76 protein-coding genes, 4 tRNA genes and 2 pseudogenes (1 of these 82 only partly in view) are annotated in these 92,993 nt (G+C 70.3%); 37 read left to right on the forward strand and 45 right to left on the reverse strand.

Annotation, left to right across the window (positions count from 1 at the left end; genetic code table 11):
* Positions 1–355 carry the 3' portion of a deoxyribose-phosphate aldolase gene (gene deoC / locus BCR15_RS08065; protein ID WP_068751682.1) on the forward strand. 341 nt of this gene lie to the left of the window's left edge, so only the last 355 of its 696 coding nucleotides appear in the window; the start codon falls outside the window, past its left edge; it ends in the stop codon at positions 353–355.
* A 4-nt stretch (positions 356–359) separates the two neighbouring features.
* Here the strand turns inward: deoC and BCR15_RS08070 are convergent, their stop codons facing one another.
* A complete protein-coding gene (locus tag BCR15_RS08070; protein ID WP_068751683.1) occupies positions 360–2,234 on the reverse strand; it encodes an ABC transporter ATP-binding protein in 1,875 nt (624 codons plus the stop codon).
* A 123-nt stretch (positions 2,235–2,357) separates the two neighbouring features.
* Between BCR15_RS08070 and dcd the strand changes: the two genes are divergently transcribed.
* The gene (gene dcd / locus BCR15_RS08075; protein ID WP_068751684.1) at positions 2,358–2,933 is read left to right on the forward strand and encodes a dCTP deaminase; all 576 of its coding nucleotides are present in this window, start codon (positions 2,358–2,360) and stop codon (positions 2,931–2,933) included.
* A 735-nt stretch (positions 2,934–3,668) separates the two neighbouring features.
* Here the strand turns inward: dcd and BCR15_RS08080 are convergent.
* Positions 3,669–5,021 (reverse strand): HNH endonuclease signature motif containing protein, encoded by a 1,353-nt coding sequence (locus tag BCR15_RS08080; RefSeq protein ID WP_068751685.1) that lies wholly within the window; start codon positions 5,019–5,021, stop codon positions 3,669–3,671.
* A gap of 921 nt (positions 5,022–5,942) precedes the next feature.
* A complete protein-coding gene (locus tag BCR15_RS08085) occupies positions 5,943–7,583 on the reverse strand; it encodes an aminotransferase class I/II-fold pyridoxal phosphate-dependent enzyme (protein WP_068751686.1) in 1,641 nt (546 codons plus the stop codon).
* Between the two features lie 234 nt (positions 7,584–7,817).
* Here BCR15_RS08085 and ileS point away from each other — a divergent pair, with 234 nt between their 5' ends.
* Positions 7,818–10,967 (forward strand): isoleucine--tRNA ligase, encoded by a 3,150-nt coding sequence (gene ileS, locus BCR15_RS08090; protein WP_068751763.1) that lies wholly within the window; start codon positions 7,818–7,820, stop codon positions 10,965–10,967.
* Positions 10,968–10,986: 19 nt separating this feature from the next.
* On the opposite strand, the gene BCR15_RS08095 is transcribed toward ileS, so the two are convergent.
* Both BCR15_RS08095 and BCR15_RS08100 read right to left on the reverse strand, forming a co-directional pair.
* Positions 10,987–11,982, reverse strand: coding sequence for a Gfo/Idh/MocA family protein (locus tag BCR15_RS08095; RefSeq protein ID WP_068751687.1), 996 nt, complete (start codon positions 11,980–11,982; stop codon positions 10,987–10,989).
* Positions 11,983–12,032: 50 nt separating this feature from the next.
* On the reverse strand, positions 12,033–13,187 hold the full coding sequence (locus tag BCR15_RS08100) for a DUF480 domain-containing protein (RefSeq protein ID WP_068751688.1): 1,155 nt from the start codon (positions 13,185–13,187) through the stop codon (positions 12,033–12,035).
* Between the two features lie 89 nt (positions 13,188–13,276).
* Between BCR15_RS08100 and BCR15_RS08105 the strand changes: the two genes are divergently transcribed.
* Together BCR15_RS08105 and ngcE are read left to right on the forward strand one after the other, a co-directional pair.
* A complete protein-coding gene (locus tag BCR15_RS08105; RefSeq protein WP_068751689.1) occupies positions 13,277–14,551 on the forward strand; it encodes an aspartate kinase in 1,275 nt (424 codons plus the stop codon).
* A gap of 42 nt (positions 14,552–14,593) precedes the next feature.
* On the forward strand, positions 14,594–15,973 hold the full coding sequence (gene ngcE, locus BCR15_RS08110; RefSeq protein WP_068751690.1) for an N-acetylglucosamine/diacetylchitobiose ABC transporter substrate-binding protein: 1,380 nt from the start codon (positions 14,594–14,596) through the stop codon (positions 15,971–15,973).
* A 3-nt stretch (positions 15,974–15,976) separates the two neighbouring features.
* Here the strand turns inward: ngcE and BCR15_RS08115 are convergent, their stop codons facing one another.
* Positions 15,977–17,590, reverse strand: a complete 1,614-nt coding sequence (locus BCR15_RS08115; protein WP_068751691.1) for a helicase HerA-like domain-containing protein — start codon at positions 17,588–17,590, stop codon at positions 15,977–15,979.
* Between the two features lie 39 nt (positions 17,591–17,629).
* Here BCR15_RS08115 and BCR15_RS08120 point away from each other — a divergent pair, with 39 nt between their 5' ends.
* Positions 17,630–17,923, forward strand: coding sequence for a type II toxin-antitoxin system VapB family antitoxin (locus tag BCR15_RS08120; protein WP_068751692.1), 294 nt, complete (start codon positions 17,630–17,632; stop codon positions 17,921–17,923).
* A gap of 28 nt (positions 17,924–17,951) precedes the next feature.
* The gene (locus tag BCR15_RS08125; protein WP_068751693.1) at positions 17,952–18,482 is read left to right on the forward strand and encodes a LytR C-terminal domain-containing protein; all 531 of its coding nucleotides are present in this window, start codon (positions 17,952–17,954) and stop codon (positions 18,480–18,482) included.
* A gap of 66 nt (positions 18,483–18,548) precedes the next feature.
* Here the strand turns inward: BCR15_RS08125 and BCR15_RS08130 are convergent.
* Positions 18,549–18,636 (reverse strand) — tRNA-Ser (locus BCR15_RS08130).
* A gap of 184 nt (positions 18,637–18,820) precedes the next feature.
* Here BCR15_RS08130 and BCR15_RS08135 point away from each other — a divergent pair.
* Entirely contained in the window at positions 18,821–20,002 is a 1,182-nt protein-coding gene (locus BCR15_RS08135; RefSeq protein ID WP_141680075.1) for an MFS transporter, read from the forward strand.
* Here the strand turns inward: BCR15_RS08135 and tadA are convergent.
* Entirely contained in the window at positions 19,999–20,430 is a 432-nt protein-coding gene (tadA, locus tag BCR15_RS08140; RefSeq protein ID WP_068751765.1) for a tRNA adenosine(34) deaminase TadA, read from the reverse strand. The genes BCR15_RS08135 and tadA overlap by 4 nt on opposite strands.
* A gap of 23 nt (positions 20,431–20,453) precedes the next feature.
* On the reverse strand, positions 20,454–21,047 hold the full coding sequence (locus BCR15_RS08145; RefSeq protein ID WP_068751694.1) for a tRNA adenosine deaminase-associated protein: 594 nt from the start codon (positions 21,045–21,047) through the stop codon (positions 20,454–20,456).
* A 121-nt stretch (positions 21,048–21,168) separates the two neighbouring features.
* Between BCR15_RS08145 and upp the strand changes: the two genes are divergently transcribed.
* The gene (upp, locus tag BCR15_RS08150) at positions 21,169–21,810 is read left to right on the forward strand and encodes a uracil phosphoribosyltransferase (RefSeq protein WP_068751695.1); all 642 of its coding nucleotides are present in this window, start codon (positions 21,169–21,171) and stop codon (positions 21,808–21,810) included.
* Between the two features lie 66 nt (positions 21,811–21,876).
* Positions 21,877–22,638 (forward strand): YwiC-like family protein, encoded by a 762-nt coding sequence (locus tag BCR15_RS08155; protein WP_068751696.1) that lies wholly within the window; start codon positions 21,877–21,879, stop codon positions 22,636–22,638.
* A 12-nt stretch (positions 22,639–22,650) separates the two neighbouring features.
* Here BCR15_RS08155 and BCR15_RS08160 read toward each other — a convergent pair whose 3' ends face one another.
* The 4 genes from BCR15_RS08160 to BCR15_RS08175 form a co-directional block, all read right to left on the reverse strand.
* Positions 22,651–23,553 carry a 1,4-dihydroxy-2-naphthoyl-CoA synthase gene (locus tag BCR15_RS08160; protein WP_068751697.1) on the reverse strand — a complete coding sequence of 301 codons (903 nt, stop codon included), beginning with the start codon at positions 23,551–23,553 and terminating at the stop codon, positions 22,651–22,653.
* A 10-nt stretch (positions 23,554–23,563) separates the two neighbouring features.
* Entirely contained in the window at positions 23,564–24,295 is a 732-nt protein-coding gene (locus BCR15_RS08165; RefSeq protein WP_078919790.1) for a glycerophosphodiester phosphodiesterase, read from the reverse strand.
* Between the two features lie 65 nt (positions 24,296–24,360).
* Positions 24,361–25,923 (reverse strand): glucosaminidase domain-containing protein, encoded by a 1,563-nt coding sequence (locus tag BCR15_RS08170; protein ID WP_068751699.1) that lies wholly within the window; start codon positions 25,921–25,923, stop codon positions 24,361–24,363.
* A gap of 131 nt (positions 25,924–26,054) precedes the next feature.
* Positions 26,055–26,127 (reverse strand) — tRNA-Arg (locus BCR15_RS08175).
* A 217-nt stretch (positions 26,128–26,344) separates the two neighbouring features.
* Between BCR15_RS08175 and BCR15_RS08180 the strand changes: the two genes are divergently transcribed.
* Both BCR15_RS08180 and BCR15_RS08185 read left to right on the forward strand, forming a co-directional pair.
* Positions 26,345–27,829, forward strand: coding sequence for a DNA-3-methyladenine glycosylase 2 (locus BCR15_RS08180; protein WP_068751766.1), 1,485 nt, complete (start codon positions 26,345–26,347; stop codon positions 27,827–27,829).
* The gene (locus BCR15_RS08185) at positions 27,826–28,308 is read left to right on the forward strand and encodes a methylated-DNA--[protein]-cysteine S-methyltransferase (protein ID WP_197971706.1); all 483 of its coding nucleotides are present in this window, start codon (positions 27,826–27,828) and stop codon (positions 28,306–28,308) included. The genes BCR15_RS08180 and BCR15_RS08185 overlap by 4 nt, the downstream gene beginning before the upstream one ends.
* 54 nt (positions 28,309–28,362) lie before the next feature.
* Here the strand turns inward: BCR15_RS08185 and BCR15_RS08190 are convergent.
* Positions 28,363–28,453 (reverse strand) — tRNA-Ser (locus BCR15_RS08190).
* Positions 28,454–28,562: 109 nt separating this feature from the next.
* Between BCR15_RS08190 and BCR15_RS08195 the strand changes: the two genes are divergently transcribed.
* Entirely contained in the window at positions 28,563–30,182 is a 1,620-nt protein-coding gene (locus BCR15_RS08195) for an LCP family protein (protein WP_078919791.1), read from the forward strand.
* Position 30,183: 1 nt separating this feature from the next.
* Here the strand turns inward: BCR15_RS08195 and BCR15_RS08200 are convergent, their stop codons facing one another.
* The 4 genes and pseudogenes from BCR15_RS08200 to BCR15_RS08210 form a co-directional block, all read right to left on the reverse strand.
* The gene (locus BCR15_RS08200; RefSeq protein ID WP_068751701.1) at positions 30,184–30,621 is read right to left on the reverse strand and encodes a hypothetical protein; all 438 of its coding nucleotides are present in this window, start codon (positions 30,619–30,621) and stop codon (positions 30,184–30,186) included.
* A gap of 75 nt (positions 30,622–30,696) precedes the next feature.
* Positions 30,697–30,882, reverse strand: a complete 186-nt coding sequence (locus BCR15_RS14350; protein ID WP_078919792.1) for an excalibur calcium-binding domain-containing protein — start codon at positions 30,880–30,882, stop codon at positions 30,697–30,699.
* A gap of 105 nt (positions 30,883–30,987) precedes the next feature.
* Positions 30,988–32,371: pseudogene (locus BCR15_RS08205) on the reverse strand (IS1380 family transposase).
* Between the two features lie 109 nt (positions 32,372–32,480).
* Positions 32,481–33,545: a substrate-binding domain-containing protein gene (locus BCR15_RS08210; protein WP_068751702.1), complete on the reverse strand. Its 1,065-nt coding sequence runs from the start codon at positions 33,543–33,545 to the stop codon at positions 32,481–32,483.
* Between the two features lie 194 nt (positions 33,546–33,739).
* Here BCR15_RS08210 and BCR15_RS08215 point away from each other — a divergent pair, with 194 nt between their 5' ends.
* From BCR15_RS08215 to BCR15_RS08240, 6 genes and pseudogenes are all read left to right on the forward strand, one after another.
* Entirely contained in the window at positions 33,740–34,729 is a 990-nt protein-coding gene (locus BCR15_RS08215; RefSeq protein ID WP_218058948.1) for an autoinducer 2 ABC transporter substrate-binding protein, read from the forward strand.
* Positions 34,730–34,832: 103 nt separating this feature from the next.
* The gene (locus BCR15_RS08220; protein WP_197971707.1) at positions 34,833–36,350 is read left to right on the forward strand and encodes a sugar ABC transporter ATP-binding protein; all 1,518 of its coding nucleotides are present in this window, start codon (positions 34,833–34,835) and stop codon (positions 36,348–36,350) included.
* Complete coding sequence (locus tag BCR15_RS08225) at positions 36,347–37,366, forward strand: ABC transporter permease (RefSeq protein ID WP_068751705.1); 1,020 nt, start codon at positions 36,347–36,349, stop codon at positions 37,364–37,366. The genes BCR15_RS08220 and BCR15_RS08225 overlap by 4 nt, the downstream gene beginning before the upstream one ends.
* Complete coding sequence (locus BCR15_RS08230; RefSeq protein WP_078919793.1) at positions 37,363–38,454, forward strand: ABC transporter permease; 1,092 nt, start codon at positions 37,363–37,365, stop codon at positions 38,452–38,454. The genes BCR15_RS08225 and BCR15_RS08230 overlap by 4 nt, the downstream gene beginning before the upstream one ends.
* Before the next feature lie 26 nt (positions 38,455–38,480).
* Positions 38,481–39,356, forward strand: a complete 876-nt coding sequence (locus tag BCR15_RS08235) for a D-psicose 3-epimerase (protein ID WP_068751706.1) — start codon at positions 38,481–38,483, stop codon at positions 39,354–39,356.
* 534 nt (positions 39,357–39,890) lie between these two features.
* Positions 39,891–41,117: pseudogene (locus tag BCR15_RS08240) on the forward strand (IS256 family transposase).
* A gap of 1,125 nt (positions 41,118–42,242) precedes the next feature.
* Here the strand turns inward: BCR15_RS08240 and BCR15_RS08245 are convergent.
* Positions 42,243–42,327 (reverse strand) — tRNA-Ser (locus tag BCR15_RS08245).
* Positions 42,328–42,509: 182 nt separating this feature from the next.
* Here BCR15_RS08245 and BCR15_RS08250 point away from each other — a divergent pair.
* The 4 genes from BCR15_RS08250 to BCR15_RS08265 are packed head-to-tail and all read left to right on the forward strand — an operon-like array spanning position 42,510 to position 47,057.
* Positions 42,510–43,331: a pseudouridine synthase gene (locus tag BCR15_RS08250; protein ID WP_197971790.1), complete on the forward strand. Its 822-nt coding sequence runs from the start codon at positions 42,510–42,512 to the stop codon at positions 43,329–43,331.
* 20 nt (positions 43,332–43,351) lie between these two features.
* The gene (locus BCR15_RS08255) at positions 43,352–45,340 is read left to right on the forward strand and encodes a M15 family metallopeptidase (RefSeq protein ID WP_141680076.1); all 1,989 of its coding nucleotides are present in this window, start codon (positions 43,352–43,354) and stop codon (positions 45,338–45,340) included.
* Complete coding sequence (locus BCR15_RS08260) at positions 45,340–46,068, forward strand: hypothetical protein (RefSeq protein WP_068751709.1); 729 nt, start codon at positions 45,340–45,342, stop codon at positions 46,066–46,068. Before BCR15_RS08255 ends, BCR15_RS08260 begins: the two co-directional genes overlap by 1 nt.
* 23 nt (positions 46,069–46,091) lie before the next feature.
* Positions 46,092–47,057, forward strand: coding sequence for an NAD(P)H-quinone oxidoreductase (locus tag BCR15_RS08265; protein WP_068751710.1), 966 nt, complete (start codon positions 46,092–46,094; stop codon positions 47,055–47,057).
* A gap of 20 nt (positions 47,058–47,077) precedes the next feature.
* Here BCR15_RS08265 and wecB read toward each other — a convergent pair whose 3' ends face one another.
* The 10 genes from wecB to BCR15_RS08315 form a co-directional block, all read right to left on the reverse strand.
* On the reverse strand, positions 47,078–48,139 hold the full coding sequence (gene wecB, locus BCR15_RS08270) for a non-hydrolyzing UDP-N-acetylglucosamine 2-epimerase (RefSeq protein ID WP_068751711.1): 1,062 nt from the start codon (positions 48,137–48,139) through the stop codon (positions 47,078–47,080).
* Between the two features lie 47 nt (positions 48,140–48,186).
* A complete protein-coding gene (locus BCR15_RS08275; RefSeq protein WP_068751712.1) occupies positions 48,187–49,656 on the reverse strand; it encodes a glycosyltransferase in 1,470 nt (489 codons plus the stop codon).
* Positions 49,657–49,659: 3 nt separating this feature from the next.
* Complete coding sequence (locus BCR15_RS08280; protein ID WP_068751713.1) at positions 49,660–50,952, reverse strand: nucleotide sugar dehydrogenase; 1,293 nt, start codon at positions 50,950–50,952, stop codon at positions 49,660–49,662.
* Between the two features lie 64 nt (positions 50,953–51,016).
* Positions 51,017–52,012, reverse strand: coding sequence for a Gfo/Idh/MocA family protein (locus BCR15_RS08285; RefSeq protein ID WP_068751714.1), 996 nt, complete (start codon positions 52,010–52,012; stop codon positions 51,017–51,019).
* Position 52,013: 1 nt separating this feature from the next.
* The gene (locus BCR15_RS08290; protein ID WP_068751715.1) at positions 52,014–53,102 is read right to left on the reverse strand and encodes a DegT/DnrJ/EryC1/StrS family aminotransferase; all 1,089 of its coding nucleotides are present in this window, start codon (positions 53,100–53,102) and stop codon (positions 52,014–52,016) included.
* The gene (locus BCR15_RS08295) at positions 53,099–53,695 is read right to left on the reverse strand and encodes an acyltransferase (RefSeq protein ID WP_068751716.1); all 597 of its coding nucleotides are present in this window, start codon (positions 53,693–53,695) and stop codon (positions 53,099–53,101) included. The genes BCR15_RS08290 and BCR15_RS08295 overlap by 4 nt, the downstream gene beginning before the upstream one ends.
* Positions 53,696–53,736: 41 nt before the next feature.
* A complete protein-coding gene (locus BCR15_RS08300) occupies positions 53,737–54,906 on the reverse strand; it encodes a glycosyltransferase (RefSeq protein WP_141680077.1) in 1,170 nt (389 codons plus the stop codon).
* Entirely contained in the window at positions 54,843–55,712 is an 870-nt protein-coding gene (locus tag BCR15_RS08305; RefSeq protein ID WP_228383450.1) for an ABC transporter ATP-binding protein, read from the reverse strand. The genes BCR15_RS08300 and BCR15_RS08305 overlap by 64 nt, the downstream gene beginning before the upstream one ends.
* Positions 55,690–56,556, reverse strand: a complete 867-nt coding sequence (locus BCR15_RS08310; protein ID WP_176715205.1) for an ABC transporter permease — start codon at positions 56,554–56,556, stop codon at positions 55,690–55,692. Before BCR15_RS08310 ends, BCR15_RS08305 begins: the two co-directional genes overlap by 23 nt.
* Positions 56,557–56,593: 37 nt before the next feature.
* Positions 56,594–57,760, reverse strand: coding sequence for a glycosyltransferase (locus tag BCR15_RS08315; RefSeq protein ID WP_068751718.1), 1,167 nt, complete (start codon positions 57,758–57,760; stop codon positions 56,594–56,596).
* Between the two features lie 205 nt (positions 57,761–57,965).
* Here BCR15_RS08315 and BCR15_RS08320 point away from each other — a divergent pair, with 205 nt between their 5' ends.
* Entirely contained in the window at positions 57,966–60,011 is a 2,046-nt protein-coding gene (locus tag BCR15_RS08320) for a D-glucuronyl C5-epimerase family protein (RefSeq protein WP_176715206.1), read from the forward strand.
* A gap of 9 nt (positions 60,012–60,020) precedes the next feature.
* On the opposite strand, the gene BCR15_RS08325 is transcribed toward BCR15_RS08320, so the two are convergent.
* From BCR15_RS08325 to BCR15_RS08335, 3 genes are read right to left on the reverse strand one after another with little or no spacing between them, the layout of a single operon-like run.
* Complete coding sequence (locus tag BCR15_RS08325) at positions 60,021–61,337, reverse strand: leucine-rich repeat domain-containing protein (protein ID WP_068751720.1); 1,317 nt, start codon at positions 61,335–61,337, stop codon at positions 60,021–60,023.
* Between the two features lie 10 nt (positions 61,338–61,347).
* Entirely contained in the window at positions 61,348–62,946 is a 1,599-nt protein-coding gene (locus tag BCR15_RS08330; protein WP_078919795.1) for a glycosyltransferase, read from the reverse strand.
* On the reverse strand, positions 62,943–65,444 hold the full coding sequence (locus BCR15_RS08335; protein ID WP_068751722.1) for a glycosyltransferase family 4 protein: 2,502 nt from the start codon (positions 65,442–65,444) through the stop codon (positions 62,943–62,945). The genes BCR15_RS08330 and BCR15_RS08335 overlap by 4 nt, the downstream gene beginning before the upstream one ends.
* A 148-nt stretch (positions 65,445–65,592) precedes the next feature.
* On the opposite strand from BCR15_RS08335, the gene argG reads away from it, so the two are divergent.
* The 4 genes from argG to BCR15_RS08355 all read left to right on the forward strand — a co-directional run bounded on the left by argG (position 65,593) and on the right by BCR15_RS08355 (position 70,564).
* Entirely contained in the window at positions 65,593–67,023 is a 1,431-nt protein-coding gene (gene argG, locus BCR15_RS08340) for an argininosuccinate synthase (protein ID WP_176715207.1), read from the forward strand.
* 313 nt (positions 67,024–67,336) lie between these two features.
* A complete protein-coding gene (locus BCR15_RS08345) occupies positions 67,337–67,876 on the forward strand; it encodes a WhiB family transcriptional regulator (protein WP_068751724.1) in 540 nt (179 codons plus the stop codon).
* Between the two features lie 61 nt (positions 67,877–67,937).
* On the forward strand, positions 67,938–68,909 hold the full coding sequence (locus BCR15_RS08350) for a TIGR03885 family FMN-dependent LLM class oxidoreductase (protein WP_068751725.1): 972 nt from the start codon (positions 67,938–67,940) through the stop codon (positions 68,907–68,909).
* The gene (locus BCR15_RS08355) at positions 68,906–70,564 is read left to right on the forward strand and encodes an alpha-amylase family protein (protein WP_068751726.1); all 1,659 of its coding nucleotides are present in this window, start codon (positions 68,906–68,908) and stop codon (positions 70,562–70,564) included. The genes BCR15_RS08350 and BCR15_RS08355 overlap by 4 nt, the downstream gene beginning before the upstream one ends.
* A 6-nt stretch (positions 70,565–70,570) precedes the next feature.
* On the opposite strand, the gene BCR15_RS08360 is transcribed toward BCR15_RS08355, so the two are convergent.
* Entirely contained in the window at positions 70,571–71,374 is an 804-nt protein-coding gene (locus BCR15_RS08360) for an HAD family hydrolase (RefSeq protein WP_068751727.1), read from the reverse strand.
* A complete protein-coding gene (gene serS, locus BCR15_RS08365; protein WP_068751728.1) occupies positions 71,371–72,642 on the reverse strand; it encodes a serine--tRNA ligase in 1,272 nt (423 codons plus the stop codon). The genes BCR15_RS08360 and serS overlap by 4 nt, the downstream gene beginning before the upstream one ends.
* Before the next feature lie 89 nt (positions 72,643–72,731).
* Between serS and BCR15_RS08370 the strand changes: the two genes are divergently transcribed.
* The gene (locus BCR15_RS08370) at positions 72,732–73,946 is read left to right on the forward strand and encodes an MFS transporter (protein ID WP_197971708.1); all 1,215 of its coding nucleotides are present in this window, start codon (positions 72,732–72,734) and stop codon (positions 73,944–73,946) included.
* Positions 73,947–73,984: 38 nt separating this feature from the next.
* Positions 73,985–75,511 carry a diacylglycerol/lipid kinase family protein gene (locus BCR15_RS08375; RefSeq protein ID WP_068751730.1) on the forward strand — a complete coding sequence of 509 codons (1,527 nt, stop codon included), beginning with the start codon at positions 73,985–73,987 and terminating at the stop codon, positions 75,509–75,511.
* A gap of 4 nt (positions 75,512–75,515) precedes the next feature.
* Here the strand turns inward: BCR15_RS08375 and pheA are convergent, their stop codons facing one another.
* From pheA to aat, 4 genes are read right to left on the reverse strand one after another with little or no spacing between them, the layout of a single operon-like run.
* Positions 75,516–76,415 (reverse strand): prephenate dehydratase, encoded by a 900-nt coding sequence (pheA, locus tag BCR15_RS08380; RefSeq protein WP_078919797.1) that lies wholly within the window; start codon positions 76,413–76,415, stop codon positions 75,516–75,518.
* A 20-nt stretch (positions 76,416–76,435) separates the two neighbouring features.
* On the reverse strand, positions 76,436–77,248 hold the full coding sequence (locus BCR15_RS08385; RefSeq protein ID WP_068751732.1) for a DUF1206 domain-containing protein: 813 nt from the start codon (positions 77,246–77,248) through the stop codon (positions 76,436–76,438).
* A gap of 27 nt (positions 77,249–77,275) precedes the next feature.
* Positions 77,276–78,139 (reverse strand): Fpg/Nei family DNA glycosylase, encoded by an 864-nt coding sequence (locus BCR15_RS08390; RefSeq protein WP_068751733.1) that lies wholly within the window; start codon positions 78,137–78,139, stop codon positions 77,276–77,278.
* On the reverse strand, positions 78,132–78,875 hold the full coding sequence (aat, locus tag BCR15_RS08395; protein ID WP_141680078.1) for a leucyl/phenylalanyl-tRNA--protein transferase: 744 nt from the start codon (positions 78,873–78,875) through the stop codon (positions 78,132–78,134). The genes BCR15_RS08390 and aat overlap by 8 nt, the downstream gene beginning before the upstream one ends.
* A gap of 90 nt (positions 78,876–78,965) precedes the next feature.
* Here aat and BCR15_RS08400 point away from each other — a divergent pair, with 90 nt between their 5' ends.
* Entirely contained in the window at positions 78,966–79,667 is a 702-nt protein-coding gene (locus BCR15_RS08400) for an EcsC family protein (protein ID WP_068751734.1), read from the forward strand.
* 4 nt (positions 79,668–79,671) lie between these two features.
* On the opposite strand, the gene alr is transcribed toward BCR15_RS08400, so the two are convergent.
* Genes alr through pdhA form a run of 4 tightly spaced genes read right to left on the reverse strand, consistent with a single transcriptional unit; the run spans position 79,672 to position 84,431 of the window.
* Positions 79,672–80,787 (reverse strand): alanine racemase, encoded by a 1,116-nt coding sequence (gene alr / locus BCR15_RS08405; RefSeq protein WP_068751735.1) that lies wholly within the window; start codon positions 80,785–80,787, stop codon positions 79,672–79,674.
* 17 nt (positions 80,788–80,804) lie between these two features.
* A complete protein-coding gene (locus BCR15_RS08410; RefSeq protein WP_068751771.1) occupies positions 80,805–82,331 on the reverse strand; it encodes a dihydrolipoamide acetyltransferase family protein in 1,527 nt (508 codons plus the stop codon).
* A 28-nt stretch (positions 82,332–82,359) separates the two neighbouring features.
* Entirely contained in the window at positions 82,360–83,337 is a 978-nt protein-coding gene (locus BCR15_RS08415; protein ID WP_068751736.1) for an alpha-ketoacid dehydrogenase subunit beta, read from the reverse strand.
* A complete protein-coding gene (gene pdhA, locus BCR15_RS08420) occupies positions 83,334–84,431 on the reverse strand; it encodes a pyruvate dehydrogenase (acetyl-transferring) E1 component subunit alpha (protein WP_228383451.1) in 1,098 nt (365 codons plus the stop codon). The genes BCR15_RS08415 and pdhA overlap by 4 nt, the downstream gene beginning before the upstream one ends.
* Before the next feature lie 226 nt (positions 84,432–84,657).
* On the opposite strand from pdhA, the gene BCR15_RS15280 reads away from it, so the two are divergent.
* Positions 84,658–86,703 (forward strand): bifunctional metallophosphatase/5'-nucleotidase, encoded by a 2,046-nt coding sequence (locus tag BCR15_RS15280; RefSeq protein WP_176715208.1) that lies wholly within the window; start codon positions 84,658–84,660, stop codon positions 86,701–86,703.
* A gap of 62 nt (positions 86,704–86,765) precedes the next feature.
* Here BCR15_RS15280 and argF read toward each other — a convergent pair whose 3' ends face one another.
* Both argF and BCR15_RS08435 read right to left on the reverse strand, forming a co-directional pair.
* Positions 86,766–87,761: an ornithine carbamoyltransferase gene (gene argF / locus BCR15_RS08430; RefSeq protein ID WP_068751738.1), complete on the reverse strand. Its 996-nt coding sequence runs from the start codon at positions 87,759–87,761 to the stop codon at positions 86,766–86,768.
* Between the two features lie 42 nt (positions 87,762–87,803).
* Entirely contained in the window at positions 87,804–88,280 is a 477-nt protein-coding gene (locus tag BCR15_RS08435; RefSeq protein ID WP_078920430.1) for a low molecular weight protein-tyrosine-phosphatase, read from the reverse strand.
* A 96-nt stretch (positions 88,281–88,376) separates the two neighbouring features.
* Between BCR15_RS08435 and BCR15_RS08440 the strand changes: the two genes are divergently transcribed.
* The 5 genes from BCR15_RS08440 (at position 88,377) to BCR15_RS08460 (ending at position 92,134) form a co-directional block, all read left to right on the forward strand.
* The gene (locus BCR15_RS08440) at positions 88,377–89,063 is read left to right on the forward strand and encodes a response regulator transcription factor (RefSeq protein ID WP_068751740.1); all 687 of its coding nucleotides are present in this window, start codon (positions 88,377–88,379) and stop codon (positions 89,061–89,063) included.
* Between the two features lie 32 nt (positions 89,064–89,095).
* A complete protein-coding gene (locus tag BCR15_RS08445; protein ID WP_408647392.1) occupies positions 89,096–90,481 on the forward strand; it encodes a HAMP domain-containing sensor histidine kinase in 1,386 nt (461 codons plus the stop codon).
* 10 nt (positions 90,482–90,491) lie between these two features.
* Positions 90,492–91,184, forward strand: a complete 693-nt coding sequence (locus BCR15_RS08450) for an AzlC family ABC transporter permease (RefSeq protein ID WP_068751742.1) — start codon at positions 90,492–90,494, stop codon at positions 91,182–91,184.
* Complete coding sequence (locus BCR15_RS08455) at positions 91,181–91,492, forward strand: AzlD domain-containing protein (protein WP_068751743.1); 312 nt, start codon at positions 91,181–91,183, stop codon at positions 91,490–91,492. The genes BCR15_RS08450 and BCR15_RS08455 overlap by 4 nt, the downstream gene beginning before the upstream one ends.
* A 93-nt stretch (positions 91,493–91,585) precedes the next feature.
* Positions 91,586–92,134, forward strand: coding sequence for a GNAT family N-acetyltransferase (locus tag BCR15_RS08460; protein WP_068751773.1), 549 nt, complete (start codon positions 91,586–91,588; stop codon positions 92,132–92,134).
* A gap of 26 nt (positions 92,135–92,160) precedes the next feature.
* On the opposite strand, the gene BCR15_RS08465 is transcribed toward BCR15_RS08460, so the two are convergent.
* Positions 92,161–92,736 (reverse strand): zinc-binding dehydrogenase, encoded by a 576-nt coding sequence (locus tag BCR15_RS08465; RefSeq protein ID WP_078919800.1) that lies wholly within the window; start codon positions 92,734–92,736, stop codon positions 92,161–92,163.
* Between the last annotated feature and the right edge of the window lie 257 nt (positions 92,737–92,993).

Below are 92,993 nucleotides of genomic sequence, written 5' to 3' on the forward strand. Positions count from 1 at the left end.
GCGCGAAGCGACGACCGGCCTGCTCAAGGTCATCATCGAGTCCGCGGCGCTGACCGATGAGGAGATCGTCGCTGCCTGCAGGGCCGCCGAGGCCGCGGGGGCGGACTACGTGAAGACCTCCACCGGGTTCCACCCGGCCGGCGGGGCGTCGGTGCACGCCGTGGAGTTGATGGCGGCGACGGTGGGCGACCGCCTCGGCGTCAAGGCCAGCGGCGGGATCCGCGACTACGCCACCGCCAATGCGATGGTCGAGGCGGGTGCGACGCGGCTGGGCCTCTCCGGTACTCGCGCGGTCCTCGACGGCGCTGACGGCGACGAGCCGGGCGGCCAGGTCGGGATGGGCTCGGCCTACTAGAGATTCAGTCGCTGAACTGGGTGGCGTAGAGCGTCGCGTAGGCGCCGCCGGCGTCCAGTAGCTGCGCGTGCGTCCCCCGCTCGACGACACGCCCCGCCTCGACGACGAGGATCTGGTCGGCGTGCCGCACCGTCGAGAGGCGGTGCGCGATAACGATGGCGGTGCGCCCGGCCCGGGCGGTGTCGAGGGCCCGCTGGACCAGCGTCTCGGACTCGGAGTCCAGGTGCGCGGTCGCCTCGTCGAGGACGAGGATCGGCGGGGCCTTGAGCAGCAGGCGCGCGATCGCGAACCGCTGCCGCTCCCCGCCGCTGAGCCGGTAGCCGCGTTCGCCGACGACGGTGCCGAGCCCGTCGGGCAACCGCCGCACGAGCCCGGCGATCTGGGCGGCGTCCAGCGCGCCCCACAGCTCCTCGACGGTCGCGGTGGGCTTCGCGTAGCGCAGATTGGCCTCGATGGTGTCGTGGAAGAGGTGGGCGTCCTGGGTGACGTAGCCGATCTCGTCCTGCAGCGACGCCAGCGTCAGCCGGCGCACGTCCTCGCCGGCGATCTCGACGACGCCGGAGTCGACGTCGTACAGCCGGGCGAGCAGGTGCGTGATGGTGGTCTTCCCCGCTCCGGACGGTCCCACCAGGGCAACCGTCTGACCCGGCTCGGCCTGGAAGGAGATCCCCCGCAGCACCGGCGTGTTGGCAGACTCCCCCGCGGCCGCCGTCGGCTCGAGCGACTCCAGCGACACCGTCGCGGCGTCGGGATAGGTGAACCAGACGTCGCGGAAGGCCACCGACGGCGGACCCGAGACCGGCCGGGCGTCCGGGGCGTCGACGATGAGCGGCTCCAGGTCCAGGACCTCGAAGACGCGTTCGAAGCTCACCAGGGCGCTCATGATGTCCACCCGCAAGTTCGACAGCTGCATCAGCGGGCCGTAGAGCCGCGCCAGCAGGGCGACGAGGGCCGTGAGGGTCCCCACGGTGAGGTCGCCGGCCACCGCCGCCACGCCGCCGAAGCCGTAGAACAGTGCGGTCGCGAGCGCCCCCACGAGCGCCATGGCGGTCATGAAGACACGCGAGATCATCGCGATCTTCACGCCCGAGTCGGCGACGTCCTTCGACTGGCGGGCGAACGTGGCGTGCTCGGTGTCGAGATCGCCGAAGAGCTTCACCAGCAGGGCTCCGGAGACGGTGAACCGCTCGGTCATGGTCGCCGACATCTCCGCGTTCTGGGTCATCCGGAGCCGCGACAGGTCCGCGAGCCGCGTCCCCACCATCCGCGCCGGGACCATGAAGATCGGCAGCAGGACCAGCGCCGCCAGGGTCAGCGGCCAGGACAGCGCCAGCATCGAGCCCAACACCAGCACCAGCGTGATGGAGTTGCTCACGACCGTGGACAGCGTCGAGGTGAACGCCTGCTGGGCGCCGTTGACGTCGGACTGCAGCCGCGACACCAACTTCCCGGTGTGCGAGCGGCTGAAGAACGCGATCGGCATCCGCAGCATGTGGTCGAAGATCTGCGTGCGCATCGAGTAGATGAGCCCCTCGCCGATGCGCGCCGAGCACCAGCGCTCCACGATCTGCAGCAGGGCGGACCCCAGTGCCATGGCGGCGACGGCGACCGAGAGCCAGACGATGACGTCGACGTCGCCGGCGAGCACGCCGTCGTCGATGATCCTTTGGAACAGAAGCAGCGGGGCGACGGACAGCGCGCTGCTGACGATCACCGTGACGAGGAAGACGACGATGAGTCCCTTGAAGGGGGCCCCATAGGCGACGACCCGGCGAGCGGTGCCGCGGTCGAGCTTGTGCTGCCGGATCTCCGGGTCTGCCGCGAGGCGCCCGAGCATGCGGCCGCCGCCCATGCCGCCCCCGCCGTGCCCGACGCTCATTCGCACTCCTCGCCGCCCGCCGACGGGCTGGTCGCCGCGGCCTCCGCCGACGGCTCCCCCAGCGTAGCCGCGCCCCCATGGGCCGAGGGAGACGCAGCCACCGCGGGGCATTAGGCTCACCCCATGCTGCTGAGCGACCGCGACATCTTGGGCGAAGTGCACACCGGGGGGATCCTCCTCGATCCATGGGACCCGGCCATGGTGCAGCCGTCGAGCGTGGACGTGCGGCTGGACAAGTTTTTCCGGGTGTTCGAGAACCACCGGTATCCCTCGATCGACCCGTCGATCGAGCAGCCGGACCTCACGCGCCTCATCGAGACGCCCGCGGACGAGCCGTTCGTGCTGCATCCCGGGGAGTTCGTGCTGGGGTCGACGTTCGAGCGCGTGACGCTGGGGTCGTCGGTCGCGGCGCGCCTCGAGGGCAAGTCGTCACTGGGCAGGCTCGGGCTGCTCACGCACTCGACGGCGGGCTTCATCGACCCTGGTTTCTCCGGCCACGTCACCCTCGAGTTGTCGAACATGGCCACGCTGCCGGTGAAGCTCTGGCCGGGGATGAAGATCGGCCAGCTGTGCTTCTTCCGGCTGAGTTCCCCGGCGGAGCATCCGTACGGGTCGGCGCAGTACGGGTCGCGGTACCAAGGGCAGCGGGGCCCGACGCCGTCGCGGTCGCATCTGAACTTCCACCGCACCCAGGTCTGACGAGGGTCGGGGTCGCCGCTGCGGTCGCGCCTGCCCGCCCCCCGAGGTCACGCGGCCCCGCTCGCTGAGGTCGCGCCCGGTGCGCGGCACCGCGGCGAGTCTCGAAGCCGACGCCGCAGGCGTCGATCCCCCAACCCCGCTCGCTGCGGTCGTGCCTGTCCGTTCGCTGAGGTCGCGCCCGACGGCGGAGCCGTCCGGGCGAGTCTCGAAGCCGACGCCGTAGGCGTCGATCCCTTGACCCCATCCTCTGAAGGTGCGGGGAGCCGCGACCCGTCGCTCGGGCGGCCCTTGTGGCCGGGTGTTCTGTTCAGGTGAACGGATGGCTGGGGTTGAGTAGTCGAGGCCGCCCGAGCGTCGGTTCCCGTCTCCCCACACTGGTTCCGACGGTTGCGTGGCCGGGTCCGGGTGCGGCCCGGCGGGGCGGCCCTGGGTCGGGTCTGTCTAGGCGGGACGCCAGTTTGGTGATCGTCGGGTTGGGCGTCCCTGCGCGCAGCCGCCCCACCGTCCCACCCCTTCGCAGGAACACCCAGCGACGCTGAGGTCGCGCCACCCGTTCGCTGAGGTCGCGCCCGACGGCGGAGCCGTCGGGGCGAGTCTCGAAGCCGACGCCGCAGGCGTCGATCCCCCTTGGATGCAGGTCAGGTGCCGTCGCCCCAGATGGCGGCGGAGCGGCGGATGAGATCATCCAGGTCGGGCCCGCCAGCGTCGGACAACTCCGTGTCCGGCGGGTCGACGTCAGGTGGGTCCCCCGTTGGCCGGCCCGGGGTCTGGGTCAGGTGGTGCCCCGGCGCGGATCTGTCGGAGTCGGAAGCGGCGGTGTTGCCGCGGGCGTCTGACCGGGTCGATGTGTCGCGGTGGGGTGAACCACGGCAGGCCGGTCACCGGGTCGAGGTGCACCTGCCATTGGGAGGTTTCGGATTGGAGTGGGTCGGGTTCCACGAGGCGGTGGTGGTGCGGGCAGAGCAAGACGCCGTTTCCTAGCCGGGTGTCGCCGCCTTGCCACCACGGGACGATGTGATGCGCCTCGCAGCACGCGGGGGTTGCCGAGCAGCCGGGGAACGCGCAGCCACCGTCGCGCTGCATCAGCGCTGCCCGCAGGCCGGGGGTGAACGTGCGGTAGGTCCGGCCCACATCCAACAACCGCGACGCTCCGCCGAGCACGACGGGAATGATGCCGGCGTCGCACGCCAACCGGCGCACCTCCCCGGCTGGCAGGCCGTCGACGTCGTCGAGCCCGATCAAGCCAACCCGACCGAGGCCGGTGGTGAGGGTGTCGAGGTCGAGGGTGACGTGCATCTGCGGCCGATCCCCACCATGCGCCGGCAGCGCACCACTGGAGGCGGCCTTCTGGGTCAGCAGGACCAGCGCATCCGCCCGGCGCGCGTCCCGGGACGCGACCTCACCGGCGGCGGTGTAGGTGGAGGCGTCCGGCATCAACGCATCCAACTGCGCGCTCAACAACGCCGCGTCCGCGACCGGCAACTGTCCGCTGATGCGCATCGAGCCGTGATAGTCCGGCGCCAGCCGCAGGAACCGACCCCGATGAGCCGCCGCCTCCTCCCGCGCCAACCGCTTCGCATCATCCGCATCCGAGGCGTCCGGATCGATCACCTCCACCAGCCGCGCCGCGAGCACCCGCAGTTCCGAGGGGCCCAGGGTGTCGACGTGGGCAAGGATCTCCTCCTCGCAGCGCGTCAGCTCCGCCCGGGTCAACCGGGCGGGCAGTTTCCGCAAGCCGGCGACGATGGCGTCGGCCTGCGCCAATGAGATCGAGCCGTCGTTGAGCGCGGCTCCGATCAGCGGAAACCTGTCGTGCAGATCAGCGGCTAGGCGAAGGCTCGCCGTGGCTTGGGCGGGGGTGGTGCGCACCGACTGCCGCACCCCGTCGATCACGGCCTCCGCCGCGGCGAGCTTTGCCTCATGCAGGAGGTGAAGGCGTAGACCGGCGAGCTGCGCCTCGGCCTCGGTGACCGCCGCGACGAGGCCGGCAAGGCGGTCCACGGGGGTGTCGTCGGTGGTGAGTGACAGCGCGGCGTCCCACAGTGCAGCGATGGATCGCTGCATCTGCTCGCGCACGGAATCACTCATGTGAACTATTCTTGCGGAGGCCACTGACAATTTCGGATTTCCAAGGCCGGAAGATCGACGCCTGCGGCGTCGGCTTCGAGACTCGCCCGGACGGCTCCGCCGTCGGGCGCGACCTCAGCGAACGGTGCAGGCGCGACCTCAGCGAACGGACCGCCCCCACCAGCACGACACGCCGTCGAACTCCGCCCTCGAGGCTCTATGCCGGCGCCGGGCCCGAGTGGGGCTGCTATTCGTGCTGGGGTCGGGTGGATCGACGCTATGGCGTCGGCTTCGAGACTCGCGCGGACGGCTCCGCCGTCGGGCGCGACCTCAGCGAACGAGTGGGCGCGACCTCAGCCATCGAGAGAGGGGGCGGGACGGTGGGGCGGCTGCGCGCAGTGATGCCCAACCCGAGGGTCACACAGCTGGCGTCCCGCCTAGACAGACCCGGCCCAGGGCCGCCCCACCTGCACGCACCCGAACCCGCCCACGCCACCGCCGAGACGAGTGCGGGGAGACGGGAACCGACGCTCGGTCGGCCTCGCCTACCCAACCCCAGCCGGCCGGTCACCTGGACAGAACACCCGGCCACAAGGGCCGCCCGAGCGTCGGATCACGGCTCCCCACACCAACAGCGGATGGGGTCAAGGGATCGACGCCTACGGCGTCGGCTTAGGGGCTCGCCCGGACGGCTCCGCCGTCGGGCGCGACCTCAGCAAACGGGGAGGGCATCGGCTTCGAGACTCGCCCGGACGGCTCCGCCGTCGGGCGCGATCTCAGCAGACGGGGAGGGCGTCGGCTTCGAGACTCGCCCGGACGGCTCCGGCGTCGGGCGCGACCTCAGCAAACGGGCACGTGCGACCTCAGCGAACGGGCACGTGCGACCTCAGCGAACGGGCAAGCTCACCTCGGCCAGCCGCGGTCGAGGCACCCGCCGGCCGGTCAGGGGGTCTCACGCGGGGGCTCGATCCGCAACGACACGCCCTCGCCGATGTCCAGGATCGTGCCCACCTCCACCTGCGCCGACGCCCCATCGCGGAGGGTGAACGGCGAGCCGTTCGGGGGTACCACCACGGTGCCGTTGACGGAATGCAGGTCCCGCACAATCACGTCGCCCTTGTGGACCTCGACCGCCACGTGGTTGCGGGAGATGTCGAGGTGGGGGCTCGACACCCGCAGGACATGGGCACGTTCGTACCCCGCCGTCGCACGCGGCTCCCGCCCGACCACGACCGCGGTGACGACGTTGACGAACTCCCCGCTGTTGGTGTGCAGGCCCGCCAAAGCGGGCGGCGCCATCCGTGCTGTCGCAGGACCCGGATCCTCGACCGCCCGCATCGGAGCGGTCACGGGTTCGGCGGGGACGACAGGCATGGGCGCCGTCGGCGGTCCCGGCTCGACGACGCGCGTCGGCTCCGCATCGGAGTCCTCCTCCGCGGGAACCTGCAGGGCGGCCGGCCGCCCCGCCGCCCGCACCTCCTGCAGCGACGCGGCCATCCGCTCGACGGCCTCGGCGATGATCTCCCGCGACGTCGCCAGGTTCACTCGCACGAAACCGGTCGTGGCCGGGGAGAACTCGCGGCCCAGGTTGAACCGAACCCGGCCGACCTGATGGAAGTGCCGGCCCGGCTCGTCGAGCCCGAGGGGGCCGCAGTCCAGCCACGCCAGGTAGGTGCCCTGGGACGGCTCGTAGTGCAGCTCGGGAATGAGACGGGCCAGCTCGGCGGCGAAGAACTCCTTGTTGGCGGCGACCTCGGCGGAGGCTTCCCCCACCCAGTCGCGGGCATCGTTCAAGGCCGTGGCGTGGGCCAGGACCCCGAAGTAGCTGGCGCCGTCGGGCATCATCGGGTTGAGGCGCTCGAGCAGGGCCGCGTCGCCGATCACGAGGCCCGCCTTGAGCGCCGCGAGGTTCCAGGACTTCGACGCCGACGTGACGACGAGTGCGTTGCCCGCCCCCGGCACCGTCAGGTACGGAACGTGCGCCGCCCCTGCCAGGGGGGCGTGGATCTCATCCGAAACCACCACGACCCCGTGCCGCTCCGCGAGGCGCGCGACGGCGGCGAGCTCCTCGGCGGTGTGGATCGTGCCGTTCGGGTTGTGCGGCGAACACAGCAGGTACACCGCCGGCCGCTCTGTGGCGAAGGCCTCCTCGAGGCCGGGGAGGTCGAGCCGGTCATCCACCAGGGGCACGTCGACGATGCGGCGCCCCGTGGTGGTGACCACGTGCCGGAAGGGGGGATAGACCGGGGAGTTGATGACGACGCCGTCGCCCGGCTCCGACAGCCCCAAGACGGCCTCCCGCATGCCCGTGACGACGTCGGTGGCCAGCTTCTGGTCCGCGACACCGACCCGCCAGCCCCACTGCCACTCGGCGTACGCGGCGAAGGCCTCCTGGTAGGCGGGGAGCTCCGGGTATCCGGTGTCGCCGTCGGCCAGCGCCCGCTCCAGGGCCTCGCGGATGGGGGGCGCCAGGTGCGCGTCCATCTCCGCGACGAACAGCGGCAGCACGTCCGGCTCCCAGCGGCGCCACTTGATGGTGCCGCGCCGCCGCAGATCGCCGAGGGGGACGTCGAAGATGGCCATGGCCCCAACCTAGCGAAACGACCCCGACTTGACGTCGACGGCATAATGGACCGCGTCGCACGGCGTCGATGAGGCCATCACCTCGGAGCTGCCGGAAGAACGGCGGGGTGTCCCGCTCACTAGACCCGGCCGCGGCGGACGAACAAGTGGGGCGCCCCGGCGCCCAAGAAGGGTGGTACCGCGGGCTTCGGCTCGTCCCTTCACCTCAGCGACGATTCGATGAAGGACCACCCGATGACCGACCAGGCTGCCAGCCAGTCCCCCGGCTACCGCGCCGTGCCCGCGCAGGTTGACTTCCCGACCCTCGAGCACGAGATCCTGAGCCTGTGGGAGGAGCGCGATACCTTCGCCCGCTCCCTGGAACGCACGGCCGACGGCGAGCCGTGGACCTTCTACGAGGGCCCGCCCACCGCGAACGGCATGCCGGGCACGCACCACATCGAGGCGCGTGTTTTCAAGGACCTGTTCCCCCGCTACAAGACGATGCGGGGCCACCGCGTTGAGCGGAAGGCCGGCTGGGACTGCCACGGCCTCCCGGTCGAGTTGGCCGTCGAGAAGGAGCTCGGTTTCTCCGGCAAGGCGGACATCGAGGCCTTCGGCGTCGAGGCGTTCAACGCGAAGTGCCGGGAATCTGTGCTGCGGCACGTCGACGCGTTCACCGAGCTCACGGAGCGTATGGGCTACTGGGTCAACATCGACGACGCCTACGTGACGATGACACCGCAGTACGTCGAGTCGCTGTGGTGGGCGCTCAAGCAGATCCACGGCAAGGGCCTCCTCGAGGAGGACTACCGCGTGGCGCCGTACTGCCCGCGGTGTGGCACCGCGCTGTCGGACCACGAGCTCGCGCAGGGCTACGAGGACATCACCGACCCGTCGATCTACGTCCGCTTCCCGCTCACCTCCGGCCCGCTCGCCGGCGAGGTGGACCTGTTGGTCTGGACGACGACGCCCTGGACGCTGGTCTCCAACACCGCGGTCGCGGTGCACCCGGACGTGACCTACCGCGTCGCCACGCACCCGCAGCAGAAGGCGCTGGTCGTCGCCGAGCCCCTGGCCGACAAGGTGCTGGGCGACGAGTGGACCCTCACCGACACCTTCCTCGGCCGCGACCTCGAGCGCTGGACCTACCAGCGGCCCCTCGAACTCGTGGAGTTCCCGGCCCCGGCCCACTTCGTGGTGCTCGCCGAGTACGTCACCACCGAGGACGGCTCCGGCCTGGTCCACCAGGCGCCCGCCTTCGGCGAGGACGACATGCACGTGTGCCGCTCCTACGGCCTGCCCTTCGTCAACCCCGTCCGCCGCGACGGCACGTTCGACGAGGACCTCGACCTGGTGGGCGGTCTGTTCTTCAAGGACGCCGACACCGCCATCGTCGCCGACCTCAAGGCCCGTGGACTCATGTTCCGCGTCCTCGACTACACGCACAGCTACCCGCACTGCTGGCGCTGCCACACCCCCCTGCTCTACTACGCCATGCCGTCGTGGTACATCCGCACCACGCACATCAAGGATGAGCTGCTCGCGGAGAATGAGGCCACCACCTGGTACCCGGACACCATCAAGCACGGCAGGTACGGCGACTGGCTGAACAACAACATCGACTGGGCGCTGTCGCGGACCCGCTACTGGGGGACGCCGCTGCCGATCTGGCGCTGTGAGGACGACCACCAGGTCTGCGTCGGCTCCCGCGCCGAACTCAGCGAACTCACCGGCGCGGACCAGAGCGACCTGGATCCGCACCGTCCGTTCGTCGACGACATCGTCTTCCCATGCCCGACCTGCGGCAAGGAGTCGCGCCGCGTGCCGGAGGTCATCGACGCCTGGTTCGATTCCGGCGCCATGCCCTTCGCGCAGTGGGGCTACCCGCATGTGCCCGGCTCCGAGGAGGTGTTCGCCGAGCGGTATCCGGCTGACTTCATCTGCGAGGCCATCGACCAGACCCGCGGCTGGTTCTACTCGCTCATGGCCGTCGGCACCCTGGTGTTCGACCAGAGCTCGTACCGCAACGTCGTCTGCCTGGGCCACATCCTCGCCGACGACGGGCGCAAGATGAGCAAGCACCTCGGCAACGTGCTGGAGCCGATCCCGCTCATGGACCAGCACGGCGCGGACGCGGTGCGCTGGTTCATGGCCTGCTCCGGGTCGCCGTGGATGGCGCGACGCGTCGGCCATCAGGCGATCGGCGAGACGGTCCGCAAGGTTCTGCTGACCTACTGGAACACCGTCGCGTTCCACACGCTGTACGCGCGGGCGTCGGACTGGACGCCCGCCGGTGAGGCGCCGCCCGTCGCGGAGCGTCACGTGCTCGACCGCTGGCTGACGTCGGCCACGCAGCAGCTGATCGTGGACACCACCCGGGCCCTCGACACGTTCGACACGCAGCACTACGGCGCGGTGCTGAGCCAGTTCATCGACGACCTGTCGAACTGGCACGTGCGCCGCTCCCGCCGCCGGTTCTGGGCCGGCGACCCGGGCGCCCTGTGGACGCTGCACGAGACCCTCAACGTCCTCACCCGCCTGCTGGCGCCGATCATGCCGTTCGTCACCGAGCGCGTGTGGCAGGACCTGTTCTACGCCGCCGACCCCGACGGCGTGGACTCGGTGCACCTCACGCAGTGGCCGGTGGCCGACGAGTCGCTCATCGACGTCGACCTCACCGAGGCCATGCGCCTGACGAGGCGCACCGTTGAGCTGGGCCGGGCGGCCCGGGCGGAGTCCAAGGTGAAGATCCGCCAGCCGCTGCGCCGGATGCTCGTGGCGTCCACCGTCGTCGAGCGCCTCACCCCTGAGCTGCGTGAGGAGATCATGGCGGAGCTGAACCTCGCCGCCGTCGAGTCGTTCGCCTCGCACGGTGATCTGGTCGACTACTCCGCGAAGGGCAACTTCCGCAACCTCGGGAAGCGGTTCGCGAAGCGCACGCCGGTGATCGCCCAGGCGGTCGCAGACGCCGACGCCGCCGACCTGGCCGCGTCGCTGCGCGGCACGGGGGCGGCCCGGGTGGTCGTCGACGGCGAGGAGATCGAGCTCACCGCCGACGACGTGCTGATCACGGAGCGGCCCCGCGAGGGCTGGTCGGTGGTCAACGAGCAGGGCGAGACGGTGGCGCTCGACCTCGAGCTGACGCCGGAGCTGATCCGCTCCGGGCTCGCGCGCGAGGCGATCCGGTTCATCCAGGAGTCGCGGAAGCGCGCCGGGTTGGACGTCTCGGACCGCATCACGGTCGTGATCGAGGCCGACGACGAGCTCGCTGCCGCCGTCGAGGCCCACCGGGCGCAGATCGCCGACGAAGTGCTGGCCGTCGAGCTGGCCGTCGGCCCCGTCGAGGCACCCACGGACGAGGACGCCGACCTCGGCATCAAGCTGGCGCTGCGTAAGGCCTAGGCATACCAGGAGGCTGCTGTCACCCCAGGTCGACGGCGGCCTCCTGGTGCGTCACGCCGGACTGGCGCAGGCACTTCTCCAGGACCCGCATCACCTCGAGCGTGTCGCTGAGCGGCATGGTGGGCGATTCGGTGGCGCCCTCGCGGATCCGCTGGGTCACCTCCGCGAACTCGTGGCTGTAGCCGCGCCCCGTCGGCATCGCCTCGATGATCCGCGGTAGCACCCCGTTGCGATGGACGGTGATCATGGACGGGTGGTGGAAGCGCGGCTCGATCTCGATCCAGCCCTTCGTCCCGACGACGATCAGCCGGCCGGGCCCGTAGCCGTCGAAGCCGAACGTCAGCGACGACAACCCCTCGCCGGCGTGCACCAGGTTGACGGTCGCGGCGCGCTCCACCCCCGAAGGGTAGAGCCGGGCGCGGCAGTCGATCTCCTTCACCTCGCCGAGGAAGGCCTGCGCCACGTTGATGGGGTACACGCCGAGGTCCAGGATGGCCCCACCCCCCAGCTCCCGGGAGAACAGCCGATGATCGGGCTGGTACTCGCGGAAGGCGTACAAGTCGCCCTGCACCCCGACCACGTCACCGATGCGCCCCCAGGCGACCACTTCGCGTGCGGCGGCGATGACCGGCAGGAACCTGGTCCACATCGCCTCCATCGCGAAGACGCCCTTGGCGCGGGCCGCGTCGACCACCTGGCGCGCTCCCGCGAGGGTGGCGGTGAACGCCTTCTCGACGAGCACCGCCTTGCCACGCTCGATGGCCGCGAGCGCCACGTCGCGGTGCTGCGGGTGCGGGGTGGCGATGTAGACGACGTCGATGTCGGGGGAATCCAGGAGCTCTCGGTACGAGCCGAACGCCTTGGGCACCTGGTGCTCGGCCGCGAAGTCGCGCGCCTTCGCCCACGTCCGCGACGCCACCGCCGTCAGTTCGGCCCCCGGCACGAACTGGAAGTCCCCGGCGACGCCGTGCGCGATGGCGCCTGTCCCCACGATGCCCCAGCGAACGGTAGTCATGGCCCCAGGCTAGTGGTGTGACCGCCCTCCGGCGCCGGAACCGGCGGTCATCAGCGGCGCGCGATGAGATACAGCCGTTCGTCATCGCCGCCGTCGGAGACGAGATAGCTCTCCACAGCGGTCAGCCCCGCCGCGGCCACGGCGCGCCGCACCTCCACCGCCTCGTGCCGGACGACGGCGAGTCCGTCGGGGCCCACCCGGCCGTCGCGCCCGCCGACCGGCAGCGCGATGGCCAGCACCCCGTCGGGGACCAGCACCGACCCGAGCCCACCGACCACGGCCGGCAGCTCACTGGGCGCGAAGTGCAGCAGGGAGAACCAGGCGACGACGGCGCCCCAGCCGGGAGCCGCGGCCGGGCGCAGGAGACGCCTGAGGTCGCCGACGGAGAAGTCGACCCCCGGATAACGCGCCTGGGCCGCCGCGACCATCCCCGGGGAGACGTCGATGCCGGAGACATCGGCCCCGGCCGCGGCGAGGGCACCCGCGGCGGTACCGGCGCCGCACCCGACGTCGACTACCGGTCGCCCGTGCGCCAGCGCGGCCACGCGGTCGAGGAACCAGCCCTCGAAGGGGCTCACCGAGGCGGTCAGAGCCTCCGCATCCGCCACGGCGTCGTAGCCCGCGACGACCGCGGCGTCACGCTCGGCCGGCCCGCCCGCCCGGATCGCCTCCCGGTCCTCCGCCGCCGGCGCCGCGTCGGGCGGCGGGTCACCCAGCAGGTGGATCCACCGGTGGTCCTGCTGGCCGGGGCGCCGCTCCAGCCGGAGCACGAGCGGCTCGTCGCGCGCGGCCATCCGCTCCAGACAGGCCTCGACTGCCTCGCGATCCGCGAAGGTGTACAGCCGGTCGGTGCGCGCCCTCAGCTCGCCTGGCGACTGCGGGCCGCGCAGCAGGAGGACTGTGATGAGCGCCCGCTCGTCGTCGGCCAGGCCGAGGAGGTGCGTCGCGGTCTGCAGGTACTTGAGCGTCCGCCGCCCGTAGTCGGCCCAGGCCACGCGCGCCAGACCCCCGTCCTTGAGGGCGCGCACCGCGTCCTGCACCGTCCGCTCGTCGAAGTCGACGATGGGGTCCCGGCTGCTCTTCTGGTTGCAGGCGGAGCGTAGGGCGTTGAGCGTCAGCGGGTAGGTGTCCGGCACGGTGACCTCCTTCTCGAGGAGGCACCCGAGCACGCGCTGTTCGTCGGCGGTGAGTCTCGGCAGCGTCACACCGTCGACCCTACTCCGCGGGGTCCACGGACGAGGTTCCCCGTCGCGGCCCGCGACAACTATCCTGTGACGGTCCAGAGGAGGTTCGCATGGGTCGCATTGTCCAGAAGTTCGGCGGGTCGTCGGTGGCCGACGCCGAGTCGATCAAGCGCGTGGCGCGCCGCATCGCCCGCACGCGGGCCGAAGGGCACGACGTCATCATCGTCATCTCGGCCATGGGGGACACGACCGACGAGCTCATGGACTTGGCGCTCCAGGTGTCACCGCGCCCCAAGTCCCGCGAGCTGGACATGCTCCTCACCACCGGCGAGCGCCAGTCGGCGGCACTCCTGGCCATGGCGCTGTCGGACCTCGGCGTCGACGCCGTCTCCTACACCGGCTCCCAGGCCGGCGTCATCACCACGCCGACGCACGGCAACGCACGCATCATCGACATCACCCCTGGGCGGGTCATCAGGGCGCTCGAGGAGGGCAACGTCGCGATCGTCGCGGGGTTCCAGGGCGTCGCGCAGACCACCAAGGACATCACCACCCTCGGCCGGGGCGCCTCCGACACCACCGCCGTCGCGCTCGCCGCGGCCCTCGACGCCGACTACTGCGAGATCTACTCCGACGTCGACGGCGTCTACACCGCCGATCCGCGCATCGTGCCCTCGGCTCGGCACATCGACCAGATCGGCTACGAGGACATGATGGAGATGGCCGCCTCCGGGGCCAAGATCCTGCACCTGCGCTGCGTCGAGTACGCGCGCCGCGAGGGCGTGCCGGTACACGTGCGCTCCTCCTTCACCGACCGGCCGGGGACCTGGGTCAAGAGCCAGGACGAGATCGACAAGGACGAATCCATGGAAGAAGCCATCATCACCGGAGTCGCGCACGACCGCGGCGAGGCCAAGATCACCATCGCGGGTGTCCCGGACAAGATCGGCGAGGCCGCCCGCATCTTCAAGGCGATCGCGGAGCACGAGATCAACATCGACATGATCGTGCAGAACGTGTCGCGGCTCTCCGATGTCAAGACCGACATCTCGTTCACCCTCCCGATGACCGACGGCTCCCGCGCCATCGAGGCGTTGGAGGCCATCAAGGACGAGGTCGGCTACGACGAGGTCCTCTACGACGACCAGATCGGCAAGGTGTCCGTCGTCGGCGTCGGGATGCGGTCCCACCCGGGCGTCTCCGCGACGTTCTTCGAGGCACTCGCCGGTGCCGAGGTGAACCTGCAGATGATCTCGACCTCGGAGATCCGCATCTCGGTCATCGTCGGCGCCGACGACGTCGACCGCGCCGTGCGCGCGGCCCACACCGCATTCGGCCTCGACGCGGAGGAGACGGCGAAGGTCTACGCCGGGACCGGCCGCTGACCCGTCATGGCATAAAGTTGGGCTGTTCTTCGGAAGGTGCCCATGCCACGTCCTAGCCGCCGTCAGCTGCTCACGGCGTTCGCCGTCGCCGCTGTGGGGCCGCTGGCCGCCTGCACGGGCACCCCGTCCCCGGGGCCGTCGTCGCCGACCAGCCCGTCGCCGTCGCCGAGCGGCCTGCCCTTCGGGCTCGTCACCCCCTCGCGGGTGGAGGCCGTCGTCTTCGACGGCGCGTTCGGCGTCGGCTACGTGGAGGCCGCGGCGGCCACCATGAGCGCGAACCATCCGGGCGTCACCGTCCGGGTCCGCCCGGTCCAGGACATCATCGCCGTCGTGGAACCCCGCCTGGCCGAGGGCGGCACCCCGCCCGATCTGGTCGACAACTCCGGCGCCCGCCTGCTCCCGGTGGCGAAGCTGGCTGACCAGTTCGCCGAGCTCGACGACCTCATGGACTCGGCCTCCCTGGACGGCGGGGTGCTGCGGGACACCCTGCAGCACGACGTGCTCGCCACCGGCACGTTCAACGACCGGCTCATCGCCCTCAACTACGCCCTCAGCGTGTTCGGGCTCTGGCACTCGGCCGCGGACTTCGCCGCCGCGGGGTGGGAGGTGCCGCGCACCTGGGACCGCATGTTCGAGCTCGGCGCGGCCGCGAAGGAGCAGGGCCGGTTCTTGTTCGCGTGGGGCGACGAGGCCGCCGACTACTACCAGGAGCTGGCCATCGCGTCAGCGGTCAAGGAGGGCGGTCACGAGGTACGGATCGCCCTCGATTCCCTGGCCGAGGGGGCCTGGTCCCATCCGGCCGTCACCGGGGTCCTCGAGCAGCTCGAGGCGATCGTCGCGGCGGGCTTCGTGGTCCACCGCGGGGACTACCTGGCGGCCCAGGCGTCCTGGCTGAAGGACCGCGCCGCCCTGCTGTATCCGGCCGGATCCTGGCTCCCGACGGAGATGTCCGAGCAGATCCCCGCCGACTACGAGTTGAGCGTGGCGCCGGTCCCGACCCTGACCGCGGCGCCCGTCCTGCCGCACGCCGCCGTCCACGCGACCCCGACGGAGCAGTTCCTCGTGCCGCGGCGCGCATCCAACGTCGCGGGCGCGTTCGAGCTCCTGCGCACCATGCTGACGCGGGAGGCGGCCACCGAGTTCTCCCGCGAGCATCTGGTGCCGACGATCGTGCGAGAGAGCGTCCCGGCGGACGTGACGGACACGGCGCTCACGTCGCAGGCCAGGCTGCTGGCGGACGCCGGCGCCAACGTCTTCTCGTGGCGGTTCGTCGCCCACTACGGGCTGAGCGGCGAATCGAATGTCGCCTGGGCGGACTTCCTGTCCGGCCAGATCACGGCCTCCGTGCTCGCGGCACGGTTGCAGACCCTCGCGAACCGGGTTCGCAACGACCCAGCGGTGGAGCGCTACGCCGTCGAGTGAGGGTCAGCGCCGCCGGCCGGTGCCGAAGATCCCCCGGACGATCTCGCGTCCGGCCGTGCGGACGAGGTCGCGGAAGACTGCGGACTTGGTGACCTGCTGGATCAACCCCGGATTCTCCCGCTCGTAGCGGCGGCGTGCGGCCTCCTCCGCGCGGGCCTCACGTTCGCGCCGCGCCAACTCCTTCTCGGCCGCAGCCATCTCCTTCTCCGCCTCTTCCCGGCGGCGCCGCTCCTCCTCGGCCCGGGCCTCGGCCTCAGCGGCCGCGGCTCCCTCGGCCAGCTGGCGGGTCAGCACTTCGTAGGCCGACTGCCGGTCCAGCGGCGTGCCGTACCGCGCCATCAGCGCGGACTGCTCGACGCCGGCCCTCAGGTGGTCGGGGTCGGTCGGCCCCATCCGCGACTCGGGCGCGAAGATGCGCGTCCAGGCCACCGGCGTCGGCGCACCCCGCTCGCTCATGACGGTGACGACGGCCTCCCCGATCCCGAGCTGCTGCAGGACCTCCTCGAGGTCGTAGTCGGACGTCGGGTAGGTCGACACGGTGGCCCGCAGCGCCTTGGCGTCGTTGGGGGTGTGGGCGCGCAGCTGATGCTGCACCCGCGATCCGAGCTGCGCCAACACGTCGTCGGGGACGTCCTTCGGGGTCTGGGTGACGAAGAAGATGCCGACCCCCTTGGACCGGATGAGACGCACCGTCTGCGTGATGGCGTCGAGGAACGCGTCGGAGGCGTCGTTGAAGAGCAGGTGGGCTTCGTCGAAGAAGAACACGAGCTTCGGCCGGTCGAGGTCGCCCACCTCCGGCAGGGACGAGAAGAGGTCGGCGAGGAGCCACATCAGGAACGTCGAGAACAGCGCCGGCTTGCTCGCCAACTGGGGCAGCTCGAGCAGGGACACGACGCCGCGGCCGTCCGGCGCGACGCGGAGCAGGTCCGCCGGATCGAACTCCGGCTCGCCGAAGAAGGCGTCCCCGCCCTGGTCGGCGAGCGTGACCAGGGAGCGCAGGATGACGCCCGCGGTCGCCGTCGAGACGCCGCCGATCCCCTTGAGCTCCGGCTTGCCCTCGTCCGACGTCAGGTACTTCAGCAGCTCGACGAGATCCTTGAGATCCAGCAGCGCCAGACCCGCCTTGTCCGCGTAGTGGAACACCAGGCCCAGCGACGACTCCTGGACCTTGTTCAGGTCGAGGATCTTCGACAGCAGGATGGGGCCGAACGACGACACCGTCGCCCGGATCGGCACGCCGACCCCTTCGCCGCCCAGCGAGAAGAACTCGCAGGGGTACGCCCTCGGCTGCCAGTCCTGGCCCTGCTTGGCGACCCGGGCCAGGAGCTTCTCCGACGGCTCCGCCGGGGTGGCCATCCCGCTGAGGTCGCCCTTGATGTCGGCGGCGAACACGGGGACGCCGGCGGCGCTGAGCGCCTCGGCCAGCACCTGGAGGGTGACGGTCTTGCCGGTGCCGGTGGCGCCCGCGACGAGGCCGTGCCGGTTGAACATCGACAGGGGGATCCGGATGCGGGCGTCCACCACCGGCTCCTCGTCGTGCAGCACGCCCAGCGTGACCGACGGGGCTTCGAACGCGTAGCCGGTGGTGATGGTCTCGATCAGGGCCTCGTTACTCACCGTCCTACTCTGGCACAGCCCAGCCGCTAGGGTGGGGCCGTGATCTTCAAGCGAGTAGGCGACTCCCGCCCGTACCCGGACCACGGCTACACCCAGAAGCAGTGGATCGCGATCGCCCCGCATCAGGTCCGGCTGGACGAGCTGGTCACCACAAAGCGGACCCTGGACCTGGAGGCGCTCTTGGAGGAGGACTCCACGTTCTACGGGGACCTGTTCGCGCATGTCGTGTCCTACCGCGGCGAGCTGTACCTGGAGGACGGCCTCCACCGCGCCCTGCGCGCCGCACTCCAACAGAGGCAGACGATGCACGCCCGCGTGCTGGAGCTGACGTAACAGTCCCCGACCAGAGGAAAGAACACCCGTGCGCATCTTCCGGCTCATCGCCACCCCGATCCTGCTGCTCAGCCTGCTGGGCCTGCTCGTCTGGGGTGCGACGTGGGGGTGGAAGGCGCTGACCGAGCCGCTACCGTCGCCGTCGCCGACGCCGTGCGTGATGGAGCCGGCGGAGATCGTGACCGTCCGCGACGTGACCGTGCGCATCTACAACGGCGGCTTCACCAGCGGGCTGGCCAACCGCGTCGGGAACCAGCTCACGGAGGCGGGCTTCGACGTCGCCCGCGTCACCAACACCGAGGAACGCGTCACCGGCACCGTGATCCGCGCGAACCGGCGTGAGACCCCGCAGATCCGGCTGGCTGCCTCCTACTTCGTCGAGCCGGTCATCCAGTACGACGATCGGGTGGACGGCGTCGTCGACATCCTCGTCGGCACGGACTTCGCCGGCTTCTCGGAGGCCCCGTTCGCCCAGGTGAGCTCCACGGACGGCCAGCTGTGCCGGGTCCCGACGCCGTCGGCGAGCGCCCCGGAACCGTCGCCGTCGCCCAGCTCCTGAGTCTGCACACGTTGAGGGCCCCCAAACCTGGTGGATCGGGGGCCCTCAACTGGTCCCTCAGGACCGTGGCGGTGATGGAGGGATTTGAACCCCCGGTGGGTTGCCCCACACCCGCTTTCGAGGCGGGCTCTTTCGGCCGCTCAGACACATCACCGCCGGATACTGTACCGGCGGACCCCGGGGTTTGACCAATTGGCGGCCGGCTCGCGCGGGCCCGCCCCGGCTGCGCGCCACCCGAGCGTTGAGCCTGATCCACGTCCCGACGCCGAAATTGGACGGCTTGAACGATCCAAGACCTGCCGAGACCAGGCGCAGGCTCAACCGACTAAGGTGAGCGGGTGCGTGACTTCGCGACGCTGATGCGGGCTCCGGGGCTGGCCCACATCCTCATCGCCCAGCTGGCCGCCCGCTTCCCGGCGGGGATGTATTCGCTCGGCATCCTCATGCACGTCCGGGCCACGCAGGGCAGCTACACCGCCGCCGGTCTCGTCCTCGCGGCGTTCTCGATCGGTATGGCGGTCGCCGGCCCCGTCGTGTCGCGGCTGCTCAGCCGGCTGGGCACCTTCCGGGTCCTGACCGCGACCCTCCTCATCTCGGTGACGGCCTTCGCCCTCCTCGCGCTGCTCCCCCTCCCCCTGGCCGGCGCGATGGCGCTCGCCGGCCTCGGCGGGGCCGCGATGCCGCCGGTGATCCCCGCCGTCCGCACGCTGTACCCGCAGCTGGCGCCCCAGCACCTGCTGACGGGCCTGTTCAGCCTCGACGCCGCCCTGCAGGAGATCATCTGGATCATCGGCCCCGTGGCGATCACCCTGCTGGTGGGCACGCTCGGGTCCGGGCCCGCGCTCCTGGTGGTCATCGGCATCCAGATCGTCGGCGGGCTGCTGTTCATCCTGGCCCGACGGGTGCGGCAGCTGCGCATCCCGCCGACGACGCGGCGGTTCGGCCGCGTCCTGGCCAACCCGTCGGTACTCCTCATGACGGTGACGTCGCTGCTGATGATCGGGGCGTTCGCGGCGATGGAGGCGGCCATCGTCGCCTCGTTCGGAGACGGTTCCGTGCAAGCCGGCGGCGTGCTGGCGCTGTCGGCCGTCGGATCCCTGATGGGTGGCCTGGCGGCGGGGAACCGGCCGATCAGCCGCTGGTCCCTGGCCCTGCGCATGCTGGTCGTCGTCGCGGGGTTCGGCCTCGCGGCGATCCTCAGCGGATTCTGGGGCCTCGCGCTGGCCCTCTTCCTCGCGGGATTCGGGATCGCGCCGGCGCTGGCGGCCGTGTCATCGGTCATCGCCGGCAGCGTCCCGTTCTCGGACACCGCCGAGGCCTACGGATGGATCGGCACCGGTCAGCTCCTCGGCGCCTCCTTCGGCTCAGCGCTGGCCGGCATCGCCATCGACACCGGGGGCGGCCACGCGGGCATCCTCGTCGCGGTGGCCATCGCCGGGTCGGCCGCACTCGTGGCGCTGGTGTTCCGCGACGCCCAGCCAGACCTCCGCGGCGGCATCGTGGCCGTCCGGGAGGGCTAGCGCCGGTCGCGGAAGAAGCCGTCGAGCAGGGCGGCGCAGTCGTCGGCCAGGACGCCGGAGGTCACCCGCGGGCGATGGTTGAGCCGCGGGTCGCGCACGACGTCCCACAGCGAGGCGACCGCGCCGGCCTTCTCGTCGAACGCGCCGAAGACCAGATGGTCGATCCGGCTGGCGACGACGGCCCCGGCGCACATGGTGCACGGCTCGAGCGTGACGACCAGCGTGCAGCCGCTCAAGCGCCACTCCCCGATCGTCTCCGCGGCCCTGCGGATGGCCACGATCTCGGCGTGCGCCGTCGGATCGCCGTGCAGTTCGCGTTCGTTACCTCCGCGACCCAGCACCTGTCCGTCGGGTCCCAGCACCACGGCCCCGATCGGCACGTCGCCGTGCCGGCCCGCCGCGACCGCCTCGGCGAGCGCCAGGCGCATCGCCGGGTGCCAGCGGGTGGCCACTAGTCGTCGAAGGCCTCGACGGCGGCGTCGAACTCGGCCCGGATCTTCAGCTTGGACGCGATGCGGCCGAGGAGCACGTCGGAGTCCTCGTCGTAGTCCGTGGCGATCGACTCCATCTCGAACGCACGCAGCCCGCTGGCGGCGTACATACCGAGGTCCCCGAGCGGCGCCGGGTCGGCGTCCTCGTCCGGGGGTTCCTCGCCCAGGTAGTCGACGACGTCGCGGGCGATGGGCCAGTCCGTGGCCGCCGTGGCGTCGGAGAGCAGCACCTCGACGGTGCGGCCGCGCACGCGGCAGATCACGAAGAACTCCCCGGCGACGGACACCCACCCGTCGGCGCCCGAGTCCCCGGGCAGCCGGCTCAGCTGGGTGATCAGCTCGTCGAGGTCGTTGGCGAGGTCGACATCCAGCGGGACCGCGACGGCCCGGCCGTCCTCGCGGTAGAGAGCGATGACGAGATCGACCTCGTCCTCGGTGGCATCCTCCAGATCGTCGTACTCGTCGTAGTCGTCGTCGGAGTCCTCCGGCTCGTCGGAGTCGTCGTCCACGCTGTTGAGGTCGAAGGGCTCAGCGTCCTCGTCAAACACGTCCACGGCTCACTCCTTTCGGTCGGTGCCCGTCCATCCTTGCATGAGTGGCCACGCGACACACCCTCGGGCCGTGATCTCACCGGCCCGCTTCGCCGCCTGAGGAGGATGTGGGACGCTTAGCGTCGTGGAACTCTGCGTCGTCACTCACCCCCTCGTCGATCACAAGCTCACGGTCCTGCGGAACAAGCACACGGAGCAGCCGGTGTTCCGGCGGCTCGTCGAGGAGCTCGTGACGCTGCTGGCCTACGAGGCCACCCGCGGTGTCCGCATCACCGAGACCCGGATCGAGACGCCGGTGACGGCGACGACGGGCGTCAAGCTGGCCCAGCCGGCGCCGCTGGTGGTGCCGATCCTGCGCGCCGGGCTCGGGATGCTCGACGGCATGCTGCGACTCATGCCCACCGCCGAGGTCGGCTTCCTGGGCATGATCCGCGACGAGGAGACGCTCCAGCCGGTCACCTACGCGGAGCGCCTGCCGAAGGATCTGTCCGGGCGCCAGTGCTACGTCCTGGACCCGATGCTGGCCACCGGCGGCTCACTCGGCGGAGCGGTGCAGTACCTCGTCGACCGCGGCGCCGACGACATCACCTGCATCTGCCTGCTGGCCGCCCCCGAGGGGATCGAGAAGCTCAACCGGCTCCTGGCCGATCTCGACGTGCCGTGCACGCTGGTCGTCGCCGCCGTTGACGAGCGCCTCAACGAGCACGGCTACATCGTGCCCGGTCTCGGCGATGCCGGCGACCGCCTGTACGGCCTGGCCGACTGACGGCCTTCGGGGCCCCACGGCCGGGGCGGGTGCCGCGCCCCGGGAGCCGTCGGATACCGTGACCGGATGGCTGGTCTGACGGCGGGCTGGGTGCCGAAGCAACACGGGGCGTGGGCGATGATCCTCGTGCCCTACCTCGCCGGCCTCGTCATGGCCCGCGACGCCCGCCCGCTGGGCCCCGGGGACCTCACGCTGGGGCTCACCTGGCTGCTGGGCTACTTCGCCTACAACGCCGCGACCCTCACCCTCAAGGCGCCGGCGCAGCGCCGCACCCGCTACACACCTGCGCTGGTCGTCTACGCGGTGGCGGCCGGTGTCTCGGGGCTCGTGACGCTCGCCCTCACCGGGCCGGTGCTCCTGTGGTGGGCGCCGGCCTACGCGGTCCTGGTCACCTGGGCGCTGTACCTCGCCGCGTCTCGGCGGGAGCGGTCGCTGCAGTCGGGCGTGCTCACCGTCGTCGCGTCCTGCGGACTGATGGCGGTGCTTCAGCCGTGGGGGGCCGACGACCCCACCCGATGGCGCGACGTGGCCATGATGGTGGTGCTGACCGCGTACTTCGTGGGAACGGTCCTACACGTCAAGGCACTCATCCGCGAACGCAACGAGCCGGCCTCGGCCGTGCGGTCGCAGGCGTATCACGCGGGCGTGGCGCTCGTGACGGTCGCGGCGGTGGGCGCCGGTTGGCTGGGATGGTGGTGGCTGACCTGGGCCGCGGCGCTGGCCGCGAGGTCGTTCTGGATGCCGCGCGCGCCCCGCCGCCCCGCCCAGATCGGTGTGATGGAGATCCTGCTGTCGGCCTGGGCCCTGACCCTGGTGCTCCTGGGCTGAGCGCCCGGAACCTCAGTAGTAGTAGGGGAACTTCGACCAGTCGGGCGCGCGCTTCTCGAGGAACGAGTCGCGGCCCTCGACGGCCTCGTCGGTCATGTACGCCAGCCGAGTGGTCTCCCCCGCGAACACCTGCTGGCCGATGAGCCCGTCGTCGATGGCGTTGAAGGCGAACTTCAGCATGCGCTGCGCCGTTGGCGACTTGCCGCAGATCTTCGCGGCCCATTCCAGGCCCATGTCCTCGAGCTCCGCGTGCGGCACGACGCGGTTGACCATGCCCATCCGGTGGGCGTCCTCGGCGTCGTGGACGTCGCCCAGGAAGAAGATCTCACGCGCGAACTTCTGGCCCACCTGGCGGGCCAGATAGGCCGAACCGAACCCGGCGTCGAAGGAGCCGACGTCGGCGTCGGTCTGCTTGAACATCGCGTGCTCCCGCGACGCCAACGTGAGGTCCGCGACGACGTGCAGCGAGTGTCCGCCCCCGGCGGCCCACCCGTTGACCAGCGCGATGACCACCTTCGGCATGAACCGGATCAGGCGCTGCACCTCGAGGATGTGGAGCCGCCCGAGCTTGGCCGCGTCGACCGTCTCGGAGGTCTCCCCCTCCGCGTACTGATACCCCGCGCGTCCCCGGATGCGCTGGTCCCCGCCGGAGCAGAACGCCCAGCCGCCGTCCTTCGGCGACGGGCCGTTGCCTGTCAGCAGGACGCAGCCGACATCCGACGACATGCGCGCGTGGTCCAGAGCGCGGTACAGCTCGTCGACGGTGTGCGGACGGAACGCGTTGCGCACCTCCGGCCGGTCGAACGCGATCCGCACCGCCGGCACGTCCTTGGCGCGGTGGTAGGTGATGTCGGTGAACTCGAAGCCGGCGACCGGCTCCCAGAGCTCGGGGCGGAACGGGTTGTCGGTGGTCATGGCAGGCACCCTAGTAGCCGGGGCCCCGTAGCGCTTCCCCCACCCGGTCCGGGAAGTTGGTGATAATAGCGTCGACGCCGAGCCCCGCCAGCCACAGCGCGTCCTCGTCCTTGTTGACCGTCCAGGCGTGGATCTTGATCCCGGCCTCGTGGCACAGCCAGACGAAGTTCGGCTGCTGCAACGCCAGGTAGTGCGGGTGGATCGCCCCGGCGCCGAACGACGCCGCGTACTTCCACGGGTCGTAGATGCCGTCCGAGAGCAGCAGCCCGAGCCGATCCGGGGCCACGCGCCCGCGCAGGTTGGCCAGGGAGAAGTGGTTGAACGACGAGATGATGACCTGGTCGAGCATGCCGGCGTCCTGCACGATGCGCAGCACGTCGTCCTCGAGCCCCGGGTACAGGACGACGGTGTTCTTCAGCTCGATGTTGACCGTCTTCCCGGTGCCGCGGAAGAGGTCGAGCACCTCACGCAGCGTCGGAATCTTCACGTTGCGGCGGCCCGCGAAGCGGTTGGAGAAATCGCACTGGCGCAGCTGCTCGAAGGACTGGTCGACGACCTTCCCGACGCCGTTCGACGTGCGGTTGACCGTCTCGTCGTGGATGACCACCACCTGCCCGTCCGCTGACCGCTGCACGTCGAGTTCGACGCCGTCTGCGCCCATCTGCAGAGCCATCTCGAAGGCGGGCAGGGTGTTCTCCGGAGCGTAGGCGCTCGCGCCGCGGTGGGCCCAGATTGCTGTCACCGGGCGATTCTCCCACGACGGGGCCGGGCTCGGCATCCCGAGCGGGGCCGGCCCGCGCCGCCGGATCAGGAGAAGCGGACGATGTTGTTGAACACCCAGGTGCGCTGCCAGGCGTAGCGCCACGTGCCGCTGGACGTCTGGGACGAGGTGATCACGTCGGCCAGGATGTAGGCCCGGCACCCTCCGGCGCCGGTCGTCGCAGTGTCGCACTCGGCCTTCCACTCGCGACCGTCGGAGGTCCAGGTGAAGGTCTTGGGACCCGGCGTGCCGTAGCCGCCGAGCGGGTTCGTCGCCCACATGGACCTGGGGCTCGGCAGGTAGGTCATGTTGTTGAAGGTCCAGTCGCTCGTCTTGACGAACTTGCCGCTCACCACCTTGACCGTCGAGGCCCAGATGTCGGTGAAGCACCGGGTGGTGCCGGAGTACGGCTCACACCTCGTCCGCCACTGGCGGCCGTTGTAGTCGTGGGTGCCCTCGGTGGTGTAGACGTCCGGCACCCAGGTCGCCTTGACGATCGTCGAGGGGTAGGTCTTGCCGTCGGCGGCGGTCACGACGGCGCGCACGCTCCAGGTCCCGGCCTCCGCCTGGCCCACGGCGAGTTGCAGCGCGAACGTCCCCGACGAGGAGACAGTCCCGGCGGCGTGGTCCTGCCACACACCGTCGACGAGGACCTGCGCCACGATCGGACGCCCGACGTAGCCGGATGCGGAGCCGCGCAGCTGCGTGGTCTGGGTCACCATGACGGTGGTGACGGGCTGGACGAGGACCCGACCGACGCGCTCGAGCACGAACTCAGCACTCGTCAACTGCCCTTGGGCAGCGGCCGCCACCACGCGGTAGGTGACCTTGCCAGCATTCGACTTCGCGTGGTCGAGCGGCAGGGAGAACTGGCCGCGCGAGCCGGCCGCGGCCGACGTCACGGTGGTCCAGCCCTCGGCGGTCAACGCCTGCACCTGGATCTCCCGGCCGGCGCCGTCGGGACTGAGCAGGCCGGTGACGGAGGCGGTGGCGTCGGTGAACGCCTTCAGCTGCGGCCGGATGGCCAGCTCGCTCGGGGCGGTCGACGGCGGGGTGATGTTGTACTGGTAGAGGTTGTACTTGGTCATGATGTTGATGACCTTGTTCGCGTACTGCGGGTCCGTCGCGTATCCGCCCAGGTGCACCTCGACGATGAAGCGGTCCGGGTTGTCCTTGTACAGGAATGCCTTGGCGTAGCGCGACAGGCGGCTGAGAAAGTAGCCGTGGTCGATGAACGACAGCTCGGGGGTGTCGTACTTCCGGAACTTCGCCACCACGGTGTACGGGTTGCCGTTGGAGTCGTACTCGGTGGTCGAGACGCTGTAGCAGCCGTTCTGGTACGGGCTGACTGTGGAGGAGCACTTGATCCCGAACCAGTTGTTCGCGTTCTTGGTCAGTCCCGACTCCCCCATGCCCGACTCGAGCATGGCCTGCGCCATCGCCACCGAGGCGGGGACACCGTGCGCCTTCTCCTCGGCCTGCGCCCAGGCGGCGGTCTTCGCGATGAACGTTGCGGCGTCGAGGGCCACGGCCGGGCGTGCCTGAGGCAGCAGCACCGCCAGCATGGCGAGGGCGACGAGGGCCCGGACAAGGGTGCGTGGGGAAGGCATGGCGACATTCAACCTTGTAGGCCCCCGGTCTGACCACCGCAAGCTGAGGGGGAGGTTGAGGTCTGACGGCGGCGGCGACCTCGGGGGATAAAGAATCAGGCGCCGGGGGTGAACCCGGCGCCTGATCCCAGCGCGCTCGGAGGGACTCGAACCCCCAACCTTCTGATCCGTAGTCAGATGCTCTATCCGTTGAGCCACGAGCGCTGGCCCCCGAAACTATACGCGACCCCGGCGGGATGGGCAAAACGGCGGATCCACCCCGCTCCCGAGCGCGGGATCTACCGCGATCTTCGTGTGGGGACTCATCCGTGCATATGCACAGATGAGTCCCCACAGGAAGATTTCCGTCACTGCCCCGACGCCGAGGGCGATGTCGCATTCCTGCGAGAACCCGCCCTGGCGATGCGTCATGCTGGGTGTCATGTATGACGAGCGGGAGGCCTGGCTGCGCGCCATCCAGTCGAAGGACGCGCGCTTCGACGGCCACTTCGTCACAGGGGTGACGTCGACGGGGATCTATTGCCGTCCCAGTTGCCCCGCCCGCAGCCCCCACCCCCGCAACGTCCGCTTCTTCGTGACCGCAGCCGCGGCCCAGCTCGCCGGCTTCCGAGCCTGCAAGCGCTGTCTCCCGGGCGCCTCGCCGGGCTCTCCCGACTGGGACGTCCGCGGCGACGCGGTCGCACGCGCGGTGCGGCTCATCGACGACGGCCTGGTCGATCGCGAGGGCGTCACGGGCCTGGCGGCCCGGCTGGGTTACTCGGCGCGCCAGGTGCAGCGGATGCTGCAGGAGGGCACCGGCGCCGGCCCTCTGGCGCTCGCCCGCACCCGGCGGGCCCAGACCGCCAGGACGCTGCTCGAGGCCACGGAGCTCCCGCTCACCGACGTTGCCTTCGCGGCCGGTTTCGCCAGCCTGCGCTCCTTCAACGCCACCATGCGCGCGATCTACGACGCCACCCCGAGTGAGCTTCGCCGCACCTCGCGCGGCCATGGACCGAGGCACGACGGCGGGCTCACCTTCGTCGACCTGACGCTCCCCGTCCGGCAGCCCTTCTGCGCCTGCAACGTGTTCGGGCACCTCATCGGCACCGCGATCGACGGCGTGGAGACCTTCCACGACGGCACGTACCACCGCACCTTGCGCCTCCCCGGCGGCCACGGGGTCGTCTCCCTCCGCCCGGCGACCCGTGGGGTCGAGGCCCGGATCGGGGTCAGCGACATCGTCCAGCTGCCGACGGCCCTCGCCCGGGTGCGGCGGCTGCTCGATCTCGACGCCGACCCGGTGGCCGTCGACGACGCGCTCGCCGACGACCCGCTCCTGGCACCGCTCGTCCACGCACATCCCGGCAGACGGGTGCCTCGCGGGGTCGACGGCGACGAGATCGCCTTCCGCATTCTGCTCGGCCAGCAGGTGTCGACCGCCGCGGCCCGCACCCATGGAGCCCGGCTGGTCAGGGCCGTCGGCACCCCCGTCGAGACCGGCATACCGGGACTGGATCACCTCTTTCCGACCGCCGACGCCGTCGCGGGCGCACCGGACGAGGCGCTCGCCTACCCCGCGGCCCGCCGCGACACGATCCGCCGACTCGCCGGGGCACTGGCCGACGGCGACCTGGACCTCTCGGTCGGCGCCGACCGGGACGCCGCGCGCGCCGGCCTCGCCTCGCTCAGGGGCATCGGCCCGTGGACGGTCGAGATGATCGCGATGCGGGGCCTGGGCGACCCGGACGCCTTCCCCGCCACGGACCTCGGCGTGGTCCGCGCGGCCGAGGAACTCGGCGTCGACCTCACGGCACGGTCCGCCGCGTGGCGACCGTGGCGCTCCTACGCCACCCAGCACCTGTGGGCGCTCACGCCCCACGCCGTCAACTCGATCCCCGGCCACCCGGGATGTCAGGAGCAGCCATGACCTACAGCGTGATGCCGTCGCCGATCGGCCCACTCACCCTCGTCGCCCGGGACGGCACGCTCGTCGCCGTGCTCATGGAGGGGCACCGCCGGCCTCCGGTGGCCGAGTCGGCCTGGGGGGACCGCGTCGATGACGCCCACCCCGACGCCACCCGCCAACTGCGGGAGTACTTCGACGGCGGCCGCACCGACTTCCAGCTTCCCCTGGCGCCTGAGGGTACGGACTTCCAGCGCGCCGTCTGGGCCGCGCTGCAGGACATCGAGTACGGCCACACCACGTCCTACGGCGAACTGGCGTTGCGTGTGGGCCGGCCCGGAGCATCCCGCGCAGTCGGGGCCGCGGTCGGTCGGAACCCGATCTCGATCGTCGTGCCGTGCCACCGCGTCATCGGGGCCGACGGCACCCTGACCGGTTACGCGGGCGGCGAGGACCGCAAGCGGTACCTCCTCGACATGGAGCGCGACGGTCGGCTGCTGTGAGCGGCGGAGACAGCGGAACCCCCGGACGCGTCCAGGGGTTCCGAGTCTCACCGGCGGAGGTGGCGGGATTTGAACCCGCGATGGGGTTGAAGCCCCAAACCCGCTTAGCAGGCGGGCGCCATAGACCGTACTAGGCGACACCTCCAGTGCCGTCACAGCCTAGCCGAGGCGCGCGCGGCTCGCCAAAATCCCCGCCCGCCCGCGCGAGGGCGAGCACGGAGGAGACGTCTACACTGGGGCCGCAGGAGGAGCCCATGACCTACCAGCCGCGGGGCCGGCGCGCCGCACCCGACGACGGGGAGCGCGACGAGCCGCCGACGCGCCCGCTGCGCACCTCCCTCCTCCTGACCGTCGCGTCCGCGCTGCTTCCCGGCTCCGGCCTTCTCGGCGCGCGGCCGCGCCTGGCCCGCATCGTCGGTGCCATCACCGCACTGATCGCGGTTGTCGTCGCGGCCTACGTGGGGTACTTCGCCCTGACCGATCCGGCCAGCCTCGCCACCGCGGCGGTCAAGCCGGCGATCCTCACCGGCGTCAGCACGGCCCTCATCGTCGCCGGCCTCGTCTGGGTGGCGCTGATCGCCGCGACCCAGATCCTCACGCGGCCCCGTCGTCTCCCGGACCGCCGCCGCGCCCTCGGCGCCCTGCTGGTCACGGCGCTGGCCTTCGGTGTGACCGCCCCCACCGCCATCGGCGCCAGGTACGCGCGCGATCAGATGCTCCTCGTCGACCGCGTCTTCACCTCCGGGCCCGACGAGGTGAAGTCGTCGTCACGGCCCACGCTCGAGGGCAAGGAGGACCCGTTCGAGGACATCCCGCGCCTCAATATCTTGCTCCTCGGGGCCGACGGCAGCGCCTCCCGCGCCGATGCCGTCGAGCAGTACAGCGTGCGGACCGACACGATCATGCTCGCCTCCATCGACACGGCCACGGGCGACACGACCCTGATCCAGATCCCCCGCAACCTGCAGTACACGCCGTTCCCCGAGGGCAGCGAGATGGCCGAGCTCTTCCCCGACGGCTTCCGCGGGGAGCCGGCCGAGGAATGGTTCATCAACAGCATCTGGGCCCACGTCGAGCTGGAGTATCCGGACCTGTTCGCCGACTCCACCTACCGCGGCGCCGAGGCCCTCAAGCAGGGCGTCGAGGGCGTCACGGGCCTGAAGGTCGATTACTTCGCGATGCTGGACATCGACGGCATCCAGCAGCTCATCGACGCCATGGGCGGGGTGACAGTCAACATCAACCAGCGGCTGGCCATCGGCGGCAACAGCCAGGGCAAGCGGCCCTCGGGATACCTCGAGCCCGGGCCCGACCAGCACCTCATGGGTTACGAGGCCATGTGGTACGCGCGCAGCAGGCTGGACTATTCCGACTACGACCGGATGGCCCGCCAGTCGTGCCTGGTCGGGGCCATCATCCGGCAGGCCAACCCCACGACCATGCTCACCCGCTACGAGGCCATCGCGGCCGCGTCCTCCCAGATGGTCGTCACCGACATCCCGCAGCGCGATCTGCCTGTCATCGTCGAGCTGGCTCTCCGCGTCAAGGACGCCCCGGTCACGCGCCTGGTGTACTCGCCGGGCAAGAACGGCTACTCCTACAACAACCCGGACTTCGAGGCGATGCGCGCGGCCGTCGAGGATGCGATCCAGGGCGACCCCAGCCCGTCGGCCTCGCCCACCAGCGCTCCCGGCACGTCGAGCCCTGCCCCGGCCTCCTCAGCCTCCACCGAACCCACGACGAGCGCCGAGTCCCCGTCAGCCGGCCCGTCCGCATCGGCGACGGCGGCCGGGGAGCTGACCGACGGCGCTCAGGACGTCGGCGACGCCTGCGCCTGGAACGGCGACGACGCGGAGGCTGACCCGGAGGACTGAATCAGCCGTTGGCCGCCTGCAACCGCTGGCGGATGTCGGTCAGGACGTCGTCGATCTGCTGACGATCCCCTCCCGGGAACAGGAGGTGCGTCCGCCGGACCGCGCCGTGGTAGATGGTGACGTGCGAACCCTCCTGGGACTGCGTGACCTTCGTCACGTCGGCCCATTCGCCGGCGTGTTCGACGCTGGGTCCCACCAGCCGGTAGCCCGCGTCGTCCAGCGTGAGACGGACCGCCAGCCGGTCGATCGACAGGAACGCCACGACGGTGAGGACCACCCCGCCGAGCAGCACCAGCCCGCCGAGGATCGTCAGCGCGACATGCCAGTCCTGGGTGAGCGACACCACCAGCAGGACCGCACCCGCCAGGGCGGCGACGGCGGCGGTGACGAACGCGCGGACCGGGGGGCGGGGCTTGATGACGTGCGTGGACTCGGCCATGGCCCCACAGTACCTAGCCGGTCAGCAGAATGACCGGACGCTGCCGGGGCACACGCCCGACGGTAAGCGAACGACTCAGCCGATGTAGATCTCGCAACCGACTCCGTCTCCGTCCCGATCCAGGTGAGGGCCGTAGCCTGGCTGCCAGTAGTAGATCGGAGCGGCTCCAGCACCGCGAACCTCAGTGCCGTTAGCGTAATTGAGCCCCGTTGTTTCAGCCTCGATCCGCCGACGTTCATTCGTAGGTGACGGTTTCGGCATTCTTGGAGGCGGCGGAACCGCGGTGCCGGGTGAGGGTGTGGACTATCCGCCGGTGTGCCCGGCTTTTCCACTGCAGGTTCCTGGTCGTGCCCGTGGGGCGGTTTGTCAACTCGTGGCGAGGATGGGTGGTCCGAGGGCGGCGGTGTAGAGGGTGTCGAGTTCGTCTTGGGCAGGGCCAGCGGCGGGGTAGGTGGAGCCGCCACCGGCGGGCCTGGTTCGCGATCCTGCCGGCCACCTGGATCAGGGTGCGGCGTACGGTCGCGGTGCGGGCCTTGCCCAGAGTCGGGGACGCGAGGCGGGCGGCGGCCCGCGTCAGGTTGAACGCGATGGAGGCGAGGACGAGCCAGGCGGCGTTCGCGGTGAACTTCCCCGACAGGGCGTGCGCCAGCGGGCCGTCCTTGAGGTCGGCGATGACCGCTTCGATGATCGCGTGATCACGGTGGGCGGCCTCAGCGTCCACCATCGTCAGCGTCGTGTTGGTGAAGACCGGGTGGTACCGGTAGCCGGGAAGGAGTTCCCCTTGGGTCTTCGCGGTGTGCGGGTTGAGGCGTTGCACGCGGCGGACGATCAGCCGGGCGGTGACGTGGTGGGCCTTGCGATGCGACGTGAACGCGGTGAACGGCACCTCGGCGACCTCAGCCTGGGAGATCCACCGTTGCTGGGCCTGGTCGTAGATCGCGTCGCGGTACCGGATCGTGGTCCACGCCGCTTCGTCGAGGCCGGCGATGGCCCTGACGACGGCCTTGTTCATCCTTGCGGTGACCGAGAACCGGGCCCCACCCGCGGTCGCGGCGGCGACCATGTCGTGTCGGAAGTAGGCACTGTCAGCCCGAACCACCACCAGGCCGGGAGTGGTCGGTACGGCCCGCCGCAGGATGGCGAGGGGGTCGCCGATCAGGCTGGCCGCGCCGTGTCCGGAATCGATGTTGCCCTTCCGCAACCTCGTGGCGGCGATCACCGGCGCCGCCAGTGGGGTCGACACGATCGCCAACTGGGCGTTCAACCCCTTCACCTTCGAATACCCGTAGGCGGCACCCTGCTTGCGGTAGCCGTGGGTTTCCCGGACGGTGTCATCGACATCCACATAGACGACCTGTTCGGCGCCGGCGAGGATCGGCGACACGTGCGCCAACCTCACCAACAGGCGGGCAGCGACGGCGTCCAACTGTCTGACGTGCCCAAACGCGTAGGCGCGTAGGTGGGTGCCCAGCGTGGTTGCTGCCCGCAGCCCGGTGAAGACCCGCCCCATCCCACCGTGGCGGAGCACGTCCAGATCGCTGATCGAGTCCGCTCCCGCGATCATCCCCGCGACGATCGCCGGCACCTTGACCGAGGCGTTCGCCCCGGCGCTGCCCGGCACGGTCACATGCTCGTCGACCAGGTCGTGCAGTCCGGCCTGTTCGGCCAGCGTCATCACCGCCGGCAGCCCGCCGAAAGCGATCAGGTTCGGGTCGTCGAAAACGGGTTCAAGGGTGTGGCAGACTCGCACTACGAGTGCTCCTGTCAACGGGTCGAATTGAACTGTCGCAAGTCCTATTCTTCCTTGTCGCAGGAGCATTCGCTGTCACGGCACACCCATCACCCCGGCGGATCGAGGTTCAGCCGGGGCCGAGCTTGTGCGCAGGGCGGGCTACTCGACTGTCGGCCCTACGTGCTTCTGCCCCGAAGGTCGACTCTCTGATGATGACGCTGCCTTCGAAGGAGATGTGCTCAATCGGGGCGGTGGGATGGGCGATGTGGTGGAGGAGGATTTCGGCGGCCCGGTGTCCCATGTCGTAGGACGGTTGGCGGATGGTGGTGAGGGGGACGATGGCCATGGCCGCGTAGTTATCATCGTCGTAGCCGATCAGCGCGATGTCGTCGGGGATGCGGATCCCGGCGCGGATGAAGGCGGTCATGGCCCCGAGCGCGAGCATGTCGTTGGCGGCGAAGATGGCGTCCGGCCAGGTGGCGCGGGGTTGCCCAATGATGTCGGTGGCGGCGATCCGGCCGTTCTCGATGTCGAGTGCGCGTACCTGCAACACGGTGACGTCGGCGGCGGCGCCTAGCGCGGCTGTGACGGCGGCGCGGAGTCCTGCTAGACGGTTGGCGGAGTGGGAGATCTGATCGCGGCCGATGAACATGATCCGTTTCCGGCCGATCTGCACCAGGTGCTCTCCCGCGAGCTGACCACCGCGGAAGTCATCGAAGGAGATGCTGGGGATGGCGGGGTGCTCGACGAGGGGACTGACGGCGATGCACTGGATTCCCTTGCTCTGCAGTCGAAGAAGCTGTTCAGAGGCGTCGGCCACCGGACTGATGATGAGGCCCTGAACCCGATGCGACTCAAACATCTCGATGTTGCCACGTTCCCGCTCGGGGTCACGGCCGCTGTTGCCGAAGAACGGCGTCCACCCCTGTTCCCGGACGGCGTCCTCCACCCCCCGCGACATGCTCGAGTAGAACGGGATCCAGGCATCGAGGAGGTTGAGCGCGATGGTCTTGCTCGTGCCGCTGCGCAACTGGCGGGCGGACTCGTTGGGGACGTACCCCAACTCGCTGATCGCCGCGTTCACGCGCTCACGATTCTTCGCCGACACCAGATGGGGGCGGTGAAAGAAGTTCGACACCGTCGAGGGAGATACCCCGGCGCGTGCCGCCACGTCCTTGACGCTCGCAACCATCGTTGGTCACTTCCTTCCAGTTCGGCCTGAACTGCACTCTACCAACCACTTGACACGTTGCAAGTGCGAATGCAACACTGAACCTGCAACGTTGCAACCGGATGGGTGGGACGGAGATCCCGACCACGATCCGCAAGAGACAAAGGAGTTCTTACATGTCACGCAAGCACCTGAAGATGGCTGCGGTTCTCGCTGTGGGGGCGCTCGCGTTGAGCGCCTGTACCAGCAAGAACGAGTCGAGTTCGGTCGGCAGCACGCCTGCGAGTGGGGGAGAGGCGGTCACGGTTGCGTTCGTTCCCAAGCTGCAGGGCATCCCCTATTTCGAGGCGATGAACGCCGGTGGCCAGAAGGCCGCTGAGGAACTGGGTATCGAGTGGCTGTACCAGGGTCCGACGACGGCGGACGCGGCGGCGCAGTCCGAGATCGTGCGCGCCTTCATCCAGCAGAAGGTCGACGTTCTGGTGGTGGCCCCCAACGATCCGGATTCTATGGCGCCGCTGCTGCAGGAGGCTCAGGATGCGGGTATCCGGGTGGCTACCTCTGACACCGATGCCCCGAACTCGGTGCGCGAGTTGTTCGTCAACCAGACCACCCCGGAGAACCATGGTCGCGCGTTGGCGGAGAGCCTGACGGGGGCGATGGGCGGGGCGGGCGAGTTCGCGATTGTGTCGTGCTCGGAGACCGCGTCGAACCTCAACTCCTACATTGAGGAGATCAACAAGGTGATGGCGGCGGACTTCCCCGGCATCACGCTGGTCGACACCGTGTACGCCGGTGAGGATCAGGCGAAGGCGGCCTCGATGGCCACGGACCTGATGAACGCGCACCCCGACCTGACCGGGATCGTGGGGTTGTGCTCGGCCGCCGCGCCGGGTGTGGCCCAGGCGGTGCGTGATGCCGGCCGAATCGGCGAGGTGTTCACGGTGGGTGGCGGGACCCCCACGGCCATGGCGCCCTATCTCCTGGATGGTTCCTCCAGCGCTTCGGTGCTGTGGGATGTGGAGAACCTTGGCTACCTGACCGCGTGGGCTGGGTCCGAGCTTGCCGCCGACACGGCGTTCGAGTCGGCCTTCGACGTCAACAGCGACATCACGGGTGTCACCTATGACGCAGCCACCAAGATCATGCTGCTCGGCGATCCGCTCGTGTTCACCAAGGACAACGTCGAGCAGTTCGACTACTGATCCCACGCCCCGCCCGGTTCTCGGGGCGGCTCATCGAACACACCTGAGCCGCCCCGTGGCCTCAGCGCGACCGAAGAACACCACAGGAAAGGAAAGAAGCACCGTGAGCGAAGGCAATGTCCCCCGCGTCTCGATGCGAGGCATCTCGAAACGATACGGGGGTGTGCGGGCCATCCGGCACGCGGACTTCACCCTGGAGCCAGGCACCGTGCACGCCCTTGTGGGCGAGAACGGCGCCGGGAAGTCGACGCTGATCAAGATCCTCGCGGGCGCCGAACAAACCGACACCGGAACCATCGAATTCGACGGCAGGCCGGTGACTATCAACTCCACCGCGGACGCGATCCGTCTCGGCGTCCAAACCGTCTACCAGGAACCGCAACTGTTCCCCGAACTGAGCATCACCGAGAATGTGTTCCTCGGGCGAGAGCTCACCAAGGGCGGCCGGATCGACTGGGCCGCCCAAGCCGGCGAGATCCAGGAACTCCTCCAAATGATCGGTCTGCCGCCCGAGGTCGCGACCGTCCAAGTCGCAGACCTGTCCATCGCCCAGCAGCAGCAGGTGTCGATCGCCAAAGCCGTCGCTGGCGACGCCAGCGTGTTGATTATCGATGAGCCGTCGGCGATCCTCACCGACACCGAGATCGAAGTGCTGTTCACCGTTGTCCGGCGCCTCACCGAACGCGGGGTGGCAGTGATCTACATATCCCACCGGCTCGACGAACTGTTCCAGATCGCCGACGTCGTGACGGTCATGAGAGACGGCACCACCCTCGACACTTACCCGATCGCCGACCTCACCGTGCCACACCTCGTGGAGCTGATGGTCGGAGGCATTGACACCGCTGAGCGTCACGTCCGCGACCTGCCGTCAGGGGAACCGACGCTGCAACTGGACAACGTCAGCGTGGCGGGACGACTCCACGACATCAACCTCACAGTCCGCCCCGGAGAAATCGTCGGACTGTACGGGCTCCTGGGCTCGGGAGCGGGGGAGATCGCCGAGGTCATCTACGGGATGCGACACGCCACCGGCGGCAGCATCAGCCTCCAGGGAACACCCTTGAAGGGCGGCAGCCCGGCCGCCGCGCGGGACAGGGGGATCGCGATGGTCCCCGCGAACCGCGCGAAACAGGGTGTCTTCTCCTTCCAGTCGATCGCTTTCAACATCACCATCAGCGACCTGACGAAGCTGGGTCGCGTCCGCGGCTGGGTCAGCCCGAAGCGCGAGACCGCATTGAGCCGCACCCTCGTCTCCCGCCTGGGGGTCAAGACCCCCAGCGAGAAACAGCCCGTCATGGCCATGTCCGGCGGCAACGCGCAGAAGGTCGTGTTCGCCCGCCAACTGATGGACACCCCCACCCTTCTCCTGCTCGCCGAACCCACCCAGGGCGTCGACGTCGGAGCCAAGGAGGAGATCCACCGACTGATCGAAGAACTGGCCGCAGACGGGACCGCTGTGCTGGTCACCACCACCGACCTCGGTGAGGTGCAGCGGATCGCCGACCGGATCATCGTGATCCGCGACGGTCGCGTCCACGCCGAGTTCGGCCCCGGCGCCACCCAGGTCGAGCTCCTCGCGGCGGCCTCCGGCGCAACCACACAGGAGGACCCACGATGACCACGACCACTATTCCCGTCAAGGCGGACCTGACCAGCAAGGTGAAGGGACGAATCCTCCCGCCCCTGGTCACCGGCCAGGAGTACGTACTCATCGGGATCATCGTCGCGCTCTGGGCGCTGCTGGGGGTGTTCACTCCCGCGTTCCTGACAGCGGGCTCCGTGGTGCCGCTTCTGGTGGCAGTGGCCCCGGTCGCGCTGGTCGGCGTAGGGATGACCTTCGTCATCATCACCGCCGGCATCGACGTGTCCGTTGGTGCTGCGACCATGGTCGCCGCAGTCGTGGTGGCAAAAGCGATGGTGGCCCTCGGGCTTCCCCTGATCCCGGCCGTGCTGCTCGCGATGGCCATCGGTGGAGTCCTGGGACTCATCAACGGCGTGCTGATCGCCTACGGACGAATCCACCCCATCATCATCACCTTCGGAACCGCCAACCTGTTCATGTACCTGGGGCTGCAGATCTTCGGGTCGAGCACCGTCAACAACATCCCCTCGACGTTCGCGATCTTCGGGCGCGGCGAGGAGGGACGCACCCTCGGGATCCCACACAGCTTCCTGATCACACTGATCGTGCTCGGCGCCGCATGGTGGTTCCTCCGGCACCGCCCCAGCGGCCGACACCTGCTGGCCATCGGCGGCAACGAGAACGCCGCCCGCCTCGCCGGGGTCAAGGTCAAACAGCTCCTCGTCTCCGCCTACACCCTCACCGGACTCCTGATCGGACTCGGGGCCTGCTTCACCCTCGGGATGGGGACCTCGACCCTCGACCAGGGCGTTGGCGTCGGACGCGAACTTGCCGTCATCGCCGCCGTGGTCATCGGAGGCACCTCGGTCCTGGGAGGTCGAGGGTCGGTACTCGGCACCCTCCTCGGCGCCATCCTTGTGCAGACGGTCACCTCGGGCGTCACCCAGTTGGGCTGGCCGTCCCAACTGTCCGACCTGTTCGTCGGACTGGCGATCATCCTCGCCGTCGGCACAGACATCATCCGCGAACGAGCCCGGAAGAAGACGTCATGAGCGCCTCAACCCTCACCCCCATCCCAGCCGCCGCCACCAAGGCAGCCGAGTTGCCCCTCCTGCAGCGCATCGTCAGGACACTGCTCACCCAGCGCGTGGCGCTGCTGGGCGTCCTCATCGTCGTGGTGCTGGCCGTCATGATGTCACTCGACACCGCAGGCATGCTGTCGGGCAGCTACGACACCGACTACCTGGCCTCCACCTTGATCAGTGCCGTCCCAGTCGCCATCCTCGGGTTCGCACAGCTGATCGTCATCCTCTCCGGCAAAGCGGGAATCGACCTCTCCGTAGGGGCCGTGGTGTCGATCTCCGGTGTCGTGTTCGGGTTCTCTTACGGGGTCTGGGGCCTCGGACTTGTCCCCGCGATCCTGCTCACCGCACTCACCGGTGTCGTGTGTGGCGCCATCAACGGCTACCTGATCGCCTACATCGGGTTTCCCCCCCTGATCGCGACCCTGGCCACGTTCTACGCCCTGAAATCCCTGGCCATGGTGGTCAGCGGACAGCGCCCGATCAACTCCCAAACCATCCAGGACTTCTACTCCGCCGCTCGCCCTGTCGAACTGCCCCTGATCGGGCAGTACCTGCCCGACTTCCCTATGGCCGTGTTCACCTTCCTGCTCCCCGCCGTCGTCCTCATGTGGCTCCTACTGAACCGAACCGCCTACGGCCGACGGGCCTACGCGATCGGCACCAACGACGACGCAGCCAAATGGGCCGGTATCGACACCCGACGAACACGCCTGATCGCCTACATCACCGCCGGCGGGCTTGCCTCCATGGCCGCAGTGGTGATCGTGGCCCAGTTCGCATCTGCCCGGCCGGACGCCGGCACCGCCGGCAACGGCCTGGCCCTGCCCGCCATCACCATCGCCGTCCTGGGAGGCGTCGCCATCACCGGCGGCATCGGCCGCGTCGCCGGCGTCCTCCTGGCAACACTCCTGGTCGTCTGGCTCAACGCCGGGCTCCTCCTCGCGATCCCCGGCAACCCCGGCACCCAAATGCAGCTCCTCGCCATGGGCGTCATGCTCATCGGAGCCGCCCTCCTCAACAACTACGCAAGCAAGCGATACGGAATCGTCAAATGAACACCAAGCAGAAAGAAGATCGCGCAATGAGGTACGGCATATATTTCGCCTACTGGGCCAACGAATGGAACGTTGACTACCGCCCCTACATCGAAAAGGTCGCCCGCCTCGGGTTCGACGTCCTGGAAATTTCCTGCGCCGCACTCCCGAACATGACCCACAACCAACTCGTTGAACTCCGCACCTTGGCCGAAGACAACGGCATCAGCCTCACCGCCGGCTACGGGCCCTCCGCCAGCGAGAACCTCGGCTCAGACGACCCCGCAGTCGTCGACAACGCCACCCGCTTCTACACCGACATCCTTCAGAAGCTCAACCTCCTGAACATCCCCCTCCTCGGCGGCGGCGTGTACTCCTACTGGCCAGTCGACTACTCCAAGCCCATCGACAAGCCAGGAGACTGGGAACGAAGCGTCACCAACGTCAAGACAGTGGCCAGGATCGCCGCCGACAACGGAGTCGACTACTGTCTCGAGGTGCTCAACCGATTCGAGGGATACCTCCTCAACACCGCGCAGGAAGCCAAGACCTTCATCGCGCAAGTCGACGAGCCCAACGTCAAGATCATGCTCGACACGTTCCACATGAACATCGAAGAAGACAACCTCATCGGCGCGATCCACCTCGCCGGCAGCGACCTGGGCCACTTCCACGTCGGCGAGAACAACCGCCGACTCCCCGCCGCCGGAGGTCTCCCGTGGCAACAGATCGGCCAAGCCCTCCACGACATCGGCTACAACCGCCACGTGGTCATGGAACCCTTCGTTCTCACCGGCGGCAGCGTCGGCCGAGACATCAAAGTTTGGCGCGACATGGCCCCCGGAAAAGACGAAGCCGCGCTCGACCGCGACGCCACCGAATCCGTCGCATTCCTCCGCAGCACCTTCGAAGACCAGAACTGACCCACGTAACCGCGACACAAATCCGACATCGCCCCCAGCCGGGGCCCGCAGCCACCTCAGCGGTCGCGCTCAGTTGCAGCGCGACGACGACGAGGCCGACGAGGTGGTTCGTCAAGGCGCCCGACCCGCGGGAGGGAGGATGAGGGGGGGCTCTGCCCGGGATGATTGGAGGACGTACCGACCGTTGAGTCGGCATGAATCCGCTTCCTCCTTCGTCGGGTCGTTTCATGCCAGTCTCCCCGGGGGGGTCAACGAGGCGCGACAGGGCAAGACGTCGGGAGTGGATCGCCAGCCGCTATATGCCCCCATGCGGCCTGGCATATGCGGCCTGGCATATGGGGCCTGTATGCCGGGGCTGGCTGACAGCACCCCCCTATACAGGGCCCTATATGGCGCCTCATATAGCGTTTCCAAGTTCAGAGTCCCGTGGAGTGGTGGGGTTTGGGGCAGCGCGTGTGGTTGAGCTGATGGGAGGGCCATCGGCGAGATCTTCGGTGTGAACGACCAAGAACACACAGAAGGGGAGTCTCACCGGTGGCCCTGTCTCATTCTGCCTTAGATGACCTGCTCGAGGCGTTCCGCGCGGGCGAGGGTGCCGATCTGGTCCGTGAGTCCGTGCGTCTGGTGATGCAGGAACTGATCGAGGCCGAGGCCGCCGACGTGATCGGTGCTCGACGCTACGAACGCACCAGTGACCGTGTCACGCACCGTAACGGGTCCGGCCGAGGGAGGTGATGACCAAGGCCGGCAGCATCGAGATCGCGATCCCGAAACTGAGGACCGGCTCGTTCTTCCCGTCGGTGCTGGAACGCCGCCGCCGGATCGACCGCGCGTTGTACGCGGTGGTGATGGAGGCCTACGTAAACGGGGTCTCCACCCGGGCTGTCGATGACCTGGTCGTGGCCCTGGGCGGGACCGGGATCTCGAAGTCCGAGGTCTCTCGGATCTGCCAGGGCCTCGACGACGAGGTCGACCGGTTCCGCAACCGACGCCTCGAGGCGATTCGACTACCCGTATGTGTTCCTCGATGCCACGTATCTGCATGTCCGAGGCGGTGGCCTGGTCACCTCCAAGGCGGTCGTGGTCGCCACCGCCGTTGCTGCCGACGGCCGCCGAGAAATCCTGGGCCTCGACATCGGTGACAGCGAGGACGAGGTGTTCTGGCGCGGGTTCCTCACCAGCTTGAAGAGCCGCGGACTGCGCGGCGTCCGGCTGGTGATCTCCGACCAGCACACCGGCCTGACCCGCTCGATCCGCCGCTGCTTCCAGGGCGCGGCCCGTCAACGCTGCCGCGTCCACTACGCCCGCAACCTCCTGGCCCACGTGCCCCGCACCGAGGCGCAAATGGTGGCCGCGGTGTTCCGCACCATCTTCGCCCAACCCACCAGCGACGCCGTCGCAGCCACTTGGGACCAGGTCCGCGACCAGCTCGCCGGCCGCTACCCCAAGCTCGGACCCCACATAGACCTGGCCAAGGCCGAGGTCCTGGCCTTCACCGGCTTCCCCCGTCTGCACTGGACCAAGATCTGGTCCACCAACCCCCTCGAGCGGTTGAACAAAGAGATCAAACGCCGCGCCAGGGTCGTGGGGATTTTCCCCAACAAGGCCGCGGTCATGCGCCTGATCGGGATGGTCCTGGCCGACACCAACGATGAATGGATCACCGACGAGCGCCGCTACCTGTCCGAAGGATCCATGGCCAAACTCTTCCCGGAACCCGATAATGAACCCATCGCCGCCATCACCGGCAGCGAATCGTGAGCACCGAGGACACCATCTCGAAAGCCCACCACCCCACGCGACGCAATCGCCCCGTTCCCTCTCTCGTCAGAGAGAAGGGCTCGGAGTAGTAGTTGCGGCCACTCAGATGTACGCCGACACGCCACTCAAGCGTTCCAGGTGAGTCGACACCGAACGTGAGGGGAATCACGAAATAACCGCGCGAGTCTGTGCTCCTCACCTGCGAGCGAGCCCATCCTGTGGATAGCCGCACCTCGGACCAGATCACGGCGTTCGGTGCAACGTGAGCAGTGCCCCAGGTGTTGGACGCTTCACCGACCTTCTTGTAGCGCGCGGATTGGGCGTCCACAGTCACGACGCGCGTCAGGTTGAATGAAGGGGAGTAGACGGTACCCGCCGGAGTGCTGACGCCAACCCGCCATGTGTGGGTACCGACAGTGCTACCTCCATACGTCAGAGGAATTGCAGCGGCCCGCGCCGTCGGTCATCCTGACCTGCGATCGCGCCCACCCAGACGCAAGCCGCACCTCGGTCCACACCGACCGATAGGGAGCTCCAGCGGCGGCGCCCCACGTATTCGTCGGCACGCCCACGGGTTTTTGTCCTGCCGAATACGCGGACACAGACACGTCAGGAAGTGTGCGGGTCAGCGTGAAGGGGTTGGAGTAGACCGTACCTCCCTCTGCCTCGACGCCCACTCGCCAGCTGAGAGTGCCAGGTGTCGTAGCACCATACGTTAGGGGAATGACGAAGTTCCCGGAACCGTCGGTGACCCTGGTCTCTGCGAGCGGGACCAGCCGCTGGAGAGCTCCACTTCGGTCCACACGTTGGCATAGGGGGCCCCCGCAGCGGTACCCCACGTGTTGGTGCCGGCACCCACTACTTTCATGCCCGCAGAGTAGGCGGTGACGATCGTCTCTGCTCTGGCAGGTATAGGCGCCAAGACAAGTACGGTCGAGAGAAATGCAATGACAATTGCACCTGCATTGGTGCGGCGGGTCATTGAGGCTCCTGGGGAACGGTTGTATCCCCGGACTGCAAACCCGGGATCACGCCGGGGGACCCCGTCGGCGTGAAATGGGCAGCGCGGCCTCTAGCCTTGAACCCAACCCTGGGCGCCCAAGCTGGTTCACCGGACAGACAGAGCGGCGAGGGTGGGATTCGAACCCACGGAGAGTTGCCCCTCGGCCGCTTTCAAGGCGGCTGCACTAGTCCACTATGCGACCTCGCCAGTGCGCGACCATGCTAGCGCGTCGCGCCGTCGCCGGTATCGTGTCGGACCCCGGCCGACGCCGGGCCGGAGAGAGGACCGACATGCCGCCGAGGTCGCCGCTGCCGCCGCGCCACGGGCTTCAGGCCGCCTGGGTGCGCACCCCCGACCGGGATCCCTCCGCCCCCGCGCCGTGGGCGTCGATGCGTGACTGGCTGGTCGACAAGCTGGCCCCGTCCCCGGAGGACGTCGACGACATGTTGGCCCGGGGGGTGTTCGTCGACGAGGCGGGACGGCCCCTCACGGGCGCCGAGGGCTACCGCCCGCACACCTTCGTCTGGTTCCACCGCGAGCTCCGCGAGGAGGCCGAGGTGCCCGGTGAGCTGACCCTGCTCCATTTGGACGACCGGATCGCCGTGTTCGACAAGCCCCACTTCCTCTCCACCATCCCGCGCGGCCGCCACGTCCTGCAGTCCGCGGTGGTCAAGGCGCGCCGGCAGCTCGATAACCCCGAGCTCTCCGCCGCCCATCGGCTCGATCGCGGCACGGCGGGCGTGCTGCTGATGACCACCGCCAAACGGTGGCGGGCCGCGTACCACGGCGTGTTCAGCGACCGGTCGGCCGTCAAGACCTACCGGGCCATCGCGCCGGTCGACCCGGGGCTGAGCTTCCCACGCCGGGTGGAGTCACACCTCGTCAAGCGGGTCGGCACCCTGCAGGCGGAGACCCTGGATCTGCCGCCCAACGCCGTCACGGACATCGCCCTGCTGGAGGTGCGCGGGGCCTGGGGCCTGTACGAGATCCGGCCGACGACGGGCCGCACGCACCAGATCCGGGCCCACTTCAACGAACTGGGGATCCCGCTGCTCGGCGACCCGCTCTACCCCAGCGTCCTCCCCGTCGACATCGACGACTTCACGACCCCGCTGCGTCTGCTGGCCCACCGGTTGGAGTTCCCGGACCCGGTGGACGCTGCGCCCCGCTGTTTCGTCAGCTCCCGCCAGCTGGACTGGCCCTCGGGTTAGGGTGAAGCCCGGGGGTGGAGATGAAGCGTAAAGCGGGCTGGTTGATCAGGGGGGCGGTGCTCGCCGCCATGGTGCTGGGCCTCACCGCGACGCCCCCCGCCCCGGAGGCGGCCGCGCTGGACGTGTACACGACCCCCGGCACCCATGAGCTCAACGGCCGGACGTGGCGCACCGCGTGCGAGGCCTACTCTCCCTCCGTCGAACGCTGCCGCACCGAGATCGAGGCCCATCAGGTGGTCTACACCGGCGGCCGCTACGTCATGCGGTACGGCTGGACGTTCAACAATCTCACGTACAAGCCGAGCTCGCGCGTGCAGTGGATCGGCAACATCCTGGCCACCCCCGGCGAGCACACCGTCAACGGTCGCCGCTGGAAGACGGAGTGCGACTCGGCGTGGACCGGGGTGGGCGCCTGCCGCTCCCTCATCTGGAGCACGACGTACCAGGTGGTCGCCGGCTCCTATGTGCGGGTGCCCGCGTGGGTGTTCAACAACATCGTGAACTTCGCGCCCGAACCCGTCACCGACCAGTTCTGCGCCGCCGCCCCGATCTCGCCACCGCCCGCCGCGGGGGCGGGCCCTGACGCCGAAGCCTCTCCGACGCCCACGCCGACGCCGGCCGAGCAGACCGCCGAACCGGAGCCGTCGGCATCGGACCTCTCTGCATCCCCCACGCCCGAGGCCCCTTCCCCCACGCCTGAGGCTCCCTCACCCACACCCGAGGCCCTCTCGCCGACGCCCGAAACTCTCCCCCCGACAACGGAGGCTTCCTCCTCGGGCCCCGAGCCGTCACCCTCCCCCGTCGCCGGCACCACCTCGCCATCCGCCGAGCCCGACAGCGTCGGCTCTCCTGCGCCCACGCCGGCTCCCGCCCTGGCGGCCGCGGCGATCAGCGTGACGCCGACGATCACGTCCGTCCACCACCCGCACGTGGCGGGCGCCCTCTACGACCGGCTCGGGCCCATCATGGTGACCGGGACCGTCGACGGCGCACCGCCCGGAACCGCCGTCACGGTCGTCCTGCAGGACGCCGACGGGGCGCGCAGGTCCAGTGTCGACGTCGTCACCGGGACCGACGGCGCGTTCCGCGGGCAACTGACAGGCGGCTTCGCCGGGCGGGCGATGGTGGTCGTCACGTCCCTCGACGCCGTGGCGACCCGGGCCATCGACATCGGCCGCGCCACCACGACCCAGTCCATCCCCACCCGGCTGGACCCGGTCGCCGTGAGCCCGATCACCGGCCGGACGACGCCCGCGATCCCCGGTGCCATGGTGACGGCACAGGTCCGCGCAGGCTCCGGGTGGCAGGTCGTCGCCTATGCCCGCCCCGCCACGGACGGCAGCTACTCGGTCCCCTACAGCCACCGCGGCGGCTGGCTCGGTACGCAGGATGTACGGATCTGCGTGACACTGCCCTGGGGGGCCACGATCCCGAGCGCGTCCGCGACCACCGTGACCCGCGCACGCCTCGCGAATCCCGTCGTCACGCAGACGACGGCCGACGAGGTGGCCACCACCTACCGCGCCGGCTGCCCCGTCGCCCCGTGGCGCCTGCGGACCATCCGGATCAACCAGCAGTCCATGGACGGCCACGTGTATCGGGGCGAACTGATCGTGCGCAGCGAGCGCGCGTCCGAGGTGGTCGACGCGTTCCGGCGCGCCTTCGAGGGCGGGTTCCCGGTGTATCAGATGACCAACCCCAACGCCTTCGGCGGCAACGATCCCCGCATGATGGCCGCGAACAACACGTCGGCGTTCAACTGCCGGCGCGTCGTCGGGAACCCCTACGCGCTGTCGCCGCACTCCTACGGCTACGCCGTGGACGTCAATCCGTGGCAGAACCCGTACCGCGATCCCTCCGGGAAGTGGTGGCCCAGCACCGAGCACGTGTCGCGGACACCCGTGGTGCCCGGCCAGCTGACGGAGACGTCGATCCCGGTCGTGGCCTTCAAGTCCCATGGGTGGCGCTGGTTCGCCGGCTGGGACTGGCATCACTTCGAGAAGCGCTGATGTCGGCCCGCGTGGGCGGACGCCGCCGCGTCGTCGCAGGCCTGCTGCTGACCGGACTGACCGCACTGGGCTGCGCCGTCCCCGCTGACGACGCCCCGTCCGGGCCGGCTTCCGCCACGGCCACCCGCGCCACTGCCCCCGCCACGTCGCGGCCGGCCGCCACCCTCAGCCCATCGCCGGCGCCCTCGGCGTCGGAGTCGCCCGCCGCACCACCCGACGCTCCCCCGGTCCCGACCGCCCCCGCCCCCTCCACCGCCGGCGGTCTCACGGAGAGCGACATCGCCGTCCCCGACGGCTGGTCCCCCACGGCCCGCCCAGGGTCCCCCGACGACGGCTTCCTCGGCAACGGGACGTGGGTCCACGCGACGTCCCCCGCCCACTCGGCCTTCGCCGCGATCTCTCTGGGCTGCACCGATCTGCGCGCTTACCCACAGCCCGCCGCCGCCTTGGAGGGCACGCTCACCAACGCCGACGGGGCCGCCGGTGTCGGCCTGGTCCTCGAGTTCGCCGACGCCGCCGAGGCGCAGGCGTACTTCGCCGAGTGGGTGCGTCAGGCGGAGGCCTGCCTGGGAACGGTCACACAGCGGCTTGCGCTGACCGCGGACACGTGGGTGGGCCGCCGGAACCTCGACACCGTCTGGTCCGAGACGGTCGGCGTCCGCGGCGCGAGCGTCTCGCTGCTCATCGTCGACGACCCTGACACGGACCTCGCGGGCGTCCTCGGCTGACCCGGCTATGGCAGGCTGAGGGCATGCGCGCAGTGATCGTGACCAGCCCCGGCGACGTCGACGCCCTCACGCTCGGCGAGATGCCGACGCCCAGCCCCGGGCCGGGTGAGGTGCTCGTGCGGACCATCGCCTCCGGCGTCAACCGGGCGGACGTCCTCCAGCGGCAGGGCCACTACCCCCCACCGCCCGGCGTCACCGACGTCATCGGGCTGGAGGCCTCGGGCGTCGTCGCGGGCGTGGGCGCGGGCGTCGAGCGGTGGAGGGAGGGCGACGAGGTCGTGGCCCTGCTCGCGGGTGGCGGATACGCCGAGTACTTCGTCGCGCCCGAAGGCCAGCTGATCGCTCCCCCTCCCGGTGTCGACCTGGTGTCGGCGGCCGGGGTCCTCGAGGTGGCCGCGACGGTGCTGTCCAACCTGCGGGTCGCCCGGCTCGCACCCGGGGAGGTGTTCCTCGTCCACGGCGGCGCGGGCGGCATCGGGACCTTCGCGACGCAGTACGCCAAGGCTGTCGGCGCCACGGTCGTCGCGACGGCCGGCTCCGCTGCGAAACTGGACCACTGCCGCGCCCACGGCGCCGACCACGCGTTCGACTACCACGACGACTGGGTGGGCGCCCTCAAGGAGGCGACCGGCGGCGCCGACGTCATCCTCGACATCATCGGCGCCAAGTACCTCGAGTCGAACGTCGCGGCACTGCGGCGGGGCGGCCGGATCGTCGTCATCGGCCTCCAGGGCGGGGCCAAGGGCACGCTCAACCTCGGCCTCCTCCTCGCCAAGCAGGGCACCGTTGCCGCCACCTCCCTGCGGTTCCGGCCGGCCGCGGAGAAGGCCGAGATCTGCGCCGCCGTCGAGTCCGAGGTATGGCCGATGCTGGCGGACGGGCGGATCCGCCTCTCCCCCGAGACCCGGATGCCGTTCGACGACGTGCGGCGGGCGCACACTCAGCTGGTGGGCGGCGACAACGTCGGCAAGATCGTGCTGGTGCACTGACCGGGGCGACGCCCCGAACGTCAGTGGTCGAGCAGCGCCTGAATGGCCCGCTCGGCCGCGTGCCCGTCGCCGTACGGTTCGCCGCGCAGCCCTGCCGGCTTGGGCCTGACGATGACGTCGCGCAGCTGCGTCAGCTCGGGGTCGAGAATGTTCCAGCCGTCGGTCAGCGTCTCGACCCACTCGGTCTCCGTGCGGATGGTCGTCACCGGAGTGTCGAGGAGGAAAGCCTCCTTCTGGAGGCCACCGGAATCGGTGACGACGCCGGCCGCCGCCATGACCGCCCGCACCATCTGCGGGTAGGCCAGCGGCTCCGAGGCGACGAGGCTCCCGGCGCCGAGGTTGAGGCCGTGCCGCTCCGCCATGGCCCTCAACCTCGGGTGGGCCAGCAGCACGACCGGGACCGGCGCGTCCTGGAGGGCCGTGAGGATGGCGGCGAGTCGCTCCGGGTCGTCGGTGTTGTCGGCGCGGTGGATCGTGGCGAGCGCGAACGGCAGCCCGGGGTCGACGCCCGCGGGCACCTGCACCGGCTGCTCGGCGACGGCGTCGCGGGTGGCCAGGCAGACGTCGGTCATGACATCGCCGACGAGGACGGTGCGGTCGCGCAGCCCCTCAGCGGCGAGGTGCTCGACGGCCACCTCGGTCGGTGCCAGCAGCAGGTCCGCCAGGTGGTCGGTGACGATGCGGTTGTGCTCCTCGGGCATGCGCCGGTTGAACGACCGCAGCCCAGCCTCCAGGTGCGCGAGCTTGATGTGCATCTTCACGGCCGCCAGCGCCGCGGCCGCCGTCGAGTTGGTGTCGCCGTAGGCGAGGACCCAGTCCGGCTGGAACCGCTCGAGCACCTCGTCCATCTGGGCCAGCATCGCGCCCGTCTGCCGCCCGTGCGTGCCGGAGCCGACGCCGAGGTGCGCGTCGGGGGCGGGGATGCCGAGGTCACGGAAGAACACATCCGACAGCAGCGGGTCATAGTGCTGTCCGGTGTGCACGATCACGTGGTCGACGGACGGCTGGTCGGCGCAGGCACGCACGATGGGGCCGAGCTTGACGAACTGGGGCCGGGCGCCGACGACACTCATGATCTTCACGCGCCCCAGTCTGGCACATGCGTGCCGGGGGCCGGTCATGCGCGCGCTCAGCCGGCGGCGGCCTCGCGCACCTCGAGCGACCCGAATTCGCCGTGGGGCGTCGCGCCCGTGAACCCCGTCATGGCGCCGTACAGCTCGAGGATCGCCGCCTCCTGGCCCTGCCAGGAGTACCGCTCGGCCACCTCACGCACCGCGTAGCGCGACGGGTCCGTGAGCGCTCGCGCCGCGGCCTCCCCGAAGGAGCGTGCGTCGTTGGAGACGAACACCTCACCGACCCCGTTGCCGGTGACGAATTCGGCCATGAGCTTCGCGTCGGACACGACGAGCGGCAGACCCGCATGCAGGTACTCGAACAACTTGTTGGGCATGGCCGCGTCGTGATTGGGCGACCCGCCGGGCAGCGGGTGCACCGCGACGTCCGCCCCCGAAAGGTAGTGCAGCAGTTCGTTCTGACCCACGGGGCCGACGAAATGCAGGCGGTCCGCCACCCCGTGCTCCGCCGCGAAAGCCTCGAGCTTGGGGATCATCGGGTGCGGCAGCGGTACCGACACGACGACCAGGTGCGCCTCTGCCGGGAGATGCGCGATGCCCTCGATGATCGTCTCGATGCCGCGTGCCCAGCTCATGGTGCCGGAGTACACCACCACCGGCACGTCCGGCCCCAGCCCTGCGGCCTCGCGCACGGTCGTGGGGCCCTCCGGCGTGGTCAGCGGCGGCATGTTCAGGAAGACTGACGGGCGGGTCCGCAGATGGTAGACGTCGCGGAGGACGTCGGCGATGGGCTCGGACACCGTCGACGTGGCGTCGGCGTGCCCGATCATCGCGCGTTCGCAGGCGATGAGGGCCTCGTGCGCGGCCACCAGACCCTGCTCGAGCGGCGGGATCCCCGCGAAGTTCTCCCGCGCGTCGTAGTAGAACTTCGGGTCCCGCCCCTGCGCGCGGAGCCTGGTCAGCGCCTCCCGCGCGGCGAGGAGGACCTGCGGGTGGTGGGCGTGCAACACGTCGGGCTGCAGGTCGACCAGCAGGTCGGTGAGCGTGTGCTCGATGTCATAGACGACCGGCAGGTTGCGCTCGACGCCGACGATGACGAAGGGGTCCTTGAGGCCGGCGCGCCGACGGCGCTCGACGTCCACGCGGTAGGCGAGGTCCGACGCGACGGAGCGTCCTTTGAGGGCGGCGACGCGGCCGGTCTCGACCAGCCATCTGGCGGCGGCCTTCGCCGAGCCGGCGTTCAGCCCGCGGATGCGGGAGCGGAGCACGGCGCGGCGGCGGTGGGCGGCGCGGCGCGCCTCGAGGTTCCCGGCCGGGCCCTGCTGGGCGGGGCGGCGCTGGAGCGGGACCCGGATGACCCGGATGCCGTCGCCCAGGACGTACTCGCCGGAGCGACCGTCGGCCGCCTCGAGCGAGATGACGACCGGGTCGTAGCCGCCGCGCCGCAAGGTCGTGGCGAACTTCTTGACCCGCGAGTCGATGTCGATCGGGGCGTGCCGGAACAGGACGACGCGCGGACCCGTCACAGGTCAGGCTCCCTTGCCGATGACCGCGATGCGGACGTCGGGGAAGTTCGCGGGGTCGAGGACACGGCGGCCGTCGACGATCGCGGTGACCCCGGGCAGGGCGCCCGCGGCGAGGTCGCGGTACTCGGCGTGGTCGGTCTGCAGGATCGCCAGGTCCGCCTCCTGCCCGTAGTGGTAGGGGGCGAAGCCGTAGCGGCCGAGTTCCTCGTCGGTGAACATCGGGTCGTGGACGGCGACCTCGGCGCCGCGGGCGCGCAGCTCGTTGACGACGGGGAACACGCCGGAGAACGCGGTCTCCTTCACGCCGCCGCGGTAGGCGGCGCCGAGGACGGCCACGCGCTTGCCGGTCAGGTCACCGGCGAGGCCTTCCAGCAGGTCGACGGCGTGCGCCGGCATGGCGGCGTTCGCGGCGCGTGCGGTGGACACGACGCTGGCCTCAGGGTCGGTCCACAGGTACAGGCGCGGGTAGATCGGGATGCAGTGCCCGCCCACCGCGATACCCGGGCGGTGGATGTGGCTGTAGGGCTGCGAGTTCGACGCTTCGATCACCTGGTAGACGTCGATGCCGTTCGACGCGGCGAAGCGGGCGAACTGGTTCGCCAGGCCGATGTTGACGTCGCGGTACGTCGTCTCGGCGAGCTTGGCCATCTCGGCGGCCTCCGCCGAACCGAGGTCCCACACGCCGTTGGGGCGGGTCAGATCCGGCCGCTCGTCGAAGGTCAGCACCGCCTCGTAGAACGCCGTGGCGCGGGCGGCGCCCTCGGGTGAGAGCCCGCCGATGAGCTTGGGGTACTTGCGTAGGTCCGCGAACACGCGGCCGGTCAGCACCCGCTCCGGGGAGAACACGAGGTGGAAGTCGCGGCCCTCGACCAGGCCGGAGCCCTCCTCGAGCATCGGCTTCCAGCGGGTGCGGGTGGTGCCCACCGGCAGGGTGGTCTCGTAGCTGACCAGCGTGCCCGGCTTCAGCCCGGCGGCGATGGCGCGGGTGGCGTCGTCCATCCAGCCGAAGTCCGGGGTGCCCTCGCCGTCGACGAACAGGGGCACCACGACCACGACGGCGTCGGACTCCGCGACGGCCGCGGTCGTGTCCGTGGTCGCGCGCAGCCGGCCCGCCGGCACCAGCTCGGTGAGCTTGTCCTGCAGGTGTGCCTCGCCCGGGAACGGCTCCGTGCCGGCGTTGACCAGATCGACCACCGCCCGGTTGACGTCGGCGCCGATCACCTCATGCCCGGCATCGGCGAACTGGACCGCCAAAGGCAGCCCGATCTTGCCCAACGCAACGACCGTGATCTTCACTGAAAAGCTCTCCTTCGCATGGCCCCGCGCGATGCCGGGGCGGACTCGGCTGGCGGCACCGCCCTCAGGCGGCGCCCACCTCGATGAACCGGTTGGTGGCAGCGGACTCGATCATGGCCTCGCACACCTCGACCACCCGGGCGCCCTGCTCCATCGTGACGATGTCCGCGTCCTTGCCCAGCACCGCGTCGCGGAAGTTCTCGTGCTCGGTGCGCAGCGGCTCCGGCTTCGCGATCGCGAACCGCGTCACATCGCCCTCCGACACGCCCCGGAACTGCGCAATGTCGTCCCACGTGGTCGCGACCAGCCCGTTGGCGTAGAACGTCAGATCCGCGGTCAGCGTGTCGGCGACGAACATCCCCTTCTCGCCCGTCACCACAGTCAGCCGCTCCTTGGTCGGCGACAGCCAGTTGACCAGGTGGTTGCTCATCAGGCCGCCGCTGAGCTGACAGGTGGCCGACACCATGTCCTCGTACTCCCGGCCGGCCTTGCTGACCGTCCGCGCCCCGACCAGCTCGTACTCCCGCTGCGTCACCCACGCGGTCAGGTCCACGTCGTGCGACGCCAGGTCCTTGACGACGCCCACATCCGCGATCCGGGACGGGAACGGGCCCTGCCGCCGGGTCTGCACCTGGTACAGGTCGCCGAGGTCCCCGTTCTCCAACCGCTTGCGCAGATTCTGCAGCGCCGGGTTGTACCGCTCGATGTGCCCGGTCGCACCGACCAGGCCCTTGGCGGCGAACGCCTCCGCCAACCGGCGCGCGGCCCCGGTGTCCTTCGCCAGCGGCTTCTCGATCAGCGCATGCACGCCGGCCTCCGCCAACGCCAGACCGATCTGCTCGTGATACGCCGTCGGCGTGGCCACCACCACGTAGTCCACGCCCTGCGCGATCAACTCCTCGACCGACCCCAGCACCGGCAACGCTCCGGCGACGCCGTGCGGGTCACCCGCCGGGTCCGCCACGGCCACCAGATCGACACCGTCGATCGCCCGCAGATTGCGCGCGTGGTGCCGCCCCATCATCCCCAGGCCGATCAGACCCGCCCGCAGACCCGCCACGTCAGGCACCGGCCTTCGCCAGCGCGTTGACCGCCTCGACGATCCGCTCCAGGTCACCCTGCGACAGCGACGGATGCACCGGCAGCGACAGGCACTCCAACGCCGCCTGCTCCGTGTTGGCCAGGTGCACATCCACCTGGAACGGCTTGAGACGATGGTTCGGCACGGGATAGAACATCCCCGAGCCGACGTTGTACTGCTCCTTCAACGCCGCGGCGAACCCGTCACGGTCCTCAGCCACCCGCACCGTGTACTGGTGATACACGTGCACCGCACCCTCGGCCACCGGCGGCGTCACCACACCCTCCAGGTTCGCCGACAGGAACGCCGCATTCTCCTGCCGCGTCCGCGTCCAGCCGTCAACCTTCGTCAGTTGCACCCGCCCGATGGCAGCGTGGATGTCGGTCATGCGGTTGTTCAACCCGACGACCTCGTTGTGATACTGCTGCAACATCCCCTGGTTGCGGTACAGCCGCAGGTTCCGCTCGATCGTCTCGTCGGCCGCCGACACCATGCCGCCCTCACCCGAGGTCATGTTCTTCGTCGGATACAGCGAGAACATCGCGAACTCACCGAACGCGCCCACCGGCGTCCCGTTCAGCTTCGCCCCATGCGCCTGCGCCGCATCCTCGAACAGCTTCAGACCATGCCGGTCCGCGATCTCACGCAACTCGACCATCTTCGCCGGATGCCCGTACAGGTGCACCGGCATGATCGCCTTGGTGCGCTCCGTGATCGCCGCCTCCACCGAGGCCGGATCCAACGTGAAATCATCCAGCGCGATATCCGCGAAAACCGGCGTCGCGCCCGTCAACGCCACCGAGTTCGCCGTCGCCGCGAACGTGAACGACGGGACGATCACCTCGTCCCCCGCACCGATCCCGCACGCCAACAGGCCCAGATGCAGACCCGACGTGCCCGAGTTCACCGCCACACACGCCCGACCCAGACCGAAATGCGCCGAGAACTCCTCCTCGAACGCCTTCACCTCCGGACCCTGAGCGATCATGCCCGACCGCAACACCCGATCAACCGCAGCCCGCTCCTCGTCACCGATGATCGGCTTGGCCGGGGGAATGAACTCACTCACTTCGAAACCTCCACAAGGATGTCGTCCTGCTCCTGATACTGCTCACCGGTCTGCGGACACACCCACAGCCCCTCGGCGTCACCGCGCTCCAGCGGGATACCGGCGCGCCCCACCCAGCGGATCCGCTTGGCCGGCACTCCTGCCACCAACGCGAAGTCCGGGACGTCCTTGGTCACGACGGCGCCCGCGGCCACCATGGCCCAGCGCCCGATCGTCACCGGTGCCACGCACACGGCCCGGGCCCCGATCGAGGAGCCGGTGCGGCAGGTGACGCCCACGGGCTCCCAGTCGTCGCCGCGCTTGAGCTTCCCGTCCGGGTCGATGGACCGCGGGAAGTGGTCGTTGGTGAACACGACGGCGGGGCCGACGAAGACGCCGTCCTCCAGCACCGCCGGCTCGTAGACGAGCGCGTAGTTCTGCAGCTTGCAGTTGTCGCCCATCTGCACGCCCGTCCCGACGTACGCGCCGCGACCGACGATGCAATTGACTCCGAGAACCGCCTGCTCACGCACCTGGGCGAGGTGCCAGATCGAGGACCCCTCTCCGATCACCGCGTCCGGAGACACGTCGGCGCTGGGCTGGATGCGAACCATGTCGCTCCCTTCTGTCGTCGGGGATGAGCATACAACCTGGGTCACCGTCGGCTCCGGACGGAGGAGGCCAGCGCAGCGACCGCCGCGGCGACGTCGTCGTAGGGGTTGGGGCGCTCCCGCGCCTCGGTCCCCGCCGCGCGTGCGGCCGCCACCAGCTCGTCGCGATAGGCCTCGTCGGTAGCGAACCTCCGCAGCGCAGCCACCGTCTCGTCGTGCCCGGAGACCACGACGCCTGCGCCGGTCCCCTCGAGCAGCGCGGCGACCCGCGGGAGCGGGGTGGCCACCGTCGGGAGACCGCAGGCCTGGTACTCGTACACCTTCGACGGCATCGCGTCGCGGAACGCCGGGGTGTCGTCGAGGAGGCAGAAGCCGACGTCAGCCCGTTCCGCGAGGCGCCAGGCCTCGGCCGGCGGCAGGCGGTCGTGGAAGCTCACGTGGCGGCAGTCGTCGTCCGTGAGCCGCGCCTCGAGCCAGCTGCGGTCCGCGGGGGCGACCGCGCCCACGAGGTCCAGCGCCCACGGCTGCGGGTCGGACACCGTCGCGGCCACGGCCTCGATCATCGCCTGCAGGCCGCGCGTGCGCCGGTTGTCGCCGATGTAGAGGGCGCGGTACTGCCCCTCCGCGCGGTCCCGCCGGACCGGCGGCAGCAGGCTGAGGTCGGGCTCGTTGCGGAGCAGCATCCGGCGGGGGGCCGTCCGCGGAGGGACGTGGTCGTCGGCCGCCAGGACGAGGTCCGCCGCCGCGATGATGCGGGTGAGCAGGCCGACGGTCCCCTGGAGCACCCGCAGCAGGGGGCCCGGGACCCACGGCCGGTCGGTGAGCAGGGCCCGGTAGTCCTCGTGTACATCGGCCACCCACGCGCCGCGACGGAGGCGGCGGCTCAGCCAGGCCATCGGCGCCGTGTCGGGGTCGATGGTCAGCAGCACCGGCGTGCGCAGGCGCCACGGCCACAGCAGGGCGCGCATCGCGCGGACGGCCGCCCCCTGGCGCGGCGCGGTGCGGATCGTCGCCCCGGCCGGGCCGCCGGCGGGGTCACCGAGGCCCAGGATCTCGACCGTGAGGCCCGCTCGGCGCAGCGCCCGGACGGTGCGGTGCAGGCGGGCGTCCGCGACGTCGTGACCGGTGGTGACGACGCCGACGTCGGCGCTCAGAAGTCCTCCATGACGATGGCCTCGTCGCCGACCTTGAGGAACTCGAGGTAGGCGTCGCAAACCTCCGCGGGGTCGCCGCGCTTGATGAGCCGGCCCTTGTGCAGCCAGATGACCTCGTCGGACAACTCCTGGATGGTCGAGAGGGCGTGCGAGACCAGGAGCATCGTGCCGGCGGAGTTCATCAGCTCCTCCATCTTCTTGCCGGCGCGCTGCTTGAACTGGGCGTCGCCGGCCGACAGGGCCTCGTCGATGATGAGGATGTCCGGCTCCATGAACACGGCGACCGAGAACGCCAGCCGGGAGAACATGCCCGACGAGTACGTCCGCATGGGCATGTCGATGAAGTCACCCAGGTCGGCGAAGTCCGCGATCTCCTCGAACTTCTCGTTGACCTCGGCCCGGCTGAGTCCGGCGGCGAGTCCGCCGATCATGACGTTCTCGCGGCCCGTGAGGGCCGAGTTGAAGCCGACGCCGAGCGCGAGCAGCGTCGAGACCTTGCCCCGCACCTCGATCTGACCCTTGGTGGGCGGGAGGATCCCGGCGACGGCGCGCATGAGGGTCGACTTGCCCGCGCCGTTGGCGCCGATGAATCCGGTGCACTTGCCCGCGGGGACCTCGAAGCTCACCCCCTTGAGGGCGTTGACCTCGCGGTAGCGCACCTTCTCCTTGCGGGCCTTGCGGACCAGCGCGTTCTTGAGGGAGTTCTTGCGCTCGAGGTTGACGCGGTACGTGACGTAGAGGTCGTCGACGATCACCGCGGCGTCGTCGAGGTGCTCCGTCGGGCCGGTGACGGACTCGTGTGCGACGGGCTCCGGCGCGCCGGGGTCCCGCTCCAGGGACTGATCAGAGGCGGACAGCGAACTCACGCTCCCTCGAGATGAAGTACAGGGTCCCGACGACCGCCGCGAGGACGGCCCAGATCGTGCCGCCCACCAGGTAGCTGACGGCGGGCGTGTGCCCGGCGAGCGCGTCGTGCCAGATGCCGAGGACCCCGAAGACGGGGTTGAGCTGGATCCACTGCCCGACGTGGCGCCCGATGGGGCCCTCGAGGAACATCTCTGCCGAGTAGAGGACCGGTGACGCGTAGAGCCAGATGCGGATGAAGTAGGGCAGGAACTGCGAGGTGTCGCGGAAGTAGACCTGCCACGTGGCCACCAGCGCCCCGAGCCCCAGACCGAGCAGCGTGGACAGGACGATCGCGACCAGCATCCACAGCATGTTCCACGACCAGGGCAGGCCCCAGGCGATGTGGATGACGAGGTACACCAAGAGCGTCGGCAGGAACCGGCGCAGGCCGACGTAGACGTTGGAGAAGATCAGCAGCATCTTCGGGAAGCTCATGTTGAGGACGAGGCTGCCGGCGTTCGTCACCGCGTTGACGCACGCCTGCATCGCCCCGGTCACGTAGAAGAAGAGGAACAGGCCGGCCGCGATGTCGGGGAAGGTGTGACTGGCGGAGCCGCCGGACAGGACCACGACGAGGAGGAAGTACACGCCCGCCAGGAGCAGGGGGTTCACAACCAGCCAGAGCTGCCCGAGCACGGTGTTGGTGTTGGTGGCCCGGAGGTTGGTGTGCGCCAGCTCGAGCGCGAAGTCACGCCGATGCCACAATTCGCTGAAGTAGTCGCGCAGGTTGGGGATGCTGGCCTTGTGCGGCTTGTAGACGCGACGCTGCACCGAGGCGTCAGTCCTGCTCCGGGACTCGCTCAACGTCTCTCCTTCCGGCATGTCGGCCACGTCCGCGACGTCACGCGGTCCGGTGGTCGGTCATCAGTGTCGCATACACGCTCCGGAGGACCGCTTCATCCTCCGGCCAACTCAGCCTGGGCCGGGCCCGCCGGACCTGATCGACCAGCGCCGGGTACCCGTCGACGGCCGTGCGCAGCGCCGCGGTGAGCGAGGCGGCATCCCCGGGGCGGTAGAGAACGCCGAGCCGGTGCTCGCGCACCAGGGCCCCCAGCTGGCCGACGTCGGTGGCCACGACGGGGACACCGAGGCTGACCGCGTGGAAGAGCTTGTTCGGCATCGCCAGCCGATGGTTGGGCCACTTGTCCGAGTGCGTCACCAGGGCCAGTCCGGCGGCCGCGATCTCGCGGGACACGTCGTCGAGCGGGAGGGCCGGCCGGACGGTGGCGCGTCCGGAGTCGAACGTCGCCAGCCAGGTCTCGTCGCCGGGGCCGACGATCGTGATGGGCAGGTCGGTGTCGCGGCTTGCGGCGGCGACGACCTCCAACTCGCGGTAGGCCCCGACCCGGCCCGCGTACACCGCGCCGCGCGGTCGGGCGGGCAGGTCCGGAAGCTCCGAGTCGGGGCGCAGCGGGAACGTGTTGCGCACGACGGCGATGTCGGTCCAGCCGTACTGCCGTGTCAGTTCCTCGGCGACGCCCGGTCCGACGGTGATGACGGCGGCCGCGCGACCGCCCCACTCCGCTTCCTGCCGGCGCTCGCGCCGATCCTGCAGGGGTGTCGGCCGGTACTCGCGCGGGACGCCGCTCCAGAGTTCGTGGGAGTCGTAGACGAGTGGAACGCCGCGTTCCTCCGCCAACCGCGCGCCCACGCCCAGCGCGGTGAAGTCGTGCGCGTGGACGACGTCGAAGGGCCGCTGGGCCGCGTCACGGTACGCGCCGTCGGCCCACCGGGAGAAGGAGCTGTTGCGGTGCTGCGGGAGCAACAGCCACCGCGCGAACCGGGCGGGCCAGGACAGCCGAGTCGGGGAGTCGTCCCGCGCCTCGCGGCGGAACACCGACGACGAGCCGACGCTCGAGACCGTGACCCCGGGCCCGGGTGCGAATCCTGCAGGGACGGATTTGCCGACGATGTGGACGCTGTGGCCGATCCCGGCCAGACTCGACGCCTCCCGGAGCACCCGGGTGTCGGTGGCGACGGAGGTGGCCACCAGCATCAGCACACGCATCGAGCAGAACCCTCCCGAGGGACCGAGGGCCAGCTCCAGGTAAGCCTGACCGCGGAGCCAGTCTAGGCGCACGGAGCGCGGAGGGCTGGATCCGCCACTGTGCTAGGTTGACGCGGATAGACCCCCCAAAGGGTAAGACTCCCGAGCAGGTGCCCTCATGCGACTTTTCCGGATCATGACAGTGGCTCTAGCGATGGCGCTCGGGGTGATCTCTGCGCCACAGGCCTCGGCCGAGATCGACGTGTACACCACACCGGGCGTGCACGAAGTGAACGGGCGGTTGTGGTCGACAACGTGCGGGCGATACAGCACCCAGGTGGAGCGCTGCCGCACCGAGATCTGGGCGACCACGATCACGATGACGTCCGGCGGAGGCTTCACGCGGAGCAACGGCTGGGTCTTCAACAACCTCACCTACAAGCCGGTACCGAGGGCGGTCTGGGGAGACAACCCGCTCGCCAACACCCGGCAGTGGACCGCGGAGGACGGTCGACTCTGGCGCACCGAGTGCGACACACCGACCACCGGCCGCAACGGCTGCCGGAGCGAGACGTACTCCAGCGTCGTCCTCGTCCGAGACGGTCGTGCCGTCGTGGATCAGGCGTGGGTCTTCAACAACATCGTCCGCTTCTCGACGTCCACCGCCACGGCGTCGCCCGCGCCGTCGCCGAGTTCGTCCTCGGGAACCAGCTGCGACACTTCCGTGCTCCCCGCCGGCTATGCCGTCACCAACGGGGTCCCCCATGCGATCAAGCCCCCCTATACGCCGGTCGACCAGTTCAACCCCGTCTCGGTGGCCCTCTTCATCGATGCCGTGAGCAAGTCGTCGGCGATCGCCGCTGACACGCAGCTCTGCCTGATGCGGATGGCGGGCAAGCTCGCGCTGAGCAAGGCGGTGAGCCGCAGCTACGCGGGTGAGACCTCCCTGTGGTACCCGTACGGCTTCGCCTATTCGGCCAATCCCTCGACGCCCACCCTCCAGCCCCCCTGGTACTCCGGCATCGCCCAGGGCGCGATGTTGTCGGCCCTGGGCACCCTCCATGACCGCACCACGGGCACCGAGGCGGCCACCTGGCGGGACGCGGCCACTCGCACGCTCAACTCCTTCCTCATCCCCTACAGCGACGGTGGGGTGCGCAACTATCTCGACATCAAGGGTCAGCGGGTCCTGATGTTCGAGGAGTACCCCACCGGGGCGACGCCGACGAGTGTTCTCAACGGCCAGCATGTCGCGCTCATCGCACTCGACGCCCACTATCGGCGCTTCGGAGACGTCAGGGCGAAGGCCCTGTTCGACGAGGGCGTGGCCCACTACGACCTCGTCCTCGAAGCGGCCGAACTGCCGGTCGAGGGCGGCATCATGTCCACCTACGACCTCGTGCGGGGGTACGCGCCGGCGCCGCTGAGATACGTCTCACTCGGCGGCAGCGTGAGCCGTAGCAAGATGAACGCGACGGTTGTCGACGTCCCCACCGCGCTGCGCGATGTCCCGGCGCCCAACGTGATCGTCAACCCGACGCTCGGCACGGCGACGGGGTGGAAGATCCTCGGCAGCGGCACGACCATCGCCAACGGCGTGGCGACCGTGCGCAACGACGGCGCCGGATGGACCGGCATCGAGCAGCGGATCCCCGGCGGCACCTTCCGCTCAGGACAGAAGGTGAGCCTGCAGTTCCAGGCCAAGGCAACGTACCCGTTCGGCCTCAGCGGGATCTCTCCGCGGTACGTGGCCTACCAGGTGTGCCCCTCCGGCACGACGAACCTCCTCGATCAACAGAAGAACCGTGGGGACGTCTGGGCGGTGTACCGCGACGAGTTCACCGTGCGGGACGGGAGTTGCACCATCCTCCTGCAGTTCCTCACCGCAACTACGCGGGCCAACGACACAGTCGTGCAGTACGACAACATCTCGTTGCGCCGCTCGGACACCGTCGGAGCGGCACTGACCCCGCGGTACGACCTGTTCGTGTGGCGCACGCCCGTGAACAACCTCACCCTGTTCGGCACCGGTCTCGTGGCGGTCGAGGTGTACACGGGCGGCCGCTGGCACCAGATCATCCAGTTCAACGCCCTGCCGGAGGGCCGGACTGTTCAGATCCCCGAGGAGTACACGGGCCGCAACATCCACTACGGCTACCACGACACGTCACACATCGCTGAGCTTCAGTCCCTGTACACGCGGTCCGGCCTCGAGTACTTCAAGACGTACGCGGAGCGCTGGCTCCCACTGGCGCCGAACAACGCGCGCTGACGAGGGGCGTCAGCCCTGACTCCCGGTCGTCCCGATCGGGTTGTTCTCCAGGACGTCGATCCAACATCCGGCGGCCTGCAGGGACAGCAGCGGAGACACGTCGTCGACGGTGTTGCCGCTCACGTAGAGGTACTCCAGGCCCGTCCACGGCGCCAGGGACGCATAGGACTCGAGCGTTCCCGTGCCGTCGGTGTTGACCTGTCGCTGCAGCCAGAGCCGCTCCAGAAGCGGGAGGTTCGCCGGGCTGGCATCGAACGTGCGCAAGGCGTTGTCGTTGAGGTACAGCCGGGTGAGGGACGGCAGATTCGGCAGCGGACGCACCGTCGGGAGCCTGTTGGCAGCCAGATCGAGCTGGACGAGTCGGGTGTGCCGGCCGCCGGACAACCCGGAGACGTCGCTCAACTGGTTGCCGGCGAGGTTGAGTCGGACCAGGTTCGGCAGGGCCGGCCATCCGGTCAGACCCGAGAGCCGGTTTCGTCCGAGGTCGAGCTCGATGAGCGACGGCAGGGACGGGAGCCCCGACACGCTGGTGAGCCGGTTGTGGCCCAGACCGAGCCATCCGAGGCTCGGCAGCGCGGGCATCCCGGCCACGCTCGTGAGCGCGTTGCCATCGAGGTACAGCTCGGTGAGGTTGGGGAAGGCCGGCATTCCGGCGAGCGAGGTGATCCCGCGATAGTCGCATGCGAGGTAGCGGAGCCGTTGCAGTTCGGCGGTGGGGATGACGGTGCCCCGGAGCGTGACGTTATCGGCGATGCACGCCCTCAGCCCTGGGTCCTTGACCGAGCCGAGCAGCACGCCGCCGAACCGCACCATGTTGTTGAAGACTTCCTGGGTGACGCGGTAGTAGTACGGCTCTCCGCCTGCCGACGTTCCCGTCTTGATCACGCTGGCCGTCACATAGGTCCGGCACCCGTTGCGGCCCGTGACGTCGGTGTCACAGTCGGTACGCCAACGGCGTCCCTTGTCGTCGGTCCACCTGTAGGACATCCCGCCCCCGGCCACCGCCGTTCCCTGGCGGACGTCGCCGAGCGGGTTGCCGTACCAGAGGCTCCGGGGCGCCTCGGTGTAGGTGAGGTTGTTGAACACCCACCCCGTCGTGACCACGAAGCGGCCGCTGGCATCCTGCGTCACCTGGGTGGCGTAGATGGAGGCCGTGCACCGTTCGACCTGTGAGTAGGGCTCGCACGTCGTGCGCCACTGACGACCGTTGACGCTGTGGGACCCTGGCGTGATGTAGACGTCGACCGCCGCCGACGCGCCCGGCGAGGACACCCCCAGCAGCCCGATCGCCAGAATCGCGGCGAGGAGCAGTCGTAGGGATCTCATCTCGAATCCTTTACCGAGCCGGAGCAGCGTGGGCGTCGACGGGTGGGCGGCCGAAGTCGGTCGGGTCGAGCTCGACGCTCGGCCGGACGGACGGGTGCGCGGACCAGAACGTGGCCACGTCCGCCGCCGACGTCATGTCGCCCAGCAGTGCGACCGTGCCGGGCCCGCCGCCCGTGGGCTGCGGCGGGCGGAGCCGGGCCAGGAGCCGGCCGGCCTTGCGGAGGGCCCGTTGTGAGACCGTCAACGGCGCCGGGCGCGCGGCGGGTTGCGGCACGCCCACGACCTCGACGTCCGCGCCGGCCGATCGGGCAAGCGCGATCTGCGGTTCCACCGCCGGCGATCGCCAGGTCCGGCGCGCGAACACCTCGACGCGCTCCGGCGGGGTCGCCGTCGCCCGGGGCGAGTGAGGGGGGTCTCCCCAGGGCTCCACGCCGTAGAGGTCGGCCAACCTGGCACGGACCGCGGCGGGACCGAAGCGGGCGTCGAGCTCGGCCCGCGCGCCGTCGAGGTCGAGGGTGCCGAGGTGTTGCTCCAGGTCCGCGACGGCGTCGAGGATCTCGTCGGGTGAGTCGGCGACGTCGATGAAGCGGCCGCACAGCCGCATCGTGTCGCCGAGCGCCTCCTCGGGGCCGCCGCTGCGGGTCACCACCACCGGCAGGCCGGCGGCCACGGCCTCGCTGACGGCCAGGTGGAACGTCTCGTAGCGGCTGGGCCCGACCAGCACGTCGAATGCGGGCAGCGCCTCCAGCACGGTCGCCTTGGGGACATTGCCGTGGAAGGTGACCCGGCCGCCGAGCCCGGCCGCCGCTACCGCCTGGTCCAGTTCCGCGCGCAGTGGGCCGTCGCCGAAGAGGTCCAGGCTCGCCCGCGCACGCCCGCTCGCGAACGCCGTGAACGCGGCCAGGAGGCGCCGCACGCCCTTGAGCTCCGTGAGCCCCCCGACGAAGGCCCAGCGGTCCAGCGAATCCGGGAGGCCGGCCCTGCGGGGGGCACCGGCGAAGTCCACCGGATTCGGGATCACGACCACCTTGTCGCGATGCTCGGGAAGGTGCTCGAGGAACAGGTCGCGCACGGGGCCGCTGACGCACGTGAGCGCGGACGCCCGCTCGAGCACCTCCGCGTAGAGTTCCCGGCCGCGCGGGTCTGCCAGCACCGTACGCGCCTCGCTGGAGTGCTCAGTGACCACCACTCTGGCCCCCGCCGGCGCCAGCCGCGCGGCCACCAGCCCCCCGAAGTACCCGACATGGCCGTGGAGAACATCAGCCTCGAAGTCGGGCAGCGCGGCCGCGACGGCGCGGACCGCGCTCTCGGCCCGCTCAGGCACCGACCAGCCGCTGACCAGGACGTGCGGGACCCGCGTGATGCGACCGAAGTCGCCCCGCGCGTCCAGTGCCCCGGCCCGAGCCATGCGGGCCACCACCTCGTCGAATGCGCGACGGTGTGCCTCGACCAGTTCGGCCGGGCCTCCGGGCCACTCGACCGAGTTGACCACCCGGACATCGAAGCCCCCTGCTGCGAGGCGGCTCCACTCAGCGACGAAGTTGCCCAGGACGGGATTCCCGAGGGACGGATACCACGGGGTCAGAACACCGAGCTGGCGTCGGCTCATCCGCCCAACCGCATGAACTCTGCTAGCACGTCGGCGGCGCGCCGGCCGTCGTGGAACTCTTCGGCGTACGTGCGGCCCCGCGCGCCCAGGTCTGCGATCCGTTCCGGATCCGAGATGAGGTCGGTCAGCACCGACTCGAGCGTGTCCGGCGTCGCCCGCACGATCGGGGGTTCGCCCGGGTAGCGTTCCGCGACGCGGTCCGCGAGGTGACCGATCACCGCACGACCGGCGCTCATGGCCTCGACGGCCGCCAGGCCGTAGTCGCCGATCCGCAGCTGATCGATGACGATGTCCGCGCCGAGCACCAGGGCACGGACCTGCTCGTGCGGGATGTCGGTGTCGCGCACGTAGCGGATGAGGCCGCGCGCCTGCAGCTGCTCACAGGCCCGGTCGACGAGGTCCGAGCCCTTGATGGCCTCCTTGCTGGGCACGTGCAGCACGACGGGCGTCTTGCCGTGGGCCATGGGGGGGACCGGGTTGTGCCAGAGCCGGGTGTCGACGGTCAGCGGCAGCCAGGTTGCGTCCGGGAGGTAGTCGAAGAGGTCCGCGGTCGTCACGAACACCGGACCGTCGAACGCCAGCACATGGGGAAGCAGGTGGTCGACGCGGCGCTGCAGCTTGTGCGTGAGCTCGGTCATGTCCTCGTCCAGCTCGCCGCGGAAGGGCGACCAGGGCTCGAGGCGGGCATGCTCGCGCGGGTTGCGGATGTCCGAGCCGTGGAAGACGAGACCCTGCCGGATCCCCTGTGCCGTCAGCCAGTCGGTCTCCTGCCAGAAGTACTTGCCGAGCGCGTTGCCGACGATGGGCCGGCCGGACTCGCTGAGCACGTGCGTGTATCGGTTGATCAGCTTCGCCTTGAGGCGTTCCTGCCAGAAGCGGGTGAGGGCCTGCGTCTGGGTGAACACCTCGTCGGCGGCGTAGTTCTGGGTCGAGTCCAGCTTGAGCCATGCGGAGTCCGCCACGGCGCGCGGGTACTCGCGCATGAGGGCGTGGGCCCACTCTGTGGCCTGTCCGGCGGAGTTGGTCGTGCCGATCCTCAGCCGCGGACGCGGCTCGAAGAGTTCGGAGTCGGACAGGCCCGCCCGCTGGGCCAGCATGTCGCGCCGGATGCTGTACAGCTGCGCCGTCAGGTCGTGCGGGCGGAGTCCCTCGCGGAGTTCAGGGGTGATGACCGCCAGCGAGGTGTCGACGACGTTGGCGCTGAAGTGCTCGAAGGTGTGCTCGGCGACGAGGTCGTCCGTGATCCGCGCCCGATAGGTGTCGACGTCGCCGAGCAGCTTGGCGGCCGCCTCTGCGAGCGACGTCGGATTGGAGTGCTCGAACACCTCTCCGATCCCCAGCCGCGTGACCCGCTCCCCGAGCCACTCCATATTGGACGTCAGGATGGGCAGACGAGCCTGCACAGACTCGAAGTACTTGTTCGGAGCGGCCCAGTTGTGGTTGCCCACCGGAAGGAACGGGAAGATGGCGGCGGTGGCGGAGGCCAGGTACTCGGCCACCTCATGCGTGGGCGCGAACGGCACAAAATGCAGCCGGTCCCTAACCCCGAGCCGGCGGGCCTGCTCGTCGAGCTCGAGCGTGTAGGAGCTGGGCCGGCGGGCGCCGATGGCCAGGTGTACCCCGGGCAGCTGCGTCAGAGCCTCGACGGCGTCGTGCACGCCGCGGTGGTACGACAGACCCCCCGCGTAGGCCAGCAGTGGCGCCTCGGGGTCGATGTCGAGGAAGTCGCGGATGGTCATCGGCCGCCCCACCTCGGGAAGGTTGCCGATCGGGGCGTTGGGGACCAGAGGCGGCAGCGGGATGTCGTAGGTGTCGCGGAGGAACTCCGCGATGGGCTCGCACACGGTCACGACGGCGTCGCAGTCGCGGATGTGCTCCGCCTCGAGCGCGGGGAAGCCCTGCAGCACGTTCGGGTCGTCGCTGGCCAGGCCGTAGACGTATTCGCGCGCGTCGTACAGCACGGCGACCTTGCGGCCCTGCCCGCGGAACCGGTCAGCGACCCGCCGGGCCAGGTGCAGGAGATGGACGTCGCAGATGATGAGGTCCGGCTGCAGCTCGACCGTCTTGGCGAACATCGCCTCCTCCATGTCGGCGATGAACGGCAGCATGCCCTGCCACGTGCCGGGGTCCGGCAAGGCGCTGGCCTGACGCTGACGGACGCGTTCGGCGAGGCCGCGGGCGGTCCGCTTGGCGCGTGCGGTCGCGCCGTCGACGACGGCGACGGCCTTCAGCACCGGCTGCGGCGGGCGGCGGCGCGTGGTCAGGTGGAACGACTTGCGCACGGCCCGGTAGACGAAGCTGAGCCTCTTGTCCGGCTGCCTGCCGAACGTGAGGAAGTAGGGGATGCCGCTGATCTCGCCCATCGGCGGGATGCCGGTGCCGTAGCCCACCATCGTGACGCGGAAGCCCGCCGCCGCGAGCGCCAGCCCGTTCCGGTGTGCCCGCGCGTCGATCTCGACGTTGTTGGGCATCACGATCACGGCGTGCGGCTGCTGCATCGAGTTTCTCTCTCCGTCAGGCGTCTCGGGGATCCTGCCGGGAGCATATCAGGAGGGTCCTTGCGGCCCGGGGCATCGAAGCGCCCCTCCGAGGCGGCCCGCCCATCCCTCGGCCTACCCCTCGGGACGGTCAACGGCGGCGGCTACAGTGACCCCCGTGTCCAAAGTTCTGACTTCCCTTCCCGTGGGCGAGCGCGTCGGTATCGCCTTCTCCGGCGGCCTCGACACCTCCGTCGCCGTCGCCTGGATGCGCGAGGCGGGGGCCGTGCCCTGCACCTACACCGCCGACATCGGCCAATACGACGAGCCGGACATCGAGTCCGTGCCCGGCCGCGCCCTCCAGTACGGCGCGGAACTGTCGCGCCTGGTGGACTGCCGGTCCCAGCTCGTCGAGGAGGGCCTGTCGGCACTCGCGTGCGGCGCCTTCCACATCCGCTCCGCCGGCAAGGCGTACTTCAACACCACGCCCATCGGGCGGGCCGTCACCGGCACGCTTCTGGTGCGGGCCATGGCTGAGGACAACGTGTACATCTGGGGCGACGGCTCCACGTACAAGGGCAACGACATCGAGCGGTTCTACCGCTACGGGCTCATGGCCAACCCGCAGCTGCGCATCTACAAGCCCTGGCTCGACGAGGACTTCGTCCACCAGCTGGGTGGCCGCGACGAGATGAGCCAGTGGCTCACCGAGCGCGATCTCCCCTACCGCGACTCCAAGGAGAAGGCGTACTCGACCGACGCCAACATCTGGGGCGCGACGCACGAGGCCAAGACGCTCGAGGACCTCGACGTCTCGCTCGAGACCGTCGAGCCGATCATGGGCGTCCGGTACTGGGACCCGTCGGTGGACATCGCCACCGAGGACGTCACGGTCCGCTTCGAGCTCGGCCGTCCGGTCGCCATCAACGGCACGCGCTTCGACGACGCGGTCGCGCTCGTCATGGAAGCCAACGCCATCGGCGGCCGGCACGGCCTCGGCATGAGTGACCAGATCGAGAACCGCATCATCGAGGCCAAGTCCCGCGGCATCTACGAGGCGCCCGGCATGGCGCTGCTGTGGATCGCGTACGAGCGGCTGCTCAGCGCCATCCACAACGAGGACACGCTCGCCAACTACCGCTCCGAGGGGCTCCGCCTCGGCCGCCTCCTCTACGAGGGCCGTTGGTTGGACCCCCAGTCGCTCATGTTGCGCGAGTCCATCACACGCTGGGTGGCCTCCGCCGTCACCGGCGAGGTGGACCTCCGCCTGCGGCGCGGCGACGACTACACCATCCTCGACACCCGCGGCCCGCACCTGTCCTACCAGCCGCACAAGCTCTCGATGGAGCGCGTCGAGGACGCCGCCTTCGGGCCCACGGACCGCATCGGGCAGCTGACCATGCGCAACCTGGACATCGCGGACTCGCGCGAGAAGCTCGAGCTCTACGCCGCGCAGGGCACCCTGCTGGCCGGGCACCAGGACCTCATCGGCCGGCTCGAGGCGGGCGGCGCCGCCGCGATCGCCGAGCTGGGCGCCACCGGTCCGTCGGACGTCGACGGTGCCGTCGCGGGCTCCTCGATGGAGTCGGGCACCGACTGACCGCGCGCGCCGCGACCACTGGACGCCGCCTCCCAGCACGGGGGGCGGCGTCCGCGCAATAGCCGAAAGTTGACGACGTGGCGCGGCGCGGTGAACGGCGGATGAACGGCGAAGTAAACCACGCGTCCGCCCAGCCAAGGCCCAGCACGGACCGTCGAATTTGAGTACCCGTACTCAAATCGCTTGGGTCCGGTACTCAGAGGAATCAGGTATGAGGTCCCACCCTCATAGCGCCTCGGTGGGGGGATTTCTTGGGACCGTTGTCCCTAGCGGGGACGGCTGAATCCCCGCCGGTTGACAGCGAGGGGCAGCCATGACCGAGATCACACCGTGCGTCGTCTACACCAACGTCTTCCTGCATCGTCTACTCGACGACGGAGCGGCACCCACCACGCGCGCCGAGCGCCGCGAACAGGCCATGCTGCGGGCGCAGGCGGCGTCGATGTGCGGGACGTGTCCCCTGCTCGCCACGTGCCTGACCGACGCGGTGACCCGGTTCGATGTGGCCGGGTTCGTCGCGGGTACCACGCGGCGGCAGCGTCAGGAGATCCGCACCCGCCTCGGGATCGAGGTGTCCCAGGAGGATCTCGACGCCATGGCCGGCGTCAGCGCGGGGAGGCAGTTCGACCGACACGAGATCCACCGGCTGCGCACGGCCAACCCGAACCTTCCGCTGAGCATGATCGCCGCCAAGATCGGCTGCTCCGTTTCCACGGTGAAGCGGCACCTGCGGCGGATCGAGCAGGAGGGCGGACTGCCGCATCGCGCTGAGCGTCCGCGCGTCAACGCGGAGCGGGTCCTGGCCGTCGCGGCGGACGTACGCCGCGGCTCCCAGCCCGGCGCCGCGGCCTGAGGGGCGGCCCAATCCGCCTGAATCCTTGAAAGGCGGTTCCCGCTCAGGACAGAGTGGAACCATGACCCGAATCGGCTTCCACGCCTCACACGAACAGATCGCCCCCAGCCAGCTGTTGCTGGACGTGCAGCACGCTGAGCGGGTCGGCTTCGACATGGCCATGTGCTCGGACCACTTCAAGCCGTGGTCCGAGCGGCAGGGGCACTCCGGCTACACCTGGTCCTGGCTCGGCGCCGCGCTGGCCACGACGTCGCTGTCCTTCGGCTGCGTGTGCGCGCCCGGCCAGCGCTACCACGCGGCCGTCGTGGCACAGAAGATCGGCACACTCGCCGAGATGTTCCCGGGGCGGTTCTGGACCGCGCTCGCCAGCGGCGAAGCCATGAACGAGTCCATCACTGGCGACCGGTGGCCGTCGAAGGAGGAGCGGATCGAGCGCCTGGAGGAGTGCGTCGACGTGATCCGCCGCCTGCTCGACGGCGAGGAGGTCAGCCACCGCGGCCACATCGTCGTGGACCGCGCCAAGGTGTGGGATCGGCCGGACGAGGCCCCGCTCCTCATCACACCGGCCGTCTCGGCGGAGTCGGCCGCCCGGGCGGCGGCCTGGGCCGACGGGCTCATCACCGTCAACCAGAGCCACGAGGCGCTGCGCGGCGTCATCGACGCCTACCGCGGGGCGGGTGGCCGCGGACGGATCGCGCTGCAGCTGCATCTCTCATGGGCCCCCACCATGGCCGAGGCGGAGGAGATCGCCTTCGACCAGTGGCGCTCCAACGTCCTCGGAGACCCACTGTCGTGGGACATCGCGACCGTCGAGGGGTTCGACGCGGCGTCGAAGCACGTCACGATGGAGTCGGTGCACGAGGTCGTGCGGATCTCGGACGACCTGGAACAGCACGTCGACTGGATCCGCGAGTATGCCGCCCTCGGCTTCGACGACATCTACCTGCACTACGTCGGGCAGCACCAGGGCGCGTACCTCGACGCGTTCGGCGAGCATGTCCTCCCCCGCTGCCGGGCAGGAGCAAGCGCATGAGGATCACCGACACCAGTGACCTGTGGTGGAAGAGCGCCGTCGTCTACTGCCTGGACGTCGAGACCTACCTGGACACCGACGGCGACGGCGTCGGCGACCTGGCCGGGCTCGCGGAGCGCATCGACTACCTCGCCCAGCTCGGCATCACCTGCCTGTGGCTGATGCCCTTCTACCCCTCGCCGGACCGGGACGACGGCTACGACGTCAAGGACTTCTACGGCGTGGACCCCCGCCTCGGCAACCACGGCCAGCTGGTCGAGGTCATCCGGACGGCCCACGACCGCGGCATCCGCGTCATCGCCGATCTCGTCGTCAATCACACCTCGGACGAGCACCCGTGGTTCGTGGCGTCCCGTCGGAGCACGACGAACCGGTACCGCGACTACTACGTGTGGCGCGACACCGATCCGGGCGACACGTCCGCGGAGGTCGTCTTCCCGGACGAGGAGGACTCCATCTGGACCAAGGACGACCGCACGGGCGAGTGGTACCTGCACCACTTCTACGCCCACCAGCCGGACCTCAACCTGGCCAATCCGGATGTCATGGACGAGATCCTGCGCACCGTCGGCTTCTGGCTCGAGCTGGGCATCGACGGGTTCCGGGTCGACGCCGTGCCGTTCCTGCTGCAGAACGCCCACACGACCGGCACGCGGACCATGACTGTCGATCCGCACGACGTCATCAAGCAGATCCGGGCCTTCATGCAGCGCCGCCGCGGCGACGCGGTCCTCCTCGGTGAGGTGAACGTTCCCCACGAGGAACAGCTGAAGTTCTTCGGCGGCGATGTCGGCGACGAGCTCCAGATGATGTTCGACTTCATCGGCATGCAGGCCGCCTACCTGTCCCTGGCCAGGGAGGATCCCGCGCCGCTGATCACGGCCATCCAGGACCGCCCGCAGATCCACCCCACCTGCCAGTGGGCCACGTTCCTGCGCAATCACGACGAGTTGACCCTCGACAAGCTCTCCGACGACGAGCGGCAGGAGGTGTTCGACGCGTTCGGCCCAGACCCGGACATGCAGCTCTACGGGCGCGGACTCAAGCGCCGCCTCCCACCGATGCTCGGCGGGGACCCGCGCCGCGTCCGGATGGCCTACAGCCTCATGTTCTCGCTCCCTGGCACGCCGACGCTGTACTACGGCGAGGAGATCGGCATGGGCGAGGACCTGGCCGCCCCGGGACGTATGGCGGTGCGGACGCCCATGCAGTGGGGCCCCGGACGCAACGGCGACTTCTCGTCCGCCCCGCCGTCGCGCCTCATCCAGCGCGTCGTGCCGGACGGCTACGGTCCCACGCACGTCAACTTCGCGGATCAGGAGCACGACCCGGATTCGTTGTGGGCGTTCATGCGCGAGCTGATCAGCATCCGTCGCCGGCGCCCCGAGCTGGGCTGGGGCGACTTCGAGGTCATCGACACGGGTGAGCCGGCCGTGCTGGCGCATCGGGTCACGCTGCCCGACTCCGCCGTCGTCACGGTGCACAACTTCAGCGCCGATCCCGTCGCGGTGTCGCTGTCGGGGGCGTTGACGGAGGAGGACGTCGTCGAGGACCTCCTCGACGGGGAGGCGACGGTGGTCCACCGCGGCGACCTGCAGGTGTCCCTCGAGGGCTACGGTTTCCGCTGGTACCGGGTGCGACCCGCTACCGGCTGAGCGGCGTCAGATGGCGTCGGCCATCCTCGGCGGGAACCACTGCTCCAGCTCGTCGACGGTGCCGAGGTCGGCGAAGTTGCCGGTCACGGCATCCGCCGCGGCCTTGACCTCGTCGGGGGCGTCGCCCATCGCGACGCCCCGCCCGGCCCACTCCAGCATCTCGATGTCGTTGCGGCCGTCGCCGATGGCCAGCACGTCGGCGGCGCGGACGCCCAGCTCGTCGCACACGATCTGCAGCCCGTGCGCCTTGTCGACGCCCATGGGCGCGATGTCGAGCCACGCGGACCAGCCGATGAAGTAGGCCACCTCGTGCAGTCCGAGCTGGCTCACCATGCCGTTGAACACCTCTTCGGAGCTGTGCGGGTCCCGCACGATGACGCGCGACACGTCGCGGGAGGCGAGCTCGTCGATGGTCTCGATGCTGACGTCGCCCAGCAGTTCGCCCTCCGGGAAGGGGCGGTTGACCCGCCAGTGCAGCCCGTCCTGGACGGCGATGCAGGCGGTGGGCGCCAGCTCGGCCACCCGGTGCACGGTCTCGGCAGGGTCGAAGCGGGTCTCGTGGCGCACCTCGAAGGGCGGGTAGGTCACCACCATCGCCCCGTTCGACGACACGGCCCACCCCCGCGGCAGCCCGAGCTCCTCGAAGACCGTCTGAGTCGACAGCCACGAGCGGCCCGTCGACAGGACCACGGGCACGCCGGCGTCGACGACGCGCCGGACGGCGGCGTGCACCTCCCGGGGCATCTCACCGAACGGGTCGACGAGGGTGCCGTCGATGTCCAGCGCCACGAGTCGAGGGGTGAAGCTCATGACAGGGCCAGAACCTCACGCCCGCCCAGGTACGGCCGCAACGCCTCAGGCACCCGCACGGATCCGTCGGCGAGCTGGTGGTTCTCCAGCAGCATGATGATGATGCGGGTCATGGCGCACAGCGTGCCGTTGAGGGTCGCGACGGGGCGGACGCCGTCGGCGAAGCGGGCGCGGATCTGCAGGCGGCGGGCCTGGAACTCGGTGCAGTTCGACGTCGAGGTGACCTCGCGGTAGCGCTGCTGCGTGGGGAGCCACGCGTAGCAGTCGAACTTGCGGGCGGCGGACAGACCGAGGTCGCCCGAGGCGACGTCGAGCACCTGGAACGGGATCTCCAGGGCCGTCAGGAAGTCCTTCTCGTAGCCGAGCAGCCGGTCGTGCCAGGCCTCGGCGTCCTCGGGGGCGCAGTGGACGAACATCTCCACCTTGTCGAACCAGTGCACCCGGAAGATACCGCGGGTGTCCTTGCCGTAGGAGCCCGCCTCACGACGGAAGCACGGCGAGTAGGCGACGTACTGCCGGGGCAGGGTGTCGGCCTCGAGGATCTCGTCGGCGTGGTAGGCGGCCAGCGCCACCTCGGAGGTGCCGACCAGGTAGAGGTCGTCGGCGGGCAGGTGGTAGACGTCCTGCGCCGCCTGACCGAGGAAACCGGTGCCCTCCATGGCCGAGGGCTTGACCAGCGCCGGGGGGATCATCGGCGTGAAGCCCCACTCGGCGGCCTTCGACATGGCCAGGTTGAGCAGGGCCATCTCGAGCTGGGCGCCGACGCCGGTGAGGACGTAGAACCGCGAGCCGGAGATCTTGGTGCCGCGCTCCATGTCGATGGCGCCGAGCAGCTCGCCGATCTCGAGGTGGTCGCGGGGCGCGAAGCCCTCGGCCGCGAAGTCGCGCGGGGCGCCGACCGTCTCCAGCACGACGCCGTCGTCCTCGCCGCCCTCCGGGACGCCGTCGAGGACGAGGTTGCCCACCTGCTTCATGAGGTCGGTGAAGGCGGCCTCGGCGGCGTCGGCGTCGGCCTGCGCGGTCTTGACGTCGACGGCGAGCTGCTTGGTGCGCTCAAGCAGCACGGCGCGCTCGTCGCCCTTGGCCTTGGCGACGTCCCGGCCGAGGTTCTTCTGCTCGGCGCGCCTGGTCTCAAAGGCGACGATCGCGGCGCGGCGGGCTTCGTCGGCGGCGATCAGCTCGTCGACAAGCTCGACCGAGGCCCCGCGGGCCGCCTGCGAGCGTCGGACGCGGTCGGGGTCGGTGCGCAGCCACTTGGGATCGATCATGGCCCCAACCTTACCGACGATGCGCACGTGTCCCCGTGCGCCCGCCGCCTGAGCATCCGGCCTGCGGCGCGGTGACCTAGGGTGGGGCGTTGACGAGGACGATGGAGGACACGGTGAAGGTGGCGACGCGGCGGGCTCCGATCCCGCCGGAGATCTGGGTGCTGGTGGCCTCGGCGATGCTCATCGCGCTCGGCTTCGGCATCGTCGCCCCGATCCTGCCCCAGTTCGCCCGGTCGTTCGACGTCGGCCTCATGGCGGCATCGTCGATCGTGTCGGTCTTCGCGTTCGTGCGGCTCGTGTTCGCCCCGGTCGGAGGGGAGCTGGTCAACCGGCTGGGTGAGCGCTGGGTGTACTTCGTCGGCCTCCTCATCGTCGGCGCCTCCAGCGCGCTCAGCGGTCTGGCGACCGACTTCTGGTGGCTGCTGGTGTTCCGCGGGCTGGGCGGCATGGGCTCGGTCATGTTCACGGTCTCGTCGATGGCCCTGCTCGTCCGGCTGTCGCCCCCCGCCCAGCGCGGCCACACGTCGTCGCTGTACGGCACCGCCTTCCTGCTCGGCAACATCCTGGGCCCCATCCTCGGGTCCGCCATGCAGGGCCTGGGTCTGCGGATCCCGTTCTTCATCTACGCGGGCGCGGTGTTCCTCGCCGCGGGCGTCGTGCTGGTGTTCCTCCGCGGCCGGGCCGGTGGGCGGCCGAAGGCGGGCGAGCACCAGGAGCGGATGACGCTCGCCGAGGCCATGGGCATGCCGTACTACCGCGCGCTGCTCGTCACCGGATTCGCGCACGGCTGGTCGAACTTCGGCGTGCGCATCGCCCTCCTGCCGCTGATGGCCGCCGCGGTCCCGACGATCGGGGCGACGGCGGCGGGCATCGCGCTGACCCTCTTCGCCCTGGGCAACGCCGTCGCGCAGCAGGCGACCGGCCGGCTGGTGGACCGCATGGGGCGTCGGCCCTTCCTGGTCCTCGGTCTCGCGGTGTCGGCGCTGGCGACCGTCTTCTTCGGCTGGGTGGACTCGTTGTGGCTCTTCCTCGCCCTGTCCGCCCTCGCCGGCGCGGGGGCCGCGCTGATCGCGCCCGCGTCGCAGGCGCTGATGGCCGACATCATCGGCGCGAACCGCAACGGGGGGCAGGCGTTGTCGACCTACTCGATGTCCATGGACCTCGGCTCCATCGCGGGCACCCTCCTCGCGGGGGCGATCGCCGACGCCGTGGGCTTCGGATGGGCCTTCGCCGTCACGGGCTTCGTCATGGCGGCGGCCGTGGTGCCGTGGCTGCTCGTGAAGCGCCGCCCCGGTCGGCGCTGACGCCGCTGCGCCGTCGTCCGCAGTGGGACAATCGGCGCATGAGGCGCTCGCGCGTGACGGTCGCGGCGACGCTGGCATTCGGCGCCGCCCTCCTCGCGTGGACGCTGCTGCCGCCGTTGACCGTGGACGGCCTCTGGCCCTACTCCCCCGTCGCGAGCACCTCGCTGATCGGCCACGCCGCCGCCACGCTGGCGCTGCTCACCTCACCGGTCATCATCTACCCCGCCCTGCTGGCCGCCGCGTGGTGGGCGTCCCGGCGCCGCTTCACGGCCATGTCGCAGGCGATCCTCGTCGCTGTCGCGTTGGCCGTGCTGAGTACCGCGCTGCTCAAGGTCACCGTCGCGCGCGACCGGCCGGAGAGTCCCTGGGACTTCCTCGTCAGCATAGACCCCCTCAGCTATCCGTCCGCCCACACGACGGCGGCCACGGTCGCCGCCATGCTCGCTGGCGTCCTCACGACGACGACCCGCCGGCCGCGGCGCACCGTTCTGCTCACCCGGCTGCTGGGCGTGGTGGCCGTGGTGATGGTCGCGGTCGGGCGGCTGCTGCTGGGCGCCCACTACGTCAGCGACGTCGGGGGCGGGTTCCTGCTGGGCGGGCTGGTCGTGTCGGTGTCCTGCCTCGCCGCGAACGTGCACATGCTGCCGCCGCAGCCCGCCCGGACCGGACCCGGCCGGCTGGTCGTGGTGTACAACCCGACCCGGGTGCGCGACCTCGACGCCGTCCACCGCCTCGTGACGCACGAGACCACGGCGCGCGGCTGGGAATCTCCCGTGTGGCTGGCGACGACCGCCGAGGACCCGGGCGGCGGCATGGCGCGCGCCGCGGTCGAGTCCTCCGCCGACCTCGTCCTGGTGATCGGCGGCGACGGGACCGTCCGCGACGTCTGCGCCGGGCTGGCCGGCGCCGGCGTGCCGGTGGCGATCCTCCCGTCCGGCACCGGCAACCTGCTCGCGCGCAACCTCGGCGTCCCGCTCGACGCCGGCCGGGCGCTGGCCGCCGCGTTCACGGGCACGCCGACGGCACTGGACCTCCTGCGCTACACCGAGCCCGACGGCGGGCGCTCCGGCATCGCGGCGGTCATGGTCGGGTTCGGCGCCGACGCGGCCGTGCTGCATGACACCGACGAGGCGCTCAAGCGCGCCCTCGGGCCGGCGGCCTACGTGTGGGCCGGGCGCGGCCACGTCAGGGCCCGCCCCGTGCCGCTCCGGCTCACCGTCGACGACGGCGACCCGCTCGAACGCGACGCGTCGCTCGTGGAGGTCGGCAACGTCGGCGACCTCTACCCGGGGGTCTCCCTCATGCCCGCGGCCAGCGCGCACGACGGCAGCCTGGAGGTGCTGATCGCCTCCCCGCGGACGGCGGGTGACGTGGCGCGGATGATCGGCGGTGTGCTGCGGCAGTCGGCCGACGAGCCGCTCCTCGACCGGCTGTCGGGCCGGGTGGTGGTGGCGGAGTTCGCCGAGCCGGTCCTCTGCCAGGTCGACGGTGACGTCGTGGGCGAGGTCCGCAGGGTCCGCCTCGAGGTGATCCCCGACGCGGTGCGCGTCGTGTTGCCCGGCTGACCGGTCAGCCGAGCGAGCGCACCCAGGCGGCCGCGTCGTCGAACTCAGCGTCCGAGAAGCCGTGGCCGACGACGGGCCGGGCGCGGTCCGCGCGCGGATAGGAGCCGAGGAAGTGGACCGTGGGGCAGATGCGGTGGAGGCCCTCGAGCGCCTCCTCGACGCGCTTGTCGTGGAGGTGACCCTCGACGTCGATCGAGAAGCAGTAGGAGCCGAGTGTCGTCTTCGTGGGGCGCGACTCGATCCGGCTCAGGTTCACGCCGCGCACGGCGAACTGTTCCAGGATCTCCAGCAGCGCGCCGGCGTGGTCGACGCGCATGTAGGCCACCAAGGTGGTCTTGTCGGCGCCGGTGCGCGGGGGGACCGGACCCGCGACCCCGACCTCGACGAACCGCGTGACCGCACCCGGGTTGTCCTCGATCTGGTAGGCCAACTCGTCCAACCCGTACAACTGGCCGGCGACGCGGGCGCACACGGCGGCGTCGTAGCGCGAGTCCGGCCGGGCGACTTCCGCCGCCGCGCCGGCGGTGGAGCCCGCCTCGGTGACCTGGGCGGACGGCACGGTCGTCGCGAGCCACTCCCGGCACTGCGCGGCGGCGTGGCCGTGCGTGAGGACCTGACGGACCTCGTCCAGCTCGGTGCCCGGCCGGGCGTAGAGGCCGAACTCGACGGGGATGACGATCTCGCCGCGGATGGCCAGCGGGGATCCGGCGATCAGTTCGTCGAGCGTTGCGGACACGCCGCCCTCGACGGAGTTCTCGATCGGCACCACCGCGCCGCGGACCTCGCCCGCGCGCACGGCGTCGAGCGCTTCCCGGACGCTGGCGAACGCGATCGCCTCGTCGTCGGTGATGGAGCGCAACGCCTGATGCGTGAAGGTCCCCGCGGGGCCGAAGTATCCGAGCACGGGCCTCAGCTTAGGCGCGTTCAGCTACCCTTACGCGCCGTGGTCCGGGCGCGGGCGAGGCAGAAGATGCCGTAGAGGATCAGGCCCACCGCGACGGCGATGAGCAGCGCCTGTCCCCCGGGCACCTCGACCAGCGCCTTGAGTGCGCCGTCGAGACCGCCCGTGCTGGACGGGTCGCGGGTGACGACCGCCACGACGAACAGGATCCCGACGATCGCCACGGCGATCCCCTTGGCGACGTAGCCGCCGATCCCGAGCCACACGAACGTCGTGCGGAAGTGGGGCGGCATGTCGACGTCGTCGAGGAACGACCGGGTCACGCCCCGGATGATCATGCCGACGCCGATCGCGACGATCACCACGCCGGCGATCACCAGCAGCCCGGACCCCCACCAGGACTGCAGCAGCTGCGCGCTCAGGGACTCCGTCGCCTCCTCGCCGTCCGACGAGCCGCCCGTGGCGTACGTGAGCGCGGCCGAGCCGACGGCGACGTACATGACGGCGCGCCCGGCACTCTTGGCCGCGTCGCTCTTGTCGTGTCGCGATTCGCCGATGGCGAGGATCACCGAATAAGCCGCCAGGCCCAGCAGCGCGATCCCGACCACCCAGAGGGCGATCGAGCCGAGCGGGTGGGCGTCGATGGCCCGCATGGCTCCGGACTGGTCCGCCGACCCGCCGGTGCCCCGGGCGACGCCGATGGCGATCGCCCCGATGATGGCGTGCACGATGCCGTTGACGACGTGGCCGACGGCGGCCCACCAGGCGGCGGCGGGATGGTCCTCGACCTGCTTCGCCTTGTCCCGGACCTCGCGCTTCACGCCCCCGTCAGTCATGCGCTCATCGTAGGGCGCCGCGGCCGGTCACTTGAGCAGTTTGGACATGCGGCGGTCGGCCAGGCGCTTGCCGCCCGTCTGGCAGCCCGGGCAGTACTGCAGCGACGAGTCCGCGAAGGACACCTCGGCGATGGTCGAGCCGCACACGTCACACGTCTGTCCGGTCCGGCCGTGGACGCGCATCCCCGCCCGCTTGGCGTCCTTCAGCTGATCGATGGGGACCCCGGCGGCCGAGCCGATGGCGTCACCCAGCACACGCCGAAGGTGCCCGAACAGGCCCGCGACCGCGGCCTCGTCGAGTGTGTCGGCCGGCTTGAAGGGGCTCAGGCGGGCTACGTGGAGGATCTCGTCGCTGTATGCGTTGCCGATGCCTGCCAGCACCTTCTGATCACGCAGGACGCCCTTGATCTGGGCGCGACCGGCGCGCGCCAGGATGGCGCGCAGGTCATCGGCCGTGAAGGCGGGATCCATGGGGTCCGGGCCGAGCGCCGCGATCCCGGGCACCTCGGCCGGGTCCTCGACCACGTAGACCGCCAGGTGCTTCTGGGTGCCGGCCTCGGTCACGCTGAACCCCGACCCGTCGTCGAGCACGATCCGAAGCGCGAGCCCCGACTTGCCGGGCTTGGCCGGGACCTTGGGCGCGACCTCGTGCCACGTGACCCAGCCGGCCCGGGCGAGGTGCACGATGAGGTGCACGCCCTGGGCGGCGACGTCGATGAACTTGCCGTGCCGGCTGACGCCGTCGATCTCCAGCCCGGCCAGTGCCGTCAGCGGCACCCGGTAGGTCTTGAGCGCGGCGAAGGACACCAGGTGGCCCTCCGCGATCACCCGGCCGCGCGCCTTCGCATCGAGGGCGTTGACGAGCGCCGCCACCTCAGGAAGTTCAGGCATCGGGTCCTCCTCTCAGCGACAGCCCGCCGCGGCTGCTCTGCCACGCGGCCGTCAGGGCCGCCCCGTCCATGCTGCCGCGTCCGGACCACCGCAGCCCCGGCAGCGCCAGCGCCCGGTCGAGGCGCGTCAGATACTCCTCGCGGGGCACCTCGTACGCGCCCAGCGTCCCGAGGTGCTCCGTCAGCCACTGGATGTCGAGCAGCGTGACTCCGACGTCGGTCAGCTCCACGGCGAGCCGTAGCAGCGCCACCTTGGACGCGTCGCGTCCCAGCGCCGGGTGATGGAACATCGACTCGCCGGCGAACATGCCCCCGACGTGCACGCCGTACAGGCCGCCGACGAGCCGCCCCTCGCCGTCCCACGTCTCGACGGAGTGCGCCCAGCCTCCGCGGTGCAGGGTGCGGTAGACCGACGCGACGCGCTCGTCGATCCAGCCGTGCGGGCGCGCCGGGTCAGCGCAGGCGTCGACGACCTGGTCGAACGCGGCGTCGACCGTCGTGGTGTATCTCCGGGCGGAGCGGCGCAGCGACCTCGTCACGTGCAGCCCGCGGATGGGCAGGAGCCCCCGCAACATGGGCGACCACCACCCCATCTCGGGCGCGTCCGGCTCCAGGGGCATCGGGAAGACGCCGCAGCGGTATCCCTCCAGCGCCAGGGCAGGGCTGAACTCTTCGGAGTATCCGATGAGATCCTGGCCCGGCCAGTCGTGCGGCCGGCCGAACGTCACGCCCAGCATCGTCCCAGTCTGGCAGGCTGCACCGACCGTCCGGGAGGGGTCGACGGGTTTGGGTGCGTGTGCGACGCTTGAACTCGGAAAGGGGACCGCATGAGCGATCAGCGTGTCGTCGCGGTGGCCGAAGGGTTCACCGCCGACGTCTTCCACGAACTCCTGCAGCTGGCCATCGAGGGCAAGGGGAAGCTCCCGGGCGCCAAGCAGGCCGCCAATCAGCTGCTCGCCCAGCGCAGCGACCCCGAGGCCGCCGTGTCGCGGATGATCGCCCAGCACGTCGCCATGGCGGGCGGCCAGGGCTTCGCGACCAACTGGGGCGGCTTCTTCGTCTCCCTGCTCACGATCCCCGCCAACATCGCGGCGTCGTCGTTCCTGCAGGCCCGCCTGGTGTCCGGCATCGCCCACCTGCGCGGCTACGAGGTCGGCGACCCGCGCGTCCGCACGGCGATCCTCATGGTCATGCTCGGCCCCGGCGCCATGGCGCACCTGGTGAGCACCGGCGTGCTCCCCAGTTCGCCGCTGGTCGTGGCGACCGCGCCGGTGTTCGACGCGCGGCTCGACGGGCAGGTGTCGCGGGCGCTGCTCGACCGTGCCCTCAACCAGGTCACCGGCAAGCGGCTCGGCCTGCGCCTGGCCCGCGGGATCCCGCTCGTGGGCGGCGGCGTGGGCGCCGCGGTCGACGGCTGGTCCACCCGCGCCATCGCGATCCACGCCATGAACGAGTTCCCCAGCCGGCGGCCCCGGACCTCGTCGGGGCACGCGGAGGGCGCCGCGGAGGCCTCGGGCCCGGCGGAGTAGCCGGTCAGTACGCGCGCGGCACCCGGTCCGTGATGAGGCAGGTCACCTCGTAGGTGATCGTGTCCATGAGCTGGGCGAGTTCGTCGACCCCGATGCGCTCGGCACCGCTGTCGCCCATCAGCACCACCTCGTCGCCCACGGCCGCCGTCGGCTGGTCCGGGCCGAGGTCGATCATGGTCTGGTCCATGCACACCCGCCCGACCACCGGGTAGGACCGGCCCGCGATGAGCATCCGCCCCCGCGACGACAGGAGCCGCGAGTACCCGTCGCCGTAGCCGACGGCCACCGTGCCGATCCACGTATCGCGGGGCGCGACCCAGGACCGGCCGTATCCGACGCTCTCCCCTGCCTCCACCCGCTTGACGAAGCTCAGGCGCGACACCCAGCGGCCCACGTCGTGCAGCGCCCTCGTCCTCGGCGTCTCGGCGTCGGGGTAGGAGCCGTACAGCATGATGCCCGGGCGCACCATGGTCGTGCGCCCGAGGTCGTGGCCCAGCAGGGCGCCGGAGTTCGCGGCGTGCACGTGCTCGACGGGGCCGACGGCCGCCTCGACCTCCGCGACGGCGGCCTCGAACCGCGAGAGCTGGTCGCGGGTGAACGCGCTCCCCGCCGCGACGTCGCTGATGGGCAGATGCGTGAACACTCCCCCCAGGCGGAGGTTGGCGGCGCGGTCGATGCGGCGGGCCAGGTCGACGGCGTCCGCCGGATCGGCGCCGACGCGTCGCATGCCGGTGTCGAGCTTGAGGTGCACGTCGACGGTGCCGCGCGCGGCGGCGGCCGCGGCCTGCGCGGCGTCGATGGCCCCGGCCGTCCCGACCGAGAGCGTGACGTCGGCGGCGACGGCCTCGGCGAGGTCGTCGTCGAAGGTGGGCGTGAACTTGAGGATGGGCAGCCGGACCCCGGCCGCGCGGAGCCGGCTCGCCTCGTCGGTCACGGCGACGCCCAGCCAGTCCGCGGATCCGCGCTGCTCGATGCTGCGCGCCACCTCGACCAGGCCGTGCCCGTAGGCGTTCGCCTTGACCGCGGCGAGCATCGTGCGCCCGCCGGCCAGGTCGCGGGCGACCGCGAGGTTGGCGTGGATGGCGTCGAGGTCGACGTGGAACCGGGTGGGCGCGGGCATGGGGACAGTGTGGCGGATCAGAACAGCAACGCCAGCGCGGGCTCCTGGAGGATGGACGCGACGTCGTGCAGGAACCGCGACCCCTGCTCGCCGTCGACGACCCGGTGGTCGAACGCCACCGCGAGCGTCGTCACCCAGCGCGGCACGACCCGCTCGTCGGCGCCCGTCCCGACCACCCACGGGCGGCGCTGGATCGATCCCATGCAGAAGATCGCGGATTCGTCGCCGTTGATGATGGGCGTACCGGCGTCGACGCCGAACACGCCGACGTTGGTGATGGTGAACGTGCCGGCGGCGTAGTCGCCGGGCTGGAGCTTGCCCTCCCGCGACACCTGCACCAGCTGGTTGATCGCCTGGCACAGCTGCAACAGGCTCAGCCGGTCCGCGCCCTTGATGTTGGGGACCATGAGCCCCCGGGGCGTGGCGGCGGCGATGCCGAGGTTGACGTCGCCGTAGTAGACGATCTCCTGGCGCTCCTCGTCCCACGACGAGTTCAGCTCCGGGTTCCGCTCCAGCGCCAGGCAGATGGCCTTGGCGTAGACGAGCAGCGGCGAGACGCGTAGCCCCGTGAACTCCCGGCGGCCCTTGAGGGTCTCGACGAAATCCATGGTGGCGCTGACGTCGACGGTGATCCACTCGGTGACATGGACGTGCGTCTGGACGGACCGCACCATGTTCTCGGCCGTCACCTTGCGGACGCCCTTGATCGGGACGCGGCGCTCGGCGCGGCCCTGGCGCGGATCGAAGCCGCCGAGTCCCTCGGAGGGGCCGAAGCCCGCGCCGAAACTGGAGCCGCTGAACGAGGTGCCGGCGTGCGGCTGGCCCGGCGCCGCGTCGGCGTCGCCGATGCGTGGCCCGGACGCCTGGAACGCGGCGTGGTCGTTGAGGATGCGGCCCTGCGCGGGCTGCTCGTCCAGGTACCGGAACGCGGCGGCCGCCTCGACGTCGCGGCGGGTGACGGTGCCGTCGGGGCCCGTGCCGATGACGGTCCCGAGGTCCACGCCCAGGTCCTTGGCGTACTTGCGCACCGGCGGCTTGGCCTTCGCGTCGCCCGGGTCGGAGGCCAGGACGAGTTGGGACTCGGATGGCGCGGTGCCGGGTGTCGGCAGCGGGTCTCCGCTCGCCTGAGCCGTGACGACGGTGGCGGGCTGTACCTCGTCGGCCCGCCGGCCCGGCTCGTGCTGGTCGTAGGCGGCCGACATGGCAGCCGCAGCCGAGGCGTGGTCGGGGGTCTCGCGCGTGCGGCGTCGCCGCCGCGTGGGCGCACCGTCGGAGGCACCGTAGCCGACGAGGTTGGGTCCGGCTTCGTCCGGCTCCGGCTCGGCGCCGTCGTCGATCTCGACGATGGGAGTGCCCACCTCGACCGTGGTGCCCTCCGCCACCAGGAGCGCGGCGACGGTCCCGGCGAACGGCGACGGCAGCTCGACCAGGGACTTGGCGGTCTCGATCTCGACCAGCACGTCGTTGACCTCGACGACGTCACCGGCGGCGACCCGCCAGGCGACGATCTCCGCCTCCAGGAGGCCCTCGCCCGGGTCCGGCAACAGGAACTGACGCTTCATCTCACCACTCCTAGTACGCGAGCGACCGGTCGACGGCGTCGAGGATCCGGTCCACGCCGGGCAGGTACTCCTCCTCGACGCGACTGGGCGGGTAGGGCATGTCGTAGCCGGCCACGCGCAGCACCGGCGATTCCATCACGTAGAACAGGTCCTCGTGCAGCTTCGCGGCGATCTCCGCGCCGACGCCGAGGGTCTTCGGCGCCTCGTGCACGACGATGGCGCGCTTCGTGCGCCGCGCCGACGACTCGATCGTCACCCAGTCGAGGGGGCTCAGCGTGCGCAGGTCGACGACCTCGAGCGACGTGCCCTCCTCCGCCGCCACGGCGGCCGCGTCGAGGCAGGTCTTGACCATCGGGCCGTAGCACAGCAGGGTGGCGTCGGTGCCGTAGCGCGACACCTGGGCCTGGTGCATGGGGGCGGGCCGGGCCGTGAAGTTGACCGCGCCCTTGACGTGGTAGCGGCGCTTCGGCTCCAGGAAGACGACCGGGTCGTCGGACTGGATGGCCTGCTGGATCATCCAGTAGGCGTCGTTGGCGTTGGAGCAGGCGACGACCTTGAGCCCAGGCGTGTGCGCGAAGTAGGCCTCCGGGGACTCGGAGTGGTGCTCGATCGCGCCGATGCCGCCGCCGAACGGGATCCGGATCACCATCGGCATGGCCGTGTGCCCGCCGGTCCGCATGTGCATCTTGGCCACCTGGGTGACGATCTGCGAAAAGCCGGGGAAGACGAAGCCGTCGAACTGGATCTCGACGACGGGCCGGTAGCCGCGCATCGCGAGCCCGACGGCGGTGCCGATGATCCCGGACTCGGCCAGCGGCGAGTCCACGACGCGGTTCTCGCCGAACTCCGCCTGCAGGCCCTCGGTGATGCGGAAGACGCCGCCGAGCTTGCCGATGTCCTCTCCCGCGAGGAGGACCTTCGGGTCCGCCTGCAGCGCGCGGCGTAGCCCCCGGTTCAGGGCCTTGGCCATGGTCAAGGTCTCGCTCATGCGTCCTCCTCCAGGGCGGCGGCGAACTCGGCGTACTCGCGGCGCTGCGCCTCCAGCGCCACGGTGGGCTCGGCGTAGACGGTGTCGAAGAGGCGCTCCATCGTCGTGGCCTCGAGCGTCGGGATGGCGGCCCGGGCCGCGGCCCCGAACTCCTTGGCCTCCGCCTCGACGGCGTCCTGCCACGCGTCGTCGATGGCGCCCATGCCGCGCAGGTAGGTGGTGAGGCGCGCGATCGGGTCGCGGCCGCGCCAGGCCTCCTCGTCGGCGCGCTCGCGGTACTTCGTCGGGTCGTCGGAGGTGGTGTGCGCCCCCATGCGGTACGTGAACGCCTCGATGAACGCCGGCCCGTCGCCCGCCCGCGCGCGGGCCATCGCCCAGTCCGTGACGGCCTTGACCGCCAGCACGTCATTGCCGTCCACCTGGACGCCTGGGAAGCCGAACCCCCGGGCGCGCTGGTACAGCGGGATCCGCGACTGCAGGGCGATGGGCTCGGAGATGGCCCACTGGTTGTTCTGGCAGAAGAACACCACCGGCGCGTTGTAGGAGGCGGCGAACACGTACGCCTCGTTGACGTCGCCCTGGCTGGCGGCGCCGTCGCCGTGGTAGACGATGACGGCGGCGTTGTCGTCGTCGCGCTCGTTGCCGACGGCGCCGTCGAGCTGCAGGCCCATGGCGTAGCCGGTGGCGTGCAGCGTCTGGCAGCCGATGACGATCTGGTAGTTCTTGAAGGAGTCGAGTTTCTCCCAGTAGCCGCCGTTGGAGCCGCGGAAGAGCGACAGCATGTTGGTCACCGGGACTCCCAGCACCATCGCGACGGCGTGCTCGCGGTAGGACGGGAAGACGACGTCGGCCGGCCGCAGCGCGTGGGCCGAGCCGACCTGGGCGGCCTCCTGCCCGATCAGCGGCGTCCACAGCCCCAGCTCACCGTGCCGCTGGAGGGCCGTGGCCTCCGCGTCGAACCTGCGGGCCAGGATCATGTCCTTGAGGTAGCCGACCAGGTCCTCGGTGGTGCCGTCGAACCGGAACTCGTCGTGCTCCACTCGGGTCCCGTCGGGGGTGAGCAGCTGAACCATGTCGTCGCTCTGACCGCGCACGCGGCCTCCTTCCAAGTTACGTTTCCGTAGCTTACGCAAGCGTAGCTTACGGGGTTTCGGGTCGATAGTTGTGACGCAGCGGGTACCCGGGGTGGCGGCGCGGTGACGGCAGCGTTAACAACACGCAAACGGCTTGACGGCACCGATGCGGGCGTCAAGAGTGGGCGCCAATGGCCCGTTTTGTTTCGCGGCGGGCCGGTCCCCGCTCCCTATCCCACGGAGAGACATGATCAGAACAACCAGGAGGGCGACGGCGACGTTCGCCGCGACCGCCCTCGTGGCGGGCAGTGTCGCCCTCACCACTTTCACCCCCGCGTCGGCCGCGCCGGGCGAGTGCGTCGCCCCCACAGGCGAGATCACCGTCTTCGGCTTCAACGACTTCCACGGGCGCCTGTCCGAGGCCGCGCAGCTGTTCACGCCGGTCGAGGAGGCGCGCGTCGCCGTCGGCGAGGACAACGTGCTGCTGCTGAGCTCCGGCGACAACATCGGGGCGTCGACGTTCGACTCGATGATCCTCGACGACACGCCGACGCTGGACGTCCTCAACGCCATCGGCCTGGACGCCTCCGCCGTCGGCAACCACGAGTTCGACAAGGGCTGGAGCGACCTCAGCGGGCGCGTCGTGCCGCAGTCGGACTTCCCGTACCTGGGCGCCAACGTCTACACCGCCGGCACCACGACAGTGGCGGCTCCGCTCCAGGCCTACGAACTGTTCGAGAAGGGCGGCGTGACCATCGCGGTCGTCGGCGCCGTGACCGACGACGTGCCGAGCCTCGTCTCCCCCGCCGGCATCACAGGCCTGAGCTTCGGCGACCCCGTCGAGGCCGTCAACCGGGTCACGGATCAGCTCCTCGACGGCGACGCCGCCAACGGTGAGGCCGACGTCGTGCTGGCCTCGTTCCACGAGGGCGCGGCCGACGGCGACGCCTCCGCGGCGGACAACGCGGCGGCCTCCACGGCCTTCGCCTCGATCTACCAGGACGTCGACGCGCGCGTGAGCGCGATCTTCAACGGGCACACGCACCAGGAGTACACCTGGACGACGGACGCGGGCGTCCCGGTCGTGCAGGCGGGGTCCTACGGCTCGATGCTGGCGCAGCTGGTGCTGTCGGTCGACGACACCACCGGCGCCGTCTGCGGCGCGCCCGAGGTGAGCCTGGTCGAGGTGCCGGAGGAAGCCGGGACGTCGGCCCGCCTGACCGAGGTGAGCGAGATCGTCGCCGCCGCCTCCGAGGAGGCCGGCGTGCTGGGCGCCGAGGTGATCGGGGAGGCCTCCGAGGCGGTCTCCACCGCGGGCGACGGCACCGCCGGCACCCGCGACCAGGAGTCGCCCATGAGCAACCTGGTGGCGCAGATGTTCGCCGAAACCCTCGGCGAGGACGATCCGGAGTTCATCGGGGTCCAGAACCCCGGCGGCACCCGCGACTCCTTCGACGCCGGTGAGGTGACCTACCAGGAGGCCGCCATGGTCCTCCCGTTCGCCAACTCCCTGTTCACCACGGAGCTGACCGGCGCCCAGGTGAAGACGATGTTGGAGCAGCAGTGGCAGCGCAACTCCGACGGCGAGGTGCCGTCGCGGGCATTCCTGCAGCTGGGCCTGTCCGACAACGTCACCTACACCTACGACGAGTCCCTGCCGGAGGGTGAACGCATCACGTCCATCATGATCAACGGGGCGCCCATCGACCCCGCGAAGGTCTACACCGTGGGCAGCGGATCGTTCCTCATCTCGGGCGGCGACAACTTCCACGTGCTGGCCGACGGCGCCAACACCCGCGACACCGGCCGCGCGGACCTCGAGGCGTGGGTCGCCTGGGTGGCCGAGCAGGGCACGCTGTCGCCCGACTACTCCAAGCGGGGGGTCTCCGCGTCGCTCCCGGAGGGTGCCCTCGTCGAGGGCGGTGCGGCCCTGACCTACACGTTCGGTCAGCCGCTCGCGGGCGGCGTGGCGCCGCAGACGCTGGACATGTACCTGCTGGAGGGCGACAAGGTCTCGCCGGTGCTTGAGAACTCGGCGATCACCGCGTACGTCGGTGAGGTCGTCGTCGGCACCGCGACGGTGACCGACGGTGTGGCGACCATCCAGGTGGCGCTGCCGCAGGACGCCGACGTCGAGGAGGGCGAGCAGCTCGTCCGCTTCGAGGTGGCCGAATCGGGCACGGAGATCCTCGTGCCCGTGACAGTCGAGCTCGCCGACGGCGCCCCCGTCGACGACGATGACGAGCCCACACCGCCGGTCGTCCGGCCCGGGCTGCCCTCCACGGGCAACTGACCCATCACGATTCAGGGGGCCGGGCACTGAGCCCGGCCCCCCCTCATCGTTCTCCAGTCCGGTCAGCCGGCCAGCGTCGCGACCAGCACCGCCTTGATGGTGTGCATCCGGTTCTCCGCCTGGTCGAACACGATGCTCGCCTCGGACTCGAAGACCTCGTCGGTCACCTCCACGCCCTCGATGCCGAACTCCTCCTTGAGTCCGCGCCCCACCGTCGTGGCGAGGTCGTGGAAGGCCGGCAGGCAGTGCATGAACTTCACGTCCGGATTGCCGGTGGCGCGCAGCAGCTCGGCGTTGATCTGGTAGGGCCGCAGGAGCTCAATGCGCTCGGCCCACACCTCCTTGGGCTCGCCCAGCGAGACCCACACGTCGGTGTAGACGAAGTCGACGCCGGCGACACCGGCCGCCACGTCGTCGGTGACGGCGATCCGCGCCCCCGTCGTCGCGGCGAGGCGGCGCGCCTCGGCCACCACGTCGTCGGCGTTCTGCTGCGCGACCGGCGCCACCATCCGCACGTCCATGCCCATCAGGGCGCCGCTGATCAGCAGCGAGTTGCCGACGTTGTTGCGGGCGTCGCCGAGGAACGCGAAGGAGATCTCCTCCAGCGGCTTGCCGCTGTGCTCGATCATCGTGAGCTGGTCGGCGAGCATCTGCGTGGGGTGCCAGTCGTCGGTGAGGCCGTTGTAGACGGGCACGCCGGCGTTGGCGGCCAGAGTCTCGACGATGTCCTGCCCGGCGCCGCGGTACTCGATGCCGTCGTACCAGCGGCCCAGGACGCGGGCGGTGTCGGCGGCGGACTCCTTGTGTCCGATCTGCGACCCGGAGGGGTCCAGGTAGGTGGTCATGCCGCCCTGCTCGGCGACGGCGACCTCGAAGGCGCACCGGGTCCGGGTGGAGGTCTTCTCGAACAGCAACGCGACCTTCTTCCCGACGAGGCGGCGCTCCTCGCGTCCCTCGCGCCGCTGCAGCTTGAGCTCGGCCGAGAGGTCGAGCAGGCCACGCCATTCGTCGGGGGTGAAGTCCAGCTCCTTGAGGAAGCTGCGGCCGCGCAGGCTCATCGTCGTCGCCTTTCCTGGATCGGGTCCGTGAGGACCCACAGGCTACCGCCCCGCGTGCGCCCGACCCCGGGTGACCGCCGCGAGCACGCCGTCGACGGCGGCCTCGATGTCGGCCAGCGTCTCCTGGAAGCCGTCCTCGGTGCCGTACCAGGGGTCGACGAGCGACTCGCCCTCCGGCTTGTCGGGGTTGAAGTCGTTCAGGAGCACGAGGTTGGTCGCGCCCGGCGCGATGCGCTGCAGCCGCGAGACGTGCATGGGCTCGGCGGCGACGACGAGGTCCGCCGAGGCGATGTCGCGGGCGCCGATCTTCCGCGCACGATGGCCGGAGGCGTCGTAGCCGTGCTGCTCGAGGATCCGGGCGGCCCTGCGGTCGATGGGGTTGCCCTCCTCCTCGCTCGAGACGCCGAAGCTCTCGATCCGCACGTCGAGCCCCAACTCGTCGGCCCGACGGCGTGCCACACGTTCGGCCATGGGTGACCGGCAGATGTTGCCCCAACACACGAACAGAAGCGTTGCCATGACGTCCACGATACCCAGGCACGGCGCGAGCGCCGAGTCGGCGGGGTGCGGGTAGGATGAGGCGCTGTATGCAGTGAAAGCAGACGGGGGACGGTCATGCAGATCTTGGTGGTGGACGACGATCAGGCGGTGCGCGACTCGCTCGCCCGGTCGCTGACGTACACCGGCGACGAGGTGCAGACCGCCGCGGACGGCGTCGAGGCCCTAGCCAAACTCGTCAGCTACACGCCCGATGCCATCATCATGGACGTCATGATGCCGCGCCTCGACGGCCTCGAGACCACCCGCATGTTGCGCGAGGGCGGCAACGACATCCCGATCCTCATCCTCACGGCGCGCGACGCGGTCGGGGACCGGGTGGACGGGTTGGACGCCGGCGCCGACGACTACATGGTCAAGCCCTTCGCGCTCGACGAGCTGCTGGCCCGGCTGCGCGCCCTGACGCGGCGCTCGAAGCCGGCCCCGGAGGCCGAGTCCAAGGTCCTCACGTTCCAGGACGTCACGCTCGACACGCAGCACCGTGAGGTCACGCGCGGCGGCCAGCACATCTCGCTCACGCGCACCGAATTCGCCCTGCTGCAGGTCTTCATGGAGAACCCGCGCCGGGTCATGGAACGCAACACACTGCTCAACGAGGTGTGGGGATTCGAGTTCCCGACGACGGCGAACTCGCTCGAGGTCTACATCGGCTACCTGCGCCGGAAGACGGAGGCGGGAGGCCGCCCCCGACTCATCCACACGGTACGGGGGATCGGCTACGTCCTGCGTGAAACGCCCCCGTGATCGGGAGCTGGTGGATCCGCCTGCGGCGCGGGATCGGCCGGCTCGTCAGCGGGCAGTCGCTGCAGTGGCGGCTCGCGCTGCTCACCGGCGGCAGCGTCGCGCTGTCCGTCCTCGCGGTGGGGGCGACGTCGTACGGCGTCACCCGGTGGTCGCTGCTTGAGCAGCTGGACCGGGAATTGGTCGGTGTCGCGCAGACCGCGTCGCAGACCATCTCGTCGAACGTGTCGAACATGGGCGGCCTGTCCGCCGACATGCTGGGCGCGTCCAACGGCCTGCTCGCGTTGGTGTCCGCCGACGGCGTGGTGAAGCAGGTTCCGGGGCAGCCGGTGGCGCTGCCGGCCGGGGCGGAAGAGATCACGATCGCGCGGATGCAGAGCGGGTCGTCCGCGCGGACCGTGGACGCCGACGGCACCGCCTACCGCATCGTGTCGGTGCCCATGACCGTCGACGCCGACCATTACGCGGTCATCTACGGGCGGCCCACCACCGCGCTGGAGGCCACACTCGGCTCGCTGTGGATCGTGCTGCTGGCGGCCGGGCTGCTCGGCATCGTCACGACCACCGTCGCGGCGCTGTGGGCGGCACAGGCCGTGCTGGCCCCCGTCCGGCGACTGTCGCAGGCGGTGAAGTCCGTCACGCAGACCGACCAGCTCAACCCCATCCGCATCTACGGCCGCGACGACCTGGGCGAGCTGACGAAGTCGTTCAACCTCATGCTGCGCTCGCTGCAGACGTCGCGGGAACAGCAGCGCCAGCTCATCGCCGACGCCGGCCACGAGCTGCGCACGCCGCTGACGTCGATGCGCACGAACATCGAGCTACTGCTCGCCGACGACAAGTCCGGCATGCTCCCCGAGGGGGCCCGCTCGGTGATCCTCGGCGACGTCGCGGCGCAGCTCGGCGAGTTCTCCGCCCTCGTCGGCGACCTCGTGGCCCTCACCCGCGACGACCACCTCCAGCGCCCCCACGAGCCGCTGGACATGGCCGACGTGACGGAGGCAGCAGTCGAGCGCGCGCGCCGTCGCGGCCCTGGCATCAGGTTCGACGTCGCGCTTGAGCCGACGCCGGTGATGGCCGACGCCGCGACGCTGGAGCGCGCGATCACCAACCTGCTCGACAACGCCGTGAAGTTCTCCCCCTCCGACGGCACCATCACGGTGACGCTCGAGGACGGGACGCTGACCATCGTCGACGAGGGGCCGGGCATCGCGGAAGAGGACCTGCCGCTGATCTTCGACCGCTTCTACCGCTCGGACCGCGCCCGCAACACGCCGGGCACGGGCCTCGGGCTGTCCATCGTCGACCACACCGTGCGCGCGCACGGCGGGTCGGTGCGCGCCAGCAACGACACCGAGCGCGGCGCCAAGTTCGTGATGCGGCTGCCGGTCATCACCGAGACGGCCGAGCCGACGCTGTGAGGTCCGTGGCGTGACGGTTGCGCTCACCCCCGCGCAGCGGCGCGGGCTGTCGGTCGGCGTCGCCACGGGCCTGTACGGGATCTCGTTCGGGGCGCTGGCGGTCGCGGCGGGCCTGTCGGTGGCGCAGGCGTCGGCCCTCAGCCTGCTGATGTTCACGGGCGGATCGCAGTTCGCGTTCGTCGGCGTCGTCGCGGGAGGCGGGTCGCTCGGCTCCGCCACCGCCGCCGCCTCCCTGCTGGGTGTGCGCAACGCAATCTACGGCGTGACGGCCAACGCGATGCTGCGGCCGCGGCGCTGGCGACGCTTCGCCGCAGCGCAGGTGACGATCGACGAGTCCATCGCCACGGCGTCGGCCGCGGAGGACGCTGACGAGGAGCGTCGCGGGTTCTGGGCCGGCGGCCTCGCGGTGTTCGTGCTGTGGAACCTGTTCACGGTGGTCGGGGCGCTCGTCGGCGACGCGCTGGGCGACCCGGCGGCGTGGGGCCTCGACGGCGCCGCGGTGGCGGCCTTCCTCGGCCTCCTGTGGCCACGGCTGCGGGGCCGGGACCCGGTGGCGGTGGCGGTCGTCGCGGCGGTGGTCACGGTCGCGGTGGCGCCGGCCGTCCCGCCGGGCATCCCCATCATCATCGCGGCGGCGGTCGCCCTCGCCATGACGGCCGCGCAGCACCGGCGTCGCGCCGGGAGTGGGGCGGTGCGGCCGTGAGCCTGTGGCTGTGGATCCTCGCCGCGTGCGCGATCGCGTACGTGACCAAGCTCGTCGGCTACCTGCTGCCGGCCTCGTGGCTGGAGAACCCGTGGGTGTCGACGCTCTCGCACGGGGTCACCGTCGGGCTGCTCGCGTCGCTGGTGGCGGTGAACACCTTTGTCTCCGGGACGTCCATCGTTCTCGACGCGCGGGTCGTCGCGCTGGGGGCGGCCGCCGTCGCGCTGCTGGTGCGGGCGCCCTACCTCGTGGTCGTGGTCGTCGGGGCGGCCGCGGCTGCGCTGGCGCGCCTGGCCGGCATGGCTTGAGCGGGTTGTCCACAGGGTTGCGCACAGCTGTGCACAGGTTACGCCGGTGTAATTCTGCCTCCACTTTCCCCGACGCTCGCTATGTTCAGGCAGATGACGGCCTACTGGGAGATCCGAACGCAGCGCCTGCTGATGCGTCGCTGGCGCGCCAGCGACAGGGCTCCCTTCGCGGCCATGAACGCCGACCCCGAGGTCATGCGCTACTTCCCGGCCGCGCTGGATCGTGCCGACAGTGATCAGCTCATCGACCGCATCGAGGAACGCTTCGAGTCCCAGGGATTCGAGCTCTGGGCACTCGAGATCCTCGACAGCGGCGAGTTCATCGGCTTCACCGGACTCAACCCCATGCCAGCAGATGTCCCGGGCAGTGGCGATCAGGAGGTCGGTTGGCGGCTCGCTCGCCGTGCGTGGCACAAGGGCTACGCGACGGAAGCAGCGCGCGCGGCTCTCGACGTCGGGCTCAATCAGCTCGGGCTACCGGTGATCTGGTCGATGACTGCCGTGATCAACCTGCCCTCGCAGGCTGTGATGCAGCGGCTCGGGATGGTTCCCCACCGGCTCTTCGACCATCCCAGAATCGCGATGGGCAGTGCGCTCCGACCCCACGTCGTCTACCGGATCGGACAGCCAGCCACTGAGTGAGGGACATCGTGCAGTTGGCCGGGGTTCTACCGGTCCGGCCGGGTGGTGACGACGACCTTGCCGCGGGTCCCGCCGGCCAAGACCTGCTTCAGCGCCTCGCGGGTCTCGTCGAACGGCAGGACCCGGTCGACGACAGGGCGCAGCACGCCCTGGTCGACCAGGCCGGCGATCGTGCGCAGCGCCTGGCCGGCGGGATGGATGAACAAGAATCTGTAGGACACGCCGAGCTTCCTGGCCCGTCGGCGAAGCGGCAGGCTCAGGGCGGCCAGCGCCAGCTTGACGAGCTTGCCGGCGCCTGCCTGGTCCGCCAGGTGTGGGTCGGGCGTACCGGCGATCCCGATGACGGTGCCGCCGGGGCGTAGCACCCGCAGCGACTTGGTGGTGGTGTCGCCGCCCTGGGTGTCCAGGACCAGGTCCACGGGGTTACCTGCGAGGCGCGCGACGAAGTCGTCGGTGCGGTAGTCGATCACCTCGTCAGCGCCCAGCTCGCGCACGAACTCGGCATTGCCCGCCGAGACGGTGGTGACCACGCTCGCGCCGAGGTGCTTGGCCAGTTGGACCTGACTTGGCTCACCATTGCCGGATCTGGGGGTCGAGTTCACGTTGACTAGGGGTTCGTGTCCGTGGGGTGTGCACTAATCGGGGTTGGTTCTAGCCTTGGTGGCATGTCTCCCTACGTGCGGACGGTCAAGACCGCCAGCGGCGCGACCGCCGTGCAGGTGGTCTGGTCCAGGTCAAGCCCCGTGGAGTGGTGTAGCGGGGGTTCCTTCGTTTAGGCAGTGAGGGCGAGGGGTTCGGTCACCTCCTCGGTGTTGGTGCCGGGGAGGGTTGTGAGGCGGCAGCGGGTGAGGATGTCGAG

This window comes from Tessaracoccus lapidicaptus, assembly GCF_001693815.1.
Classification (GTDB): Bacteria; Actinomycetota; Actinomycetes; order Propionibacteriales; family Propionibacteriaceae; genus Arachnia; species Arachnia lapidicapta.

Coding starts and splice junctions, on each gene's coding strand:
- BCR15_RS08295 (WP_068751716.1), bottom strand. CDS start 53,695: ATGGTTCGCATCCAGCCCAGCGCCGACGTGTCTCCGGACGCGGTGATC.
- BCR15_RS08440 (WP_068751740.1), top strand. CDS start 88,377: ATGCAGATCTTGGTGGTGGACGACGATCAGGCGGTGCGCGACTCGCTC.
- BCR15_RS08360 (WP_068751727.1), bottom strand. CDS start 71,374: ATGAGCTTCACCCCTCGACTCGTGGCGCTGGACATCGACGGCACCCTC.
- BCR15_RS08460 (WP_068751773.1), top strand. CDS start 91,586: ATGACGGCCTACTGGGAGATCCGAACGCAGCGCCTGCTGATGCGTCGC.
- BCR15_RS08160 (WP_068751697.1), bottom strand. CDS start 23,553: ATGACCACCGACAACCCGTTCCGCCCCGAGCTCTGGGAGCCGGTCGCC.
- BCR15_RS08345 (WP_068751724.1), top strand. CDS start 67,337: ATGACCGAGATCACACCGTGCGTCGTCTACACCAACGTCTTCCTGCAT.
- BCR15_RS08095 (WP_068751687.1), bottom strand. CDS start 11,982: ATGACTACCGTTCGCTGGGGCATCGTGGGGACAGGCGCCATCGCGCAC.
- serS (WP_068751728.1), bottom strand. CDS start 72,642: ATGATCGATCCCAAGTGGCTGCGCACCGACCCCGACCGCGTCCGACGC.
- BCR15_RS08200 (WP_068751701.1), bottom strand. CDS start 30,621: ATGGCCGAGTCCACGCACGTCATCAAGCCCCGCCCCCCGGTCCGCGCG.
- BCR15_RS08330 (WP_078919795.1), bottom strand. CDS start 62,946: ATGAGCCGACGCCAGCTCGGTGTTCTGACCCCGTGGTATCCGTCCCTC.
- BCR15_RS08070 (WP_068751683.1), bottom strand. CDS start 2,234: ATGAGCGTCGGGCACGGCGGGGGCGGCATGGGCGGCGGCCGCATGCTC.
- BCR15_RS08235 (WP_068751706.1), top strand. CDS start 38,481: ATGAGGTACGGCATATATTTCGCCTACTGGGCCAACGAATGGAACGTT.
- dcd (WP_068751684.1), top strand. CDS start 2,358: ATGCTGCTGAGCGACCGCGACATCTTGGGCGAAGTGCACACCGGGGGG.
- BCR15_RS08225 (WP_068751705.1), top strand. CDS start 36,347: ATGACCACGACCACTATTCCCGTCAAGGCGGACCTGACCAGCAAGGTG.
- BCR15_RS08155 (WP_068751696.1), top strand. CDS start 21,877: ATGGCTGGTCTGACGGCGGGCTGGGTGCCGAAGCAACACGGGGCGTGG.
- BCR15_RS08170 (WP_068751699.1), bottom strand. CDS start 25,923: ATGCCTTCCCCACGCACCCTTGTCCGGGCCCTCGTCGCCCTCGCCATG.
- BCR15_RS08435 (WP_078920430.1), bottom strand. CDS start 88,280: ATGGCAACGCTTCTGTTCGTGTGTTGGGGCAACATCTGCCGGTCACCC.
- BCR15_RS08195 (WP_078919791.1), top strand. CDS start 28,563: ATGACCTACCAGCCGCGGGGCCGGCGCGCCGCACCCGACGACGGGGAG.
- BCR15_RS08355 (WP_068751726.1), top strand. CDS start 68,906: ATGAGGATCACCGACACCAGTGACCTGTGGTGGAAGAGCGCCGTCGTC.
- BCR15_RS08375 (WP_068751730.1), top strand. CDS start 73,985: ATGAGGCGCTCGCGCGTGACGGTCGCGGCGACGCTGGCATTCGGCGCC.
- BCR15_RS08385 (WP_068751732.1), bottom strand. CDS start 77,248: ATGACTGACGGGGGCGTGAAGCGCGAGGTCCGGGACAAGGCGAAGCAG.
- BCR15_RS08400 (WP_068751734.1), top strand. CDS start 78,966: ATGAGCGATCAGCGTGTCGTCGCGGTGGCCGAAGGGTTCACCGCCGAC.
- BCR15_RS08415 (WP_068751736.1), bottom strand. CDS start 83,337: ATGAGCGAGACCTTGACCATGGCCAAGGCCCTGAACCGGGGGCTACGC.
- BCR15_RS08315 (WP_068751718.1), bottom strand. CDS start 57,760: ATGCGTGTGCTGATGCTGGTGGCCACCTCCGTCGCCACCGACACCCGG.
- BCR15_RS08230 (WP_078919793.1), top strand. CDS start 37,363: ATGAGCGCCTCAACCCTCACCCCCATCCCAGCCGCCGCCACCAAGGCA.
- BCR15_RS15280 (WP_176715208.1), top strand. CDS start 84,658: ATGATCAGAACAACCAGGAGGGCGACGGCGACGTTCGCCGCGACCGCC.
- ngcE (WP_068751690.1), top strand. CDS start 14,594: ATGCCACGTCCTAGCCGCCGTCAGCTGCTCACGGCGTTCGCCGTCGCC.
- BCR15_RS08325 (WP_068751720.1), bottom strand. CDS start 61,337: ATGAGATCCCTACGACTGCTCCTCGCCGCGATTCTGGCGATCGGGCTG.
- alr (WP_068751735.1), bottom strand. CDS start 80,787: ATGCCCGCGCCCACCCGGTTCCACGTCGACCTCGACGCCATCCACGCC.
- BCR15_RS08250 (WP_197971790.1), top strand. CDS start 42,510: ATGCGTGACTGGCTGGTCGACAAGCTGGCCCCGTCCCCGGAGGACGTC.
- BCR15_RS08350 (WP_068751725.1), top strand. CDS start 67,938: ATGACCCGAATCGGCTTCCACGCCTCACACGAACAGATCGCCCCCAGC.
- BCR15_RS08335 (WP_068751722.1), bottom strand. CDS start 65,444: ATGCAGCAGCCGCACGCCGTGATCGTGATGCCCAACAACGTCGAGATC.
- BCR15_RS08105 (WP_068751689.1), top strand. CDS start 13,277: ATGGGTCGCATTGTCCAGAAGTTCGGCGGGTCGTCGGTGGCCGACGCC.
- BCR15_RS14350 (WP_078919792.1), bottom strand. CDS start 30,882: ATGCCGAAACCGTCACCTACGAATGAACGTCGGCGGATCGAGGCTGAA.
- BCR15_RS08185 (WP_197971706.1), top strand. CDS start 27,826: ATGACCTACAGCGTGATGCCGTCGCCGATCGGCCCACTCACCCTCGTC.
- BCR15_RS08080 (WP_068751685.1), bottom strand. CDS start 5,021: ATGAGTGATTCCGTGCGCGAGCAGATGCAGCGATCCATCGCTGCACTG.
- BCR15_RS08260 (WP_068751709.1), top strand. CDS start 45,340: ATGTCGGCCCGCGTGGGCGGACGCCGCCGCGTCGTCGCAGGCCTGCTG.
- aat (WP_141680078.1), bottom strand. CDS start 78,875: ATGCTGGGCGTGACGTTCGGCCGGCCGCACGACTGGCCGGGCCAGGAT.
- ileS (WP_068751763.1), top strand. CDS start 7,818: ATGACCGACCAGGCTGCCAGCCAGTCCCCCGGCTACCGCGCCGTGCCC.
- BCR15_RS08210 (WP_068751702.1), bottom strand. CDS start 33,545: ATGGTTGCGAGCGTCAAGGACGTGGCGGCACGCGCCGGGGTATCTCCC.
- BCR15_RS08085 (WP_068751686.1), bottom strand. CDS start 7,583: ATGGCCATCTTCGACGTCCCCCTCGGCGATCTGCGGCGGCGCGGCACC.
- BCR15_RS08265 (WP_068751710.1), top strand. CDS start 46,092: ATGCGCGCAGTGATCGTGACCAGCCCCGGCGACGTCGACGCCCTCACG.
- BCR15_RS08180 (WP_068751766.1), top strand. CDS start 26,345: ATGTATGACGAGCGGGAGGCCTGGCTGCGCGCCATCCAGTCGAAGGAC.
- BCR15_RS08255 (WP_141680076.1), top strand. CDS start 43,352: ATGAAGCGTAAAGCGGGCTGGTTGATCAGGGGGGCGGTGCTCGCCGCC.
- BCR15_RS08390 (WP_068751733.1), bottom strand. CDS start 78,139: ATGCCTGAACTTCCTGAGGTGGCGGCGCTCGTCAACGCCCTCGATGCG.
- tadA (WP_068751765.1), bottom strand. CDS start 20,430: ATGCGCCTGGCGCTCGCCGAGGCGGTCGCGGCGGGCCGGCACGGCGAC.
- argF (WP_068751738.1), bottom strand. CDS start 87,761: ATGAGCCTGCGCGGCCGCAGCTTCCTCAAGGAGCTGGACTTCACCCCC.